The organism is Nocardioides sp. NPDC087217 (assembly GCF_044744805.1).
Lineage (GTDB): Bacteria > Actinomycetota > Actinomycetes > Propionibacteriales > Nocardioidaceae > Nocardioides.
The window spans coordinates 1240002-1351060 of record NZ_JBIUZB010000001.1 but is presented as its reverse complement, the minus strand read 5'-3'; the positions used below and the strand labels follow the sequence as shown (position 1 = coordinate 1351060).

Annotated in this window: 112 protein-coding genes, 3 tRNA genes and 1 pseudogene (2 of these 116 cut by a window edge); 49 read left to right on the top strand and 67 right to left on the bottom strand. The window is 68.0% G+C overall.

Annotated elements, in window-relative coordinates; translation table 11 throughout:
- The 5 genes from ettA to ACIO3S_RS06605 form a co-directional block, all read right to left on the bottom strand.
- Positions 1-1634, bottom strand: the 5' portion of a protein-coding gene (gene ettA / locus ACIO3S_RS06625; protein WP_378819475.1) for an energy-dependent translational throttle protein EttA. The gene continues 49 nt to the left of window position 1, outside the view; 1634 of the gene's 1683 nt are visible here — the first part of the coding sequence; the start codon lies at positions 1632-1634; its stop codon lies beyond the left edge, outside the window.
- Positions 1635-1715: 81 nt separating this feature from the next.
- Positions 1716-2243, bottom strand: coding sequence for a single-stranded DNA-binding protein (gene ssb, locus ACIO3S_RS06620; RefSeq protein WP_400460751.1), 528 nt, complete (start codon positions 2241-2243; stop codon positions 1716-1718).
- A 148-nt stretch (positions 2244-2391) separates the two neighbouring features.
- Positions 2392-4044, bottom strand: coding sequence for a GTP-binding protein (locus ACIO3S_RS06615; RefSeq protein ID WP_400460748.1), 1653 nt, complete (start codon positions 4042-4044; stop codon positions 2392-2394).
- A 42-nt stretch (positions 4045-4086) separates the two neighbouring features.
- A complete protein-coding gene (locus tag ACIO3S_RS06610) occupies positions 4087-5949 on the bottom strand; it encodes an ABC transporter (RefSeq protein ID WP_400460746.1) in 1863 nt (620 codons plus the stop codon).
- Positions 5946-7112: a PrsW family intramembrane metalloprotease gene (locus ACIO3S_RS06605; protein WP_400460744.1), complete on the bottom strand. Its 1167-nt coding sequence runs from the start codon at positions 7110-7112 to the stop codon at positions 5946-5948. Before ACIO3S_RS06605 ends, ACIO3S_RS06610 begins: the two co-directional genes overlap by 4 nt.
- Positions 7113-7236: 124 nt before the next feature.
- Between ACIO3S_RS06605 and ACIO3S_RS06600 the strand changes: the two genes are divergently transcribed.
- Both ACIO3S_RS06600 and ACIO3S_RS06595 read left to right on the top strand, forming a co-directional pair.
- Positions 7237-8661, top strand: a complete 1425-nt coding sequence (locus ACIO3S_RS06600) for an aminopeptidase P family protein (RefSeq protein ID WP_400460742.1) — start codon at positions 7237-7239, stop codon at positions 8659-8661.
- 205 nt (positions 8662-8866) lie between these two features.
- On the top strand, positions 8867-9550 hold the full coding sequence (locus ACIO3S_RS06595; protein WP_400460740.1) for an N-acetylmuramoyl-L-alanine amidase: 684 nt from the start codon (positions 8867-8869) through the stop codon (positions 9548-9550).
- Positions 9551-9552: 2 nt separating this feature from the next.
- Here the strand turns inward: ACIO3S_RS06595 and ACIO3S_RS06590 are convergent, their stop codons facing one another.
- Positions 9553-11334, bottom strand: coding sequence for a hypothetical protein (locus tag ACIO3S_RS06590; protein WP_400460738.1), 1782 nt, complete (start codon positions 11332-11334; stop codon positions 9553-9555).
- A gap of 468 nt (positions 11335-11802) precedes the next feature.
- On the opposite strand from ACIO3S_RS06590, the gene ACIO3S_RS06585 reads away from it, so the two are divergent.
- Positions 11803-11879 (top strand) — tRNA-Arg (locus ACIO3S_RS06585).
- Positions 11880-11901: 22 nt separating this feature from the next.
- Here ACIO3S_RS06585 and ACIO3S_RS06580 read toward each other — a convergent pair.
- Complete coding sequence (locus ACIO3S_RS06580; protein ID WP_400460736.1) at positions 11902-12525, bottom strand: YitT family protein; 624 nt, start codon at positions 12523-12525, stop codon at positions 11902-11904.
- A 78-nt stretch (positions 12526-12603) separates the two neighbouring features.
- On the opposite strand from ACIO3S_RS06580, the gene ACIO3S_RS06575 reads away from it, so the two are divergent.
- A complete protein-coding gene (locus ACIO3S_RS06575; protein WP_160025168.1) occupies positions 12604-14034 on the top strand; it encodes a PLP-dependent aminotransferase family protein in 1431 nt (476 codons plus the stop codon).
- A gap of 18 nt (positions 14035-14052) precedes the next feature.
- On the opposite strand, the gene ACIO3S_RS06570 is transcribed toward ACIO3S_RS06575, so the two are convergent.
- A complete protein-coding gene (locus ACIO3S_RS06570; RefSeq protein ID WP_400460733.1) occupies positions 14053-15120 on the bottom strand; it encodes a DUF1152 domain-containing protein in 1068 nt (355 codons plus the stop codon).
- A gap of 113 nt (positions 15121-15233) precedes the next feature.
- Here ACIO3S_RS06570 and ACIO3S_RS06565 point away from each other — a divergent pair, with 113 nt between their 5' ends.
- A complete protein-coding gene (locus tag ACIO3S_RS06565) occupies positions 15234-16859 on the top strand; it encodes a long-chain fatty acid--CoA ligase (RefSeq protein WP_400460731.1) in 1626 nt (541 codons plus the stop codon).
- Positions 16860-16868: 9 nt separating this feature from the next.
- Here ACIO3S_RS06565 and ACIO3S_RS06560 read toward each other — a convergent pair whose 3' ends face one another.
- The 4 genes from ACIO3S_RS06560 to ACIO3S_RS06545 all read right to left on the bottom strand — a co-directional run bounded on the left by ACIO3S_RS06560 (position 16869) and on the right by ACIO3S_RS06545 (position 21100).
- Positions 16869-19595, bottom strand: coding sequence for a BTAD domain-containing putative transcriptional regulator (locus ACIO3S_RS06560; RefSeq protein WP_400460729.1), 2727 nt, complete (start codon positions 19593-19595; stop codon positions 16869-16871).
- A 134-nt stretch (positions 19596-19729) separates the two neighbouring features.
- On the bottom strand, positions 19730-20305 hold the full coding sequence (locus tag ACIO3S_RS06555) for a hypothetical protein (protein WP_400460727.1): 576 nt from the start codon (positions 20303-20305) through the stop codon (positions 19730-19732).
- A gap of 138 nt (positions 20306-20443) precedes the next feature.
- Complete coding sequence (locus tag ACIO3S_RS06550) at positions 20444-20710, bottom strand: transcriptional regulator (RefSeq protein WP_400460725.1); 267 nt, start codon at positions 20708-20710, stop codon at positions 20444-20446.
- A gap of 9 nt (positions 20711-20719) precedes the next feature.
- Positions 20720-21100, bottom strand: a complete 381-nt coding sequence (locus ACIO3S_RS06545) for an MmcQ/YjbR family DNA-binding protein (protein ID WP_400460723.1) — start codon at positions 21098-21100, stop codon at positions 20720-20722.
- A 76-nt stretch (positions 21101-21176) separates the two neighbouring features.
- Here ACIO3S_RS06545 and ACIO3S_RS06540 point away from each other — a divergent pair, with 76 nt between their 5' ends.
- The 4 genes from ACIO3S_RS06540 to ACIO3S_RS06525 all read left to right on the top strand — a co-directional run bounded on the left by ACIO3S_RS06540 (position 21177) and on the right by ACIO3S_RS06525 (position 23804).
- Complete coding sequence (locus ACIO3S_RS06540) at positions 21177-21641, top strand: MarR family winged helix-turn-helix transcriptional regulator (protein ID WP_400460721.1); 465 nt, start codon at positions 21177-21179, stop codon at positions 21639-21641.
- Positions 21638-22060 (top strand): hypothetical protein, encoded by a 423-nt coding sequence (locus ACIO3S_RS06535; RefSeq protein WP_400460719.1) that lies wholly within the window; start codon positions 21638-21640, stop codon positions 22058-22060. Before ACIO3S_RS06540 ends, ACIO3S_RS06535 begins: the two co-directional genes overlap by 4 nt.
- 10 nt (positions 22061-22070) lie before the next feature.
- Positions 22071-23648, top strand: a complete 1578-nt coding sequence (locus tag ACIO3S_RS06530) for a phytoene desaturase family protein (protein WP_400460717.1) — start codon at positions 22071-22073, stop codon at positions 23646-23648.
- Positions 23649-23731: 83 nt separating this feature from the next.
- Positions 23732-23804 (top strand) — tRNA-Lys (locus tag ACIO3S_RS06525).
- 239 nt (positions 23805-24043) lie between these two features.
- On the opposite strand, the gene ACIO3S_RS06520 is transcribed toward ACIO3S_RS06525, so the two are convergent.
- Entirely contained in the window at positions 24044-24634 is a 591-nt protein-coding gene (locus ACIO3S_RS06520) for a hypothetical protein (protein WP_400460715.1), read from the bottom strand.
- Here ACIO3S_RS06520 and ACIO3S_RS06515 point away from each other — a divergent pair.
- The gene (locus tag ACIO3S_RS06515) at positions 24624-25007 is read left to right on the top strand and encodes a nucleotidyltransferase family protein (protein ID WP_400460713.1); all 384 of its coding nucleotides are present in this window, start codon (positions 24624-24626) and stop codon (positions 25005-25007) included. The genes ACIO3S_RS06520 and ACIO3S_RS06515 overlap by 11 nt on opposite strands.
- 122 nt (positions 25008-25129) lie before the next feature.
- Here the strand turns inward: ACIO3S_RS06515 and ACIO3S_RS06510 are convergent, their stop codons facing one another.
- From ACIO3S_RS06510 to ACIO3S_RS06445, 14 genes and pseudogenes are all read right to left on the bottom strand, one after another.
- On the bottom strand, positions 25130-25840 hold the full coding sequence (locus ACIO3S_RS06510) for a hypothetical protein (RefSeq protein WP_400460711.1): 711 nt from the start codon (positions 25838-25840) through the stop codon (positions 25130-25132).
- A 279-nt stretch (positions 25841-26119) separates the two neighbouring features.
- A complete protein-coding gene (xerC, locus tag ACIO3S_RS06505; protein ID WP_400460709.1) occupies positions 26120-27310 on the bottom strand; it encodes a tyrosine recombinase XerC in 1191 nt (396 codons plus the stop codon).
- Positions 27307-27516, bottom strand: coding sequence for a helix-turn-helix domain-containing protein (locus tag ACIO3S_RS06500; protein WP_357359439.1), 210 nt, complete (start codon positions 27514-27516; stop codon positions 27307-27309). Before ACIO3S_RS06500 ends, xerC begins: the two co-directional genes overlap by 4 nt.
- Before the next feature lie 282 nt (positions 27517-27798).
- Positions 27799-29568, bottom strand: a complete 1770-nt coding sequence (locus ACIO3S_RS06495; RefSeq protein ID WP_400460706.1) for a hypothetical protein — start codon at positions 29566-29568, stop codon at positions 27799-27801.
- A gap of 23 nt (positions 29569-29591) precedes the next feature.
- Positions 29592-31154 carry a DNA cytosine methyltransferase gene (locus tag ACIO3S_RS06490; RefSeq protein WP_400460704.1) on the bottom strand — a complete coding sequence of 521 codons (1563 nt, stop codon included), beginning with the start codon at positions 31152-31154 and terminating at the stop codon, positions 29592-29594.
- Positions 31154-32146, bottom strand: coding sequence for a bifunctional DNA primase/polymerase (locus tag ACIO3S_RS06485; protein WP_400460702.1), 993 nt, complete (start codon positions 32144-32146; stop codon positions 31154-31156). The genes ACIO3S_RS06490 and ACIO3S_RS06485 overlap by 1 nt, the downstream gene beginning before the upstream one ends.
- Positions 32147-32313: 167 nt before the next feature.
- A pseudogene (locus ACIO3S_RS06480) lies at positions 32314-32544 on the bottom strand (WhiB family transcriptional regulator); the annotation flags it as partial.
- Positions 32531-33577 (bottom strand): helix-turn-helix domain-containing protein, encoded by a 1047-nt coding sequence (locus ACIO3S_RS06475; protein WP_400460700.1) that lies wholly within the window; start codon positions 33575-33577, stop codon positions 32531-32533. The pseudogene ACIO3S_RS06480 and the gene ACIO3S_RS06475, both read right to left, overlap by 14 nt.
- Before the next feature lie 92 nt (positions 33578-33669).
- Positions 33670-33972, bottom strand: a complete 303-nt coding sequence (locus tag ACIO3S_RS06470; protein WP_400460698.1) for a hypothetical protein — start codon at positions 33970-33972, stop codon at positions 33670-33672.
- Between the two features lie 165 nt (positions 33973-34137).
- Positions 34138-36351, bottom strand: coding sequence for a hypothetical protein (locus ACIO3S_RS06465; RefSeq protein ID WP_400460696.1), 2214 nt, complete (start codon positions 36349-36351; stop codon positions 34138-34140).
- A 27-nt stretch (positions 36352-36378) separates the two neighbouring features.
- Positions 36379-36582: a hypothetical protein gene (locus ACIO3S_RS06460; RefSeq protein ID WP_400460694.1), complete on the bottom strand. Its 204-nt coding sequence runs from the start codon at positions 36580-36582 to the stop codon at positions 36379-36381.
- Between the two features lie 83 nt (positions 36583-36665).
- Entirely contained in the window at positions 36666-37028 is a 363-nt protein-coding gene (locus tag ACIO3S_RS06455; protein WP_400460692.1) for a hypothetical protein, read from the bottom strand.
- Complete coding sequence (locus ACIO3S_RS06450) at positions 37025-37237, bottom strand: hypothetical protein (RefSeq protein WP_355018061.1); 213 nt, start codon at positions 37235-37237, stop codon at positions 37025-37027. Before ACIO3S_RS06450 ends, ACIO3S_RS06455 begins: the two co-directional genes overlap by 4 nt.
- A gap of 20 nt (positions 37238-37257) precedes the next feature.
- Positions 37258-37542: a DUF6284 family protein gene (locus ACIO3S_RS06445; RefSeq protein WP_400460689.1), complete on the bottom strand. Its 285-nt coding sequence runs from the start codon at positions 37540-37542 to the stop codon at positions 37258-37260.
- Between the two features lie 96 nt (positions 37543-37638).
- Between ACIO3S_RS06445 and ACIO3S_RS06440 the strand changes: the two genes are divergently transcribed.
- From ACIO3S_RS06440 to ACIO3S_RS06430, 3 genes are all read left to right on the top strand, one after another.
- Positions 37639-38406, top strand: a complete 768-nt coding sequence (locus ACIO3S_RS06440; RefSeq protein ID WP_400460687.1) for a GntR family transcriptional regulator — start codon at positions 37639-37641, stop codon at positions 38404-38406.
- On the top strand, positions 38403-39230 hold the full coding sequence (locus ACIO3S_RS06435) for a protein phosphatase 2C domain-containing protein (protein WP_400460685.1): 828 nt from the start codon (positions 38403-38405) through the stop codon (positions 39228-39230). Before ACIO3S_RS06440 ends, ACIO3S_RS06435 begins: the two co-directional genes overlap by 4 nt.
- Before the next feature lie 204 nt (positions 39231-39434).
- Positions 39435-39635, top strand: a complete 201-nt coding sequence (locus tag ACIO3S_RS06430) for a hypothetical protein (RefSeq protein WP_400460683.1) — start codon at positions 39435-39437, stop codon at positions 39633-39635.
- Positions 39636-39642: 7 nt separating this feature from the next.
- Here the strand turns inward: ACIO3S_RS06430 and ACIO3S_RS06425 are convergent, their stop codons facing one another.
- On the bottom strand, positions 39643-40278 hold the full coding sequence (locus tag ACIO3S_RS06425; RefSeq protein ID WP_400460681.1) for a DUF6338 family protein: 636 nt from the start codon (positions 40276-40278) through the stop codon (positions 39643-39645).
- A gap of 6 nt (positions 40279-40284) precedes the next feature.
- Positions 40285-40473 (bottom strand): hypothetical protein, encoded by a 189-nt coding sequence (locus ACIO3S_RS06420; RefSeq protein WP_400460679.1) that lies wholly within the window; start codon positions 40471-40473, stop codon positions 40285-40287.
- A 131-nt stretch (positions 40474-40604) separates the two neighbouring features.
- Here ACIO3S_RS06420 and ACIO3S_RS06415 point away from each other — a divergent pair, with 131 nt between their 5' ends.
- From ACIO3S_RS06415 to ACIO3S_RS06370, 10 genes are all read left to right on the top strand, one after another.
- A complete protein-coding gene (locus tag ACIO3S_RS06415; RefSeq protein ID WP_400460677.1) occupies positions 40605-40874 on the top strand; it encodes a hypothetical protein in 270 nt (89 codons plus the stop codon).
- 17 nt (positions 40875-40891) lie between these two features.
- The gene (locus ACIO3S_RS06410) at positions 40892-41119 is read left to right on the top strand and encodes a hypothetical protein (RefSeq protein ID WP_400460675.1); all 228 of its coding nucleotides are present in this window, start codon (positions 40892-40894) and stop codon (positions 41117-41119) included.
- Positions 41120-41342: 223 nt separating this feature from the next.
- The gene (locus tag ACIO3S_RS06405; protein ID WP_400460673.1) at positions 41343-42767 is read left to right on the top strand and encodes a hypothetical protein; all 1425 of its coding nucleotides are present in this window, start codon (positions 41343-41345) and stop codon (positions 42765-42767) included.
- 222 nt (positions 42768-42989) lie between these two features.
- Positions 42990-43625, top strand: a complete 636-nt coding sequence (locus ACIO3S_RS06400) for a hypothetical protein (protein WP_400460671.1) — start codon at positions 42990-42992, stop codon at positions 43623-43625.
- The gene (locus tag ACIO3S_RS06395; protein WP_400460669.1) at positions 43618-43929 is read left to right on the top strand and encodes a hypothetical protein; all 312 of its coding nucleotides are present in this window, start codon (positions 43618-43620) and stop codon (positions 43927-43929) included. Before ACIO3S_RS06400 ends, ACIO3S_RS06395 begins: the two co-directional genes overlap by 8 nt.
- Before the next feature lie 248 nt (positions 43930-44177).
- Positions 44178-44714 (top strand): DUF6932 family protein, encoded by a 537-nt coding sequence (locus tag ACIO3S_RS06390; protein ID WP_400460667.1) that lies wholly within the window; start codon positions 44178-44180, stop codon positions 44712-44714.
- Positions 44701-45669 (top strand): hypothetical protein, encoded by a 969-nt coding sequence (locus tag ACIO3S_RS06385; RefSeq protein ID WP_400460665.1) that lies wholly within the window; start codon positions 44701-44703, stop codon positions 45667-45669. Before ACIO3S_RS06390 ends, ACIO3S_RS06385 begins: the two co-directional genes overlap by 14 nt.
- Positions 45662-46141, top strand: a complete 480-nt coding sequence (locus ACIO3S_RS06380) for a hypothetical protein (RefSeq protein WP_400460663.1) — start codon at positions 45662-45664, stop codon at positions 46139-46141. The genes ACIO3S_RS06385 and ACIO3S_RS06380 overlap by 8 nt, the downstream gene beginning before the upstream one ends.
- Positions 46142-46806: 665 nt before the next feature.
- Positions 46807-48576: an ABC transporter ATP-binding protein gene (locus ACIO3S_RS06375; RefSeq protein WP_400460661.1), complete on the top strand. Its 1770-nt coding sequence runs from the start codon at positions 46807-46809 to the stop codon at positions 48574-48576.
- On the top strand, positions 48573-50321 hold the full coding sequence (locus tag ACIO3S_RS06370; RefSeq protein WP_400460659.1) for an ABC transporter ATP-binding protein: 1749 nt from the start codon (positions 48573-48575) through the stop codon (positions 50319-50321). The genes ACIO3S_RS06375 and ACIO3S_RS06370 overlap by 4 nt, the downstream gene beginning before the upstream one ends.
- Before the next feature lies 1 nt (position 50322).
- On the opposite strand, the gene ACIO3S_RS06365 is transcribed toward ACIO3S_RS06370, so the two are convergent.
- Together ACIO3S_RS06365 and ACIO3S_RS06360 are read right to left on the bottom strand one after the other, a co-directional pair.
- Positions 50323-51717, bottom strand: coding sequence for an ATP-binding protein (locus ACIO3S_RS06365; protein WP_400460657.1), 1395 nt, complete (start codon positions 51715-51717; stop codon positions 50323-50325).
- Positions 51718-51835: 118 nt separating this feature from the next.
- Positions 51836-52588 (bottom strand): PaaX family transcriptional regulator C-terminal domain-containing protein, encoded by a 753-nt coding sequence (locus ACIO3S_RS06360; RefSeq protein WP_400460655.1) that lies wholly within the window; start codon positions 52586-52588, stop codon positions 51836-51838.
- Positions 52589-52679: 91 nt separating this feature from the next.
- Here ACIO3S_RS06360 and ACIO3S_RS06355 point away from each other — a divergent pair, with 91 nt between their 5' ends.
- Together ACIO3S_RS06355 and ACIO3S_RS06350 are read left to right on the top strand one after the other, a co-directional pair.
- Positions 52680-53501 (top strand): SDR family oxidoreductase, encoded by an 822-nt coding sequence (locus ACIO3S_RS06355; protein ID WP_400460653.1) that lies wholly within the window; start codon positions 52680-52682, stop codon positions 53499-53501.
- Positions 53498-54211, top strand: coding sequence for an enoyl-CoA hydratase/isomerase family protein (locus tag ACIO3S_RS06350; RefSeq protein ID WP_400460651.1), 714 nt, complete (start codon positions 53498-53500; stop codon positions 54209-54211). The genes ACIO3S_RS06355 and ACIO3S_RS06350 overlap by 4 nt, the downstream gene beginning before the upstream one ends.
- A gap of 21 nt (positions 54212-54232) precedes the next feature.
- Here ACIO3S_RS06350 and ACIO3S_RS06345 read toward each other — a convergent pair whose 3' ends face one another.
- Together ACIO3S_RS06345 and ACIO3S_RS06340 are read right to left on the bottom strand one after the other, a co-directional pair.
- Positions 54233-54796, bottom strand: coding sequence for a TetR/AcrR family transcriptional regulator (locus ACIO3S_RS06345; protein ID WP_400460649.1), 564 nt, complete (start codon positions 54794-54796; stop codon positions 54233-54235).
- A 16-nt stretch (positions 54797-54812) separates the two neighbouring features.
- A complete protein-coding gene (locus ACIO3S_RS06340; RefSeq protein WP_400460647.1) occupies positions 54813-55484 on the bottom strand; it encodes a heme oxygenase (biliverdin-producing) in 672 nt (223 codons plus the stop codon).
- Between the two features lie 450 nt (positions 55485-55934).
- Here ACIO3S_RS06340 and ACIO3S_RS06335 point away from each other — a divergent pair, with 450 nt between their 5' ends.
- The 4 genes from ACIO3S_RS06335 (at position 55935) to ACIO3S_RS06320 (ending at position 60245) form a co-directional block, all read left to right on the top strand.
- Positions 55935-57242, top strand: coding sequence for a hypothetical protein (locus ACIO3S_RS06335; protein ID WP_400460645.1), 1308 nt, complete (start codon positions 55935-55937; stop codon positions 57240-57242).
- 217 nt (positions 57243-57459) lie between these two features.
- Complete coding sequence (locus tag ACIO3S_RS06330) at positions 57460-58317, top strand: DUF1524 domain-containing protein (protein WP_400460643.1); 858 nt, start codon at positions 57460-57462, stop codon at positions 58315-58317.
- 103 nt (positions 58318-58420) lie between these two features.
- Positions 58421-59662 (top strand): hypothetical protein, encoded by a 1242-nt coding sequence (locus tag ACIO3S_RS06325; protein ID WP_400460641.1) that lies wholly within the window; start codon positions 58421-58423, stop codon positions 59660-59662.
- Entirely contained in the window at positions 59655-60245 is a 591-nt protein-coding gene (locus ACIO3S_RS06320; RefSeq protein WP_400460639.1) for a class F sortase, read from the top strand. The genes ACIO3S_RS06325 and ACIO3S_RS06320 overlap by 8 nt, the downstream gene beginning before the upstream one ends.
- A gap of 117 nt (positions 60246-60362) precedes the next feature.
- On the opposite strand, the gene ACIO3S_RS06315 is transcribed toward ACIO3S_RS06320, so the two are convergent.
- Both ACIO3S_RS06315 and ACIO3S_RS06310 read right to left on the bottom strand, forming a co-directional pair.
- Positions 60363-60665, bottom strand: coding sequence for a co-chaperone GroES (locus ACIO3S_RS06315; RefSeq protein WP_160029152.1), 303 nt, complete (start codon positions 60663-60665; stop codon positions 60363-60365).
- A gap of 53 nt (positions 60666-60718) precedes the next feature.
- Complete coding sequence (locus ACIO3S_RS06310; protein WP_160025189.1) at positions 60719-60976, bottom strand: DUF3618 domain-containing protein; 258 nt, start codon at positions 60974-60976, stop codon at positions 60719-60721.
- Between the two features lie 82 nt (positions 60977-61058).
- On the opposite strand from ACIO3S_RS06310, the gene bcp reads away from it, so the two are divergent.
- Complete coding sequence (bcp, locus tag ACIO3S_RS06305; protein WP_400460636.1) at positions 61059-61529, top strand: thioredoxin-dependent thiol peroxidase; 471 nt, start codon at positions 61059-61061, stop codon at positions 61527-61529.
- 2 nt (positions 61530-61531) lie between these two features.
- Here bcp and ACIO3S_RS06300 read toward each other — a convergent pair whose 3' ends face one another.
- The 3 genes from ACIO3S_RS06300 to ACIO3S_RS06290 form a co-directional block, all read right to left on the bottom strand.
- Positions 61532-61942, bottom strand: a complete 411-nt coding sequence (locus ACIO3S_RS06300; protein ID WP_160025191.1) for a hypothetical protein — start codon at positions 61940-61942, stop codon at positions 61532-61534.
- Positions 61943-62385: 443 nt separating this feature from the next.
- On the bottom strand, positions 62386-63069 hold the full coding sequence (locus ACIO3S_RS06295; protein ID WP_400460634.1) for a GntR family transcriptional regulator: 684 nt from the start codon (positions 63067-63069) through the stop codon (positions 62386-62388).
- A gap of 34 nt (positions 63070-63103) precedes the next feature.
- A complete protein-coding gene (locus ACIO3S_RS06290) occupies positions 63104-65857 on the bottom strand; it encodes an AAA family ATPase (RefSeq protein ID WP_400460632.1) in 2754 nt (917 codons plus the stop codon).
- Between the two features lie 147 nt (positions 65858-66004).
- Between ACIO3S_RS06290 and ACIO3S_RS06285 the strand changes: the two genes are divergently transcribed.
- Positions 66005-66964: an alpha/beta hydrolase gene (locus ACIO3S_RS06285; protein WP_400460630.1), complete on the top strand. Its 960-nt coding sequence runs from the start codon at positions 66005-66007 to the stop codon at positions 66962-66964.
- A 77-nt stretch (positions 66965-67041) separates the two neighbouring features.
- On the opposite strand, the gene ACIO3S_RS06280 is transcribed toward ACIO3S_RS06285, so the two are convergent.
- Positions 67042-67992, bottom strand: coding sequence for an SDR family NAD(P)-dependent oxidoreductase (locus tag ACIO3S_RS06280; protein ID WP_400460626.1), 951 nt, complete (start codon positions 67990-67992; stop codon positions 67042-67044).
- Positions 67985-68590: a type 1 glutamine amidotransferase domain-containing protein gene (locus ACIO3S_RS06275; RefSeq protein WP_400460624.1), complete on the bottom strand. Its 606-nt coding sequence runs from the start codon at positions 68588-68590 to the stop codon at positions 67985-67987. The genes ACIO3S_RS06280 and ACIO3S_RS06275 overlap by 8 nt, the downstream gene beginning before the upstream one ends.
- Positions 68591-68685: 95 nt before the next feature.
- On the opposite strand from ACIO3S_RS06275, the gene ACIO3S_RS06270 reads away from it, so the two are divergent.
- Positions 68686-69030 carry an ArsR/SmtB family transcription factor gene (locus ACIO3S_RS06270; RefSeq protein WP_400460622.1) on the top strand — a complete coding sequence of 115 codons (345 nt, stop codon included), beginning with the start codon at positions 68686-68688 and terminating at the stop codon, positions 69028-69030.
- A 173-nt stretch (positions 69031-69203) separates the two neighbouring features.
- Here the strand turns inward: ACIO3S_RS06270 and ACIO3S_RS06265 are convergent, their stop codons facing one another.
- A complete protein-coding gene (locus tag ACIO3S_RS06265) occupies positions 69204-69674 on the bottom strand; it encodes a nuclear transport factor 2 family protein (protein WP_400460620.1) in 471 nt (156 codons plus the stop codon).
- Positions 69675-69756: 82 nt separating this feature from the next.
- Positions 69757-70113 carry a nuclear transport factor 2 family protein gene (locus ACIO3S_RS06260; RefSeq protein ID WP_400460618.1) on the bottom strand — a complete coding sequence of 119 codons (357 nt, stop codon included), beginning with the start codon at positions 70111-70113 and terminating at the stop codon, positions 69757-69759.
- A gap of 875 nt (positions 70114-70988) precedes the next feature.
- On the opposite strand from ACIO3S_RS06260, the gene ACIO3S_RS06255 reads away from it, so the two are divergent.
- Positions 70989-72173 (top strand): ATP-binding protein, encoded by a 1185-nt coding sequence (locus ACIO3S_RS06255; protein WP_400460616.1) that lies wholly within the window; start codon positions 70989-70991, stop codon positions 72171-72173.
- 343 nt (positions 72174-72516) lie between these two features.
- On the opposite strand, the gene ACIO3S_RS06250 is transcribed toward ACIO3S_RS06255, so the two are convergent.
- The 3 genes from ACIO3S_RS06250 to ACIO3S_RS06240 are packed head-to-tail and all read right to left on the bottom strand — an operon-like array spanning position 72517 to position 75912.
- A complete protein-coding gene (locus ACIO3S_RS06250) occupies positions 72517-73353 on the bottom strand; it encodes an HpcH/HpaI aldolase/citrate lyase family protein (protein ID WP_400460613.1) in 837 nt (278 codons plus the stop codon).
- A gap of 12 nt (positions 73354-73365) precedes the next feature.
- Positions 73366-74679: an SLC13 family permease gene (locus ACIO3S_RS06245; RefSeq protein WP_400460609.1), complete on the bottom strand. Its 1314-nt coding sequence runs from the start codon at positions 74677-74679 to the stop codon at positions 73366-73368.
- Positions 74680-74691: 12 nt separating this feature from the next.
- Positions 74692-75912 (bottom strand): CaiB/BaiF CoA transferase family protein, encoded by a 1221-nt coding sequence (locus tag ACIO3S_RS06240; RefSeq protein WP_400461068.1) that lies wholly within the window; start codon positions 75910-75912, stop codon positions 74692-74694.
- A 108-nt stretch (positions 75913-76020) separates the two neighbouring features.
- On the opposite strand from ACIO3S_RS06240, the gene ACIO3S_RS06235 reads away from it, so the two are divergent.
- Together ACIO3S_RS06235 and ACIO3S_RS06230 are read left to right on the top strand one after the other, a co-directional pair.
- A complete protein-coding gene (locus ACIO3S_RS06235; RefSeq protein ID WP_400460605.1) occupies positions 76021-76914 on the top strand; it encodes a LysR family transcriptional regulator in 894 nt (297 codons plus the stop codon).
- 99 nt (positions 76915-77013) lie between these two features.
- Positions 77014-77856, top strand: a complete 843-nt coding sequence (locus ACIO3S_RS06230) for a hypothetical protein (protein ID WP_400460602.1) — start codon at positions 77014-77016, stop codon at positions 77854-77856.
- Between the two features lie 100 nt (positions 77857-77956).
- Here the strand turns inward: ACIO3S_RS06230 and ACIO3S_RS06225 are convergent, their stop codons facing one another.
- The 5 genes from ACIO3S_RS06225 to ACIO3S_RS06205 are packed head-to-tail and all read right to left on the bottom strand — an operon-like array spanning position 77957 to position 81557.
- Positions 77957-78565: a TetR/AcrR family transcriptional regulator gene (locus tag ACIO3S_RS06225; RefSeq protein WP_400460598.1), complete on the bottom strand. Its 609-nt coding sequence runs from the start codon at positions 78563-78565 to the stop codon at positions 77957-77959.
- Entirely contained in the window at positions 78562-78975 is a 414-nt protein-coding gene (locus ACIO3S_RS06220) for a VOC family protein (RefSeq protein WP_400460596.1), read from the bottom strand. The genes ACIO3S_RS06225 and ACIO3S_RS06220 overlap by 4 nt, the downstream gene beginning before the upstream one ends.
- Before the next feature lie 58 nt (positions 78976-79033).
- Positions 79034-80011: an ornithine cyclodeaminase family protein gene (locus ACIO3S_RS06215; RefSeq protein ID WP_400460594.1), complete on the bottom strand. Its 978-nt coding sequence runs from the start codon at positions 80009-80011 to the stop codon at positions 79034-79036.
- Positions 80008-80958, bottom strand: a complete 951-nt coding sequence (locus ACIO3S_RS06210) for a threonine/serine dehydratase (RefSeq protein ID WP_400460592.1) — start codon at positions 80956-80958, stop codon at positions 80008-80010. The genes ACIO3S_RS06215 and ACIO3S_RS06210 overlap by 4 nt, the downstream gene beginning before the upstream one ends.
- Positions 80955-81557, bottom strand: a complete 603-nt coding sequence (locus ACIO3S_RS06205) for a TetR/AcrR family transcriptional regulator (RefSeq protein ID WP_400460590.1) — start codon at positions 81555-81557, stop codon at positions 80955-80957. The genes ACIO3S_RS06210 and ACIO3S_RS06205 overlap by 4 nt, the downstream gene beginning before the upstream one ends.
- Positions 81558-81766: 209 nt before the next feature.
- Between ACIO3S_RS06205 and ACIO3S_RS06200 the strand changes: the two genes are divergently transcribed.
- Both ACIO3S_RS06200 and ACIO3S_RS06195 read left to right on the top strand, forming a co-directional pair.
- The gene (locus tag ACIO3S_RS06200) at positions 81767-82429 is read left to right on the top strand and encodes a cysteine hydrolase family protein (protein ID WP_400460588.1); all 663 of its coding nucleotides are present in this window, start codon (positions 81767-81769) and stop codon (positions 82427-82429) included.
- Complete coding sequence (locus ACIO3S_RS06195; RefSeq protein WP_400460586.1) at positions 82422-82772, top strand: EthD domain-containing protein; 351 nt, start codon at positions 82422-82424, stop codon at positions 82770-82772. Before ACIO3S_RS06200 ends, ACIO3S_RS06195 begins: the two co-directional genes overlap by 8 nt.
- 47 nt (positions 82773-82819) lie before the next feature.
- On the opposite strand, the gene ACIO3S_RS06190 is transcribed toward ACIO3S_RS06195, so the two are convergent.
- Positions 82820-83596 carry an SDR family NAD(P)-dependent oxidoreductase gene (locus ACIO3S_RS06190; RefSeq protein ID WP_400460583.1) on the bottom strand — a complete coding sequence of 259 codons (777 nt, stop codon included), beginning with the start codon at positions 83594-83596 and terminating at the stop codon, positions 82820-82822.
- Positions 83597-83682: 86 nt separating this feature from the next.
- Here ACIO3S_RS06190 and ACIO3S_RS06185 point away from each other — a divergent pair, with 86 nt between their 5' ends.
- The gene (locus ACIO3S_RS06185; RefSeq protein ID WP_400460581.1) at positions 83683-84264 is read left to right on the top strand and encodes a TetR/AcrR family transcriptional regulator; all 582 of its coding nucleotides are present in this window, start codon (positions 83683-83685) and stop codon (positions 84262-84264) included.
- A 75-nt stretch (positions 84265-84339) separates the two neighbouring features.
- Here ACIO3S_RS06185 and ACIO3S_RS06180 read toward each other — a convergent pair whose 3' ends face one another.
- Positions 84340-84828 carry a nuclear transport factor 2 family protein gene (locus tag ACIO3S_RS06180; RefSeq protein WP_400460579.1) on the bottom strand — a complete coding sequence of 163 codons (489 nt, stop codon included), beginning with the start codon at positions 84826-84828 and terminating at the stop codon, positions 84340-84342.
- 29 nt (positions 84829-84857) lie between these two features.
- Between ACIO3S_RS06180 and ACIO3S_RS06175 the strand changes: the two genes are divergently transcribed.
- Positions 84858-85220: a winged helix-turn-helix transcriptional regulator gene (locus ACIO3S_RS06175; protein ID WP_400460577.1), complete on the top strand. Its 363-nt coding sequence runs from the start codon at positions 84858-84860 to the stop codon at positions 85218-85220.
- 26 nt (positions 85221-85246) lie between these two features.
- On the opposite strand, the gene ACIO3S_RS06170 is transcribed toward ACIO3S_RS06175, so the two are convergent.
- A complete protein-coding gene (locus ACIO3S_RS06170; RefSeq protein ID WP_400460575.1) occupies positions 85247-86503 on the bottom strand; it encodes an MFS transporter in 1257 nt (418 codons plus the stop codon).
- A gap of 102 nt (positions 86504-86605) precedes the next feature.
- Here ACIO3S_RS06170 and ACIO3S_RS06165 point away from each other — a divergent pair, with 102 nt between their 5' ends.
- Positions 86606-87451: a helix-turn-helix transcriptional regulator gene (locus tag ACIO3S_RS06165; RefSeq protein WP_400460573.1), complete on the top strand. Its 846-nt coding sequence runs from the start codon at positions 86606-86608 to the stop codon at positions 87449-87451.
- 36 nt (positions 87452-87487) lie between these two features.
- Here the strand turns inward: ACIO3S_RS06165 and ACIO3S_RS06160 are convergent, their stop codons facing one another.
- Positions 87488-87844, bottom strand: coding sequence for a VOC family protein (locus tag ACIO3S_RS06160; protein WP_400460571.1), 357 nt, complete (start codon positions 87842-87844; stop codon positions 87488-87490).
- Positions 87845-87999: 155 nt separating this feature from the next.
- Between ACIO3S_RS06160 and ACIO3S_RS06155 the strand changes: the two genes are divergently transcribed.
- Positions 88000-88863: an SDR family NAD(P)-dependent oxidoreductase gene (locus ACIO3S_RS06155; RefSeq protein WP_400460569.1), complete on the top strand. Its 864-nt coding sequence runs from the start codon at positions 88000-88002 to the stop codon at positions 88861-88863.
- 411 nt (positions 88864-89274) lie between these two features.
- Here ACIO3S_RS06155 and ACIO3S_RS06150 read toward each other — a convergent pair whose 3' ends face one another.
- From ACIO3S_RS06150 to ACIO3S_RS06140, 3 genes are all read right to left on the bottom strand, one after another.
- Complete coding sequence (locus ACIO3S_RS06150; RefSeq protein WP_400460567.1) at positions 89275-89409, bottom strand: hypothetical protein; 135 nt, start codon at positions 89407-89409, stop codon at positions 89275-89277.
- A 387-nt stretch (positions 89410-89796) separates the two neighbouring features.
- A tRNA-Leu gene (locus ACIO3S_RS06145) sits at positions 89797-89881 on the bottom strand.
- A 50-nt stretch (positions 89882-89931) separates the two neighbouring features.
- The gene (locus ACIO3S_RS06140) at positions 89932-90312 is read right to left on the bottom strand and encodes a DUF805 domain-containing protein (RefSeq protein WP_400460565.1); all 381 of its coding nucleotides are present in this window, start codon (positions 90310-90312) and stop codon (positions 89932-89934) included.
- Positions 90313-90455: 143 nt separating this feature from the next.
- On the opposite strand from ACIO3S_RS06140, the gene ACIO3S_RS06135 reads away from it, so the two are divergent.
- Positions 90456-91055 carry a Maf family protein gene (locus tag ACIO3S_RS06135; RefSeq protein ID WP_400460563.1) on the top strand — a complete coding sequence of 200 codons (600 nt, stop codon included), beginning with the start codon at positions 90456-90458 and terminating at the stop codon, positions 91053-91055.
- Here the strand turns inward: ACIO3S_RS06135 and ACIO3S_RS06130 are convergent.
- From ACIO3S_RS06130 to ACIO3S_RS06105, 6 genes are all read right to left on the bottom strand, one after another.
- Positions 91012-91617 carry a GtrA family protein gene (locus tag ACIO3S_RS06130; RefSeq protein WP_400460561.1) on the bottom strand — a complete coding sequence of 202 codons (606 nt, stop codon included), beginning with the start codon at positions 91615-91617 and terminating at the stop codon, positions 91012-91014. The two genes, ACIO3S_RS06135 and ACIO3S_RS06130, sit on opposite strands and share 44 nt — an antisense overlap.
- An 80-nt stretch (positions 91618-91697) precedes the next feature.
- Positions 91698-92876, bottom strand: a complete 1179-nt coding sequence (locus tag ACIO3S_RS06125; RefSeq protein ID WP_400460559.1) for an acyl-CoA dehydrogenase family protein — start codon at positions 92874-92876, stop codon at positions 91698-91700.
- Between the two features lie 66 nt (positions 92877-92942).
- On the bottom strand, positions 92943-93830 hold the full coding sequence (locus ACIO3S_RS06120) for a carbohydrate ABC transporter permease (RefSeq protein WP_160025195.1): 888 nt from the start codon (positions 93828-93830) through the stop codon (positions 92943-92945).
- On the bottom strand, positions 93827-94852 hold the full coding sequence (locus ACIO3S_RS06115; RefSeq protein WP_160025196.1) for a carbohydrate ABC transporter permease: 1026 nt from the start codon (positions 94850-94852) through the stop codon (positions 93827-93829). Before ACIO3S_RS06115 ends, ACIO3S_RS06120 begins: the two co-directional genes overlap by 4 nt.
- Positions 94853-94856: 4 nt before the next feature.
- Positions 94857-96266, bottom strand: a complete 1410-nt coding sequence (ngcE, locus tag ACIO3S_RS06110) for an N-acetylglucosamine/diacetylchitobiose ABC transporter substrate-binding protein (protein ID WP_160025197.1) — start codon at positions 96264-96266, stop codon at positions 94857-94859.
- A 51-nt stretch (positions 96267-96317) separates the two neighbouring features.
- Positions 96318-97079, bottom strand: a complete 762-nt coding sequence (locus ACIO3S_RS06105; RefSeq protein ID WP_350844873.1) for an SIS domain-containing protein — start codon at positions 97077-97079, stop codon at positions 96318-96320.
- A 112-nt stretch (positions 97080-97191) separates the two neighbouring features.
- Between ACIO3S_RS06105 and ACIO3S_RS06100 the strand changes: the two genes are divergently transcribed.
- Both ACIO3S_RS06100 and ACIO3S_RS06095 read left to right on the top strand, forming a co-directional pair.
- Positions 97192-98154, top strand: coding sequence for an N-acetylglucosamine kinase (locus ACIO3S_RS06100; RefSeq protein ID WP_400460555.1), 963 nt, complete (start codon positions 97192-97194; stop codon positions 98152-98154).
- Between the two features lie 58 nt (positions 98155-98212).
- The gene (locus ACIO3S_RS06095) at positions 98213-99964 is read left to right on the top strand and encodes an acetyl/propionyl/methylcrotonyl-CoA carboxylase subunit alpha (protein ID WP_400461066.1); all 1752 of its coding nucleotides are present in this window, start codon (positions 98213-98215) and stop codon (positions 99962-99964) included.
- Between the two features lie 168 nt (positions 99965-100132).
- Here the strand turns inward: ACIO3S_RS06095 and ACIO3S_RS06090 are convergent, their stop codons facing one another.
- Positions 100133-100828 (bottom strand): TetR/AcrR family transcriptional regulator, encoded by a 696-nt coding sequence (locus ACIO3S_RS06090; RefSeq protein ID WP_400460553.1) that lies wholly within the window; start codon positions 100826-100828, stop codon positions 100133-100135.
- Between the two features lie 150 nt (positions 100829-100978).
- Here ACIO3S_RS06090 and ACIO3S_RS06085 point away from each other — a divergent pair, with 150 nt between their 5' ends.
- Positions 100979-101908 carry an NAD-dependent epimerase/dehydratase family protein gene (locus ACIO3S_RS06085; protein ID WP_400460551.1) on the top strand — a complete coding sequence of 310 codons (930 nt, stop codon included), beginning with the start codon at positions 100979-100981 and terminating at the stop codon, positions 101906-101908.
- Positions 101909-101919: 11 nt separating this feature from the next.
- Here ACIO3S_RS06085 and ACIO3S_RS06080 read toward each other — a convergent pair whose 3' ends face one another.
- Both ACIO3S_RS06080 and ACIO3S_RS06075 read right to left on the bottom strand, forming a co-directional pair.
- Positions 101920-102708: a 3-hydroxybutyrate dehydrogenase gene (locus tag ACIO3S_RS06080; RefSeq protein WP_400460549.1), complete on the bottom strand. Its 789-nt coding sequence runs from the start codon at positions 102706-102708 to the stop codon at positions 101920-101922.
- Positions 102705-104087, bottom strand: a complete 1383-nt coding sequence (locus tag ACIO3S_RS06075) for an MFS transporter (RefSeq protein ID WP_400460547.1) — start codon at positions 104085-104087, stop codon at positions 102705-102707. Before ACIO3S_RS06075 ends, ACIO3S_RS06080 begins: the two co-directional genes overlap by 4 nt.
- A 93-nt stretch (positions 104088-104180) precedes the next feature.
- Here ACIO3S_RS06075 and ACIO3S_RS06070 point away from each other — a divergent pair, with 93 nt between their 5' ends.
- The 3 genes from ACIO3S_RS06070 (at position 104181) to ACIO3S_RS06060 (ending at position 107033) form a co-directional block, all read left to right on the top strand.
- Positions 104181-105089: a LysR family transcriptional regulator gene (locus ACIO3S_RS06070; RefSeq protein WP_400460545.1), complete on the top strand. Its 909-nt coding sequence runs from the start codon at positions 104181-104183 to the stop codon at positions 105087-105089.
- Positions 105090-105183: 94 nt separating this feature from the next.
- Positions 105184-106350, top strand: a complete 1167-nt coding sequence (locus tag ACIO3S_RS06065) for a hypothetical protein (RefSeq protein WP_400460543.1) — start codon at positions 105184-105186, stop codon at positions 106348-106350.
- Positions 106350-107033 (top strand): hypothetical protein, encoded by a 684-nt coding sequence (locus ACIO3S_RS06060; protein WP_400460541.1) that lies wholly within the window; start codon positions 106350-106352, stop codon positions 107031-107033. The genes ACIO3S_RS06065 and ACIO3S_RS06060 overlap by 1 nt, the downstream gene beginning before the upstream one ends.
- Here the strand turns inward: ACIO3S_RS06060 and ACIO3S_RS06055 are convergent.
- A complete protein-coding gene (locus tag ACIO3S_RS06055) occupies positions 107023-107943 on the bottom strand; it encodes a hypothetical protein (RefSeq protein ID WP_400460539.1) in 921 nt (306 codons plus the stop codon). The two genes, ACIO3S_RS06060 and ACIO3S_RS06055, sit on opposite strands and share 11 nt — an antisense overlap.
- A 139-nt stretch (positions 107944-108082) precedes the next feature.
- Between ACIO3S_RS06055 and ACIO3S_RS06050 the strand changes: the two genes are divergently transcribed.
- A protein-coding gene (locus tag ACIO3S_RS06050) for a pyruvate carboxylase (RefSeq protein ID WP_400460537.1) crosses the window boundary here: on the top strand, positions 108083-111059 show its 5' portion. 401 nt of this gene lie beyond the right edge of the window; 2977 of the gene's 3378 nt are visible here — the first part of the coding sequence; it begins with the start codon at positions 108083-108085; the stop codon falls past the right edge of the window.

Here is a 111059-nt window from a genome sequence, read left to right as displayed (position 1 = left end):
TCCTGGCCGAGGCGCTCGATCTTGTTGGCCTCGTAGGACTCGAAGTTGCCCTCGAACCAGAACCACTCGCCCTCCTTCTCCTCGGTGCCCTCCCAGGCGAGGATGTGGGTGGCGATGCGGTCGAGGAACCACCGGTCGTGGGAGGTGACCACGGCGCAGCCGGGGAAGTCGAGCAGCGCGTCCTCGAGCGAGGAGAGTGTCTCGACGTCCAGGTCGTTGGTGGGCTCGTCGAGCAGCAGCATGTTGCCGCCCTGCTTCAGGGTGAGCGCGAGGTTGAGGCGGTTGCGCTCACCACCGGAGAGCACGCCGGCCTTCTTCTGCTGGTCGGGACCCTTGAAGCCGAAGGAGGCGACGTAGGCCCGCGAGTTCATCTCGAAGTTGGCGACCTTGATGAAGTCCAGGCCGTCGGAGACGACCTCCCAGACGTTCTTGTTGGGGTCGATGCCGCCGCGGCTCTGGTCGACGTAGGAGATCTTCACCGTCTGGCCGACGTTGAGCTCACCCGCGTCGGGCTTCTCAGAGCCGGTGATCATCCGGAACAGCGTGGTCTTGCCGACACCGTTGGGGCCGACGATGCCGACGATGCCCGCACGCGGGAGCGAGAACGAGATGTCGTCCCACAGCGTGCGGCCCTCGAAGCCCTTGACCAGGCCCTTGGCCTCCATCACCACGTCGCCCAGGCGCGGGCCCGGCGGGATGTTGATGTCGGCGGTGTCGATCTTGCGGGCCTTGTCGGCCTCGGCGGCGAGCTCCTCGTAGCGGGCCAGACGCGACTTCGACTTGGTCTGGCGTGCCTTGGCGTTGGAGCGGACCCACTCCAGCTCCTTCTCGAGCATCCGGGCGCGCTTGGCGTCCTTGAGGCCCTCGACCTTGAGACGGTCCTTCTTGGTCTCCAGGTAGGTGGAGTAGTTGCCCTCGTAGCCGTGGATCGAGCCGCGGTCGACCTCGGCGATCCACTCGGCGACGTTGTCGAGGAAGTAACGGTCGTGGGTGACCGCCAGGACGGCGCCCTTGTAGCTCTTCAGGTGACCTTCCAGCCACTGCACCGACTCGGCGTCGAGGTGGTTGGTGGGCTCGTCGAGGAGCAGCAGGTCGGGCTCCTGCAGGAGCAGCTTGCACAGCGCGACACGGCGGCGCTCACCACCGGAGAGGTTGTCGACGAGCGCGTCGCCCGGAGGGCAGCGCAGCGCGTCCATCGCCTGCTCCAGCTTGGAGTCGATGTCCCAGGCGTTGATGTTGTCCAGGAAGGTCTGGAGCTCACCGGTCTCGGCCATCAGAGCGTCCTGGTCGGCGTCGGGGTCACCCATCTCCATGTAGGCGTCCTCGAGGCGCTTCATCTTCGTCTTGATCTCGCCGACCGCCTCCTCGACGTTCTCGAGGACGGTCTTGCCCTCGGTCAGCGGCGGCTCCTGCTGGAGCATCCCGACGGTCGCGTCCTGGTCGCGGACGATGTCGCCGTTGTTCGGATGGTCCAGGCCCGCCATCAGCTTGAGCAGCGAGGACTTACCCATGCCGTTCGGGCCGACGACGCCGATCTTGGCACCGTGCAGGAACGAGAGGGTGACGTTGTCGAGGACGACCTTGTCGCCGTGGGCCTTGCGCACATTGCGCAGGGAGAGGATGTAGTCGGCCATGGTGCCCACCCTAATGAGGGAGAGGCACGCCGGTACAACCGGCGCACCTTGCCACAGGGCCGTGCGACCGCCCGGCTCACCTCAGGCTGCCACAGACGCCTCCGTCTCATCAGTCGCCTCGCCATCGTCCGCCGGCGCCGGCTGCTGGTCCCACGGGTCCGCACCCGGCGCCCGCCAGTCGGAGAGCGGGTCGCGCTCGGGGTCGTCGTCGCGGGGTCCGGGGGCCGGAGCGGCGACCGCGGCCAGTGAGCGCGGATTGCGCGAGATGCTGGACATGCCACGGTTGAGGTCGTGGCCGACGACGGTCGCCTCGACCTCGAAGGTGTTGACCTCGAGCCCGTCCTTGTTGACGTAGCTGCGGGCGGACAGCCGTCCCTGGACGACCACGGGGTCGCCCTTGCGCAGCGAGCGCCCGACGTTCTCCCCCAGCTGACGCCAGGCACTCACCGAGAACCATTGCGTCACGCCGTCGCTCCACTCTCCGGTGGACCGGTTGAGCTTCCTCGGCGTGCACGCCATCCGGAAGTTCGCGACCGAGACCTCACCGACGTTCCGCACGACGGGGTCGGCACCGACGTTGCCGCGCAGGGTGATGATCGAGTCGTTCATCGTTGTCTCCTCGTGTTCGCGCCCGCCTGATGCGGGCCTCGGAGACAACCCTGCGCTCGACCACCGACAGTTCCGGGCGGCGTACGTCCGCCTGTGGACAACCCCGGATCGAACCGTGCCTGTGGACAGTGATCGGCCCGCCGACCGGTCAGCGCAGCGCCTTGGCCACCCCGTGCCGAAGGGCGGTGTAAGCCGCCAGCTCGGTCTCGATCGGGTCGACGACGAGCTCACGGGACACGTCCGCGACCGCCGTACGCAGCCGCGCATCGGCCGCCCGCGCCCGACGTCGAGCGGTGCTGATCACCAGCACATGGCACACGGCCCACAGCACCAGCCCGAGCCCGACACCCCCGATGACGAGGACGTACGGCAGCTCGACCCCGGCGACAGAGGGCGTCACGTCGCCGATCTGAGCGGCTCCGGAGAGAAGCAGCGCCACCGACCACACCAGCCCGACGGTCGCGAGGATGATGAGGAGCCACTGGAGCGCCTTGACCAGCCCGGTCCACAGCGGCAGCCGCTCGGCGTTCAGGTCGACTCCGCCGACCGAGGCGTCGAGCCTGTCGGCGAGGTCGTCCATCCGCGAGACCGATGCCCGCCGGATCGCGTCGCGCCACGGCGAGGCGAGCCCGGCGCCGGCCTCGTCGGCCAGCTGACGCACCTCGGTGTCGACCCGCGCGCGCTCGACGGCGGTGGTCTGCGGCAGCGAGGTCCGGGCGCGCCCGGCCAGCTGGGTCGCCTCCTCCCCCAGCGCCAGGTGAAGCCGCTTCAACGGGTCCGGCTTCAGCCGGGAGACCCAGGAGACCAGCGGCCAGCCCGTGGCCGCACTGGCCCGGGTGCGTACGGATCGCTCGACCGCGTCCACCACGGTCGGCACCCCGGCGGCCTCGGAGATGGCGTCCTCGAGGGCCTCCACCCGGGGCTTGGCCAGGGAACGCGGCTTGGCGTCACCGGACGCCTTGGCGAGCTTCACGGCGGCGGTCTTGATGTCGGCCGAGAGCCGGGACTTGTTGGCCCGCTTCGCCGCGGCCCGCTGGGCGATCTCGGTCTTGAGCTGCGGGATCCCCCAGCCGAGCTTGGCCGAGACCGGGATCACCGGCACGTTGCGCAGCCCGTCCTGGTCGAGCAGGCGGCGTACGTCACCCAGCATCGCCTCACGACGGTCCTCGGGGACGCGGTCGATGTGGTTGAGCACCACGACCATGATCTCGGAGTGGGTCCGGAGCGGCTGCAGATAGCGGTCGTGGATGGCCGCGTCGGCGTACTTCTGCGGGTCCAGCACCCACACCAGCATGTCGGCGAGCTCGACCAGCCGGTCGACCTCGAGATGGTGCGAGACCTCGGTGGAGTCGTGGTCGGGCAGGTCGAGGAGCACCACGCCGTCGAGCTCGTGCCCCTCACGGCGGGTGTCGAGCATCGAGTCGCGGGTAGTCTGGTGACGCTCGGGGATGCCCAGCCACTCGAGGAGCTCCTGAGCGCCCTCCGAACCCCACACGCAGGCGGTGGCCCACGAGGTGGTCGGCCGCCGGACACCGACGGCGGAGAGCTCGAGCCCGGTCAGGGCGTTGAACGTGGACGACTTGCCCGACCCGGTCGCCCCCGCGACCCCGACGACCGTGTGGTCGGCGGAGAGCTTGAGGCGTCCCTGAGCCTTGTTGACCACGGCGCGCGCGTCCTCGACGAGTCCGTCGTCGAGGCGCCCCGTCGCCGCCACAGTCGCAGCCGTCAGTCCGTCCAGCCGATCACCGAGGTCTCCGCCTCGGCTGACCAGGTTCTTTGCACCTTCGAGCAGACCGCTCAAGGATCCCCCTTCCCTTCCTGAAAAAGCTCAGTCTGACAAGTCTCAGTCATCGCCGCGCTGGCTGGCGAAACGGGCGTCGCCGACCTTCCGCGCAGCGTGCCTCAGTCGCTCCGGTGCACCATGGTCGATCTGCAGCGCGTCGACCTGACCCGTGTAGCGCGCACGCTCCTCGTCGACGAGTCCCACGATGCGTACCTCCAGCGCCTTGCGCGCCCGGGACGCGAGCCCGCGCACGGCCTGGTCGCCGAAGACCGCCTCCAGGAGCTTCTGGCCGAGCAGGAGGGTGCCGCCGGCGATGCCCACCTCGGCACCGACGAGCGCCCCGCCGGTGGAGGCGAAGACGACCACCATCAGCGCGACTCCGAGGCCGTTGACCCCGTAGGAGAGGAACTTCGCAGTCGTACGTTTGTCCTGACCCTCGCTGCGCACCATGTCGAGCACGTCCTGCTGCCAGTCGCGCACCGCGCGCTCGGCCTTGGGCCGCAGCGCACGGGAGGCTCTGCCGAGGTCGGCGGGGCCGGTGGCGAGCAGCCCGCGGCCCGCGGGACTCATCTGCCAGGCCGCCTCGGCCCTCTCGGCAGCCGCCTCGCACTGCTCCAGGATCAGCATCTCCAGGCCGCCCTGTACGGCAGCGGTCACCCGTTCGGCCTGCTGCGGCTTGCCCTTGATCGAGCCGAGGATCTTGTCGCGAAGCATCCCCACCTTCGTCTCGAGCGCCTTGAGGATCTCGCCGCTGCCGACGAACTCCTGCCAGCGCGCGAGCACCTCGCCACGCAGCAGCGTCCCGTCGGCGGTCGCCGCCATGATGGACCTGAGCGCCTCGTCGTAGGCCATGTCCGCATCGGTACGCAGCCGCTGCGCGGCCTCTCCCTGACCGTCCGCGGTGTCGGCGATCGGGTGGACCTCCAGGGTCAGTGCCCGCACCGCACCGTCGAGGGTCTGGGTGACGACCTGATGTCGCGCGGTGGCGTCGTCGGCGAGCATGTCGAGCCAGGCGCGTACCTCGGCGACGTGTTCGGCGGGCAGCAGCCCCTGCTCGGAGACCTCGCCCTCGTGGACGATGAAGAGCGGTGAGTCCTTGAGCCCGCGCGAGGCGAGCATCCGCGCCAGGTGGCCGGCGACGGTCTGGACGGCCTCGGTCGGAGTGCGGTCGAGCACCACGGCCACCGCGGTGGAGCGGTTGGCGGCGAGCTGGAGGAACTCCCAGGGCACCTGGTCGGCGTAGCGTGCGGCCGAGGTGACGAAGATCCACAGGTCGGCCGCGGCGAGCAGCTCGGCCGCGAGCACCCGGTTGGCCTCCTCCACCGAGTCGACGTCGGGCGCGTCCAGGATCGCCAGCCCGGGGTGCAGCCGGTCGCTGGCGACCAGCTGCAGCGCACCGGGGTCGTTGGTCGGGTGGTTGACCCGCTCCAGCTCGGGAAGCAGGCGGTCCTGGCCTAACCAGCGGCCGTCCTCGGGGTGGTGCACCAGCACCGGCGAGCGGGTCGTCGGCCGCAGCAGCCCCGGCGTGGTCACCTTGGTGCCGACCAGCGAGTTCACCAGCGTCGACTTGCCGGCGCCCGTGGAGCCGCCGACGACCGCGAGGAGCGGCGCGTCGATGGTCATCATCCGCGGGATGACGTAGTCCTCGAGCTGCTCGACCATGTTCTGCCTGGCAGCCCGCTGCTCGTCGGCGCCGGGCAGGTCCAGCGGCAGGGTCACCTCGGTCAGCGCGCGGTGGAGCTGGATGAGCGAGGTCACCATCCGGTTGCCCTCGCCGCCGGACGCCTCGATCTCGGCCCGGGCGGCCTCGAACTCGGTGGTCGGCTTCTCCGCGAGCATCCCCGCGGTCAGCGCCTCGTAGGCAGCAGGCCGGGTCTCCGGAGCCGTCTCCGGAGCGTCGTCGTCTCTGTGTTCTTCGTTCATCCGGTCATCACCTGCCCGCTCGGGAACGCGATGTGTGGACGTACCTCACTGATGCGGTCAACGTATGCCCTCCCCCGGGCGGCGAAGTCTGGCGGCGGGTTGCCGCGCAGGAATCGCCAGTGCAAGTATCCGAGCTCGATGGCAGCCTGCTGGTATTCACGCATGGCCGCAACCCCCTGAGCCCCTCCATGGGTCGACGCGAACCTCCGCGCCTGCTCCCGGCGCCGCAGATCGACCACCCAGCCGATGTCGGTGTAGGGAATCAGCCCCCGTTGGGCGGCGTCGGTCAGCGACCGGGTCAGCACGATGCGCTCGGACTTTCGCCGCCAGACCGCGAAGACCACCATCGAGACGAACGCGGGCACCATCACCACGACGTACGCCAGCAGGAACCCGGCCCCGTCATAGAGCAGCGTCGAGCCGTTCCAGGTGCCGTGGGTGAGCACCGCGATGGCGTAGCCCAGCAACGGCGCCACGACCTTCAGCCAGCGCTTGCGCGTCACCACCGCGATGCCGATACCGATGCCGGTGAAGGCGGTGAAGAGCGGGTGCGCGAAGGGGCTGAACAGGCAGCGCATCACGAAGACGGCGGTGAACTCACCGATGTGTCCCGTGGAGCTGTCGCCCATGCCGGGCGTGCCGTTGTAGGTGCCGCCCAGGTAGAGGATGTTCTCGGTGAAGGCGAAGCCGATGCCGACCATGCCGGCGTAGACGATCCCGTCGAGCACCCCGTCGAGGAGGTGGCGACGCCAGACCAGCAGCACGAAGAGGAACAACCCCTTGGCCGCCTCCTCGGTGACCGGAGCCACGATCGCGAGCTGGGTCGGCTCGCTCCACCCGGCGAGCAGCGCCCCGACGCTCTGCACGATCAGCGCGGCGGCGACCGCGACGAAGGCGCCCCACCCCAGGCCGAGCGCGAGCAGCGACTTCGGCTCGGGTTCGTAGCGGTCCAGCCACAGGAAGGCATAGACCAGCGGCACCACCGGGATGGCCGCGAAGAGCACTCCCAGGATCGCGCCGGTCGGGGCAAGATGGTCGTTGACGACGCTGGTGCTGAGCAGAACGATGCCGAGAACCGGCAAAGAGGTCAGCACGACAAGCACGCCCACCACGATGGTGAACGTGCGGTTGCTTCTCGTCGGATCCTTCGGGATCGCCCCCATGCGCGCCAGACTATCGGGCGTCCGGACCGCACGTGCGACCAGACACCGATCGAGACGTCCTCGCCACCCGTGTGGCCTGGGAACTCACGAGCGTTGTCGATCCGGCGCGGCGTACGATTCCGGTATGACGGACAAAGGCGCCCCCACTCCTGCAGACGACCACACCGAGAGCCACGACCAGACGGTTCCGGAGGCGTGGTCCAAGTTCATGAGGGAGGGCTGGGACGACCGTGAGGTCGAGGTTCCCGAGCATCCGATCACGCCGTGGGCGGCCGCCCGCCGGGAGCGCCTCTCGGGCATCTTCCCGGGTGAGCGACTGGTGGTCCCGGCCGGCACCTACAAGGTCCGCGCCAACGACACCGACTACCGCTTCCGCGCCGACACCGCCCACGTGCACCTGACCGGCAACCAGACCTCCGACGCCGTCGCCGTGATCGAGCCCGACGGCACCTCGGTCCTGTACGCCCGCCCGCGCAGCGGCCGCGACACCGACGAGTTCTTCCGTGACCGTCAGTACGGTGCGCTCTGGGCCGGTGCGCGTCCCTCGGCCCGTGAGCTCTCCGACTCGCTGGGCATCGAGGTCCGCCACGTCGACCAGCTCGAGGCCGACCTCTCCGGCAACACCCCGACCCGCGTCCTTCGCGGCGTCTCGGCCGACGTCGACAAGCTGGTCGCCCCGGCCGAGGCCGCCCGCGACGAGGAGTTCGCCAAGGCGCTCTCCGAGCTGCGCCTGATCAAGGACGAGTGGGAGCTCGGCGAGCTCAAGGAGGCCTGCGACATCACCGTGCGGGGCTTCACCGACGCGGTGCGCGAGTGGGACCAGGTCCTGAAGCACGGCGAGCGCTGGATCGAGGGCACCTTCTTCCGCCGCGCCCGCGCGGAGGGCAACGACCTCGGCTACGACTCGATCGTCGGCGGCGGGTCCCACGCCACCACGCTGCACTGGATCGACAACGACGGGCCGATCGTCCCCGGTGAGCTGGTGCTGCTCGACATGGGCGTGGAGGGCCACAACCTCTACACCGCCGACATCACCCGCACCCTTCCCATCTCCGGGACCTTCACGCCGCTGCAGCGCAACCTCTACGAGCTCGTCTACAAGGCCCAGCAGGCCGGCATCGAGGCGATCCGCCCGGGCGTGACCTTCCGGGCCGGCCACTTCGCCGCCATGGAGATCCTCGCGCATGGGCTGGACGACCTGGGGTTGCTCCCCGTGTCCGTCGACGAGGCGCTCTCCGAGGACAACAAGACCTACTCCCGCTGGACCCTCCACGGCGTCTCCCACATGCTCGGCCTCGACGTCCACGACTGCGCCTCCGCGTCGAAGGAGGCCTACATCGAGGGACCGCTGCAGGAGGGCATGGTCCTCACCGTCGAGCCGGGCCTCTACTTCCAGAAGGAGGACAAGCTCGTCCCCGAGGAGCTGCGCGGCATCGGCATCCGCATCGAGGACGACATCGTCGTCACCAAGGACGGCTCCGTGAACCTCTCCGCCGGCCTGCCGCGTACGGCCGACGACGTCGAGGCGTGGATGGGTCAGTATCTGTGAGGTGAGTGCTGACCGAGGTAACTCAGTCGAGTCGCGCTTCCCTCGTGGAGTTCCACGAGGGAAGCGGCTGCTCACCGAGTTACCTCGGTCAGCGATCGCCGTGGCCGGCTGCCTCGCCCTGGCCTCGGCCCTGATGGCCTGCAGCCCGGGAAGTACGCCGCGGCAGCAGCCCGCCGCTTCGCCATCAGCGACGGCATCCCCGTCCGTGCCCTCCTCGAGTAGCTCTGACGACGTCTTCGCGGGAGCCGTGGTCGGGATCGACCCGGGCCACAACGGCGGCAACGCGGGCGCGCCCGAGGTGATCAACGAGCTGGTGTGGAACGGGCGCTCGCAGAGCCCGTGCAACACGACGGGCACCGCGACCGACGACGGCTACCCGGAGACCGACTTCACCTGGGCCGTGGCCACGAAGCTCGCGGCCGATCTGCGCGAGTCCGGCGCGAAGGTGGTCATGACCCGCGACAGCAACGACGGGGTCGGGCCGTGCATCGACGAGCGCGCGAAGATCATCAACGACGCGAAGGCCGACGTCGCGATCGACATCCACGCCGACGGCGCGGCCGCCTCCGAGCGGGGCTACTCGCTGCTGATCCCGGTGCCGTCGGGCACCAACGACGAGGTCGTCGAGCCCTCGCGACGCTACGCGCAGCTGCTCCGCACCGAGATGCGGAAGACCGGGATGCCGCTGGCCTCCTACCTCGGTGAGGGCGGGTTCGTGGAGCGCGACGACCTGGCCGGCCTCAACCTCACCACGGTGCCGCAGGTGCTCCTCGAGACCGGCAACATGCGCAACGCCGAGGACGCGCGCCTGCTGAAGTCGGACCGGTTTCAGGCGCGGACGGCCGCCGCCATCAAACGGGCGATGGCGGCGTACCTCCGCTCACGCTGAGCTCAGAGCTTCGTCCACTCGACGGGCTCGAGGCCGTACTCCTCAGCGATCGGCCCCCACGCCTTGGCGGCCGCCTTCTTGGGGTCGTGGCTGGCCAGGCTGAGCGTGGTCGCCTTCTCCAGCTTGCCCTTGCCACCCACGCACTCGCCATCGGCGTTGACCCTGCGCTTCTCGCCCCAGGCGGCGAAGGCCAGGTCGGCGTTCTGCGAGGTCATCCACGCGGACTCGAGGTTCTTGACGAGCTTCCGCGACCCCGGGAGGACGGCGGTGTCGATCTTGGCGACATCCGCAGCCAGCTTCTCACGGGAGGCCGCGGCGTCCTGGAAGGTCTGGATCGCCTCGTCGATGTTCTCGCAGGCCTTGAGGTCGGCCTGAGCTGCACCGATGGCCGCCTTGTCCTTGGCCGAGGTCTTGATGAGGTCGTCGATCTTCTTCGCCTCGGCCGCGGCGCCGCCCTCGGTCGTGGTGGCATCCGTGGTGGAGCCGGTCTTCGCGTTGGCGTCATCGTTCCTGGTCAGACCGATGACGAAGGCGATGATCGCAACCACGACGGCCAGCGCGAGGACGATCAGGCCCCAGCGCTTCAGGTCGAGACCACCAGGGCCCTTGCCCTGACCGCCCTGACCGCGCTGCGGCTCGTAGCGGGCGTCGTAGCCGTTCCCGTACGGGTCGTAGCCCTGCGGCGCCATCGGCGGCGGCGCCGGGGTGTTGGGCCCGCCGCCGACCGGCGGCTGCCCGACGAGGGTGGCATCGGTGTAGGGGTTCTGGCCGTAGGGGTCGCCGTACGGCTGGCCGAAGTCGTCCTGGGACCGGTCCTGCGGCTGGCCGTAGGACTGCTCGTACGCCTGGTCGAAGCCCTGGTCGGCGCCCTGTCCGTACGGCTGTCCGTAGGGCTGGTCGTAGCCAGGCGACCACTGGCTCTGGTCGGGCTCCAGCTGCGGTGCGAGCGGGGCGTAGGCAGGGTCACCGTACGTCGGGGCCTGCTGTCCCTGGTCGGGCTGGCCGTCGTCATAGCGCGACTCCGGTGCCGGAGCGTCGAACTGCGGCTGCGGCGGCGCGAACTGCTCGAACTCGTCGCGCGGACGGGTGCCTCCGGAGGCCTCCTCGTCGACGGCGTCGAACCGGGGGCTCATCGCGACCTGGGCGTTGTCCTGAGCCTGTCGAAGGGTCTCGTCCGGATGGACCGGCTCGGGCTGGCGTCGCTCGACCGGCGGCATCGCCTCGTGGGTCGCCTCGTAGGCCGACTCGGGGGCCTGGCCACCGAACTGCGGCGTGGGCTCGACGAAGGTCGGGTGCTCCGCGCTCTGGTACGCAGCAGCCGGACGCTCCGGCAGCGGAGGCGCGGCCATGGGCTCCGGGGTCTGCGGCACCTGCGGTTCCGGCATCTGCGGCTCGGGCGCAGGGGCGGGGGCGGGCGCAGGCGCGAGCGGCTCGGCCGCGCGGTCCTGTGCTGCCGGCCGCGTCGGGAGATCCGGCAGCGGCGCCGGCGCGGCGACCGGTGCCTCGGGCTCAGGATCCGGCTCCGGGACCGGCTCCGGGGCCGGCTCGGGCTCTTCCGCGACGCGCTTGCGCTTGGGCAGGAAGAGCGACTGCGACTGGGAGGCGAGCTCCGGCTCGAACTTCGGCGTACGCGCCGCCAGCCCGAACAGGCCACCACCGTCCGAACCCGCCGGCGGCGGGGCCATGCCACCACCGAAGGCCGGCTGCTCACCGCTGGGCGCGGTCATGCTCAGCTGGGGCGCCATCGAGGCCCCCGGCGTACGCCTGACCTGCTCGAGCGGCAACGGGGCCGGCTCCGTGTCGGCCTCGGGCGCGGGCGCAGCAGCTCCCTGCCCACGCCTCGGCAACGACAGACCACCCTGCTCAGGATCGGCACCCCGCTGCGGCAGTCGCGGCGGTGCGACCGGCTCCGGTGCACCCTGCGACGGCGGCTGATGAGCGCTTCTGACGGGGGTCCCACAACCTGTGCAGAAGCGCATACCGGTGACGGCTGCACCGCACGAGGTGCACATGGACTCCATAGTCATGTCCGGGGACCTTACCGATGATCGGGCCCAGTCTCGAACCCTCGTGGTCCGCCAATCGGACACTCACGTCGACAGTGTGGGGACAGTGCACCCAAATACCCCCCACACCTTGGTAACACTCCGGCCAGCGTTTCGGATTCCGATGCACACAGGGGATACGGGCACCGGTAAGATCGTGCGCGGCCTGCGCAAACCCCCTTCCGGCGGGGTGCTCACACAGGCCACGCCTCCGTAGCTCAGCTGGATAGAGCATCGGCCTTCTAATCCGACGGTCACAGGTTCGAATCCTGTCGGGGGCGCCACAGGAAATTCGTGTGGGTTAAATCATGCACTCGCGCGTGTTTCGGCGCTGAGCGCCGCAGCGGCCGCCCGCCCGGCGTACAGGGTCCGGAAGAACGGCAGGGTTCGGTGCACCATCGGACCGATGAGCAGCGCCTCGGCGACGGTGCCGATGCCGACCAGTCCGCCGAGCAGCCAGCCGATCGCCAGGACGGTGATCTCGACGCCCGCACGGCAGAGCCAGACCGGGGCACCGGTGCGCTCGTGCAGGCCGGTCATCAGGCCGTCGCGCGGGCCCGGACCGAGGCCGGGCGCGATGTAGATCCCGGTCGCCGCGGCCAGCAGGAGCAGGCCACCGGTGAAGAGCGCGACCTGAGCGACCAGGCCGGACGGCTGCGGAATCAGCCAGAGGCCGATCTCCGCCGAGGTGCCGACGAGCAGGACGTTCATCACGGTGCCGACGCCGGGCCGCTGTCGCAGCGGGATCCAGAGGAGCAGCACGGCGAGCCCGATCAGGTTGGTCATCATCCCGAAGGAGATTCCGGTGATCTCGACGAGTCCGGTGGCCAGCGTGTTCCAGGGCGCCAGGCCCAGCGCACCCTGCACGAGCATGGCGAGTGCAATGCCGTAGAGGAAGAGTCCAGTTATCAACCAGGAGAGCGACTTCACAGAGAGATCCTTCACGATTGCAAAGCCAATCACGGGTCCAATCGAAGGTAAAGAAGCCAATCGCGGTAAGGTGGCCTCATGCCTCGCGGAAGAATCGGTGCCACTGCGCTCGCTGGCCTGCTCGGTCAGTGGCAAGGAGAGGGCCCGGCGTACGAGAACCTCGCCGAACGGATCCAGCTGCTGCTGATCGACGGACGGCTCTCCGCCGACGTACGTCTCCCCTCCGAGCGCGAGCTCTCCGAGCGGCTGATGCTGAGCCGGACCACGATCACGGCCGCCTACCGGCGCCTGCGTGAGCACGGGTACGCACTCAGCGTCCAGGGGTCGGGTACGACGACGAAGCTCCCACCCACCGCGCCCGACTCGTTCACCGAGGGCGGCGAGATCGACCTGGTCAGGGCCACTCTGCCCGCCACCCGGCGGCTCCCGGAGGCCGCGGTCGAGGCGACCCGGCGGCTGGCCGACCACATGACCGGCCCCGGCTACACGCTGTGGGGCATCGAGGAGCTTCGCGCGGAGATCGCGGCGCGCTACACCGATCGCGGCCTGCCGACCGACCCCGACCAGATCATGGTGACCACCGGCGGCCAGAGCGCCATCGCCCTGCTCGCCCGCACCGTGATCCACCGCGGCGACCGGGCCTACGCCGAGAGCCCGTCCTACCCCAACGCGTACGACGCCCTGAGCCTCGCCGGAGCCCGGATCATCACGAGTCCGGTGACCACCGACGCCGGCTGGGACATGCCCGCGATGGAGGCGGCCATCGCCCGGACCACCCCCGTGATGGCGTACGTCATGCCCGACTTCCACAACCCGACGTCTCGCTCGATGTCGACCGAGGACCGGCTCCGGCTGCTGCACGCCGCTGCGAAGGTCGACACGCTCCTCGTCGCGGACGACACCACCGCCGAGCTGAACATCGACCGCCCGCACACGTTCCCGCCACTGGCCGCGATGGCCGGCGAGCACCAGGCCCGCGTCGTCCACATCGGCTCGGCGAGCAAGATGCTGTGGGGCGGGCTGCGGGTCGGCTGGATCCGCGCTGACCCGGTGCTGCTGACCCAGATCGCCAGCGGACGCTCGGCCACCGACCTCGGCACCCCGATCTGGGAGCAGCTCGTCACCACGATCCTGTTCCGGCATCTGCCCGAGATCCTCGAGGAGCGCGCCGCGCAGCTCGCAGCCGGCCGCGCCGCGCTCTACCACGCGATGCGCGAGCACCTTCCCGACTGGGAGCTGCCGCCGCGTATCGACGGCGGCCTCTCCGCCTGGGTCGGTCTGCCCGCGCCGGTCAGCTCCCAGCTCACCCTCGCCGCCAGACCCCACGGACTGCTCGTCACCGCAGGGCCGCGGTTCGGGGTCGACGGCGCCTACGAGCGCCATCTGCGGCTGGCGATCACGCCCCGCCCCGAGCTCGTCCGGCGCGGGGTCGAGATCCTCGCCGAGGTCTGGCCCCGCGCCGCCTCCACCCCGGCTCTGGCCCTCACCACCTCCGAGGCCGTCGTCTGACCGAGCTCGACCTCGGACTCAACCCCGGGCGAGAGCCTCCAGGGCCCACAGCCCGAGCCCGTCGAAGCGTGCCGACTCGTAGCTCGGTACGTCCCCGCTCGTCGCCTCCAGAAGGCGGCGGGTGGTGATGTGCGAGGCGCCTCGAGCGAGGCTCGCGTGAGCGATGTCGGCGGCAGTCACGGTTCGCGACGGGATCTCGCGGCGCTCCCGGGCCCGTCGCCGCTCGTAGTCGAGCTCGTCGACGGTGGTGATGCCGCGGATGATCGTCTCGGCGCTCCCCAGCGAGCGGGTGTTGATCAGCGCCTCGGCGAGCGGGAAGTCGTACGTCACGACGGCATCGAGGCGCCACACGGTCGCACTCGCCTCGCTCACCGGGACGGGGGTCTGCCCTCGTCTCATCTCCACGGCGCCCCGAAGGCCCCGCGCGGCTGCCGCGGCCAGCGTCGTCGCCTCGGTGGGATGCCAGCCGAGCGAGTCGCCGACCCGGTCCACATCCGCCGTCCCCAGCGTTCCCGCATGGATCCCACCGAGCCCACCGAGGATGGCGATCACCTGCTCCGCCGGGAGCTCCCCGTCCACACCGGGGCCGACGACGGCGAGCCGCACCGGCAGGCCCGTCCGCAACGCCGCGGCCAGCGTGAGCGAGTCGGCCAACGGGCTCAACAGGCCGGGCTCGTCTCCCCGGGCGACCATATCGCCACCGACGTCGACGACCGTGAGCGAGTCGGCGCCGAGGGCCCGGGCGAGATGCTGGAGCTGCTCGGCGAGTCCGACCGCACCATCCGCGAGGTCGTGCAGGAAGAGGCGCGCGTCGACGTCGCCGGCAAGCCGCGGCAGCACGGACCGGCCCGGAGGAAGGGTGTCCGTCGTGGTCGATATCTCCGCCCGGACGCCATCGACCAGGCGGAGCCCGATGAAGTCGCCGCGCGAGCGTGGGCCGGGCACCGGGTCGATGCGGAGCCGTTCCCAGGCGCAGGTCGACACGAGCACGTCGCCGTCGTCCATCTCGGGCTCGAGTACCCGACGCGCCAGGAGCACGCCGAGCGCATCACCCCCACCACCGGCCGCGACGAAGAGAGTGCTCACGCAGACGATTCTGACCGCTGGGGATCCCGCGCGCCACAGGTCGGCCGCATCGCCCGGCAAGAAGTTCGCGGAACACGTTGTGACGCGCGCCACGTTGGGTCACGATGTGCAGCATGCAAGGACTGATCCAGGACGCACCGCTGACCATCGACACGATCATCCGGCGCGCCGAGCGCGTCTTCCCGACGCGGGAGATCGTCACCAAGACCGCCACAGGTCTGGAGCGCAACACGTTCAAGGACCTGGCCGTGGAGGTACGCAAGCAGGCCACCGTCCTCGACCGGCTCGGCATCTCCGAGGACGGCCGGGTCGCGAGCTTCGCGTGGAACACCCTGCGCCACCTCGCGCTCTACTACTCCGTCCCCTGTACCGGCCGGGTGCTGCACACCGGCAACATCCGCTACTTCCCGGAACAGCTCGTCTACACCTTCAACCACGCCGAGGACGAGGCCGTCTTCGTCGACCGGTCGCTGCTCGGTCTGCTGGCTCCGCTTCTTCCCCAGCTGACCACGCTCAAGCACGTCGTGGTGATGGATGACGGGGCGCCGACCCCGCTCCCCGACGACCCGCGGGTCGTCTCCTACGAGGAGCTGATGGCCGACGCCGAAGAGGCGGCGATCGAGGGCCGGGTCACCGACGAGCGCACCGCTGCCGGGATCTGCTACACCTCCGGCACCACCGGCAACCCGAAGGGCGTCGTCTACACCCATCGCTCGCAGTATCTGCACGCGCTGGCCTCCCTCGCCGGCACCCTCTTCGGCACCAACGACCGCGACCGCGTGCTTCCGGTGGTGCCCTTCTTCCACGCCAACGGCTGGGGCTTCGCCCACTCCTCCCTCCTGGCCGGCGCCAACCTGATCCTGCCCGGCCCCGACCTCTCTCCCCCCGGCATCATCAAGCTCCTCGAGGCCGAGAAGGTGACGATCGCGGCCGGCGTACCGACGATCTGGATGGGCATGGTCCCGCTGCTGAAGGACGCCGACCTCTCCTCGCTGCGGGTGGTCATCTGCGGTGGGTCCGCGGTGCCGAAGTCGCTCTCGGAGGCCTGGCGCGAGGCGATCGGCCTGCCGATCACCCAGGCCTGGGGCATGACCGAGATGTCGCCGCTCGGCAGTGTGTTCAACGAGCGCGCCGAGATCACGGACCTCTCCGAGGAGGAGAAGGCCGACTACCGTACGTCCCCTGGCATCCCGGCCGTCGGCGTCGAGCTCCGCATCGTGGAGCCCGGGACGACCGACGAGCTTCCGTGGGACGGCGAGACGACCGGCGAGCTCGAGTGCCGCGGCCCGTGGATCGCGTCGGGCTACTACAAGGTCGACGCGCCGACCTCGTTCTCCCCCGACGGCTGGCTGCGCACCGGTGACATCGCTGCGATCGACCCGCTGGGCTACCTACGCATCGTCGACCGCACCAAGGACCTGGTGAAGTCGGGTGGCGAGTGGATCTCGACCGTCGCGATCGAGAACCTCATCATGGGCCACCCGAGCATCGCCGAGGCGGCCGTCGTGGCGGTGCCGCACCCGAAGTGGGGTGAGCGGCCGCTGGCCTTCGCGGTGGTCAAGGACGGCGAGTCGGTGACCAAGGAGGAGCTGCTCGGCTACCTGGCAGAGAACCTGGGCAAGTGGCAGGTGCCCGACGACGTGGTCTTCATCGACGAGGTGCCCAAGACCTCGGTCGGGAAGTTCTCCAAGAAGACTCTGCGCGAGGAGTACGCCGACTACAAGCTGCCCACGGCGTAACCGGCGCGGTCAGCCCAGCTGCGCGAGGATCGAGGCGGACTCGACCCTCGCGCAGCGGGCGTCCTCGTCCTTGCCGAGGGCGGCGCGGGCGTCGGCCAGGTGGCCGAGCGCGTCGGCCAGGCCAGGCAGATCACCGGCGGCACGGAGCTTGGTCACGGCCTCCTCGAAGTGGCCGGCCGCCTCGTCGACGGAGCCGAGCTGCTGGTGGATCCAGCCGATGGTGGCGATCACGTTGCCCTCGCTGCGGTAGCCGGGTGCCACCCGGCGCAGCTCCTCGAGCGCCGCCTCGCAGTGACGGAGCCCGGACTCGTACGCACCGTCGAGGGCCTCGTAGAGACCCAGCCGCCCGGTCGTCCAGGCCGCCCGGATCGGGTCGCCGGCGCGAGCGAAGACCTCCGCCGCCCGAGCCGCGTACGCAGCAGCCCCGGCATGATCGCCGGAGGCCGTGGCCACGGTGGCCAGCCGGTGCAGGGTCTTTCCCTCGCCCACCAGGTCGGCGGACTCCATCGCCAGATCGAGGGCCCGGCCGAGGTGGTCGAGGGCATCCCCGACGCGCCCCAGGCGCCCGCAGGCCGCCCCGGCGGCGCGGTGCATGACGCCGAGCCCGGCGGGGTCGCCGCCCTGCGAGACGCTGCGGCGCACTCCCGGGAGCGCGGCCTCGGCCAGCGCGGCCAGCTCGATCCAGCGTCCCTGGAGGTCGAGCAGACGCTCGAGGGCACCGACGAGCAGCACGATCCGGTCGGGTGCGAGTCCCCGGGCGACGGCGACGTCGATCACCCGGGAGATCACCGGCAGCTGGGTGCCGATCCAGGCCAGCGCCTCGACGCTGTCGCCGACGACCTCGGGGGTGACCCCGTCGCGCATCGGTTCCTGCGCATCGAGGTGGCGCTGGTGCGGGTCGTAGGCGCTGTGCACCGCCCGAGCGCTGAAGACGTAGTGGTCGATCATCCGCAGCTCGGCCGCCTCGCGGACCTCCGCGGGCTCGCCGTTGGCGAGGTCGGCGGCGTACTCCCGGAGCAGGTCGTGCAGCACGAACCGTCCGGGCGCGACCTCGGTCAGCAGGTTGGCTTCGGTGAGCTCGTCGAGCAGACGGCGGGCCCGCACGCGGGAGATCCCGGCCACGCTGGCCGCAGCCACGCAGGTGAGCGTCGGCCCGGGATGCAGGCCGATCAGCCGGAACAGCCGGGCCGCGGCGTCGGACAGGTGCCGGACCGACCACGAGAAGGTCGCCCGGAGGTCACCGCGCCCGCCGCCGAACCCGTCCAGGCGGGACTCGCCGAGCTCCTCGGCCAGGTCGGCGAGGGAGTAGGCCGGCCGGATCGCCGCCCGGGCGGCAACGACCGAGAGCGTCAGCGGCAACGAGGCGCACAGCTCGATGATCCGCTCCACGGCCTCGGGCTCGGCCAGGAGACGGTCCTCGCCGAGCCGCCCGACCAGCAGCTCATAGGCCTCGGCGTCATTGAGCAGGCCCAGCTCCATCGGACTCGCACCGGCCTCCGCGACGAGGCCGGAGAGCCTGTTTCGGCTGGTCACCAGGGTCACACAGCCCGGACTGCCGGGGATCAGGCTGCGTACCTGCTCGCTGTCGCGAGCGTTGTCGAGCACGAGCAGCACCCGCTTGCCGGCGAGCTTGCTGCGCAGCAGCCCTGCCCGGCCGTCGATGTCCTGGGGCTGGCGGGACCGCTCCACCCCGAACGCCTCGAGCAACACCCCGAGCGCGTCCAACGGGTCGAGCGCGTCGCACGGGTCGAAGCCGCGCAGGTTCACGAACACCTGGCCGTCCGGGAAGTGGGGAGCGGTCCGGTGCGCCCAGTAGAGCGCCAGCGTCGTCTTGCCGATCCCGGCGGTGCCCGCGATCGCCGAGATCACGACGGCCCCGCCGTCCTCCTTCGCCACCAGCTCGTCGAGCGTCGTCAGGTGGTCCTCGCGGCCCGCGAAGGCGGCAACGACCGGCGGCAGCTGGCGCGGCACGATCTCCTCGTACGTCCGTGCCTGCACCGGCTCGGGATCGTCCCCCTCGATGATCCGCAGCTGCAGGTCGCGAACGTCCTTGGACGGCTCGACCCCGAGCTCGTCGCGGAGGACACGGAAGAGACGCTGGTAGGCGTCCAGGGCCTCCGCCGTGCGGCCGGAATGCCACAGCGCCGTCATCAGCAGCAGCCACAGGCCCTCCCGGAGCGGGTTGGCCCGGACGATCGGTCCCAGGTCGGCCACGACCGCGGCCTGCCGGCCGAGCGCCAGGTCAGCGGCCGCCCGGGACTCGACGGCGACGAGCCGCAGCTCCTCGAGCCGAGCGGCCTCGGTCGCGATCATCGGCGACTCACCGACCGAGCCGTACGCGCCTCCGGTCCACAGTCCCAGGGCAGCGTCGAAGAGCATGCTGGCCCGCTCGTGGTCTCCGGCCTCGGCCGAAGCGCGGCCCTGCTCGACCAGCTCCTCGAAGCGGGCCTGGTCGATGTCCGCGCCGACCAGCGCGTAGCCGTTCGCCCGGCTCTGCAGACGGCGGCGATCCTCGCCGAGCGCCCGGCGCAGGTCACGGACGCGCTGGTGAAGCAGGTTCACCCCCGTTGCCGGGGGTGAACCTCTCCACAGCTCGTCGACCAGGAGGTCCGAGGAGACCGGCGCTCCGCGCGCGGCCGCCAGCAGGGCAAGCAGAGTCCGCCGCGTGCGCGACAGCTTCTGCACCGTGCCGTCGTCACACACCAGCTCGACGGCACCTAGGACCCGGACCCGCACCACACCTCCTGTTTGACCACGCAGCATTACGTCCGAGAAGACTCATCGTCTCATCACCACAGAGATGGTGACGCGTAATGCCGCCAGAAGGTTGCCTGGAGGCTGATGCTGGATCCAGATTTAGGGGTTCTGGCTTACGGAACCCGCCACAGGCCGCTCTCGCCGCCCTTGTCGATCTGGAACCCGACCTGCTTGATGTTCACCCCGACCGGAACGACGAACGGCACCAGGGCCGTCCGCTGGTCACGCGGCTGCAGACCGAACGGGTTCGGGAACACGTCGCCGCCGTCGACCGTCACCGTGCTGGGCAGGCTCTCGTACTTCTTGCCCGAGGCATCGATGACCGTCGTGCCGGTGGCCGGGGTGTCGTTGAAGACCCTCGACCCGGCGTTGACGACCTGGATCTCGACGGCCATCACGCGCGACCCCGGCGGGGTCTCGGTGCCGTCCGTGAAGGACGTCTCGAAGACGTCCTGCACGATCACCCTCAACAGGATTCCGGGTGCTTCGCCCTTGATGGTTCCCTCAGCCGTCAACCCGAGCTGCTGGTTCTGCTCGATCCTCTCGGTGCTGTCGACGGTGATCACCTTCTTCTCCATCGCGGGGTTCTCGCCGTGGTTGTTGCTGTAGAACCCGTAGTCGATGGAACTGTCCGAACCGCAGCCAACCCCGGCCGCCGCAACGGCTCCCCCGAGGATCAGCATGGCCATGCGACGCACACGCACTCCTTATGAAATTTGTTGCCATGGAAGGGAAACTGTTCCCTTGGATTTGCCAAGGTAACATGCCGGAGTCTGGCCGGTCGGCCTAGGGTCTAAAGTCCCAATCCGGGCTGCAACTCTTCGCAGTCATCTCCACAGCACGAGGTAGTAGACGAGCACCGGAATCACGGGTGCCACAAGAAACCAGGGCGTGACCAGCGAAAGCTTGTTGATCAGGCGTACGCCGCCCACGGCCACCGCGCCGAGCAGCACCGAGATCACGAAAAGACCCTCGCGCGCTCCACCTTTGTCGGCGCCGGTCGCGCCCAAGGCGGCCATCGCCAGGGAGTGCAGCATCACAACGGAGCAGAGCAGGGATGAGGCGACGTACTTCTTGACCTGCTCGACATGCACGAGCGGACCTTACTCCGTTGTCACCGACGGACGCTCGACGAGACCGGCCAGCTTGGCCGGCGCCTGGATGCAGTAGGAGTCTGTCAGGAGCTCGGCGACCTCGTCCCAGTCGGTGTCGTCGTCGAGGATCATCCCGACCACGTTGCCACCCCAGCCGGCCTTGAAGTAGGGGTGGCCGAGGTGCTCGAAGGCCACCACCTCGTCGGGCTCACCCCGGAAGACGATCCGGAAGAGCTGGTCCTCGCCGCCGAAGACGTGCGCGACCGTCTCTTGGCCGACCCGCCAGCGAACCCCCACCCAGGCGTCGTCCTCGAGGCACTTCGGGAAGGCGGTGAGGATCTCCCTCAGCCGCGCCACCATCGCCTCGGGGACCTCAGGACGCTCAGCCATGGTTCCGATCCTGCCAGGCACCACGGACATTCTTAATTGCTATACATGTTTATTATCACCATGTACGGTTTCTTCCATGAAGAAGCAGACGATCGGATACGTCGTGTGGCGCCTGGCCATGCGTCTGCGGGTGTCGATGGACAGAGCGCTCGCGCCCTTGGGGCTGACCCATGCGCAGTACTCGCTCATCGCCTCCCTCCATGGCCTCAGCGCCTCGGAGGCCCCGACCCAGAAGCAGCTGGCCGACCTCACCGGACTCGAGCCGATGTACGTCTCCAAGCTCGCCCGCCAGCTCGAGACGAGGGGCTGGATCGAGCGCGTCCGCGACGCCAGGGACACCCGAGCCGTACGCCTCGTCATCACCCCCGAGGGCACCGAGGTGACCCGCGAGGCGATCGCGGTGACCGGCCGGCTGCTCGACCAGCTCACCGCACCGCTCGGCGGCCGCAACAGCCGTCGTGCCGCCGAGGCGCAAGCAGCGCTCGAGGCGATGCTCGCCGCACCCATCGACACCGACCCCACCCCTGGAGACCGATCATGACCGTTGCCACTCCCCCTCTCACCGGCGCCAACCTCGGCGTCGCCTACTTCGCCCTGCGCAAGAACCTCCTCAGCGTGCTCGACGACCACGACCTGACCTTCGAGCAGTCGCTCCTGCTCAACTACCTGCGCCAGGGCGACGCCTCGCGCGCCGATCTGGTCGCAGCGACGGCCGACAACATCAAGATCTCCGCTGCCGAGGTCGAGTCGCATCTCGACGCCGCGATCGCGCGCGGCCTGATCGCCGACGGTCTCACCCTGACCGAGGAGGGTGACCGTCTCCAGCAGCAGATCACCGAGCGTGTCCAGCCGCTGACCAGGTCGTTCTTCGCCGACATCCCGGCCGAGGACCTGGTCGTGACCGCGCGCGTCCTGGCCACCCTCACCGAACGGGCCAACGCGGCACTGGCCACCTCCTAGTATCGGGGCCATGGCACAGGAGAAGTACGACGTAGTGGTAGCCGGCGGCGGTCACAACGGCCTCACCGCCGCGGCCTATCTGAGCAGGGCGGGCCTCTCGGTCCTGGTGCTCGAGCGGCTCGACCACGTCGGGGGTGCCGCGATCTCGGCGCAGGCGTTCGAGGGCTTCCCGACCCGGCTCTCGCGTTACTCCTACCTGGTCTCACTGCTCCCCGAGCAGATCCGAACTGACCTCGGGCTCGACATCGAGCTCGCGTCACGGCAGACCGCGTCGTACTCCCCCTACCTCGACGGCTCGCGGGCCACCGGCCTCCTCGTGGAGACGCCCGAGGGCGAGGCCACCGCGGCGAGCTTCCGCGCGGTGACGGGTTCGAACGAGGAGTACGCCGCGTGGCAGTCGTTCTACGACGAGGTCTCCGACCTCGCCCGGGCCGTCGCCCCCACTCTCACCTCCCCGCTTCCCACGGGTGCCGCGATCCGCTCGGAGGTGGGCGCGCCGATCTGGCGTGACATCGTCGAGCGGCCGCTCGGGGAGGCGATCGAGCGCCGCTTCGCCAACGATCTGGTCCGCGGCGTGGTCGCCACCGACGCCCTGATCGGCACCTTCGCCGGCCTCGGCGAGAAGAGCCTGATCCAGAACCGCTGCTTCCTCTACCACCTGATCGGCAACGGGACCGGCGAGTGGCGGGTCCCGATCGGCGGCATGGGCGCGGTCACCGGAGCGATCGCCAAGGCGGCGTACGCAGGTGGCGCGCAGGTCCTCACCGGCGCGACCGTCACCTCGATCCGCGGCGGTGCCGTCGGCGAGGGCGCCGAGGTCACCTGGACCGACGCCTCCGGCTCCCACACCGTGGCCGCCGACTACGTGCTCTCCGGCCTGGCTCCGTACGTCCTCGACGGCCTCCTCGGCCGCATCCCTTCCGCCTCCGACAAGCCGGTGGGTGCCCAGCTCAAGATCAACATGCTCCTCGAACGCCTTCCCCGGCTGCGCTCCGGCGAGGACCCGAAGGTCGCCTTCGCCGGCACCCTCCACCTCGGCGAGTCCTACTCGGAGCTCGAGAAGGCGTACGCCGAGGCAGCCGCCGGCTCGGTACCGACCGATATGCCGGGCGAGGTCTACTGCCACTCGCTGACCGACCCCTCCATCCTCGGCGACGTACCGCCCGGCACCCAGACCCTCACCTACTTCGGCCTGCACGCTCCCGCGACCCTCTTCGAGGACCCGGCCACGCGCTCGGAGCGCAAGGAGCAGGCCGTCGAGCGCGCCATCGCCTCCCTCGACCGCCACCTGCTCGACCCGATCTCCTCCGTCGTCGCGCGGACCGCGGATGGCGAGCCGTGCATCGAGGCCAAGATCCCCCAGGAGATCGAGGCAGACCTGGCCATGCCCGGCGGCCACATCTTCCACGGCGACCTCGCCTGGCCCTGGGCCCCCGACGACGCCGACCTGACCACCCCCGCAGCCCGCTGGGGCGTCGCCACCCACATCGGCAGCATCCTGCTCTGCGGCTCCGGCGCCCGCCGCGGCGGCGCCGTCTCCGGCCTCGGCGGCCACAACGCCGCCCAAGCCGTCCTGGAGCTCCGCTGACGACGTCCTCGATTTGGGGCGCATCCGAGCCCGCTGCTAGTGTTCTTCTCGTCGCCGAGCGCGCCTGACGGGCTCCAAGACATGCGCCATTAGCTCAATTGGTAGAGCAGCTGACTCTTAATCAGCGGGTTGTAGGTTCAAGTCCTACATGGCGTACATCGAAACCGGCCCTCACCTGCACTTTCAGGTGAGGGCCGGTTCTTTGCTACCTAACCCGGGCACACAATTCGGCACACAAAGCCCCCGGTTACCACGGTTGCCGTCAGTGCTTGAACGTGGTTCAACCAACCCGCCGCCTCACCGGGCGACCGCTATGCGAGAGCGCCCGTTGTGGGTGCTGTGGCTTCGTGAACGCGAGCCTCGGCGAGTTCGGCAGGTTCTGCCAGTGCAGTTCCCTAGGCGTGGGGTCTCAAGGAACGCAGGTAGGTAGCCAGATGGCTTCTGAAGGCCTCTGGCCGCAAAAACCCCAGTCCGGGCTTCACCGCGGCACCTGTCACCACCCTCTTGTCCTGTTCCAGGCTGATGCTTGGTGTGTTCGCGAACGTGTAGCTCACGTAAAAGTCCGGTCCACTCAGGTTCGCCGAGGAGAACACCGCCAGAGTACCGTCGACCAGCAGCACGATGTCCGACGACGCGTACGTCAGGTATCTGAGCTCTAGGTCGTACAGCGTTCCATAGTCCGTGATGGCGCTGCCTGGGGGCAGCAGTTCCCACCCTTCGTACTGCTTGACGGCGTGCGGCTCGTGGCTAACACGACGCTCCCACTTGGCGGGCCGTAGCAGGCCCGCCTTTCGCACTGGAACTTTCCTGGTGACGACCTGCACTTCCATCACCGGGAGAGTGCGCGTCCCCGGGTCACCTGCAACCCGCAATGCCGACCGGAACTCGGCGATTGTTGCCAGGTTCTCAGTGACGTTCGCGTCAAATCTGGCTTGACGCCGCCGATGCTCGTCATCTTGACGAGAGACTTCATCCATGAAGGTCACCTGGGCCACGCTACCGACGACCCGAACCGTTCTCATGAGGATTGTGCTGCTCATTCATCGACAACGGGTACTGGACACGTTGACCGAGCAAGGACTGAGAGACCCAATCCTCTTTGGTTCGGTGGCGCGAGGTGACGCCCGGCTCGGCAGTGACTTTGACCTAGCCGTCACGGGGATGTCGCCGGCCGCGTTCGCGACCCTTTCCCACACACGCGACCTTCTTTCCACGATTCTCGGCGCTGAGGTGTCTCTGTCGCAGGTGGAAGCGCTGCGCGCGCAGGTTGCATCGGAGGTCGCCCGCGACGGTGTGCGCTTGCAAAGCATGCGATGGCGCGACCTGCTGAACCAGTCGCACCACGTTCGAGGGGCCTGAACCGCGGGCCGCCAACCCTTGGCCAGCAAACGAACGATCTAGTGTCGCTTTCCCGACTGCTCTTGGTGCTTCTCGTGGGCCAGTGGTGTGGCCCGCTCTGGCATCGTGGTGGCCTTCCTGGCTTAGAACGCCAAGGTCGGTTCGACGATATCCTCACCGGCGATCCGGAAGGGCGCGCCATCGTCATCGATGCGGCGTTTCCGGTCCTTGCCTTCGTGGCGGTAGGTGACGCTCAGACTGTAGGAGCAGATGGCAGTGGGAGGAGCGGCGACAATCGCACGAAACTTCTCGATCTCGGCCCGCGAAATGTCCCGTGAGAACTTCCAGTCACTCTCAGGTTCGTCCACGTTGGATATCGGGATGCCTGGCGCCTCGTCGGCGCCGGCCTTGAGTTGGATCTGAAGGAACAACTCGGGCAGGTAGCCGCCGACGTCTTGTGTTGCTCCTACCCATCGGCCATCGGCCTCTTCGCATTCGACGTCAACGGCGTCGATTGCTTTGATAACGACCGGCGTGTCTGCCTCGCCGAAGAGGTAGAAGACGATCTGTGTTTCTACGTCGATAGCTCCGAGAGTAAGCGCGGCGCGCCGGTATTCATCCCCGTAAATCTCTGGTGACAAGTTCGCGACCCCTTTCTCTGGGATAACGAGGGTCGTCGCCCCGCTGTATTCGACGTCAACTCCGAGCGGACCAGTGTCGGTGATCGCCTGTACTCCGCGGTCAGCCAACCTCCCAACACCCCAGGCGCCCAAGGCGCCTGAGATGAACACGACGAGCGCGGTAATGATAACGGCGGTCCTGCTGAGTTCAACACGGTGACGGGGATCAGGCATGGCGCATTGCCTATCTGGATGTGAGCGCTACGGGTCTGCCCAGGGCGATGAAGATCCCCAATTTCGCTGACTCCGACGGCATCGTTGCGGGAGAGCCGATGTCTCGCGTCAGGCACCTTCCTGCCGACGTGCGCCACTTCGGGAGCAATTAGAACTCGGGTAGGCGGGGAGGGAAGCGCCCGAATTTCGAAATGGCAAGAGCCTCCAATCTTGGCATCTACCTAATCAGAGACTCTTGCCATAGTTCCCCGAGCGGGACCCGAACTATCAATTCTCCGATTAGCTCGCTTTCCGGTCGGGTTTGCCGTCATCGTCCCCCGAGTTTTTTCTCATTGGAATCATCCTGTCGAGGTGGTCAACAGCGGCGTTTGTGACCTTGCGCCCCATGTAGACGTCCTGGGTCATCGAGGGTCGCGCGTGGCCGAGCTGGTCGGCGATCTGCCGTGCGGTCATGCCGCGCTCATCTAGCACAGTCGCCACCGTCTTACGGGCGGTGTGAGAGGTGAGCCAGCTGAACACCTTTCCACGCACCTTCCGGATGTCGCGACCAACGTTGCTCCGGTCACGCCAGGTGCCAACGGCGTTCGGAAAGACGGGTGCGGAGAGGTCTTGCCCGACGTACCGTTCGGCCAGCATCACCCGACACCACTCGGGCACTTGGAGGATTCGATCGGACGTCACCGACTTGGTTGTCTTGCGGACCAGGCCGACGCCCTTCACGTAGACGATCGTCCCGTCGAAGACGATCACGCCGGTCGCAAGGTTGACGTCACACCAGCGGAGCGCGAGCGCCTCACCGATTCGGACACCGGTCGCGAACAGCAGGCGCAGCAGGTCGGGCAGATCCTTCCGATTGGCGTACTCGCTCTCATTGAGCATGTCCAGGAAGGTGTGTACCTCCTCCTCACTCAAAGCGCGGGCGGCCTTCTTGCGGCCCTGCTCGATGCGGCCGACGTCGCGGACGGGGTTCACCCGCAGGACGTCGCGGCGCATCAGCAGCCCGCATGTGCCTGACAGCACCGTCCGGCAGGTCTTCGCCGTTGAGTAGCCCTTGGTCCGGTGAGTCTTGGTCAGGAATGCGTCGAGCCGTCCTGTCGTCAGCTCCGAGAGGCGCAGATCGCCGATGGCAGGAATGACGTGCTTCTCCGCGTGGGTTACATAGGCGTCGTACGTCGTCGGCGACCGCGAACCACGCTCGACCAGGTCCTTGACCTCTTCAAGGTAGTCGCTCACCGCGACCTCGAAGCGAGTACTCGGCTTGTACACCCCACCACCGACCGCGAGGGCCTTATCGACATTGGCCCGCGCGGCCTTCTTCGCGGCCGTCTCCGTCTTGCGGGTCGCCTTTCCTCGCCTGGGAGCGCCCGAGTGATCCCGGTAGTACTGGATAGCCAGCCAGCGCCCGTCTTCCTGCTGGGTGGCCGAGACCTCGGCGCGCTCCCCCGGCTCAAGTCGTTCGTATCTACTCAAGACGCAACTCCGATCGGCAGGGCCTCCACCCACGCCCGGACCTCGTCCGGCACATAGCGCACGTACTTTCCGACTCGGCGGCTTGCCGGGCCCCGGCCAGCCGATCGCCAGGCGTAGAGCGTGGCGACGGGCACGCCGAGGTACTCACTCACGTCGCTGATCGTCCAGAGCCTTTCAAGCTTCTCGACAGCCTTCTTGCCACTCATCGGTTCGAGCCCCTTCCGGTGGGTCGAGCGAGTTTGGAGGTTGGAGCCGGACTCAACGTCTTTCGCGTTCCGAGACATCGGGATCTGTTCTCCTAGCGGTGGATGGTTGGTGTGGTGCTGAGTGAGTTGCTGGACCAATGGGGTGAGAAGTGATGCCGCAAACCCCGCAAACTCCGCAAATGGGGTCTGACCTGGTGAAACAGTTGCGGTATTTGGAATCGGCGGTTGGTTCTAAACCCCGCAAACACCGCAGATTTGCGGGGTATGCGGTATTTGCGGGTTCTAGCCCGGTTCTAAATGCCGCATGTTGTTTTCCCTGGTCAGATGGGGGTTCTGCGGTGTTTGCGGTATTTGCGGGTTTGATTCGGGGCTCGGGAACAGACCAGCGTTGGCTGGTGCCGTTTCCCCCTCTGGTCCAGCCGGTTTTGAGGTGGCCGGCTGGGTCTTCTCGGGGCGGCGTTCGACGTAGTAGGCGCGGGCCTTGGTGTGGCTGTCGGTCTCGGTGCGCAGCACGACGGTGCCGCGCCAGCGACCGATCTGGCCGGTGAGGATGCGGCCGAGGCTCTTGGGCGAGAGCAGGCGGCCGGCGGTGGTGGTCGGGAAGGTTCCTTCCCAGCGGTCGGGCAAGCCACCCATGTCGGGTTCGGCGCTGGCGCGCAGCTCGGCGGCGGTGAGGCGTCGATCGCCGGTGAGGTGGTGCCAGCGCAGCAGAAAAGCGCGCCATTCGGCGTAGTCGTCGTCCAGGTCACGGGACTCGGCGTGGTTGGCCAGGAACGCGGGCACCTGGTGGTGTTCGAGGAGCCCGCCGAGGTAACGCGCCCAGCGGGAGAACTGGCGCATCTGCGGCACGCTCTTCGACACCGGTGCGCCGGCGCGGGTCCAGTCGAGGATGAGCACCAGCAGGTGCCGTAGCACGATGGCTTGGTTGGCCGGATCGAGGATCCAGGTGTCGAGGTTCGGGATGGAGAACCCGGTGCGTTCCTCCGGGTGGGGGCAGTCGGGGTCGAGGCGGACCCACACGGCGCGGGAGGCCATGTCGCCACCGGTGCGCAGGTTGTTGCCGGTGGCCAGCCAGAGCCGGTCGTTGGCGAAGGAGGAGGCGGCGTTGGTGCCGAGGCGACGGTCGGTCCAGACCCGTTCGGTGACCAAGCGGGCCAGGACGGCCGAGTCGATGACGCAGCCTTCGATGAGGTTGTCGAAGACGATCACGCCGACCTGGTCGGCGAGCACGGTCGTGATCGACTTACGCAGCTCTTCCTCGGAGTCGGTCCAGGTCAGCACCCGCTGCCCCACCAGCAGCCCGACACAGGAGGTGAGGATGGTCTTGCCGGAGCCGGGCATGGTGGCGTCCACGACCCCGAACGGGTTCATTGCCCGGGTGAAGGGGTGCAGGATCGGCGTGGCCAGCAGCGCGAGGTAGTTGGCCTTATCAGCGGGCGTACGCCACGGGAAGTCCCGCAGGAACGTGCCGAGCAGGAAGTCCCGCGCCTCGGCGACCTGGGCCGGTGTCGGGTCCTCGGGGATGGGGTCGGCGGTGATCCGTCCGGCGAGGTAGTAGCCGGTGGCCTCGTCGTAGCCCGGGGTCTGGAGCAGGGTGCCATCCGGGCGCAGGACCGGAGTGGTGATGACCTTGTGAAGGACCGGCAGGCCGGGCCAACTCGACCGGGACAGTACGGACTCGAGGACGTGGCGGGGCGGGGTGATCTCCTCGTCGTAGGTCGCTCCCCCGTTGGCGCGCTGGCGGCTGCGGTAGACCTCGGCCTGCTCAGCCAGCAGCCGAGCCAGCAGCGCCGGCCGCAGCTCGGTAGAACGCAGCGGCGCCGGCGCGTCCTCGTCACCGGCGACCACCTCGGCCGCGCCGGAGACCTCCTCCAGCACGACGGGGGCACCGTCACGGACGTAGGTGTCAGACAGCAGCCGCTGGTCCAACGCCTCGGACAGGGCCTTGATCGAGGCCGGGTCTGAGCCGACCTTGACGCGAGGGCGGCCGTCCTCGGACAGCGACCGCAGGGCGGGCCGGTTAGCGCGGTGCTCGGTGGTGTTCTCAGTCATCTGGTGACCTCCCGTGGTCGTGTTCAGGCGGCGTTCTGGTGGGTACGGCGGGTGGAGCCCCATCCGAGGGCGTCACCGGCCCGGCGGCCGAGCCAGGCGGCGACGTTGACGGCGACGGCGTTGCCGGCCTGCATCTGCTGTTCGCCCTGGTTGCCGGTGATCACGTAGGTGCGAGCGAACCGCTGGGCCCAGGCAGCCTCGTGGGGCTTGAGCATCCGGAAGTAGCAGTCCTCGACCTCGATCGCGGCCTGGAGCAGCGCGTGCTGTTCACGGGTGGCCAGCGTCGAGAGCGCATCCGCGGCGGCCGGGTACGGTTTGGCTCCCTTCCGATAGGGGATGACCAGGGACTTGTTGAGCTGGGCGGTCTGGGTGCGCAACGGCTCGGTGACGGGCTTGTTCATCGAGGGGTCGGCGGTGGCGTAGCCGCCGTGGTGCGCGGAGATGAACGCGCCCGGCGGGATGGTCAGGCCATGGTGGCGTCCACCGGCGGCCAACGTCGGGATAGGACCGCGGGTGACGGGGTGGTTGCGGCCGTGCTTGCGGCTCATCGTGACGAACGGCTCGCTCATCGCAATGCCGTTCTGGATCGCGGTGACCTGCGCCGGTGTCGGGGACTCCAGCAGCGGCCAGGCACGCAGGTAGGAGTTCTTCGCCCCGGAGGCGGCGTCCCAGGTGTTGCCGCCGGCACCGATCAGGACCGGGTCGGCAATCGTGGTGAGGCCGAGCTTGATGCGGGCCATTGTCTTGGGGCCGAGGTCGCGCAGCCCGCGGGCGGAGCGGTCGCCGATGCGGACGCCGAGGTCGCTCCAGTCGATCACCGAGGCCGCCGGGGCGACGTAGGGCTCGACTTGGCCGTGGTCGCCTTCGGGGCACACGTAGAGGTACTGCGGCCCGTACTTGCCCACCGGCATCCCGTTGATCCGCTTCGTCTTCGGCTTCCACCACTGCCGGGCCTCGACGTCGTGGCCGCACTTCTCACACCACGCCACCGGCCGGGGCTCCAGGTCGAGCAGGGGCACGTCCTTGCGGGTGATCCCGAAGTAGATCCGGTCACGCCACTGCGCAGCCGGGTCGTTGTCCTCCCCGCCCACGTGGGCAGCGGAGACGCACACGAGCTGGGCGTCGTAGCCGAGGCTGGTCCAGCCGTGTAGCCAGGTGGTGATCAGGTGCCAGTCGGCGGCCTCGACCACGTTCTCGACCAGGACGACGGCGGGGTTGTGGACCTCGGCGTAGCGCAGCACCTCCCAGAACGTCACCCGGGTGCGTTCGAACGCCTCGGCCGGGACGTGGCCGTGTTCCTCCCACAGGCCGGGCTGGTCGTGGTCGCGGGGCTTCTTGCGGCCGCCGGCCTGGGACAGCTCGGTGCAGATCGGGCTGGCCCACAGCAGGTCGGCCTTGGGCAGGTAGCGGACGTCGACCTGTTGGATGTCGGCGCACAGGTGCTCGGTGTCGGGATGGTTGGCGGAGTGGGTCTCGATCGCCTGGGACCAGTGGTTGGCGGCGACCTTGATCTCGAACCCTGCCTCGACGAGCCCCGAGGAGGAGCCGCCCATGCCGCAGAAGTAGTCAACAGCGCTCAGGGTCATCAGGCGGCCTTCCTCGAGTTGGTGTTGGGGGTGCGGGGGTTGGCGGCTCCGGCGTGGAATCCGGAGCGGATCGTGTTGTCGATCTCGCGGGGGTGGCAATCGCAGCCGGGGCCGATGAGGGAGTGCGCGGCGGTGGTGAGGGCGTCGTAGGCGGTGTGCTCGTCGAGCACGCCCCCGGCGATGAGCTGACCGAGCGACTTGGCGGAGACGAACAGGCGCGCGTTGTGCTGCTTGGCCGGGGCGCTGGCGACGTTGGCGGCCTCCTGGGTGACCGCGCTCTTGACGTAGGCGGGCAGCCGGTCGGTCGAGGCCGGGATCCGCGTCGGCCCCGATGGGGTGGGCCGGTGTCGGCGTTCGACGAGGTCGAGCAGGAACATCGGCAGCGGGGCCGGAGGCCGGTCCTCGACGACCGCGTAGCAGCTCGCGCCGGTGCTGGTCGCGATGATCGTCGGCGGGGCGACGACGTAACCACCCTGGGCGCGGGTGTCGACCAGCCAACCGATCGTCCCGGCGGTGTTCCCGAACCGGACACCCTCGGGCACGGTGTAGTAGAGATGGGTGCCGCCCGAGGGCGTCCGCACCGTGAAGGTCGGTGTGATGGTGCCGCCGCGGGCTCCGGCGATGTGGTCGAGGACCTCGACCCCGGTGGTGATCCCGAACCGGTTCCACGGCTCCGGGATCTCTGTGTCCGGTTTGGCGGTGTCCAAGTCGACCACGACCAGGCCGGAGGGACCAGTGGCGATCCCGAGACCGTAGGTCGGCGCGTCGTCGGCCCAGGCGCGCCGGATCCGGGTCTCGTCGGTGGTCGCGCGGGCGTCCCAGCCAGTGTGGCCGCCTCGGCAACGTGGGTCGGTGCCGGTGCAGTCAGCGGCCCGGTGGTCGGGACGTGCGGGGCGCTTGGTGTTCGGCAGGAGCGGGAACACGTGCCAGCCACGGGCAGCGGCGGCCAAGGCGCCGGCGAGCATTGGGCGGGTCTGGGGCGCGGCGTACATCAGGCGGCCTTCCTCTCGTGGCGGGTGCGACGGGCCGCGGAGGCGGCCTTGGTGGCGCGGCGGGCCTTCTGTCGGCACAGGTCGCCGCAGTAGATGGCGTGCGGTGTCGCCCGCGTGAACTCCTTGTCGCACCCCGGGCAGATGCGGCGGGCCGGCGCCGGGGTACGGGCGGCGCGCTTGAGGTTGGTGCGTTCGCGCTCGGTCAGGCCGCCCCACACCCCCATGACGGTGCCGAGGGAGAGCGCCAGTGCGAGGCAGTCGGGCCGGACCTCGCAGGCGGCGCAGACCTTCTTGGCGGCCTTGGGGCTGCCGCCGGCTTCGGGGAAGAAGATTTCGGGGTCGGTCTGCGGGCACAGTGCGCCGGGCAGTTCGCCGGGGGTGGTGTCAGGCGACGTCATCGCGATTCGCCTCCTTGGTCCAGCGGTAGACGGTCCGCTCGGTGACCCCGAGCAGCACGGCGACCTCGGGCACGCTCATGACGCGGCGCAGCTCGACGGCGGCACAGGAGGGGTGCACGTGGTTGCCGTCGTCTTCGCCCAGGTCGGTGACGCAGATGGCGCACAGCCCGGTGTCGGCGTCGTCCTCTGCGGACTCGAGGGTGTCGATGCTGTGGGTGTCAGGGATGACGGTCAGGGCCGGTGCGGTATTGACATCGGGGGTGACATCCGGGGTGGCGGCGAGGTCCTGGGCGGTGATCGCGTGGGGCTGGTTGTCAGGGCCGGTGTCACCCCCGATGTCAGGCTGGTTGTCAGGGTCGCTGGCGCACTGGCGACCGAGCAGCTCGCGGTAGGCGACCGCGCCGGCGGCGTGCTTCTCGGCGGAGGTGGTGAGGCGTTTGGCGGCCTTGTTCTCGGCGCGCTCGACGGTGACCTTGATCTCGGCCAGGGCGTGTGTGCGGGCGGCGAGGCGGGCGGACTCGCGGTAGCCGGTGATGGTCTCCATGTGGGCCGCGTGGCGGGCCTCGATGACGGCCAGGGCGCGCTGGTCGCGGATCTCGGCGGTACGTTCCCGGATGACCGCGGCCGTCTCGGGAGAGACGGTCACCTGGTCACGGATCCCGTCGGCGACCAGCAGCAGCGCGGCCAGGGCGGGGATCGCCGACCAGGGGCCCATGTGCCCGACCGCGGCCAGCAGGATCGTGGAGACGGCCACGGCGACCGCGGTGGCGGCTCCGAAGCCGTAGGCGGCGGTCCGCTGGCCGGTTTTGTAGGCCTGGATCGTGGTGTGGCCCAGTGCGGCCCACACGACATCGGCGGCCAAGGCGACGGCCACGCCGATGGCAGGCGCGGCGCTCCCGGCTGCGGGGATCAGCGCGGAGACCTGGGGAGCGATCGTCGCGGCGACCTGGACGAACCCGACGGCGGTCATGCCATAGCCGACGACAGCAAGGCCGGAGGGACGGTCAGAGCGGGGTTTGGTGGCGGTGCTCATGGTGGTGTTTCTCCTGTTCAAAGGCTGTTTTTGGCATGGGGAGGGTAGGGACCGGGCCCTGCAGCGGCCCGAGGGGCGAGATCGGGCGAGGGTTACCAGCCGGGCTTGTTGGGCTTGGTGTTTCGACTCGGAAGGACGGTGGTGGTGGCCTCGGCGTGGACGCGGCGGGCGAAGTGGTAGATCACGCGTCCGGTGCGGAGGTGGGATCCGACGCCCTTGCAGCGGCGGCAGGGCCGGAGCTTGGTGCGTCCCAACGTGCTGGGCTTGGTGCGGTGGCCGGTGCCCTCGCAGCGGCGGCAGCGGGTGAACGGGTTCGTGGAGTAGATCGCGGCGTAGATCCCGGTGCCGGCCAGGGCGAGCAGGACGGCGGCGGTAGCGAGCGTGAGCGGTGTCATCGGTTCTGTCTCCTGGAGGGTCTCGCGCGGGTGCGGCTCGTGGTCGCTACTCGCTACTTTCGAACATGTGTGCTGGTCAGGGCGGGGTTTGGTGGTAGCGGGGTGGGTAGCGGGGCCGCTACCCGTAGCGGGGGCGTTACCTCCCGCGCTACCTCGGCTCGAGGCCTAGTTCTCACCTCCGTCAGTGCCGTGAGCGGGGTCGGTCTCGGCTTGGTCGGTCTGGGTGGCCTCGTCGCGGGTGGTGCGGAGCTGGACCAGGTCGGTGCGGCGGTAGCCGCGGCGGACCTCGCCGGTGATCTTGACGTTGACCGAGGCGAGTCCGGCGGTGCGTGCCATGTCCGAGAGCGCCGCCGCGGTGAGGTGCGGGTAGGCCTCGGGCCAGGTGTCAGCCAGTGCCTCGGCGGCGGTGTCCCAGTGCTGGCCGTTGGAGGCAGCGACCTCGGTGAGGTCGGCGAGCAGATCACGGGCCGGTGCGGTCTCGATCGGAGCACCCACGACCTTCCCGCCACGTAGCGAGGCAGAGCGGGCGACCATCCCGGCCCAGGTCTCCTCGTCAGGGAACTGCGAGCGAACCGCCACGGGTGCGGCGCCGCCGGTCATGCAGCCCCAGCCGGCGTCGAACACGGGCCGGTAGACGGTGCCAGTCAGGCCACGCTTGTAGGCGCCGGTGCCGAGGATCATGTCGTTCTCGACCTGACCCGCCACGCTGAGGCACCAGCGGTTGGTGACACAGCGGGTGATGCCCGGGGGCAGGCTGGACTTGTCCGGGATCTGGGTCGCCAGGATCACCGAGACACCCAGGGCACGCAGGCGTTTGATGGCGCGCTCGATGTTCCCGGCCGCATCGGCGGAGTAGAGGAACAGCTCGTGGGCCTCGTCGATCAGGACGCAGACCGGGTGGAGTCCGGAGCCGGGCTTGGCGGCGAGCTCGGGGGTGACCTTGCCCTGCGGGGCCTCGCCGCGCTTACGGGCGGCCAGGATCCGGCGGCCGCGCTTCTCGGCCTCCTCGACCAGCCAACGACCCAGCGCGACACCTTGGTCGAGGGCTTCGTCGTCGACGCCGCACACGTAGGTGGAGCAGAGGTCTTCGAGGTCGAGGAAGTCGCCGGTGCCCTTGAACTCGCAGATCTTCAGCTCGCAGGTCGGGTCGAGCATCGCGATCCCGACCAGCGCACGCGCGGCATAGGACTTACCCGAACCGGGCTGGCCACCGAGCAGGTAGGAGCGCTGGAACATGGTCGTCTCGACCGGGCGTCCGCGCTCGTCGGTGCCGAACTCGGCAGACTCGAAGAACGAGGTCGACACGGCATCGCCAGCCAGGGACCACAGCGGCTGCCCGGTCTTCGACGCCGGGTGGTAGCCGACCCACAGGTCGAGCTGGCCGGGGTGGTCGGGACCGGCGGCGGGCCAGACCTGGTCGACGGGGAGCCGCAACGCAGCCGCGAGCGCGTCACGCTTCTCGAGGACCTTCACAGCGGTGACACCCTCTGGAAGGTTCACGCGGGCCAACCAGCCGGGGCCGTCGCGGTGGATGCCGGGGTGACAGAACTCGACCTGCTCCGGGGCAGTGATGCCGCGTACGGCGAGGGCGACCAGGGCGTTGCGGACCAGGTCGCCGGTCAGCTTGGTGAACTTCCGCCCAGAGGCGACACGGCCCAGGATCGGCTTGTCGGCCGGGCGACCCAGGCGGGCGAACAGCAGCATCAGGCCGACCAGGACTCCAGCGAGGACGGGACCGGCCAGCAGACCGGTGGTGAGCAGGATCGTGACCAGGATCAGCAGCGCCCCAGTGGCGATGCTGAGTGCCCACATCCGGCCACGTGCCTCCCGGGCACGGACCTTGTTGAGGGCCTGCCAGGTGTAGGCATCGTTCGAGGCCGCAGCCTGCTGCCGCAGCTCGTAGTTGCCCTCCTCGGCACGCACCCACCGGGTGACCTTGCCGGTCACCCGACCCACGCCGACCAGCGAGTAGCCGAGCGTCTTGGTCGCGTACAGCGGGGTGCGTACGGCGTGGAAGGCGGTGTAGTAGCGGGCGGTCGAGACGGCCTGAACTGCGGCAGCCTTGCGGGCCTCGGCAGAGCGCAGCCACGGCGGAATCACCGGGGCACGATCACCTGTCGCCCGGTCGGGGGCGGCCCAGGTCAGCGACGACGGCAGGTCGTCAGGTTCGCCGGACTCGCTGGTTTCGTCCTCGTCGGCCGCGTGGGTGCGGTCGAGGTGGTCGACCACGGCGACGACGGTCCCGTCGACCACGTCGACACGCTCGGCGTCGGTGCCCCGGTCGAACGGGATCACCTCACCGAACTCGCCGGTGCCATCGGCACGGTCGGCCAGGTCAGCGGCGTCGAGGCCGATCGTGTTGCTCTGGTACTCAGTCACTTGCTCGGTTCCTTCCTAGGTCCCGTGTCATCTGGTCTGGTTCAGCAGGTGGGTCGCCCGGTGGTGGACGACCGCGAGGAGCCGGTGTTTCGGCATCGACGGCTCGATCTGCTCGGCATCCAGCAGCGCCACCACCGCCGCCAGCCCTTGAGTCATCTGTCCCAGTCGGTCGTGCAGCAGGTAGAGCTCGCGGCGGTATTGCTCGCACGCCTGGCACCGGTCATCACTCACTCATCGGCCCCCACCTCCGACGTTCTTCGAAACGACGTCGGAGAGCAGCCAGACGATGATCAGGACCGCGATTGCCGTACCCATCAGGCCACCGCCTCGGACCAGACCCGCTGGGTCGTAGTGATCTCGACCCACACATCGACCTCGGAGGAGGCGGCGACCTCCCAGCCAGCCCAGGTGTGGCGGACCAGCAGCCCGAGGCCGTCCTCGGTGTCGGCGGTCATGTGCTCCGACAGGTGCAGGAACTCAGCGAGCTTGGCCGCGGCCTCGTAGCCGGCTGGGCGGATCGACAGCCGCACCATCGGCCGCCGACCAGCGTTACCGATCGTCTTGGCGGCCGCCAGGCGCGGTTCGGCGTCGACCGAGAACCCGTGCATTTCGACGTTCGGGAGCCCTTCGAGGAGGGTGGCGACCCAGGTCAGATCCCAGGACTTGGCGGCGCTCATCGCGCACCGCCAACAGCGCCGGTGATCGTCTGAATCGCAGAGGCCGACGCGGTCTCCAAACCAGACAGGATCGGGCCACCGATCGACGTCGAGGCCAGCGATAGGCCCAGCAGCATGCCCAGGAGGACAACGCCCGGGGTTGCCGGTCCCCACTTGACCGCGACGAACGCCACGATCGCGAAGATGATGAACAAAGGTGCGGTAACCATTGACTGGTTCCTTCCGAGAATCAGGCAGCCTCGGCCGTAGCGGCCGGGCCCAGGTTGGTGATCATGTAGACGGGCGCGGGCTTGATCGCCGCGTCGTGGTTGGCCTGCTGAACCAGCAGGAGCAGGAGCGAGCTCACGGCCCGGCGGTGGGCCCGCTTGGCGAGCGCGTCGGCCGGGTCAGCAAGAAGGCGGCACTCGGCATCGACCAGGTCGACCTCAGCGGCGATCTGCGGCCATTCGGCTTCGATCGCGGCAAGGTCGCCTCGGGTTGGCCCCTCGGCAACAGGTCCGTTCAAACGGTTCACGTGTCCTCCTCGTTGGCACCTATCTAGTTAGGTGGATAGGTGGACCGTAGCACGGTCGTTGCCCACCTGACTAGATATGTGTGAGAAAGTTTCGGAGTGGCCATTGATCAGTCAGACCCGAAGTCACCCGCGCAGCAGATCGCGGACCAGCTGCGCGCGGTGATCCGTTCCGGCGACCTCGCTCCCGGCGACCGTGTGCCGTCGACGTCGCAGCTCATGGAGACGTACGGCGTCGCGTACCAGACCGCGAGGAACGCGATCGACGCCCTGAAAGGAGAGGGGCTCGTGGAAACCCGCAAGGGTGCTGGCGCGTTCGTGCGGCGGCTTCCGCCGATGATCCGTCTCGGGTCAGATCGCTACTCCCGCGCGGTCCGTGACGGCGGCAAGGCTCCCTTCCAAGCTGAGGCGGAAACCGCTGGCCTCACCTGGAGTCAGGAGATCCTCGCGCTCGAAACCGTGCCCGCGCCCGCCTGGGTTGCCGAGTGGTTCGACATCCCCGCCGGCACCGAAGTCTTCGCACGGCGGCGTCGGACGTTGCTGGAGGGGGTACCCACCCAACTCGGGGACAGTTACTACCGCCTGGAGGTGGTCGAGGGCACCGCAATCATGCAGGAAGACACCGGCCCGGGAGGGGGATACGCGCGCCTAGAGGAGGTCGGCCACAAGTTGACGAAGTTCCGTGAGGAACTCGCCTCGCGGCAGCCGACGCCGGAGGAGGTAAGTGCGCTCCGCCTGTCGAGGGGCACAACAGTCGTGGAACTACACCGCATCGCCTTCACCGAGGCCGGACCTGTCGAGGTCTTCCGGTCCGTCCTGGCGGGAGACCGCCACACCTTCGCTTACGAATTCGAGGCACCAGCGTGACCAACACCAACACGAGTCCAGATGCATTCGGTCTAGACGCGCGGTCTTACTCAGAGGCGTCGCCTGACCACGCGATCAACGAAGACTTTGTCCTCGTCGGTCAGAACTTCGCAGTGGTCCTCGATGGCGCGTCACCTGTGAAGGGCCTCGACACCGGATGCATCCACGATGTGCCGTGGCTGGTCCGCACTCTCGCCGGGCAACTGCTCGCGCGGCTGACGACGTCCGCCGATCCCCTCGCCGACATCCTCGCTGACGCAATCGGCGGCGTGAACGCCACCCACGAGGGCACGTGCGACCTGTCCAACCCGAACAGCCCATCAAGCACCGTCGCGATACTTCGAAGGCGTCGACAGGAGATCGACTACCTCGTCCTGGCGGACTCTCCCATCGTGGTCCAGCGAAACGACGGCACGATCACCGCGATCACCGACGACAGGATTGACCACCTCCCCGACTACTCAGTCGCGGGAGTCAGCAAGCTGAGGAACTCCCCTGACGGATTCTGGGTTGCCAGCACGCGGCCGGAGGCTGGAGGCATGGCCGTCACGGGCACGCTCAGCCTGAACGGCGACGGCCCGGCTGAGGAGATCCGCGCCGCAGCTCTCCTCAGCGACGGGGCAGCCACCCTCGTAGAGCGCCACGCCGGCGAATGGGCCGAGACGATGCGCCTCCTCGAGCAAGGACCTCGGGTCCTGATCGGGCACGTTCGGTCCGCCGACGAGACGAGCACCGGGCAGTTTCGCGGAAAGCGCCACGATGACGCGACAGCCGTTCTGTGTACGTTCCCGACCAGCGCTAACCGCGCCGCCGAGGCCGTCTAAGCACCTGGCGACCGGCGGACCGCGGGTCGTACACTGGGGCACCTAAGGGGTCGATCCACCAGCTTGGAGGCGACCCCTTTGCCATACCCGCAGCAGCCGCCCCGCCGAGAGCGCGAGTACCCGCCGACGCCTTACGCCCCGCGCTCGGAAGCGACTCGGGCTTACCGCAAATCCTACGATCTCGGCGTACGGCACTTCGGCACGATGAGCTGGGACATCGTCTCCCGCTACGAGGCTGGCCTACGTCCCGGTTCGCCGGACCAGCGGGGCTACCGCGACGGGGTAATTGCGGCTTGGCGACGCCTGCAGAAGCTAGAGGCCTTCGGCCGAGAGGTGGCCCGCCGCGACTACGCAGAGAGCCGCGAGCAACTTCGCAAGGAGGCACAGCACGACCGACCGTACTGACCGCACCTCATTGGGGTTTCTTGGTAGTCGGTGCAGTCGGTGCAGTCGAGACGTCGTGAACGGCAACGGAGTGGATCTGCGTCTCGGAAATCACAAGCCGAGCACATGGCACTTCCGCGGGGTCCTCACCGTGTCGCACGAGATGGATGGGTTCCTTGAGGACGATGTCTCGGCCTGCGCCGTGGCTCTTGCCGTCGTAGGAGAAAAGGAGGCCTCGGACCGTCGTGCCGTCCGTGAGTCCGACGTCGAGGTGGATCGACTTGCTGACCGTGAACGCATCGTGCCACCCGGATTCTCCTGAGCGGACCGGATGAAGTTTGCGGTACCCCCATGCTCCGAGTAAGGCCACCGCGATGGAAACGGCGAGCGCGTCGAGTCCGAGCCAAATGCTTCGGCGCAGAAGTTCCGAATCGACCTTGTCGGCCGGCGTGCTGAGAAGGGCTACGACTGTCTTGTCCGCGATCAGAGCCGTGATTGCCAGGATAGGCCCGGAAATGAGCAGCCCAACCCCGACGAGAGTCAGGATCTCCTCGACTTGTGTCGGGCTGTGATTCGCTCGCCGGTGTCTGACGGTCAGGCTGAGCCATACATATCCGGGCACCAGCACGATCAGGACGAACAGCGCCGCCGACGACGCAGGCACGACCGCTTAGTCCTGAGACTCGGCCGAGCCCTCCACAGCAGCTGGGGCCTGCTCCGGCGGTCGTGTGACGAGTGACGCAACCGGGGGCGGCTGGAAGCCCTGAGGCTCCTTCGAGTCGACGATGTTCGAGCCCTTGGAGAACGTCTCGCGGTTCTCGGAGTCGTCGGTGAAGTGGACCATCTTGTCTTCAGTCATGTACCGATTCTGCCGCGAACATGTGTACGAACGCGCTAGCCACGCGGTCAACTGGACCGCCTCCCCGAACTTCGGTATCTGATCTGGCCTTCCAGCGGCTACAGCAGTCTTGGACACGCCACCCTGCAGACATGAGCGACGAGACCCCCACCGGAAACGACCCAGGCAAAGACCGGGAGAAGGTCTTGTCCAGCCTGCCCGACAAGTACCACGGCTCACCATGGGGGATGGTGGCTCTCGGACTGGTCTTGAGCGTGGTCGGAGGGTTCCTGATGATCGAGAGCCAGGGCGTGGGGTTCGTCTTCCTCATCCCCGGTGGAGTGCTGGTCCAGTTCGGGGTCATCGCGGCCGGTGTCGAGTACGGGCTGCGCCGCGTCGACCAGGAGCGCTTCTTCCAGTAAGGACCAGGGTCCGCACCATGCAAGGAACGATGTTTGAAGTCGGTGAGTTGGGGTATGAGGAAGGTATGAGACAGCCCAAGGTCGAGTACCCGATCGAGCTCCTTGATGATCCGAGCCTGCCCTTGCCCGAGCGGGTCGAGCGGATGATGGCTCGCGATGACTTGGACTGGGAGGCGCGGCAGGAGGCGTACGGGAACGTGGTGATTGCGCAGTTCGGGCACGCCGATGATGCCGACCCAAGGTAGGGCGGCATGGGTGGCTACAGCCAGCGTTGCTGTCGTTGAGGTCCTGGGGCGGTGCGTCTACGCAACGACCTACCCAACAGGCAACGCCTTGCGTCGTACGTGACCCAGTCAGAGGCAAAGGCGGCGCACATCCGCAAGGCGGACGCTGTGCCACCAACCAAGCGGCGGCGCGGGATTCCTCGTACTCACGCACCATCCCCTTCCCGTGAAGGACAATAGGGCGGTGAGGACACTCTTGCTTGACTGCCCCTTCGACCTGCCAGGGGCAGACGCGTTCACCTTCATGTCATATGTCTCGGTCTTCGACTATGACCTGGTGATGTGGGACCCAGGCGGGACTGCGAGAAAACTCGCGAGCAAGCCCTACCAGGCCCAGCATCGAGGAGGGCCCCAGCTGGACGCGGCGGATTCTGTTGCATTCATGGAAGCACTCGTACGGCGCCAGACCGAGTTTGGGGAGTTACTTGCCCTGGGCAAGACCCTGATCGTCTTCGCCACCCCTCCGAAGGTCTTTTGGGTCGAAACGGGAAAACGCGAGACGTCGGGCACGGGGCGAAACCAGAAGGTAACTAACTTTGTTGAAGACGTAGACCTGTTGATGGCCCTACCTGTGCCGTACAAAGCCATGGCGGGCACCGGTATCGAACTCGAGCTTGCAGCCGACGTCGCTGGCGGGTTGTGGCGTGCGACCAAGGGAGAATGGGTCTATCGGTGCACTCTCGAGACCTTTCCGGGCAAGGCGATCCTTCGCGTGGCCAACGTGGACAAGGTCGTGGGCAGCGTCGAGATCCGAGAGAACGGCGGTGTCTTCGCCCTCCTTCCCGAGCCATGGATCGAACCCGAGGTCGAGGACGAGGACGACACAAACGACGAAGATGACGAAGACGAGACGACTCAAGAGAACAGAGACGCGGCGGCCGAGACCGAGGATCCGCTCTTGGTTCCGAAAGCGATCTACGCATGGGCCGTCGGACTAAGCGTTGGTGAGGATGAACCATTCCCAGAATGGTGCATGAATCTCCTGCTCCATTCCGAAGCCGAACGACAGAACGAGCTCGTCCAGGTCGAGACCTCGATGGCAGAACTCGCCACAAAGCTAGAGGAGCTAAAGGCTGCCCAAGCAGGGGATGCTCAGTGGAAGCGTTTGATCGTCAGTCAGGGCGAGGCGCTCGAGAGACAGGTGCAGGCAGCGTTTGAATTGCTTGGCTTCGAGGTCTTGGACACCCAGCGCGGGAGAAGTGACCTGCGCCTGAACTATAACGGAAAGCGGGTGGTGGTTGAGGTCAAGGGACTTGGCAAGAGCGCCGGCGAGAAGCACGCCGCCCAACTCGAGAAGTGGGTCGCCGAAGAGCTTGCCGGTGACGTCGAGGCGAAGGGCATCCTCGTGGTGAACGCGTGGAAGGACATTCCTCTGAAGGACCGCAGCGCAGCCTTTCCTGACCAGATGCTCGAGTACGCCAAAGCTCGGGGGCATTGCCTACTCACCGGCCTTCAACTCCTCAACATGTGCGTCACGGTGCGCAACTCACCAGCTCAGGCTCAATCCATGGCGGACCAACTTCTCAGCACTGTCGGCCCAGTCGCTGAGCATGAGGATCCCTCGAAGATATTTGCTACGCCTGCCAGCATCCAGCCACTTGCCGACTAGTAGCACTCGGAGCCCATTGCCAACTAGGGCCACAGGACGAGCCACGCAGCCCCGGGGGGCTGCGGGAACACAAGCGACCACAAGAACCGATAGCCACCAAGGGACGTCCACGGCAACGCAGACGGGTCGACGAGAGAGCTCCGCGAGACGGTTTGCGCTCCCCAATTCAGAGGACGGCGAGCAAGCACCGCCACTTCAGTAGGCCCGTGTCAGATACGTTCCATGATCGTGGCCGAGCCCATTCGTTCAATCAACAAAGTTGCCGATGAGCCCATCTTTCTCGGGTGGCTCGGAACCTTTGTCTTCGGTGCGTACGTCCTCTTCAACTCCTACGTTCTTGAGAACCCAGGGCCCGAGGGCACACCGGGGTACACGATCGCACTCGTCGCAGTAATCATCCAGGGCCTTGGAGTCGCGCTCGTTACTGTGGGAATCGCTCTGTACGTAACCCACAAGCGCAAGGTGCAGCGCGTGGAATCCGAGCTGCTGGCGCATCTGCGCTTGACCCAGCGCGAGATTGACTTCATCTCGATCCCCGCCAGTGCGGTCGGCCCCCTCTTGGAATCGTCTTGGGCCCCGTTGATAAGTATTCAAGTTCTCGACGACGAGGACCCGGAACCACCCCGAGATTATCCGCGCGAAGGACACCTAATCGAGCGGAAGGTTCAGCAGCGGATTCGCTGGTGGGTCGCTGATATTCCCACGGAAGTCCTAACCGAGGTTGCATCTTGGCTACGCGACCAGGGCGAACTCCTTGCTAGCGCCCTCGTCTCCGCAGCGATCGCCGACCGAGAGCAACTAACAGTTCTCGAAAGACGTTTACGCGCCGTTCTGGGCAGGACGCCCCAGAATGTCTGAGCGCAAGAAAATCGCTCAACTTGAGGCGAAAGTCGCAGACCTGGAGAGGAATTCCGGCCGTAGATCCTGGATGACACCGATTCTTTCTGGAATCGGGGTGATCATGACCGGCGTAATTCTCAATGCGACCTCACCGGTCGTCGAGGATGCTGTAACCGACAAACCGAACCCCTGCCTAGTGCAGTACGAATCCGTTGCCAAGGCCATTCAGAACGGCGTCACGGACGCATCGAACCTGGACGCCCTTGCCGAACCGGGATGCTCGGTCGAACCACAAGATGTCGCGCGGGATATCCAGGAATAGAGTCGATCCTCCGACCCGAACTCATGCCACCAGACGCGGTGCCGGGACCATCAAGCCGCCACGAACTGCCCCGAAGCCAGGGGCGACTGGCGTGACAACTTTCTCTACTGACTCACGGCGCGCTCCGTGCGCTGGCGCATACCACATCTGAGGTACGTCGGGCACCGCCCTCACCAGATCGGCCGCAGCGCCCATTCGACACCGCTAGCGTCCGTCAGATCGATGCCTGACGAAAGGGACACCGCGAGATGGCAGCCCCCGCGCTGATCGACGGACACCTGCCGATGGGTCGCCACGTGTGCACTCTCGCAGAGGTGGAGCGAGCGTACGTCCCAGATGCTCCGACTGACCGACGCCGAGAGATCTGGACACAGTGGGTCGGGTTGACCGGGGCATTGCAGTCCGCCCTTGGAGAGGTGGCCGCCTGTTGGCTGTCCGGCAGCTTCTTCTCGAGCAAGCCTGTACCGGGCGACATCGACTGCCTCTATGTGGTCGACATCGCGCGCCTCGAAAAGTTGTCGGCCACGGAGGATCCTGCGGCCGCCGGCCTCGTCTACGATGCGGCAACCGGAGGCATCAAGAGAACTGGAGCGATGATCGACTCATACGTTCTGACATGGGTGCCGACGCCAGGGGTCGAGAGAGACAATCCGATTCAGGATCAGTACCACCGCAACCGTGGATACTGGGATGACCTGTGGTCCCGCGTACGAGACGTCGACCAACGCCTTGGGGCAATACCAAGGCGCGGCTACCTGGAGGTGCTCATCGATGGCTACCGATGAACGTTTCTCGGCCGCCTGGTTCTTGGGGCAATACACACAAATTGAGCGCCCCATACCGGGTCCCGGCGACTGGGGACGGCTGAGTCTTGACGCGTTCGTGGCAAACAGGATGCCCAGCGCTCGATCGTCGGTCTCTGAAGGCACCATCCGGATGTCAGGTCCTGAGGTGCTCGAAAACGCAGCCGATCTAGGTGCAGTGGGAGCAATCGCCAGTGCATGGCAGCGTGTTGTATCCGCTGCCGGGGCGGGGTTGGAGCGGATCAAGACAACGCGCGGAAACCTGCCTACTCACATCCTCCAACGGACCGCGCTGGCGTTGAACGCCTCGCCCCAACCTGGGTCGGTGGTCTTCAACATCATTCCTAAGACCTCCCCACTTCCGGAGGTCGAGCCCGACGGCAACACCCCGATGGTCAACGCCGAGCGCCCGCTCGCAGACCGCGCCTCGGAGCAGGTCATACGGCTACTTGGGCTCGCCGAGGTCGAGGATGTGGTTTTTCAGGATGAGCTCTCAGCTCAACTGCAGCAGTTGGGGCCACGCGTCGGAGGAGCCCTCAAGGGCCTGGCGCAGACACTCGATCGAACCAACATCACACTGGACGCGACTTGGGCCGAACCCATGATTCCTAGTCTGCGCGCCACGGTGAATCCGTCAACTGCGCGATGGCTGGCTCAGTTCGTTGACGGCCGAGGCCTCAACTCAGAAGCGGTGGAGATGACGGGTGTCCTCCGGACGATCAGCGATCGTGAGCGGTGGCTCGTTGAGGTCGGCGACGAGGACCTGCGCATGAACGCGAGCGAGTTGGATCCATCCGTCGCGTCAACCTGGAACGTCAAGGATGAAGTTCGGCTGACCGTTCGCGTGGCGGTAACGGAGCGACCCGATGGCCTTACCAAGCGGACGATGACGATCCTGCACGTCGCACCAGCAAGCGAGTCCGAACCAGATGCCTGAGGCCATCTGGGCGTTGCTTGGTGTAGGCGTGGGCGCGGTGATTCCCGCGCTCACGACGCTGTACCAGGCTAGGAAGACCGCCGAACAGGCGGAGCAAGACAGGAACTCCGCCTCCCTTCACGCCGCACACGATCGGCAGGACGCTCGTGACAGCCGCCTGTTCGACCTTCGACGGGAGTCCTACGTGGAATTTCAGAGCGAGGTACGCCGCATGCTCGACTGGTTTTGGGCAGTCGAGAACATCCTCGGCGGATCCCCCGAACCGCGGATGGACGATATGGATCGGCTCATCGCGGCCGAAGCAAAGGTTCAACTCTTCGGAACTGAGGCGGCATCGACTGCGGCGCGGAAATCGATCGTTGCAATCAACACCTACGCCGCTAGGACCACCCACGAGGCGTTCGTGGCGGCCGAGGATGCAATTCGTACCTTCGGCCGTGCTGGACGTACGGACCTCGGGGCGCGGGATTGAGCCAGCATTCGGACAGAATCCGCCAGCAGACTGGCTCGGGCGGGCACACAAACGGGCACACAAACAACCACAAAGATCGATGTACATTCCCAAGCCTTCACGCATACCTGGGCCGCGCAATCCACATCCCCCGCACACCGGTTTTCTCTCAGCGGGTTGTAGGTTCAAGTCCTACATGGCGTACCAAACAAGGCTCCTGACCAGCGGTTTCGGTCGGGAGTTTCTTGCATTTCAGGCTCTCGACGCCCGACGCGTACGGAATGCGGTTCAGGATCATTCGCCTCGAAATTCGACCGCGACCCCGGAGCAGTCCGAGGCCACGGCACCGGCGGCACGCATCGTGGTGTCACTGCCTGCGACCGGCCCTGAACCTCACAGCCCTGAGAAAGCCACGGACGAAGTCACCCAGACGGCTCCGTCGGCACCTAGCACGGTAACCATCTGCAGGCCCACCAATGCGTCCGACCGGAAGAGCGCCCTGGGCCGGATCTCGACCCCTCCGGATCCTGGGCGTGGCGACTTCCTCCCGACGACCCGTCATGTCAAAATGAGAATGATTCCTGATTCTAGGCGCGGATGAGTTCGTGGAGCGCCGAGGTGGCCGTCGGCCAGCCTGATCAGGCTTCTCGGACCTCGACCTTTCCACTGGACAAGGACATGCCTTGATGGCCTCGCCACTGAGCGACATCCTCCGGCCCGTACGCGGCCGCCTTCTCGCCTGTATTGCTCTGACCGTGGTCTCCACGGTCGCCGGGCTGGTGCCGATGATCGGCATCGTCGAGCTGGCCCGGATCCTCTTACCGGCCACCGGCGGCGGCAGCGTCGACGCCGACCGCGCCTGGCTGGTCGTTCAGGTGAGCCTGGGCGCGCTCGGCGTACGGCTGGCGACGATCCTGACCGCCTCCTGGCTCTCCCACGCCGCGGACCTGGACCTCTCGGTGCTGCTGCGGCGGAGCCTGGTCGCCCGCCTCGGGAGGGTGCCGTTGGCCTGGTTCACCGAGCGCTCCTCGGGGCAGGTGAAGAAGGCGGTCCAGGACGACGTGGCCGCGCTGCACCACCTGGTCGCGCACTCGGCGATGGAGCTGACCGCCGCCATCACGCTCCCGCTCACCGTGGCGGCGTACCTGCTCTCGGTCGACGTCACGATGGCGCTGGTCACCTGCGTCCCGCTCGCCGCCGGCATCATCGGCCTGCGGATCTCGATGCGCGGCGCGGCCGAGCTCTACCAGACGTACGACCGCGGGCTGGCCGAGCTCGGCTCGGCGGCCGTGGAGCTGGTCAACGGGATCACGGTGGTCAAGACCTTCGGCCGGGAGGGCCGTACGCACCGCCGGTTCACCGAGGTCGCGGGCCGCTTCGGCGGGTTCAACCGCGACTGGATGCGGCACTCCGCGCTCGGGATGCTGGTGATGGAGCTCGCCCTGACCCCGGTGCTCGCCCTCGCGCTCGTCGCGGTCGTCGGCTCGCTGCTGGTGCGCGGCGGCGACCTCGCCGCGATCGACCTGGTCCCGTTCCTGGTGCTGGGACTGACGATGACGGCACCGGTGACCGTGGCCGGGTACGCCGGTCGCGAGCTGCGCGAGGCGACCGGTGCCGCGCGGCGGATCCAGGAGCTGTTGGACACCCCGGAGCTCCCGGCCCCGACGACCGTCGCGAGCCCGGAGGGCGGCCGCGTCGAACTGCGTGGGGTCGGCTTCGCCTACACGCCGGGCGGCAGGCTCGTGCTCGACGGGATCTCGCTCACCCTCGAACCCGGCACGGTGACCGCACTCGTCGGCCCGTCGGGGTCGGGCAAGTCGACCCTGGCGAGGCTCCTCCCCCGCTTCGCGGACCCCACTCTCGGGTCGATCACCCTCGGCGGCTGCGACCTGCGCAGCCTGACCAGCGAGCAGCTCTACGAACGGGTCTCGTTCGTCTTCCAGGAGACCTCCCTGCTGCGCACCAGCGTCCGCGACAACATCCGGCTGGCCCGCCCCGACGCCTCCGACCAGGACGTACGTCACGCCGCGGCCGCCGCGCAGATCCTGGACCGTCTCGACGCCCTGCCGCGCGGACTGGACTCGGTCGTCGGCGAGGACGCATTGCTCTCCGGAGGCGAGCGGCAGCGGGTCGCGATCGCCCGGGCGATCCTGGCCGACACCCCGGTCCTGGTCCTCGACGAGGCCACCGCGGCGGCCGACCCGGAGTCGGAGGCTCAGGTGCAGCAGGCGCTCTCCAGGCTGGTCGCCGGACGCACCCTGCTCGTCATCGCGCACCGGCTCTCCACGATCACCGGCGCCGACCGGATCGTCGTCCTCGACTCCGGCCTGGTCGCCGAGTCCGGCACCCATGCCGAGCTGCTCGCCGCCGACGGCCTCTACGCGCGCCTGTGGCAGGCCGACCAGCGTGCCCACCTGGAACCCGTCCACACCCAGACCGCCGAGGTGGCCCGATGATCTCCGTCGTACGCATGCTCAGCACCCTCCTCGACCACGACGGCCGTCGCCGGCTGCTGCGAGTGGTCGCCACCTTCGTCGCCACCGGGATCCTCCAGGGGCTCGCCTTCGCCGCGCTGGTGCCGCTGCTGGTCGCGCTCTTCGCTCAGGACTGGAACGGGGTGACCGTGTGGGCGGCCGTGCTCCTGGGGCTGCTGGTCGCCCACCACGTCCTGCTCGCCCTCGCCGACCTGGCCGGCTACGACCTGGCCTGCGACCTCCTCGACCGCACCCTGGCCCAGCTCGGAGAGCACGTCGCCCGGCTGCCGCTGGGGTGGTACGACGCTGACCGCACCGGGATGGTCGGCCGGATGGCGTCCAAGGGCGCGGCCGACATCTCCTCGATCCCCGGCCACCTGCTCCGGCCGATGACCTCGGCCGTGATCAGTCCGGTCACCGTGGTCGCCGCACTGCTGGTCATGGAGTGGCGGCTCGGGGTGGCGCTGCTGGCCGGCGTGGTCCTGGTCTTCGCCGCGACCCGCCTGCTGAGCGTGATCATCGGGCGTTCCGAGGCCGGCTACGACGCCGCGATGGCCAACGGCTCGGCGCGCGTGGTGGAGTTCGCGCTCAACCAGCAGGCCCTGCGGGTCTTCGGACGCACCGTCCATGGCAACGAGCTGGTCGAGGACGCCTTCGCCGCCCAGCGGGCGGCCAGCCGGCGGATGCTGGTGACCGGCTTCGGTGGTCGCGGGCTCCAGCTGCTCGCCGTCCAGGCGCTGCTCACCGTGGTGGTCGCCCTCTCGGTCCAGCTCGTCCTCGGCGGCACCCTCGCCGCCGCGACCGCGATCGGTCTGCTGGTGCTCAGCGTGCGGTTCGTGGAGTCGATGGTCGACCTCGGCGAGCTCTCCAGCGCCCTGCGGATCGCCCAGGGGTCGCTGCGCCGGGTCCTGGACCTGCTCGAGACCGCCCCGCTCCCCGAGCCCTCCGTCCCCGGCACCCCGCGTGACGGCGCGGTGGAGATGAACGACGTCTCCTTCTCCTACGACGGCTCCACCCCGGTGCTGGACGGGGTGTCCTTCACCGCTCCGGCCCGCTCACTCACCGCGATCGTCGGGCCCTCCGGATCCGGGAAGTCGACCCTGCTCCGGCTGGCCGCCCGGTTCCACGACGTCACCTCCGGGTCGGTGCGGGTCGGTGGTGTCGACGTACGCGATCTGGGGACCCAGGCGCTGATGGCCGAGGTGTCCATCGTCTTCCAGGACGTCTACCTCTTCGAGGGCACCCTGCGGGACAACGTCCTGCTCGCCGCTCCCGACGCCGACCCGGCCAGACTGGACGAGGCCGCGCGACTGGCCCGCGTCGACGACATCGTCGCCCGCCTTCCGCACGGCTGGGACACCCGCGTCGGCGAGGCCGGCTCCACGCTGTCCGGCGGCGAGCGCCAGCGGGTCGCGATCTGCCGTGCGCTCCTCAAGGACGCCTCCGTGGTCCTCCTCGACGAGGCCACCGCGGCTCTCGACGCCGAGAACGAGGCGGCGGTGCAGGAGGCGCTGACCGCCCTGGCCGCCGACCGCACCGTCATCGTCATCGCCCACCGGCTCCAGACCGTGACGGCCGCCGACCAGATCCTCGTCCTCGACGGCGGCCGGATCGCCGAGCGCGGCAGCCATGCCGACCTGCTCGCGGCCGGAGGTCGCTACCGGGACTTCTGGCAGCAGCGTACGTCTGCGGCGGGCTGGCAGCTGGTCGGCGAACCGATCAGGTGAGTCACGGAGCGGCGACGGGAACCGCCACGTCCGTGCCTCCCTCCTTCGTGAAGCGCGCACCCATCCGGAAGAACGACGGCGTTGCCACGAAGCGTCCGGCGAAGAGCGCCTCGCCCTGCTGGAAGAAGGGCGCGGTACGCAGCATCGCCGAGGGCGCGAAGCCGAACAGGTGAGCAACGGCGGCAACGTCGCCGGGCGAGTTCATCCGCATGAGCACGAGGTTGTCGCACTGCGATACGACCTGCTGATGAATCTTGTCGGGTCGCTGGGTCGAGAGCACCAGCCACAGCCCGTATTTTCGACCCTCGGCCGCGATCTGCACGATGCGGTCCACCAGTGCCTGCTGCAACGCACCTGAAGCGTCCGCCGGACACAGGTTGTGGGCCTCGTCGATCACGATCAAGGTGGGAACCCGGCCGGTGCGTTCCGCCCACAAGCGCTCGACGAGGTCGAGGCTGATCGCCATCGGCTCGTGCGGATCCTCGAAACCACTCAGGTCGAGCACCGTCGCTCGGGTCCCCGAGGACACGATCTCGGCGGCGGACAGCAGCTCGCCGGCCCAGACCTCCCAGCGGTCGAGGCCCAGGTTCTCGATCCGCTGACCCAGCGCGCGCTCGTCCGGGGCACCCACCAAGAGCTTGCGGATCACCTGCTGCAAGTCGGACGAGGCCATCTCGTCCATGCGGTGGATCAAGAGGTTGTACTCCTCGCGATCGCGCATCGGATCGAGCTCGAGCAACGCCGCCTGGGCTCGGCGCGACATCGTGGAGAAGCGCAGCCTGAGCGGCTCGTAGTCGGTCGTGTCTGCGCCCAGAACCCGTACCGCCGTCGCGGACAGACGATCGGCAACTGCCGCCGGTGCGTCGGCACGCGGTTCGCCGAGGCTGACGAAGTCGGCGTTGGGGTCGAGCACGACGACCCGGAGCTCGGTGTTCAAGATCAACCGCTCCAGCATCGCCCCGAGCGCATAGGTCTTGCCGGAGCCGCTCTGGCCGCACAGGAAGGTGTGCCGGTTGAAGGCCCCAGGTCTCAGCAGGGCGGGGACCTCGTGTCCGGCGGACCGCCACGTGCCGACCTCCAGCGTGGCCCCGGAGACCTGCTGCAGTCGCTCGAGGTGCCGTGTGCTGGGCTCGGAGAGCCGGGCGTTGCGAAACGGCTGACGGCGCTCCGGCCGCGGTACGCCGGTCTCGTCGAGCGGACCGAGCAGGATGCCGGACCCACCGTCATCCAGCACGGCCGGGTCGTTGCAGTCCAGAACCTGACCAAGCACCATGCCGCTGTCCTCGGTGGTCAGAACCACGATGTCGCCCGGAACGACGGCAAAGGTCTCCTGCCCGACGTACACGAAGGTGCGGCCGTCTGATGAATGAGCGAGCAAGGCCTCAGAAGTGTTCACGTCTCCCCCGCAATCCCTGACGTTTCGCCGGCGGACGACCATCCGTGGCGTACTTCAACCTGTGGATCGTATCCCGCTGGCTACCACGCCACCGCGACATCCGATCACGCTCGTACGCTCAGGAGATGCGCTCGGTGAGCGCCCGGCGAGTGTCGATCAGCCAGTCCTTGTAGTCGAGGTGCGCCTTGCGCAGCGCGGCACCTGGCCAGTCTGCGGGAAGCAGCTCGTCGGGCAGGACGGGATCCGCGAGCAGGTGACGTACGGAGGTGGCGCAGGCGGTGAACCGCAGCACGGGGTCATCGGTGTCGGTGGCCGCCAGCAGCTCGCGCGCCCGGGCGGCCCAGCCGACCAGGTCCCACAGCCGGCCGGCAAGCTCCGCGGGGTCGGTCGTGGGCCGCATCGTCAGCCGCTCGCACAGACCGGCGAGCTCATCGGACCACTCGAGGTCGAGGTTCGCCGGGCGTACCCACACGCCCTCACGCAGCTCGGCCAGACGGAGCTCGGTGAGCGTCGCCCGGAGGCTCGCCCTGTCGGCAGCGGAGCGGCCGGTAGCGGTCACCACGACCATGTCCCAGTCACCGTCCCAGGCACCGGTCTGCACGTGGATCGCCGCCTCCTGCCGGCGCTGGCGGTGGCTCAACCTCTCGGAGAGCCGGTATCGCCCCTCCGCAGTTCGGACCAGGTCGTCGGCGGCGACCATGCGGGAGAGCGCGACCCGGACCGTCGTCTCCGAGAAGCCGACCAGACGGCCTCCCGCGACGAGCTCGCGGGCGGACAACGTCGGCACCTCGGCGCTCATGAGCAGGCCCAGGAGCGCCGATCGGGCGGACACAGGGCGAAGGGCGCTCGCATCGGCATGAGTCGGTGACATCGCTCCGGATCTTACATGAATCCCGCATCCGCAGATGATGTGTTATTTACATCATTGCCACAGCCGCAGAGGATCTGTAACGTCCCTGGGCATGAGCCTTACTGGACGCACCATCATCATGTCGGGCGGCAGCCGCGGCATCGGCCTGGCCGTGGGCATCGCCGCGGCCAGGCTGGGAGCCAACGTCACGCTGCTGGCGAAGACGGACACACCCGACCCACGCCTCCCCGGCACCGTTCACACTGCCGCCGCGGAGATCGAGGAAGCGGGCGGGCAGGCACTGGCAGTGGTCGGCGACGTCCGCGACGAGGCCTCGGTGGAGAACGCCGTCGCACAGACCGTCGAGCGGTTCGGCGGCATCGACATCGTGCTCAACAACGCCTCCGCGATCGCGCTCGACGGCACCGAAGACCTGCCGATGAAGCGCTTCGACCTGATGACGCAGATCCAGCTGCGCGGGACCTACCTGCTCACCAGCAAGTCGCTTCCCCACCTGCGCGCATCGGCCAACCCGCACATCCTGTCGCTGTCGCCGCCGATCAACCTCGCCCCGCAGTGGCTCGGCGCACACCCGGCGTACACCCTGGCGAAGTACGGAATGAGTCTGCTGACGCTCAGCTGGGCAGCGGAGTACGCCGAGCACGGCATCGCCGCCAACTGCCTGTGGCCGGAGACCCTCATCGCCACGGCCGCGGTCCAGAACCTCCTCGGCGGAGACGCAGCGGTGGAGAGGTCGCGTACGCCCGAGATCGTCGCCGACGCCGCGGTGGAGATCCTGGGCCGCCCCTCGCGCGAGTGCACCGGCAACTCGTTCCTCGATGTCGACGTGCTGCGAGACGCTGGAGTCACGGACTTCTCCAAGTACGGCGGGACCGGCGACCTGGAGTACGACATCTTCGTGGACCGGCCATGACCAGCCTCGTGCGGGAGCGGCGCGGAGACGTCGAGATCCTCCGGCTCAACCGTCCCGAGAAGCGAAACGCCCTCGACACCCCGACGCTCCGCCTGTTCAACGACGCATTGAGAGAACTGTCCGATGACGGCGAGGTTCGCGCGGTGGTGCTCTCGACGACATCTCCCGACGCCTTCTGCGCGGGCGCGGACGTCACCGAACCGCTGGACGCGGCAGGCGGAGTCGCCCGGATGGAGGCGTTCGCCGAGCTCTACCGGCTCGTCGAGCAGGTGCCCGTGCCGACGATCGCTGTCTGCGTCGGCAACTGCGTGGGCGCCGGCGCCGAGATCATCGCCGGCTGCGACCTGCGCGTGGCCGGGGACAACCTGAAGCTCGCCTGGGCCGGCGCCCGGCTGGGCGTTCCAGTCGGCCCGGCCCGACTGACCCAGCTCGTCGGCCTCTCCTGCGCCAAGGAGCTGATCTACACCGGGCGCCCGGTCGGGGCGGACGAGGCCGTCGCGACAGGCCTGGCCCAGCGTACGGCTCGCGCCGACGAAGCCGAGGCGGTCGCTCTCGAGCTGGCAGAGCTCATCACGCGCCAGTCGCCCGACGGGATCCGCACCCTGAAGGAGATGTTCCGCGAGCTCGAGGGCACTGAGGACCGCATCACCTACGAGAACGAACGGCTGATCGACTTCCAGAGGAACAGCGTCGGCCTGCCGCAGGGCTAGCTGACCTACTCGCCGTGCGACTCACCGGGCGCCGACGGCGCGGAGGACGAACTCCTCGATCCGCTCAGCCGGAAGGTTGCGGGTGCCCAGGACGGCATGGACGAGGGCGAGGGTGGCGTCGACGTCGGTGACGGCGAAGATGCCCTGCTCGGCGCCCTGCTCGAGGATCTCGGCGAGGACCCGCTCGACGGCGACGACGTGCTCGCGGATCTCCTGGCGAGCCTCCTCGGGGAGCCCGCCGTAGACCTGGGGGCCGAAGCCCATGTGGAACTTCTCGCCGAGGGTGAGGTGGTTGCGTACGTAGATCCGCAGCCGTTCGGCAGGCTGATCGCTCGCGGCGAGCTGAGCCTGGAGGGACGCGACGTATTCCGAGGTCTCGTGGGTAGCGAATGCGACCATCACCGCGTCGCGGTCCTTGAAGTGGTGGTAGATCGCGGTGCGTCCGATCTCCGCGCGCTGCGCCAGCTTGGACATGCTGATGGCGTCGTAGCTGCCCTCGGCCATCAGCTCCGCGAACGCCGCGAAGATCCGTTCGCGCACCAGCCTGCGGTGTTCGGGGACGTTCTCGGCGGCGATACGGGGCACGAGAGCGAACCCTAGTTCACCTGCGATAGAGGTCGAGGCGAGCGCCGAGCTCCTCGAAGAGGGCCTGGTTGAGACCGAAGGCGACCTGGACCTCCTCGACGATGCGGATCTTCTCCGCGGGGCCGAGGGGCAGCGCGTCGAGGCGGGCGCGGTAGCCGTCCTTGTAGGGCTTCGGCTTGGGGATCTCGGTGAACTCGTAGAACGCCACTCCCTCGCCGTCGAGCTCGAAGAACCGATCGAGCAGCCGGCCGATCGCCTGGCCACCGGAGAGATCACCGAGGTAGCGCGTGTAGTGGTGGGCGGCGTAGAGACCGCCCCAGGCGCGGGTGGCCTCGATCCGAGCGACGTACGCGTCGACGGCCGCCGACTCCACGGCATCACCGTCGACACCGGGCGCCCACACGGCCAGGTCGGCATCGATCGAGGCCAGGCGCTCCAGGGCGACGTCATGGACGGCTTCGGCGACGGCGTCCGTGGCGGCCAGGTCGCGGCCGACCGTCTCGAGCGCGACGTAGACCTTGCGCAGGCGCAGCAGATAGTCGGCGTACCCCTGCTCGTTGAGCCGGCCGGCCAGCAGCTCCTCCATGAAGGAGGAGCTCTCGGCGGCCGTGTGCTGGATCCGGGAGCCCTCGCGCATCAGCGCGGAGAGTGGAGCGTCGTGCATCTCGTCGGCGAGGAGGGCGGACATGTGTGCTCCAGTCAGGGTCGGGCGGCAGCGATCGGCGGTCCGGCAAAGATCCTGACACACTGTCAGAAAGTCGGCAAGGTTTTGGTTAGGTAACCCTAACAAACTCGCCTCAGATCGGGTTGTGGAGATGCCTACAGTGCATTGTTCCCGAACCGGAGAGCACAACGTGACGACCACAACTTGCCCAGGCGTCTCAGACGTTCGGGTAGCGATCATGAGGAAGATCAACAAGGGGTCCGACCAGATGCTCGAAGACGACGTGTTGCCGGGGAAGTTACGGCCGATTTCACGGCCATCCGGGTCGTCTCGTACGCCTATGCACCCGCGATCCGACGTGGCTAAACTCCCCGCTTCGTCACGGCGAGTCACAGCAACCGGGGGGCTGCAGAGGCTGACTTCTACTCGTCGTGCCCTGTCATCGACAGTTATCAACACCATTGGAGAAGTCACTTGCGCTCCCCACTCTCGGTCCGCGGAGCCGCCCTTGCTGCGGCGACCGCGATGATCGGTCTTTCCGTGACCGCGGCCCCGGCGACTGCGGCGGAGAAGCCCCAGGCCAAGGCCTCGTCGGTCGCTCTGACCGTCAACGTGTCTGACAAGGTCAAGGTCGACACCGGTCGCTACACCGCCACCTACAACGGCAAGAAGACCGTCAACTCGGGCACCAACAAGCCCGCTCTTCCGCTCCTCGCGGGCGAGCAGCAGCTGCTCTCGGTCGGCGTCTTCGCCCAGGACGCGGCAGCCGCCCTCCAGAACGGCACCGTCTACTCCGGCGCCTGCTCGGCCCTGGCCGGCAAGGGCGCGACCCTCGTCGCCATCGGCGACGGCTCCAGCTGCGTGAAGCCGGGCGAGGCCGTCACGGTGAACCTCGCCGAGCTCGACCTCCAGAAGCTGGGCGCCACCACCGACTACCTGCTCAACGACGAGAGCAAGGACGTCCACGTCAAGCTCGGCCCGGTCAACGACCTGGTCCAGACCGTCGTCTCCGGCGTGCTCGCCAAGGTCGGCGGCCTCTCGGTCGGTGTCGACCTCGACGCCGCGGAGAGCACCTGCATGGCGCAGGGCACCAAGTTCAAGGGCAAGACCCAGCTCAAGAACGCCGCCGTCACCGTCAACGTCCCCGGCAAGGGCGACATCAAGGTCGCCGACCTTCCGGCGAACCCGAAGAAGAACACGACGGTCGTTCCCGACCTCTCCCCGGTGACCGACGCTGTCCTCGGCCGCGTCGACACGCTGCTTCAGTCGGGCCTGAAGACCAGGGACGGGCTCGCCGGCCTGGACGTCTCGATCCGCATCGACCTGATCGAGCACATCAAGGAGCAGCTCGCCGTGCTGCTCAAGGGCCTCGAGACCGACCTGGTCAAGCTCACCCTGAACAAGCAGGACAAGACCGCCAAGTCGCTCGAGGTGTCCGCTCTGGACATCAACGTCCTCGACACCGTGAAGAAGGTCGGCGCCCCGACGGCCGCCAAGGTCGCCATCGGCACCAGCACGTGCGGCACCAACGGCCTCACCGCCTCCGAGGAGAAGGCTGCGGCCAGCGGTGACAAGAAGAACGTCGACGTCGTCGTCTCCGGCGACAAGTCCGACCCGGACACGAGCGTCCAGGCCAAGCCCGACAACGCCCCGGCCAACGCCGAGCTCAACCTGCTCTCGTCCCCGGCCGCCAAGGGCGGGTTCGCCGCAGGCGCGCTCGTGCTGCTCGTCGCCGCTGCTGCCGCCACCCGGTGGTTCCTGCTGCGCCGGTCGCACGCCTGATCCGCTGATCAGGACTCCCCGGTAGGACCGTCGTAGAACCTGCGACACCCGCGTCCCGGGCCAAGGCTCCAGCCTCGGCCCGGGACGCGCTCGTTTTGTCGGAAAGGGTGCAGGTTCTGGGCGGCGCGCCTGCGTGCCGCCCGCCGTGGGATCCGACAGGGTTGGGCCGCCCCCGATGCTCCCCAGAGCTCTTCCCCCATCTCTCTGGAGTCACCCCATGCTGCGCCCGCTGGCGACCCTGCTCGCCGTCGTACTCCTCTGCTCCGGCTGCGCCGAGGTCTCCCAGCCAGACACCGCCGTCCAAGCCGGATACGGCGCCGACAGCGGCGAGGAGGTCAGCCTTCCGCTGACCGAGGCCATCGCGAAGCTCCCCGTCGCCAAGGAGGTCACGTCCGGCTACGAGCGGGAGAAGTTCAACCACTGGGTCGATGCCGACGGCGACTGTCAGGACGCCCGCACCGAGGTGCTCCTCGAGGAGTCGAGGAAGAAGGCGCGCGGCAAGTGCGATGTCACCAGGGGCGTATGGCTCTCCACGTACGACGGGGTCACCGTCAAGCGCCCCGGCGGCCTCGACATCGACCACATGGTCGCCCTCAAGGAGGGCTGGGAGTCCGGCGCCAACGCATGGACGGACGAGCAGCGGGAGGCGTACGCGAACGACCTCGGTGACCCGCGCGCCCTCATCGCCGTCACCGCCGCGACCAACCGCAGCAAGGGCGACCAGGACCCGGCCGACTGGATGCCCGACGCCACGAGCTACCACTGCACGTACGTCGCCGACTGGGTCGCCGTGAAGATCCGCTGGAGCCTCTTCGTCGACCGTGCGGAGAAGGCTGCGATCGAGGACATCGCCGCCGGCTGCGACAACCCCGAGATCACCGTGCGCCTGGCCGGGCCGGCCCCGAGCGACCCGGCCCCGAGCGACCCGGACGCCCCGGACTCGGGTGAGGATCCCCGCTTCGACACCTGCGCCAAGGCGACCGCGAAGGGCTACGGGCCCTACCGGAAGGGCCGCGACGCCGAGTACGCCTGGTACCGCGACGGCGACAAGGACGGCACGGTCTGCGACAGCTGACGCGACACCCGGATTCCGCAGGTCAGAAGCGATACCCCAGCCCGTAACGTACGAGGCTCTTCCTCCGTTGAGTGTGACGAACGTCAAAGGGAGGGATATTCACGTGCGCACAACACTCATCGCGCGGGGGGCCGCGGTGGCGGCTGCAGCCGCCATGGTTGCCTTGTCAGCAGCACCTGCGAGCGCCGCCACGGTGTCGCAGGCGTCCGCAACCGCGCTGAGCCTCGAGCTGGCCGGCACCGGAGCGACCGACTCAGGCACCTATGCCGTCACCAACGACGGCTCCACCGAGTCGGCCAAGGGCACCAACGAGCCGATCGTCACGGCGCTCGGTGGCCAGGACGCCATCCACATCGGCACGCTGGCCCAGGACGCGGTCGCCAAGCGCAACGCCACCTCGGCCGCCTGCGCCGGCATCGCCGGCGACGGCGCGACCCTGGTCGCGGCCGGGTCCGGTGACTGCCTCAGCGGCGGCGACAACGTCTCGCTCGATGCTGCCAGCCTCGACTTCAGCAACCTGAAGGTGATCCAGTCCGACCTCTTCCAGGGAGCCGACAGCCAGCTCCAGGAGCTCGGCAAGCCCGTCCAGGACCAGATCACCAGCGCGCTCGCGCAGCTCCTTGCCCCACTGGTCGGCGGATTGGACGGCGCCGGCCTCTACGTCGACCTCGGCGCCGTGCAGAGCAGCTGCACCGCCGACGACGACACCGCCTCGGGCGACAGCACCATCGCCGACTCCTCGGCCTACGTGGTCATGCCCGGCGGTGACCGGGTCACCCTCGTCGACCTGCCGGTCGAGCCCGCCGTGAACCAGAAGGTCGTCACCGACCTGTCCGGCGTGGTCGACGCGATCATGGCCGGTCTCCGCACCCAGCTCACCCAGGGCCTCGACGGGGCGCTCAGCGACCTCACCCAGGTCACCGACGCGATCCAGAAGCAGGTGCTCGCCACGCTCCTGACCTCGCTCGAGGAGCAGCTCGCGCCGCTGGAGGACAACGTCCTCGACATCACCCTCAACGCCCAGGACAAGTCCCCCGGCGCGATCACGGTGACCGCGCTCGACGCCAAGATCCTCCCGGCCGCCGAGGCCTTCGTCGGCAGCAGCCTGGCGCACCTGACCATCGGCACCAGCCACTGTGGTCCGAACAGCCCGGTCACGAAGACGGTCGTCAACAACCCGCCGAAGGCAGCCAACCCGCCGGCTTCGGTCCCGACCGTCGTGACCGCCGGTGTGGAGAGCTACGACGACGGCAGCGCCGGACGCATCGCTCTGGTCACCCTGCTGCTCCTCGCGGCCGCGGGCGCCGGTGTGGCGACGTACGTCCGCATGTTGCGGCGTGGCTGACACCTCTGCTGACTCGCCGCCGCGGCTCGCCGCGGCGGCGGGTGGCCTCTGGACCGCGCTGGTCGTGCTCGCTGTCGCGATGGTGCTGGCCGGGCTCTTGTGGCCCAGCGGCAGCGCCGCGGTGGAGGTGCCGCCCGGCGCCCCGCAGCGCCTCGAGCTGCCTGGGCTGAACACGAAGGCGAGGGTCGTCCCGATCCGCCTCAAGGGCGAGGTGCTCGACCCGCCGCGCAACCCGCGCGAGATCGGCTGGTGGGTCGGCAGCGCCAAGCCAGGCTCAGCGCAGGGTCAGACGGTCGTCACCGGCCACACCGTGCACACCGGTGGCGGCAGCCTCAACAAGCTCGACCACATCGAGGAGGGGCAGGAGGTCGACATCGTCACCAAGGACGGGACCTTCCAGCACCAGGTCGACTCCGTCGAGGTGCTCAGCCGCAAGGAGCTGGCCGAGCAGGCCCAGCGCCTCTTCGGGCAGGACCACGGCGACGGCCGCCTGGTGATCATCACCTGCACCGACTGGAACGGCTCGAGCTACGACAGCAACATCGTCGTGATGGCGCATCGGTTTAACGCACTACCTTCGTGACGCCGAGTCGGCGCATCTGACCCCGTGCTTCTCGTGGTGCCGAGTCGGCGCATCTGACCCCGTGTCTCGCGAAGCGAAGCGAGCGGGAGGGGTCGGATGCGCCGACTCGGCAGTAAATCAGAGGTACAAGCCGGTGGACTCGTCCGCGATCCGCTCCGCAGCAACAGCGTGCACGTCGCGCTCGCGCATCAGGACGTACACCTCTCCGGCGACCTCGACCTCCGGCTTGTCATCGGCGTCGAAGAGCACCCGGTCACCGATCTCGACAGCCCGCGCGTGCGGACCGACCGCGACCACCCGTGACCAGGTGAGCCGCCGGGCCGCGCCCATGGCGGCCGTCGCCGGGATGACGATGCCGCCCGAGGAGCGACGCTCACCGGCGTCGGACGCGACCTCGACCAGCACCCGGTCGTGGAGCATCTTGATGGGGGTCTTGTCGGTCACGTCCGTGTTGCCTTGCCGGTGGGGAGTGGTCAGTTGGCCTTGGTGATCTTACGCAGCGTGGCCATGAGCACGACGGTGCCCACCACCCCGCCGACGGTCTTCGCGATGTTGCCCATCTTCGGCTCGCCGGAGACCGGGTCGACGTAGACCGCCTTGATAGCCGCCACCTGGCGCTGAACGATCGTCTTCGGGCTGCCCCGGTAGATCAGCTCGTCGATGGTGCCTGCGAGCCGCTCGCGGATCTCTTCGATCTCGGACTCGAGCGAGGAAGTCTGGTCCTTGGACATGCGCAGACCTTAGCAACCGGCGTACGTCCACTGCGTGCTCCACCGCTGCGGTTCGCCTGGGAATGTTCGCTAGGTTGGCTCCATGACGCGTCTCGAGCCGGGCGATGTGGCCCCCGACTTCACTCTTCCCGACGACACCGGCGCGGAGGTCTCGCTCAGCAGCCTCCGCGGCCGCAAGGTGATCGTCTACTTCTACCCCGCCGCGATGACCCCCGGCTGCACCAAGCAGGCCTGCGATTTCACCGACTCGATCGACTCGCTGAAGGCCGCCGGCTACGAGGTCGTCGGCGTATCCAAGGACAAGCCCGCCAAGCTCGCCAAGTTCCGCGAGCGTGACGGGCTCACCATCGCCCTGGCCTCCGACGAGGACCTCTCGGTCCACAAGGCGTACGACGCCTACGGCGAGAAGAAGCTCTACGGCAAGGTCGTCGAGGGCGTGATCCGCTCGACGTTCGTGGTCGACGAGGAGGGCAAGATCGAGGTCGCGCAGTACAACGTCAAGGCGACCGGTCACGTCGCCAAGCTCCGCCGCGACCTCGGCCTCGCCTCGTAGCTCTACTGCTGGTCGTCGGGCTTCTTGAAGTCAGGCGGAGGAGGTACGTCCTCCCCCGGGATCTCCTTGGGCGGCTCGACGACCACGGGGCCGGCGCCGGCACTCCACTTGGCACCGGTCTCCATCAGCCACTCGCCCGCCTGGGCGGCGACGTCGGTGGCGGCCGCGCCGACCTGGAGCAGACCCGACAGGGCCTGGTTACGCGGCGTGTCCGCGTCGGGTGCGGACGCCATCGCAGCCCTCTTGGCCTCGATCTGAGCCTTGAACTCGCCGGCCTTCTCGACGGTCTTCTCGCCGCCGGTGACAAGGTGAGGTGCTGACTTCACCTTGGCGTCCGCAACAGCGGGCTTGGCGCCTTCGACGCCCTTCTGGACGCCATCGCGCCAGTTGGACGCGTTGTCCTTGAACGACATGACTTCATCCCTCTCCTGGATGGGGTGGTGTTCTTCCATCCTTGAGGGTCCGGTGACCAATGTCCATGGGGATCGACCCTGGGACGCCCCGGGTCGGACCCGGAATCTGTGTGCAGGCCACGACACGTTATTCCAGAGCTGTCAACAAAATGTCCTTGCTAGACCGCTGCCTGGCAATCACATCGCAGCCTCCTCGAGAGGCTGAGACGCGGCCAGTGGCTCGTCTACTCCGAGGTCGCCTCACTGACGAAGATCGAGCCGTGATCGTCAAGGCCTACCTAGGGGGCAGCGCCGCAACCTGTGTCCTCGCGGCGCACCACGGCGTCAGCGACTACTCGATCTGCAAGGTCCTCCGTCACGCGGGCATCGCCGGAGTTGGCCGCAGCGTCTCACCGGACGTTCGATGGTAGCCCTTGCCCAGGGGTCTTCATCGAGCACGGCAGTCACGTCGTGGTTGCTCGAAGGCTGGCAAGCTGTTCGCGGCGGTCGCCGAGGATATGTGCTTCCCAGGCAATGATCGCAGGCCGGCCGTCGTGAGTGCGTTGGGCTTCGAGAAGGAGCTCGGTGAGCTCGATGTGTCGTTGCAACTGGGTGGAGACGACGAGCTCAGGAGGGTCGGCGTGGGTGAGCCACGTGTGCACCTGGTCGAGGATGTCATCGAAGCGGGCGATGAGGCGTGGAAGCCCAGTGAGCGCAACCACCTCCCGGTGGAACGCCAGGTCGGCCTGGGCGATCTGGGACCAGCGACCGGACTCCGCCGCACGCTCGATCGCCTTCAGCCTGTCCCGCAGCGGAGAGAGATCGCTCTGGTTCGCCACGAGAAAGTGGATGGCCGCGGACTCGTCGGCGAACCGGAGGAGCTGCAGCTCGGACAACGACTCACGATCGATGCTCACGACTCGACAGGGCTTGTTCGGCAGCTTGATGACCAGTCCGCTCAGCGCAAGTCGGTCGAGGGCCTGGCGTACCGGCGCACGGCTCACACCGAGCTCCGTGGCAAGAACTGAGTCCTTCACAGGCGCCCCTCCCGCCAGCTGTCCGGAGAGGATTCGCTTGCGGATGATCGCGTGCACCCTATCGGCGATCGGTCGGCTGTCGATGACAGCATCGTTGGCGCTGCCCGTCATGACCTGGGCTTCTCCTGTTCTGGTGGGCGACGTCCTAGATCGTATGGCCGGCGTCGGTCAATGTGTCGCGGAGCTGCGCGCGGCTGGCGACCCCGAGCTTGGGAAAGGCCTTGTAGAGGTGGGTGCTGACCGTGCGGTGCGAGAGGTAGATGCGGTCGGCGATCTCCTTGTTGGTCATCCCGCGCGCTGCCAACAGTGCGACCTGTAGTTCTTGCGGTGTCAGGACGGTGGCCGCCGGCCACGAACTCTGGTCGGGTCGGGCGAGGACTTCGCCCGCGGCCCGCGCCTCGGATGCTGCGCGGCCGGCGAGCATCTTGGCCCCTACCGCGTCGAACACGGCGAGTGCGCTCTTCAGATGGGGTCGCGCGTCGACCGGACGGCGTTCGCGCCGGAGCCATTCCCCGAACAACAGGTGGGTACGCGCCAGTTCGAACGGCGACTCACTGAGCTCTCCGGCGCGGACTGCACTGCGAAAGTGGTCCTCGACGGCCACGGCCTCGCCGTCAACCTCGGCGATCAGCGCTTTGCTCCGCCCTACGAGCGAGGTGAGGAACGCGGAGCGGTAGGCGCGGGAGGCTTTGTCGGCTGCGGTCACGTTCTCCCGGATGGTGTCGACGCGGTCCGCGCGGACAGCTGCCTCTGTGCGATCGGCGATAGCCCACAGGGCTCGGGTGGGGTGCACGCTCATGTGGGTGAACTCGATGAGCGCGTCGCGGTAGTGGTTGTGGGCGAGTGCGACGATCCCGGTCGCCCACCTTGACTCCGCGCTCGCCATGGCGAGTGGGTTGGTGGTCGCGATCTCGCTCAGTCGTGCCAGGGCGTCGTTCATGGCTTCAGGCTCGCCCAACATGGCGTAGGCACGCGCGACGGTTGCGACGCACATGGTCTCGATGAGCGGCTGGGCCGTGTCGCGCGCCATGCGGCCCGCGAACTCCGCGTCGGCCAGCCCCTCGCGGATCCGGCCGCGGAGCAGCAGGAGCGCCGCCCGGCCGCGCAGGGCCTGCGCTTCGTCTGCCGGAGCCCCTCGTTCGTGGAACAGCTCACGGCTCAGGCCCCAACAGGTCAGGGCGGTCTCCAGGTCCTGCAGGGACTCGGCGGCGATCGCGAGCGAGACCATCCCGAGCGGGAAATGCCGCAGTTCGGAGACCAGCCGGGGCAGCTGGGCCCGGATGTCCTCCTCGACATGGCCGAGGGGAGCCAGGAGCGCCAGCGCGACTGGCTTGAGCGGACTGTCGGTCTCGACGGCTCGGATCTGGGTCTCCAGCCGGCGCCAGTCGTCTGGGGGGAGGTTGCGCCCTCGGGCGTTCAGTGCTGCGCCCCACAGGATCTGGACTTGTCGGGCAGCGTTCTCCGCGCCTGGCAGCCGAGACGTGACCGCCGTCCAGTCGGCGCGGGGGTGACCACCCAGGCCCGTGGTCAGGCTGAGCGCTATGCGTGTGGTGGCGAGCTCGGCCAGGGTCTGCGGCTCCGTGGCGACCTGGTCGGCCTCGTTCAGGATCTCCAGCGCTTCCTCACCCATGCCCGCCGCGCGGGCAGCGTCAGCGGCGTGAGACAAACGTCTTGCACGATCTGTCACCTGCCCCGAGAGAGCGGCGGCCCGCTGGTAACCGGCAGCGGACTCGCTCAATGCGCCCTTGGAGCGAGCACGACGAGCGGCGTCCTCCATGGCCTCGGCCACGGCGTCGTCTCGTTCGAAGGTGGCGGCCGCCTGGTGCCAGACCGCCCGGTCCGGGTCGCGGATCGAGCCGGCGAGTGCGCCGTGCGTCTCCTGCAGGCTCGCTGTCGACGCAGACCCCAGGACGGCGGCCCGCAGCAGTGGATGGCGGAATTGAGGCCTGCCGTCGACGACGCGGAGCAGCCCACGGTCTTCCAGCGGTGCGAGGTCGCCGAGCCCGAGGCCGACGGACTTTGCGGCCTCGAGGATGTCCACCATCGGTGCGTCGTCTGCTGCCGCTGCCAGCAGCAGCAGGCGGCGGCTGGCCGGGCCGAGCCCGATGGCCTGTGCAAGGAACGCGCGCTCCAGCGCACTGGTGGTCGGGAGGGCCGATCCCAGCTCGGCCTGGTTGCTGCGCGTGAGCAGAGCGGTGGACAGCTCGCACAGCGCAAGGGGGTTGCCGGCTGACTCTCGCAGGACGCGTCTGCGCGCAGCGGCTGGGAGTCCGGATGCCCTCCGAGCCGTGAGCTCTGCCGCTGCATCTTCATCTAGTGGGGGCACCCACATGGTCTCGACCGGCATCACGAGCTCGGCCGCGGGCCGCCACGACGGGCGGCTGGTTGCGACCATCAACACCGGGGCTCCCTCCAGCCGCAGGCTGACGAACGCGAGGGTGTGCGCGGTGGCGTGATCGATCCAGTGCAGGTCCTCCACGGCGAGGAACAGGGGTTGCTTCTCGGCGGCCTCCTCGAGCAGCCCGAGCGCGGCGATCCCCACGAGGAGTCGATCCGGAGCCGGGCCATCGGCGAGGGAGAAGACGGTCGCGATCGCCTCCCGCTGGCGGGACGGCAGGGCGGGCAGATGATCGGCGAGCAGCGGGCGTAGCAGCTCGTGGAGCGCGCTGAAGCCGACCGGGGACGAGCCCTGCAGCCCCGTGCAACGCAGCACCCGGTAACCGGAGTGCACCGCTTCGGCGACCGCGGCCCGTAGCAATGTGGACTTGCCGATCCCGGCGTCCCCCTCGATGAGCAGGGATGTCCCGGCTTGGCCCGAGGCATCGACCAAGCTGCTCAGCCGACTCAGTTCGTTCGTCCGCCCGACCAGGTCGTAGGCGAGTGTTGGCCGTTCTGACACGCCGCCAGAGTATGCGCCTCGCGGACAAAGTGTCGACACTTCATCCGCAGATCTACGTCATGCCACGGATGCCCGGCGCTGAGCGCCTCGACCACAGTTGACGGACTGGCAAGTCGCCAGGGAAGTCAACGAGTCTGGAGACGGAATATGCCTGGAAACCCGAAGAACGTCGCGCTCGAGCCGGCTGCTCAGGCGTTCGTCGACGCCACGTCGACTCCGCCGTTCCTGTACGAGCTCCCGCCGGAGGAGGGCCGGAAGGTCGTCGACTCGGTGCAGGACACGCCGATCGAGAAGCCGGACATCGACGAGGAGTGGGTCGAGATCACTGGCGGGCCGACCGGCAGCGTACGACTTCGCATCCTCAAGCCCCTCGGCGTCGACGGCGACCTTCCGGTGATCCTCTACGTACACGGCGCTGGATGGGTGTTCGGTAACGCTCACACGCACGACCGCCTCGTTCGTGATCTCGCGATCGGGTCGAACGCCGCTGTGGTGTTCCCGGAGTACGACCGGTCGCCGGAGGTCGGGTACCCGGTCGCGATCGAGCAGTCGTACGCGGCTGCCCAGTGGGTCACGACCGAAGGCGGCGACAAGGGCCTGGACACCACGAGGATCGCGGTGTCTGGTGACTCGGTCGGTGGCAACATGGCGATCGCGCTGGGCCTGCTCGCGAAGTCGCGCGGCGACGTCCAGTTCCTCAAGCAGGTGCTGTTCTACCCGGTGACGAACGCGGCGTTCGACACGGAGTCCTACGAGGAGTTCGAGGTCGGCTACTTCCTCAGCCGCGAGGGCATGAAGTGGTTCTGGGACCAGTACACGACCGACGAGGCGCAGCGGGCCGAGAGCACCGCCTCTCCGCTCCGGGCGAGCCTTGAGGAGCTGGCCGGCCTTCCCGACACACTGATCATCACCGCGGGCGCAGACGTCTTGCGCGACGAGGGCGAGGCGTTCGCGGCACGACTGCGCGAGGCCGGCGTCAAGGCTGCCAACGCGCGCTTCGGCGGGATCGTGCACGACTTCGCGATGGTGAACTCGCTGCACGACACCGAGTCGGCCAAGCACGCCGTCTGGCTGGCGACCGCGTCGCTGCGCGACGCCTTCCAGTAGTCGCCGGTGCCGGTCGGCGGACGGTGTGAGGACTGAACGGCGTGGTGCGCCAGAGGCACACCACGCCGTTCCGCCGGTCATCGCCCGAGCGCGCTGGTGCCGAGCTCCCAGAGTCGGTCAGCATTGCCCGGGTCGACCGCATGGCGAGCGACACCCGTCGCGTGTCCCTCACCCGTCTCGACGACGGGCGCCTCCTGGTTGTCCTCGAAGTACGTGCCGGTGACGTGGGCCGTGAGCGGCGACGCGGCCAGGAGCACCGAGGTGGCGGCACCCTGGGCCGTGGACTTGAAGTAGGGCTGGTCGATGCGGTTGCCCTCCTCGTCCATCGCGCCCATCGCACGCAGTGTCTCGTCGTCAAGGTGTCGCTGCAGCCGGGTGGTGATCCAGCCCGGCATCAGCGCGTTGGCGGTGATGCCGTCGGCGTTCCAGCGGCGTGCCAGGCCGACCGCCAGGAGCACGTCCGCGGTCTTGGACTGCGAGTAGGCGTTCCATCGGTCATAGCCACGCCGCTCGTACTGGGGGTCGGTGAAGTCGACGCCTGCTCGCAGGTGTGCGGCGGAGCTCACCAGCACGATGCGGCCGCCGGCCCGTGCCAACGGGCCGAATAGGCCCTGAGCGGCTTTGAAGTGACCGAGATAGTTCGTGGCCAGTTGCAGCTCCCACCCTGCGGCGCTGAGCTGTCGCCGCGGAAGTGCCATGATCCCGGCGTTGCCGATCAACCCGTCGAGAGCGCCGCTCCACCCGGAAGTGAAGCGCTCGACACTGTTCAGGTCCGCGAGGTCCAGGTGAGCGACGTCGATCCGACCGGCCACGGCTCCCACCGAGGCCAGCCACGTACGTGCCGCCCCGGGATCGCGGACGCCGATCGTCACCTCCGCGCCCTTGCGTGCCAGGGCGAGCGTGGTCTGCGCGCCGATACCCGACGCGCCACCTGTGATCGCGTAGCGCTTGCCAGTCAGGTCGACGTCGGTGAGTATTTCATCTGCGGTGGCATCGGCACCGAACGGGGTCTGGAGCAGTTCACTCATGGTGTTCGCCCTTCGTGTCCTTGGCGTCCGCGAGGCGCTCCAAGAAGCGGGCCAGCTCGCGGGGCATGTCGCCTGGCTTGCGCGAGGTGATGTACTGCCCGTCCTCGACCACGGGCTCGTCGACGTACTCCGCACCCGCCTCGCGAACTTCAGGGGCGACGTCACGCCACGATGTCATGCGGCGACCGGTTGCTAGGCCTGCCGAGATCAGGATCTGCGGGCCGTGGCAGACGGCTCCGATCAGACGGCCGGTGTCGGCGAAGTCTTTGACGAACCTCAGAGCCTCCGGGATCTCTCGCACCTCGGACGGAGCGAGGCCACCCGGGATGAACAGTGCGTCGTAGTCGGAGGCAGTGGCATCGTCGATCCGCGTAACGCCGGTCTTGAGGGCCAGGCCCTTGTACCCGTTCACCTCTTCGCCGGCGGGCGTGAGCACGTCGACGTCGTACCCCTCCTCGGTGAAGCGGTAGTACGGGTAGAAGAACTCGATGTCCTCGACCCGGTCCGCGGTCAGAATCGCGATGCGCCCCTTGGGCTCGAGATCCTCTCGAATCGCCGCCCGGTTGTCCGGTACATGAATGTTCGTTGTGGTGGCCATCTCTTTCTTGCTCCTTCTGAGGGCTCATTTCCTCATACCGCCGTGAACGTTTGATGTTGATCAAACATTCCGCAGCGTGCGGTATCGTTTGACATATGTCAAACGACGGCGAGAGGTCGACCCAGTTTCCTGTGCCGGACCCCAGCGAGATCGAGCTCGTGCCGGTCCTCAAGGCGTTGGCCGACCCGGTGCGGTTGCGCATCGTTGCGCGCCTTGCTGACGGCAACTACCACCCATGCACCGTTGACGAGTACGGGATCGCGATCCACAAGTCCACGCTGTCCCACCACTTCAAGACACTGCGCGAGGCGGGTCTGACCAGTACTCGTGTGCGTGGGCGGGACTACGCGGTGCGATTGCGCGGCGGTGACCTCGAGGAACGCTTCCCCGGCCTGATCGCGTCCGTGGTCGGCGTCGCGACGCAGCGGGAGACTCGATAGCTCACGATGGGCTTGTGGAGATTCGGGCCGACGCTACAGTCCAGTAGTTGACGCGCAATGCCCTGTGGTGGCTGAGTGGTTCGTTCCGTGCTGCGAGGCCGGGCGACCGCAGTATGAATTGTTGCCACGGTTGAGCACCCGCGACGTGTGCTTCACGATGTCAGCTGCTTTCTTCAACTGATCGAGGGCTCCGAAGGTCTCCTGTCGGTCCAATCGAAGACGATCCGCCGTGTCGCGATTCGCCACCCGCCGGACGTCCGTACGAAGCGGTCAAGGTAGCGGATCGACATGGTCACCAGGGAGGTTTCGCCCTGGTTGCTGAGGAGGTGGAACGCGATGCAGTACGTCTCGCCGTCAGCTTCGTCGTCACCGACGAAGCTGACGGTCGACTGACCGTTGAGGTATGTCGTCGCGTCGTACTGCATGATGAGGCTGGCGAACGTCTCCGCAAGACGGTCGCGCCCTTGAATCTCGTCTAGCGGTTCGGTGTGGGCTGGGTCGCCGTTGAAGAGGATGACGCGCCCGTCGTCGGCGAAGACTGATGCTTCCAAGCGGGCATCACGGCGGTCGGCGCCCCGAGCGTACGTATCCACGAGCTCGCGGATCGCGATGCGGTCCTGAAGGCGCTGTACGGTGTCGCTCACAAACTTCCCTCCTCGTGGGGCAAGCCGCACAGGGCGTGGCCCGTTTGCCGGGTCGTCGCTGCTGTCCTGGGCCGGAGTGCCGTTACGGCTGCTCGCCCTCGCCGAAAAATGTCGCAACGGCCTGGATGAGGCCATCTTGCACCGTGATCACGTCGACGCCGTGCAGGATCGGGGCACCTTCTGGGCCGAACGCCCATGGCATCGCCCCGATAGCGTCGCCTACATACTTGCGGCCGTCGGCTGCGAAGACGAACGTTTCCGGAGCCTGCTGCAGGATTTCTGCCGCCTTGGCCTCCAGCGCATCCCAGCCGTGGACGACTTCTTCTGGGTCAGTGAAGCTGACGTCCGCGGCGTAGGTGCGCTCGATGGCAACTCGCCGGCTGCCCGCATCGCGGTTGCCGAACACCTGGAAGAGATTCGCCTCGAGTAGTTCAGACACAGTTGCCATGGTGGTGACCTGCTTTCGACTGGAACGGATTCACGGGAAGGGTTGCACCCGCGGCGCACTGAGGCAATGCAGCGGATGGAAGATCAGTCAGCTGACGTATGGTCCACAGTTCTGTGCAAGTACGGCCCGTGACGCGTTGAACCCGATCTGTCTCTTATCCGTGTGGCTGGTGGATGGCGCTGGCTCAGCCGTGGATGCGGAACTATTGACGAAGGCCCAGAGGGCCGCGCTACGCAACGCCTCGAAGACTGCCGAGACCCCGAAGCAAACGAAACTCCCCAGCGATGGCGCCGGGGAGTTCGACTCAACTGAAACACTCCTACACCGTCACCTTCTGCGTGAAGGTTGGAATAGAGGTGATCTGGTGCATGTCTTGGGACGGTACTCGAATAGCAGAGGTGACGGCCCTGGCCTCCTAGACCGTTGTCTCGCCGTCACATCGCAACCACCGCGAGAGGCTGAGGTGCGGCCAGCACCTCGTCGCATCCGCGATCGTCTCGCTGACGCCGACCGCGCCGCGATCGTCGCCGGTTACGTCACAGGCACGGCGATGATTGCTCTCGCACGCCAATATGGCATCAGCGACTACGCCGTACGTGTCATCCTGCGCCAGGCGGGAGTCGGGCTCACCAACTCGGGACTCTCGGTTGAGACCGTCTCCCGCGTTAGGAGCCTTAACTCGACAGAAACTTCCGTCGCCGAGATCGCTCGGCGGGCTGGCGTCGGAGAGAGCACCGTGCGTCTAATCCTGGCCAAAGATCGGAGCAGCTAGGCCGATTCCACGCTCTGCTGCCGTTTGTACCAGTCGCACTGCCACAACGTCATTCGACGGCGGAGGCGTCGGTGGTCACTGCTAGAACAGTTCCATGACCAAGGATCCCCAGCCATCGCGGTTCAAGAAGGTGAGCCCCGCCGCGAAGCGGATCCTCGCTCTCGGAGAATCAGACCGCTACGAGTTCAAGCGCGACATCGACGCCGTCACGCCGAAACTGCTCGCTGGTCTTGCGAACTGGGTATCGCTCGATCCGGATCGGGATGCCGCTCACCTGCTAGTGGGCGTCGACGAAGCCGAAGACACGGACACCGGTCTCGTCTATGGCGTGCCGTGCGGACTCGCGAAGGGACTCGACAAATCCGTCGCGCGTATCCAGGACATGGCGAGCAAAGTCCGACCCATCCCAGTAGACGTCCGCATCATCGAGGAAGTCGTCGAAGAACCCACCCCGTTCATTCGTATCGAGATCCGTCCGACGATGGCCCCGCACTTCGACGACGAAGGGCGTCGCCAGACCAGGCAGGGCCGATCCACTCGGGCACTCACTGACGACGAACTACTGGGCATCTACCTTGATCGGGAAGCTGGGAGTTTCGCGACACGTTTCCGACAGACAACGACGGAGTTGCAGTCAGCGGTCGGTGCGGTCGGTGGTCAGGTCGACCAGATCGCCGACGCCATCGAGACGAACATTGCCGAACCTATCGCGCGAATGACTGCTACCGCAGCCGATGCCGCCGATGCCCCTCACTCCGCAGCCTCGTCCGCCGACTCAGCCGCAGCCGCCGCCGACTCGGCATCGTACGAGCTCGAGGATGTCCAGCGGTTGGTCAAAGACCTCCACGAGGTGGTCGAGCAGATCCAAGAAGAGGAACCACAGAGCCTCGCCTCCCGAGTTATCGGGACCCGCCGGAAGATCTGGTGGGAGTTCACCGTGGATACCTTCGAGCACACCTCCGTACGTGCGACCCGCCTCGCGGAGCAGTTACGCGACCTGCTTCAGGGCGAAGTTGCCATCGACGCCGCCCACAACACCTGGGAGCTTGGCCTCTGGGAGGAACTCCTCAATGAGCGGAAGAACCAGAACCGGGGGCGCGGAACGCAGGCGTGGTGGAGCGGCGTGGTGAAGGAAGTCCCCAAGCTTATGGAGAGGCCACAGTACGGGCCACCAAACTTGCCCGATCTCCGCGCAGCGATCAAGGCCGACATCGATCACGAGGTGGACGATCCTGGGAGCGTGACGAACCAGTTCCGTGCTCTCATCGACAATGAATGATCCCTCACGCCGAACGGAACTGTCGGACGCTCTGATGGGCGACTCCGTACAGGCTGGGGAGGCTGATCTCCGAGCAGGGTCTGCACGTCGTTGACGCCGTCGCGGTTGGCCTCGGCGGACCGGGGGCCTCGCCTCGCTGTGGTTCTCGCATTGCTTGCGGATCCCGAGCTCGGGCGCAGATGACGTCGACGGCGGCGACGCCCGGCGTGGACCAGTAACCTGTTGTAGGCGCCAGTGACGTCTTCAGTGACGCGGACGGTCCCGGGCCGAGTAGAGGTGCGCCGCGAGGTTTCAGGCGCTGACATCAACTGCCCGAAGTAGGTCACTGCGAGCAGTTTCGTACTCAGCTCTTTCGGCAGGACGACACGCTCGAGTCTGCGTCGGTGGCATAGAGCCGAGCCAACTCGATCACCGGGCGGTCGACCATCCGGCCTTCGAACCGGAATGCGCCTCCCTCGTGGTGTCGCGCCGCGGCCAGCACCCGCTTCGCCCACTCGATCTCGTTGTCGGTGGGTCCATAGGCGGCGTTGACTGCATCAACCTGGTCGGGATGAACGCACAGACGCCCCCCGAATCCGCGGTCCCAAGATCGTCTCGAGTTGCGGGTGAGCGGGTACGAGCCTCGTAGGTCAGCATGCACTCCGTCCAGCGGGCTAGGGAGTCCGGCTGCGCGTGATGCCAGGACGATCGTCGACCTTGCCAACTCCAGTTCAGGCTCGTCGGGAGTCGGTCGGATGCGGGCGTCGAGGGCGAAGTCGATGCTTCCAAACGCAAGGCGGTCGACGCCAGGGGACCGCGCGATGGCGGGTGCCTGTAGGACTCCGACAGCAGACTCGACGAGCGCGATGATGCTGGCCTGAGGGAGCTTGGTGCGAACACGTTCAACGTCGGTGGTGGACTCGCATTTGGCGATGATGACCCCGGTCAGCTCGTGGGCCGCCGCCAGGGACTCGAGGTCGTCCTCGTGCCACCCCGAGTCGTGGGCGTTGATACGCACGAAGCCAGGTCGAGCAGCGAGCCACTCCACGGCAGAGGATCGCGCGATGGCCTTACGGTCTGGGGCGACAGCATCCTCGAGGTCGAGAACGATGCCGTCGGCACCTGAGCGCTCCGCCTTGGCGAAGCGGTCGGGCCTGTCACCGGGTACGAAGAGGAGCGATCGGGCAGCGATCTGTGACATGTCGGGTCCCTTTCAGACGACGACGAACGCGAGCCAGGCCAGCAGCGGTGCCGCCAGGGTCATGCCAACACCCCACAGGAGCAGGGAGCGATAGATCTTTGCCTGTACAACTGCGGGTGAGTTGGCGACGACAAGGGCACCGTTGGTTGAGAACGGGCTGGCGTCCACGACGGTTGCCGAAACGGTCAGCGCGATGACGAAACTGGTCGCGGCGAGATTGCCGGACTCGAGAAGCGGCACGGCGAGCGGCGCCAGCACCGCTAAGATCCCGGTGGTTGACGCAAATGCGGATACGACGCCGCCCATGTAGAGGATCAGCAGCGCGGCGACGAGTGGAACGCCCACGGCGGCCACGTTTTCGCCGAGCCAGTCGACCACGCCGACCGCGTCGAGCATCGTCACATAGGTGACGATTCCGCAAACCAGCAGGATGACTGGCCACGCGATCTCCTTGGCCCCAGCAGCACCTGACTCGGGGCGGATCACGGCCAGCACGGCCGCGACCGTGAGAGCCAGGAACCCTGTGTCCAGAGCGAATACCGTGGAGCCGATCACCAGCGTCGCTATCCCCGCCAGCGTCATGGCCTGCTCCGGCTGAAGCCGGTGCTGCACATGCGGCTCGGCATGTACGGCGGTGGCGCTGATGCTGCCACCCGCTGAGATGCCCGGGGACGTGGTCGTGACAGCGTGCGGGCCGGCACCGCGTTGGGTCCCCGGGATCTCGGTGGGCTCGAACGGTCGCCGCCCGAACACCAGCCAGGTCACCACGCACACGAGCAGGCCGAACGCGAGGTTGCCGATGAAAAGGGCCCCCGTGTCGATATCGATGCCGGCGGCGTCCATGGTCCCGTTGACAATGCCGCCGAGGATTCCGGTCGGTGCGTAGCTCCCTGCCGCCGCGCCGTTCACCACCATCAACCCCAGGTAGAGCGGCGAGAGTACGTACCTCATGCCGAACGCGATGCCGATGGGCGCGACGATCGCGACGGCTGCTGGGGATGCGGCGCCTGCTGCGGTGAGCCCCACCGCTACGGCGAAGAGCACCCACGGGATGAGGGCAACCCGGTTGCCGACCAGGTGCAGTGCCGCCGCGACGATCCAGTCGATCGTGCCGTTGACCCGGGCGATCCCGAAGAGGAAGGTGACTCCGACCAGAACGACGAGAAGACTGGCGGGGAACCCGGCCAGGATGTCCTCAGGTGCTCGGTCATAGACGATTGCGCCGGTGGCGAAGGCAGCTGCAAGGGCGAGGGTTCCCATGTTGACGCCGCGGACAGTGCCAAGAAGGAAGACCGCCGCGAGAACGAGGATTCCGATGAGTTCCATGACTGTGCCTCCTCAGCCTTCGGTGCCTGCGGGAGGGGTGGACGCATCGATGTCCAACCACTCGAGTACTGACTGCGTGTGCTGGCCGAGGGCTGGCACGCCGCGCATCGTGGGCTGGCGCCCGAGCACCGTGACGGGAGGGATGAGTCCCTCTACGGGGCCGGCCTCGGTGTCGAAGGTCTGCCAACGGTCGCGGGCGCGCAGTTGAGGATGGTCGGCGAACTCCGCCATGGTCCGTTGCTGGCCGTATGCAATAGAGGCTCGGTCGAGTCGTTCGATGATCTCGGTCGTCGGCAGGTCGCCGAGGACGGAGCAGACGATGCCGTCGAGCTCTTCGCGGTGGGCGACCCGCTGGGCGTTTCCGGTGAATCGGGTGTCCTCGAGAAGATCGGGGCGATGAAGGACGACTGTGCAGAAGGAGGCCCACTCCCGCTCGTTCTGGAGGCCGAGAGTCACCGTTTCGCCGTTCTTGGAGGGGAACGGTCCGTAAGGAGCGATGGTTGCGTGACTGGCACCAGTGCGAGCCGGCGATGTCCCGCCGTATCGCTGGTAGTAGTCGGCGTACCCCATCCACTCGCCCAAGGCCTCCAGCATCGAGACTTCGAGGTTGGCCCCGCGACCTGTCTCGGAGCGTTCGAACAGCGCGGTCAGAATGCCGGAGTATGCGTACATTCCGGCGCAGATATCGGCGATTGAGATGCCTACCTTCGAGGGTGTCTCGGGCGTTCCGGTGATGGACACCAGACCCGCCTCGCACTGCACCAGGAGGTCGTATGCCTTCTTGTCGCGGTAGGGGCCGCTGTTGCCGTAGCCGGAGATGTCGCAGGTGATGAGTTCCGGATGGGTCTTCGCCAGTGTCGCGGATCCGACGCCCAGCCGGTCTGCGGCCCCGGGAGCGAGATTCTGGACGAGGACGTCGGCACGGTCGACGAGCCGATGAAGAACCTCATTGCCCTTAGGAGACCGCACGTCCAAGACGATGGATTCCTTTCCACGGTTGAGCCACACGAAGTGGGACGCGACACCCTTGACGGTGCGGTCGTAGCCACGCGCCAGGTCGCCGGTGTCGCGCTCGATCTTGATGACACGGGCCCCGAGGTCGGCGAGTTGTCGGGTCGCGAACGGCGCGGCGACCGCTTGCTCCAGGGCCACCACCGTGACCCCGGCAAGGGGTCCATTTGAGGGCGAGGGGCGCAGAGTCGGATGCGAATCTGAGTTTGATCGAGGTGTCACGTGGATCTCCATTGTCTGGACAGGTTCAGACGATTGTGACGCCGGCCACATGCCCGTGTGAAACAACCAATCTTCAGTCATTCCATGCATCAGATGCATAATGTGGGGATGGAGATCCGGGAGCTGGTGTGGTTCACGACCCTTGCCGAGACCCAGCATGTGACGCTGGCGTCCGAGCGGCTCAACGTTTCGCAGCCCACGCTCTCTCGGGCACTCGCTCGTCTGGAGCGCAGACTCGGCGTGCGCCTGTTCGACCGACGGCAGAACCGGCTTCACCTCAACAAATACGGCGAGATCTTCCGCGCCCATGCACTTCGGGCGGCCAACGACATGAGTCTTGCCGAGGACCGGATCCGGTCGCTGGTAGATCCGGAGTCGGGGCTCATCTCACTCGGATTCCTGCACTCGTTTGGCGGCTGGCTTGTTCCGGGGTTGATGAGTGGCTACCTAGCGGAAGTTCCCCGAGCGCGGTTCGACCTGCGGGGCGCCGCGGCCGACACGGTCGTGGACGACGTGCGCCATGGCCGCGCCGATGTAGGTCTGGTTGGGCCGCAGCCGGTGGCGGATGACGTGGCGTGGTTCGCTCTCGGGCGCGAGGATCTCTGCCTCAGCGTGCCGCGGAATCACCAGCTTGCCCGACGCAAGTCGGTGAGAATCGAGGAACTGGCGGCGGAGCCGTTCGTGGTGCTCCAGCCGAGCTACGGCCTTCGTCAGGTTGGCGACCGCCTGTGTCACCGTGCCGGGTTTCAGCCGAACATCGTGTGCGAGACCACCGAACTCACTACCGTCATTGCACTCATAGCGGCGGGCATCGGCATCGCGCTCACGACGACCAACCAGACCCATACCTCCGGCCAGGACGCAGTCGCTGAGGTCCCGATCGAGGACGTTGACGCGTTCCGCGAGTACGGGCTGGTGAGTCGGCCAGGGGGTCCCACCGGTCAAGCCGCCCAACGGTTCCTGGAGTTCGCCAAGAGCTCCCGCTATGCGTCTGACGCATGAAGTAATCGCACTTCCTGACGGTGTACGTCGCCGTAGGCAGCGGTTCATCATGGTGGCGGGAAGCTCGGCGACCGCCGAGTCTCCCGCCATAACGCCGTCGTGGAACAGGGAGTAGAAGTGTCGGATGTAATCGAGCGAAAGGAGCGGATCCAGCCGGAACCCGCCGAAGCTCTGGGAGCTTTGCTGAACGTGCCGGTTCCCGACTTCGAGGCAGGAGAAGGCCTGCCGTTCACCTGGCACTGGCTGTACCTGCTTGATCGACCTCGCACCGAAGACCTCGGCCAAGATGGTCACCCTGCTCGGGGAACCATCCCTGCGCCTCCGGGACCTGGGCGCCGACGGATGTGGGCAGGAGGCGCGATCCAATCCCTGGGTGCCCTCGTCTGTAACGAGTATGCGACCCGGCGCACCCGAGTGGCGCAGTCCGTCGACAAACAGGGACGGACCGGTCGCCTCACCATCGTGAGCGTTGAGCACGAGATCAGCCAGCGCGACGAGGTGAAGGTGCGCGAACGCCAAGACCTCGTCTATCGCGAAGCAGTCGACCTGCCGGGACCCCCCGATTCGGCTGCAGCGACGCCGGTGCCGGCCACAGATGACGAGCGGGAGATTGAGGTGACACCACCGCTGCTGTTCCGCTTCTCCGCGCTCACCTACAACGGTCACCGGATCCACTACGACCGTGACTACGCTCGAGATGTTGAGGGGTACCCCGGTCTACTCACCCACGGTCCTCTTCAGGCTCTCGCGATGGCCGAGGCCGCTCGATCGGCCGGCCTCGAGGCAGTCCCCGGCGCTGTCTTCGAGTACCGGCTGGTCTCTCCCCTGTTCGACTTCCAGGGTCTGATCACTCGCGCGGACCGCGAGGGAGACCGAGCCGATACATCGGTCCGTGATCTGTGGGGCCGCCAAACCGCCTGCGGCAGCGTGACGCTTCGATAGCCCAGGTCCGGAGCGCGGCGCCGCCGACGAGACCGCGCGTGCCTGCGGTGGCTGAGGAACTGCACTTCGTGCCCTTCGCGCAAAGGTTGCCGGCACGCCCTCATTGGGCCGTGAGCCGACGGGCGCAGTCCTCGGCTTGCTCGACAGCAGCGTCCAGTTGGGCGATGACGCCTTGAAGATGAAAGACCGCGAAGCCGTGGGCGTTGGCAGCGATCGCAAGCGCTAGCCGCTGCGCGCCGCCGGAGTCCCGGGCCAGGTCCTGGGCCGGAGCGGTGATGACGTCCAGCACCCGTTTGCCCGCTTCCTCGAGGTGGGGGTGAGCGGTCTTGTCCAGCGTCCCACCGAAAGTGAGGGTGAACAGCGCGGGTTCTTCCGCGGCGAACCGTACGTAGGCAGCACCAAACGCCACCAGGGCGTCTACCGGCGTAGCCGCTGCCATGACTGCGGTACTGAACACTGAGTGCTGGCGTTCGTAGCACCGTTGGACGAGCGAGGCGAGGAGGTCCTCCTTGTCGGTGAAGTGCTTATACGGGGCAGCTTTGCTGACTCCTGCGCGGCGGCTGACCTCGTTGAGGGTGAAGCCGCCCGGCCCCCTCTCGACGAGGAGGTCGAGCGCAGCCGTCTCCAGCGCGTTGCGCAGGTCGCCATGATGGTGTCCGACAGGTCGCGTGGCGGCCGGGGGTGTCGGGCCACCGCCTTTCGGACTCACTGCGCGGCCGGCTGGATGAGCTCCAGCAGGTTTCCCTCGGGGTCGTGGACGTAGGCGAAGCGTGCGCCAGGCTGGACCGCGCCAGCCGGCGGGGAGACGACGGTTGCCCCGGCTCCGAGGACGTGGTCGAAGACGGTGGTGAGGTCGTCGACCTGCACGGCCCAGTGGAAGTACCCCTGTGTGCCGGCGCCCTCGTAGGGGTCGGCGAAGCTCTGGGCAGCCGATCCGGTGCGCTCGACGAGCTCCAGCTTCATGCCGTCTGCCGAGCGCAGGATCGTGGACCGGACGCCGGCCTCGGGCATGGCGAACTCCTCCTCCACCTGGTTCAGGCCGAGTGCATGGGCATAGAAGGCACGTTGCTTGTCGAGGTCGGCGACAGAGAGACTGGTGTGGTCGTGGGCGATGCGCATGATGACTCCTGGTGGACGGCGTTTACCTGGTGAACGTCGTTCATCTTACATCGCTCTCTCAGGTGAGCAAGAGCCCCGCCGCGATCTCCGCGATAGCGGCATCCTGAGCGCCTGTTCCCGACAGGTCCGCGACGGACGTGCGGGCGGCGGTCCACGGAGGGGCCCCGTCATGAAGCAGTACGCCGAGCGTGGTGAGCGACCCATTCCCGGTCGCGGCAGTGAGGTCGTCTTCGGGGATGTCCTGCAGTTCGCCGATCCGCGTTGACTGTTGTGGGTCGTCAACGGCGATGAAGTCGGCGTCCAGGAGGATCTCGGGGGCGAGTTCGCGTTTGCCGGGACTGTCGGCGCCTACGGCCGTGACGTGCACACCGGGTCGGAGCTGTGCGCGGGTCAGGATCGGGCTGGTCGAGGCCGTCGCGGTGACGATCGCGTCGGCGTCGATCGGTGACTCGTCGAGCTGCCGGGTGCGGACTTCGACGTCGTAGTGGCGACGCGTCCAGTCGGCGAGTTCGGTCGTGCGGGGTTGGCTGCGCCCGATCAGGATGAGGGTTGAGGGTTCGCGCACGTGCATGGCGCCGTCGATCTGATGGCGGACCTGACCGCCCGTACCGATGAACGCGATGGTGTCGGTTCGCGGTGGGGCAAGCAGATCGAGGGCGATGGCGCCGGCCGCGCCGGTCCGCAGTTCGGTCAGGTAACCGCCGTCGAGGAGTAGAGCACGGATGCGCCCCGTCTCGGTGTCGAGGATCGCGGTGAAACCGTCGGAGGTCGGCAGGCGGCGGTCAGCGTTGCCGGGGAACCCGCTGGACAGTTTCGTTGCGAAGGTCTCGGCCCCGTCGAGGGCGCCGCCCTTGACGTGGACAGAGCCGTTCGGGATGTCCAGGTGCCATGGTTCGGGTGAGTGCACCTGTCCCTGGGCCAGGGCGAGAAAGGCCCGCCGGGCCGAGGCGATCGCGTCGGGCATATCCACGGCTGCGCGGACGTCGTTCTCGGTGAAGACCGCCGGGGCCGGTTCTCTGTTGGATGTGGTGCTCATGGGGCCAGCAGCGCGGCGAGTCGGAGACGAGAGATGTTGCGCCCGGTGATGACGAAGACGGTGGGCAGGTCTGTCGGGATATGGGCGTCCATGGCGGCGGCGATGCCGACCGCACCTGATCCCTCGCAGACGATTCCGTGTACGAGGGCGAGATCTGTGACAGCTCGTTCGATCGTGGGTTCGTCGGCCGCGATGACATCGACGCCCGCGGCCGTGAGGATCGACGGGGCGAGCGTATCCGGGGCGATGTTTCCGGCGAGTCCGTCGGCAATGGTCTCCGTGACGGGGACTTGGACGATGCGTCCAGCCGCCATCGAGGCGGAGACAGCACGGGAGGCAGCCGTCTCGACACCCAGGACCCGGTAGCGGGCGGGTGCACCGAGCACCGTTCCGGAGACCAGTCCGCCGCCACCGATCGGCACCACGATCCTGGCGGCGCCGGGTAGCGCGTCGGCGATTTCACGAACGACCGTGGCCTGCCCGGCGATCACGTCCGGGTCTGTGTAGGCGGAGACGTACCGTGCATCGTCCTCCCTCGCGATCTTCTGCGCGGCGCTCTCGGCCGCGTCGTATCCGTCGCCGATGAGCCGTAAGTCGATGTCGAAGCGGCGCAGGGCTTCGATCTTCGCCGGTGACGCGGTCTGCGGGACGACGACAGTTGCGCGAACTCCCATCCGCGTCGCGGCATAGGCGATACCGAGGCCATGGTTGCCCGCGGAGGCCGTGACGACGCGGCGGCCGTCGACGGCCGAGGCTGCGACCGCCGCCAGCGCGCCGCGGACCTTGAACGAGCCGGTCGGCTGAAGCGTCTCGAGCTTGAGGTAGGCCGGTGCCGTGAAGCCGTCCAGCGTGATCGGAACGAGCGGCGTCGGCACCAGGTGGTCGCCCACCACGCTGGCGGCGTCTGCGAGCCTGCGGTCCCATTCGGTGATGTCTGGCGTGGTCATCGGCTCTCCTTGAGGTCGCGGACGACACTGTCGATCGCGTCGCGCAGCGCCGCGTTCTGCATGTCCTTGTCGTAGGTCTGCGGGTCGAGGATCGAGAGCGTCGGCAGGCCGTCGGTCAGCGCGACCAGGCGTATCGCCCCGACCCTCAGACGGTGCTCGTCGTCGATGTCCGGTACGCACGCCGCGAGGAGCCGAGCAATCCGCCCGACCCAGTCACGGTTGCCGGCCACGTGGACCGCCGCGAGCTCCGGGTCCGCGACAGCGGCGGCAGCGAACCCCAGCCAGACGCGGATCTCTGCGGCCCGCTCCTCATCGAGCGGTAGCGCTCCTTCGAGCACAGCAGTCAAACGAGCGACCGGGTCGGTCCCGGCATCCTCGGCTGCATTGGCTCGCTCGGTCGTCCTGCCGAACAGCAGTTGGCGGGCGTGGACGAGCATCGCCGCCCGCGAGCCGAAGTGATGCATGATCAGCCCAGTCGTGCACCCCGCCGCCTCCGCGACGGCGCGGACCGAGGCCCCTTCGATCCCCCGCTGCGCCATCACCTCCCACACCGCGACCGACAGGCGTCCGGCCGCCTGGGCATCTGGTTCTGTCCGCATCCCACTCCTTACCTCGATCCCTCGTAACGATCGTTACGTAACGAACGTTACGACTCCCTCAGGAGTGAGGCAAGGAATCGTGTGACCTCGGCGAGATGCGCCAGATCCAGCACGTCAACAGCGGCGCCATCCGAGCTGCCGTCGCCCGACTAGCCTGGTACAAACAGCACCAGGCACGGCACGCCAGTCGGCGCCCTGGGGGTGCGAGCATGAGGCAGGTGAATACCTCTGCTCCCCTGAACGTGCATCGGGCGGCGCTGATCACGGTCGACGTGCAGCGCGACACCCTTGACGGAGCACCGCTGGAGATCCCCGGCACGAGTGCTGCTGTTCCCGCGATCGGTGCCCTCGCAGCCGCGTTCCGTACGGCTGGTAGGCCGATCGTCCATGTCGTGCGGCTCTACCGGGCGGACGGGACCAACGCCGAGCCGGTGCGCCGCGCCCTGGTCTCGGGGCGGACGCCGTTGCTGCGGCCCGGGACGCCGGGGAGGCTTCTGGCTCCGGGGATCGTCCCGCACGATCCCGACTTCGACGACGACGCACTGTTGGCTGGTCGAGCTCAGCAGGTCGGAGACCGGGAGATCATCTTGTACAAGCCGCGGTGGGGTGCATTCTTCGCCACCGACCTCGATCAGCGACTGCGCGAAATCGACGTCGAGACCATCGTGTTCGCCGGCGCGAACTTCCCCAACTGTCCGCGCACCTCGATCTATGAGGCCAGCGAACGCGACTACCAGATCATGGTGGCCGACGACGCGGTGTCCGGCTTGGACGAGCAAGGACGCGCCCAGCTGACCGGCATCGGCGTCGGGCTTGCCGCCACTGATCAGATCGTCGACTGGATCCACCAGAAAGCAGGAGCAGATGCCTAATACCCAGCCAGAATTGTCGCTCATCACCGTGATCCGCAAGCATGCGGACGTCTCCACCACCGACTTCCGCCACTTCATGGAGCACGAGTACGGACCCACGTATACCCGGATGCCGCAGGTCGTCTCCTACACCCAGCACTACGTCGCCGATGTGGTCAATGACGGCAGCGAGGACCCGATCGACGCCGTCGTGCAGATCACGTTCATCTCCGAGGCCGGCATGCGCGCGGCGCTGGACACCGATGCATACCGAGCCGCCCACGCGGCACGCGAGCGGTACATGCGCCCCACCACGGCGGGCATCCACAGCGTGAGGGTCGAACGCTCGGTCACGCCAGCCTGAAGAGCCCTGCTGCCCGCCGGTCGCCTGAGCGGCGGGCAGCAGCAGGCTCAGGCGGCTGGGCGTGGGCCACGAACCGCGACGCCGGAGCGTCCGCCGTCGATGTCGAACACTGACCCGTGCACGAAGCGTGCCTCGTCACTGGCGAGATAGACCGCAGCAGCTGCGATTGCAGCGGGCCGCCCGCTCGTCCCGGCGGGTGTTCCCCACATCAGTGTTTCGCCGCGCTCATCGGGGTCCGGCTGCGTCTCTCGAATGACACCAGGCGAGATTGCGTTGACGGTTACGCCGGAGGGGCCGAACTCGGCCGCCCACGCGCGGGTCAGGGTCTCGATCGCGCCTTTGGAGGACGTGTACAGCGCCGAGCCCGGGATGCCCAACCTTGCACCCCAGGAGCCCATGTTGATGATCACTCCTTCGCCACGCTCGGCCATGGCTGGCGCCAGCGCGGCGACAAGGAAGAACGGCGCCTTCACGTTCACCGCGTACACCAGGTCGACGGTCTCCTCGGTGATCGTCGCCGTCGGTCCCCCTGGAAAGAGCCCAGCGTTGTTGACCAGGACGTCGATGCGCCCGCCGAGCGCGGTCACCGCTTCGTGCGCCAGAGCCTCCGACGCCGCCTTGCTGCCGTCGAGGTCCGCGCCGACGAAGACGGCTTCGCCCCCGGCGCGCAGTATCCGGTCCACGACCGCGGCGCCTCGGTCCTTGGACCTGCCCGAGACGACGACGCGCGCTCCTTCGGCCGCGAACCGTTCGGCGATGGCCGCCCCGATGTTGCTCGTCGAGCCGGTGACCAGAGCCGTCTTGCCCTGCAATCGCTTCGACATGATCCCTCCATCCTCTAAACGGACGCTGCGTCCGCATACGATGGGATACGATACGGACGGACCGTCCGAATATCAAGGGAGGCATCGTGCCGACAGCGGAGAAGCGCCCTCGCGCGGACGCGGTGCGGAACTTCGAGCGGCTGCTGGAGACCGCGCGGGAGCAGTTCGAGACTCGGGGCGCCGAGATGGCGTTCGAGGACGTCGCGCGGGTCGCGGGGCTGGGCAAGGGGACGCTGTACCGTCATTTCCCCACTCGAGATCATCTGCTCGCGGCCCTGCTGGCCTCGACGTTCGAAGATCTGGCAGTCGAGGCAGACCGGCTGCTCGCGACTCGTGCACCGCTCGAGGCGTACGTGGAATGGCTCGGCGCGTTCGATCGGATGCCCGCGCCGTACCGCGGGCTGCGCGCCGTGCTCATGGAGTCGCTCGGTGATGACGCCTCCGCCATCGCTATCGCCTGCGAGCCGCTGAAACGCTCGTTCGCTGCAATCGTCGCGGGCGCGCAACGCGACGGCCTGGTTCATGTGCACATCGATTCAGACGAGCTCATGACAGTCGTGGCCGCGCTACCCGACCATCTGCGTGGCACGGAGCCGCAACACCCATGGCTGGACGTCGTCATCGACGGCTCGCTCACGGACGCGGGGCGTCAGGCGCGCCGCACGTGACGCCGGCGGGGACCCGGGTCATCGTCCCGAGTCCGCCGCAGGTGAAGCCACTGCCCGATGTCTCCCATGGAGAGGTCAGAGGGTCGGGAAGGTCTGCATCCAGAGGATCTCGAGCGTGCGGTGCGTGATCCGCCACCCTTCCGAGCGGCGTTCGAGTCGGTCCATGAAGAACCCGGTCTGGATGAGGTTCCAGTCCTTCCCGTCAGTAGTGCCGGTGTGGGTGTGCAGGTGCTGGGTTCGCGCGGTGGCGGTGTCGCCGTCGATGTCGACGGCGGCGAATCCCTGGAGGTGCTGCCAGCTGCCCAGGCCCGACATGGTCCCGCCGGGGCCGCGCATGGTGTGTATGAGGGTCTGGTAGTCGAGGTCCGGCGCTGCTCCGCCCGCGCGGTAATCGAGGCGGGCGTCGGGAGCGAAGACGACGTCCCACTGCTCGTGAACCTGGTCGTCGCCGTTCTCGTGCAGATCCTGCCCGAGGGCGTACTGGACGATCAGGTCCTGAATCGCGAGCCGGTCGAGGACGTACTGGAGCGCGGCCGGATCGGCCGCGTCGGTGATGGTTGCCATGCGTTCGACGCTAGATCTATGCTCCCAAGATGACCAGTACCCACAAAAAAGTAAGTGTTCCGCCCTGCACGATCGACCAGGTCGAACGAGCACTGCGGATCATCGAGGGACGGTGGAAGCTACTGATCATTCACCATCTGCTGATCGAGGAGCCGCGGCGCTTCTCCGATCTGGAGCGTGCGATCCCGGCCGTGACGCAGAAGATGCTCATCCAGCAACTGCGGGCGCTCGAGGCCGACGGCGTTGTTCACCGTGAGGCCCAGCCGGTTGTACCGCCGCACGTCGAGTACTCGCTGACACCGTTCGGCCGCGCGCTGGAACCGGCATTGAACGCCTTGCACGACTGGGCCCGGGACGGCGACGGCCGCCCGGGCCCACCCATGACCAACTGACGGCAGCGCGCAGGCATCGGGCATGGTCAGGCCGGCTGGCGTGTCACCCGCCGCGCGAGCAGGGCGAGGATCACCGCGACGCCGAGCCCGGCGACAGAGATCAGCACCGTCGTACTGGCACCGAGTCCGGCGGTAAGCAGGATGCCCCCGGCGGCCGCGCCGACTGCCTGACCGATGTAGGTGCCGGTCGAATTGAAGGAGATCACCACGCTCGCCATCTGGGGGTGGAGACCGGTGAGCATGTGGTTGTCGGGAGCGACGAACGCCCAGCTGCCGATCCCGCCGAAGAACATGGCGATCATGACTAGGGCTGGGGACCCGGCGAACGCGATGATCGTCAGTGCGACCGCGAGCAGGGTGATGGCGAGGGCCGATGTCAGTCCCGCACCGATGCGGTCGATGAACCAGCCGCACCCGAACGCCCCGATCGCGCCACCGATTCCCCAGATGAGCAGGCCGGTGGCGAGAGCCGTACCGGAGATGCCGGCGATGGCGTGCGTAATGGGAGCGATGTAGGTGTAGACGAGGATGCCGGACCCGGTCGCCACCGCCGTGACCAGGACGACCAGGATCACACGCGGATCGCCCATCACGGCGAAGCGGTGGCGCATCGGCACACTCGCCTCGCCCTCCAGGCGCGGCAGAACCGCCAGGAGCGCCACCAGGGCGACCAACCCGACGGCGGCGACGAAGAGCAGGCTCGCCTGCCATCCGAAACGCTGGCCGATCGTGGTGCCCACAGGGACGCCGAAGACCGTACCGAGCGCGATCCCGCCTAGCGTGATGGACAGGGCCTTGCCGCGCGCGGCAGGCCCGGCCAGGACCGTTGAAACGGCGTTCGCGGTCGGCGTGAAGCTCGCAGCACCCAGTGCGCACAGCACACGCGTGAGGATCAGGACGGCGAAATTCGGAGCGAGTGCACCGGCCGCGTTCATCAGGACGAACACGGTCAGGCCGACCGCGATCAGGGTCTTGCGCGGCACCCTGTGCGTCAGGGCCGAGAGGAACGGGGCGGCGATCGCGTAGGTGATCGCGAATGCGGTGACGACCTGCCCGGCACCTCCTTCGGAGATCTGCAGGCCGGCGGCGAGGTTGGGCAAGATGCCGGCAAGGACGAACGAGTCGGTGCCGATGGCGAAGGTGCCGAGCGCTAGTAGGGCGACCGGGATGATCCAGTGATCGGACTGCTGGGATGGTGTCGCGGGGTCATCGTTCGGAGATGTTGTGAACGTCGGCGCGGATGTTGTCGGGGCTGAGGTTGGGTTATGCGTTCTGGTGGCCATGACAGCATGGTGTTCCTGATGCTCAGCCTGGTACAGACAGCAATTATGCTGGTATGACGAGCACCTGGTTCTGGTGTGCGAGGAGTGGTGAGATTGCCCGATGTGATTCAGAGACGAGAGCTCGCGACCTTCCTGAGGTCTCACCGCGAGGCCACCGACCCAGCGACGGTCGGGCTGCCCCGTGGACCGCGTCGCCGCACGCCGGGCCTGCGTCGCGAGGAGCTGGCCCAGCTATCCGGGGTGAGCGTGACCTGGTACACGTGGCTCGAGCAGGCACGGGACATCGGCGTCAGTCGGCAGGTCGTCGAAGCGATCGCCCGGGCTCTGCGCCTGGGGAAAGACGACCGGGAGGTACTGTTCGCGCTCGCCGGGCTCGCGCTGCCCCCGGCCGTGCCTGAACCCGTGCAAGTCAGCGACACGTTGCGGCGTCTGGTGGAGACCATGCAGCCGAATCCGGCGTACGTGACCAACCCCTGGTGGGACGTCTTGGCCTGTAACGAGATGTACGCCGAGCTGCTGGGCGGATACGACCAGCGCCCGGTGGCGGAACGGAACGTCCTATGGCTCACGTTCACGCAGAACCGGTCGCGGAACCTGTTCGTCGACTGGGACGCGGAGGCGCGTCAGCTGGTCGGACAGCTGCGGGTGAACCTCGCTCAGCACCCCAAGGATCCCCGGGGTGCTGAGCTGCGCGACGCTCTCCTGCAGGAGAGCCCTCGGTTTGCGGAGCTCTGGCAGGAGCAACACGCGCGCCGGTTCTCGCCGGCACGCAAGCAGCTGCGGCACGACAGGCTCGGGGTCCTCCAGCTCGACTACGTCAAGTTCGACGTCGCCGAGCAGAGCCACCTGATGATGCTGGCGTTCCTGCCCGCAGACCAGGAGACCGCGGACAAGCTCGGTAGCCCGTTTGTCCCCTACGGCACGGCCCACGAGCTGATGCCCGCTTAACCGTCGAACTTTGACCGTCGAGGTCGGGCCGGGCGCTCACCCAGCCTGCGGCGTGTAGACCTCGAACGGGTTCCCGTCGCGGTCCGCCACGATGGTGCGGGTCCCGCCCGCGGAGGCCGTCGCGCCCTCCAGTACCTGCCCGCCCGCGGTGGTGAATGCGGCCACTGCGGCGTCGTGGTCGGACGCCATGAGGGTGGCGGCCCGACGGAACGGTGCCAGCTGCTCGGGTGTGCCCTCGATCAGCATGAACGTTCCGACGATCGCCATGCGGAACTGCGGGAACTCCAGCCGGCGCACCTCATCGGTGCCGGCAAGCATGCGGTAGGTGGACAGTGCGGCGTCGAGGTCAGTGACCTCGACGCGCGACATCACGGTGTCGATGATCTTCGTCATGCACTTGACCGTAGAAAGCCGCCTGTGTCGATGGAACCCCTCAAACAGGTGGCGGCTATACCAGTTTAAGCGCAACTACCACCAGGTATAGGCGCCGTACACGGATCGCTGCAGAGTGGAAATGCACCTTGAACCAACCAATCAGGAGAGACTGCATGACCACCACGCCACGTGTCGCACTTGTCACTGGAGCAACGCAGGGCCTCGGCCTCGCACTCGTCGGAGAACTGGCCCGCCGCCTGGAGCCACAAGACGTCGTCTACCTCACCGGCAGGAACGACGCCAAGACCAAGGAACTGGCAGCTGCCTTCTCGGGAATGCCCGGTGCAACCGTAGTGCCGGAGCGTTTCGACGTGGCCGATGCAGACAGCGCCGCCCGCGTCGCAGCGCTGCTTCAGGACCGCCACGGCGGCGTCGACATCGCCTTCAACAACGCCGTCATGCGCGTTCAGCCGAACGACGAAGCCACCGCAGTCGTCGGCGAGTACGTCGAAGTCAACAACCTCGCAACCACCCGTGTTCTGCGGGCATTCGGCCCGATCATTCGCGACGGCGGACGGTTGATCGTGGTGGCGAGTTCCCTGGGAACGCTCGGCTACCTCGCCCCGGTCCTGCACCCCGTCTTCCGCAACCTGCACACCCTCGACGAGGTCGACCACGCCATCAAGACCTGGCGGGACCAGGTGGCCAGCGGTGAAGTCCTAGGCAGCCCCTGGCCCGGCTTCATCAACATCCCGTCCAAGATCGGGCAGGTCGCCGCAATCCGCACGCTGGCCGAGTGTCGACGCAGCGATGACCTCGCCCGCGGCATCCTGCTCGCGGCCGTGTGCCCTGGCATGATGAACACCCCGACTTCGGAAGCGTTCTGGGACGTGACTGACGCCCCCAGCCCGGAAAACGCGGCCGTGCCCCTAGTGAGCCTGGCGCTACAACCCCTCGACCCTGACCTGTATGGCGAACTCTCCCGAGACGGGAAGGTGCTCACTTTCGACCCCTATCGGGTGCCGACCGCGGAGTGAGGAGCGGCTAGCGCCGATGCTCGCTAAGAGGTGTCCAGCCCGGGATCCTACGCGCCCAGGCTTTGACACAGAACGCGTCATTGCTGCCGGCGGGCATCTGCTAGCCAACTATCCACCTGCTTGGCTGACAGAGGAACGCGGTCGTTGCTCAGGTCTTCCGCCCAGAGACTCGGAAGTTCTACCGGCAAGTCCTCGGGGCCGCGGCGAATGACGACTCACGCAGACGTCCTCCACCCCTCCTGCGATCCCCCGAGATCCGAGGGTAGAGCGCAGCACCGACAGTTCGCGGACCTCGAACTGGCCAGCAGGCCACGGTGGGCGGCAGCCGCGGGGCACGTCGTCAGCACCGCTCTCGTGGCCTTCTGATTGCTTGCCGAGTAGTTGCACAAGCCTTGCAGAGCTGACCTCGGATCAGCCGATCTCCGCCAGCCGCAGGTACGGCCCGCCCCAGACGTGGGCGGCCTGTACTTTGGCCTTCAGCGCGTCAGTCAGGTCAATGCGATCCTCGAGAATCCGAGTCAGGCGTGGCCGTTCGATGGGGATCAAGCGGTTGTCCTGGGCTAGCCGGTACAGTTTCACGGCCTCGCCGCGAACCCCGCCATGGAGATGAACATGCCACGTGTTGCGTCAAGGCGACGCGACACCTTGCCAGAAAATGCCTCCTGATCGCTTGGCTGCAGCGAAGCTCTGCCGCCACCGTGCTTCAACTAGATAGGAAAAGCCTCGACGGTCCACCGAGCCGTCGATCTGGTCGACAGGGGTCTTGCACGAACAGCGGTGTTCGAGTTCGGCCAGGTCGAATAGGTCGTTCAAGAGCCGCTTGAGCCCGTATCCGCGGCTCTGTCGGTCGGTTTCGGTGCGCCAGTAGACGAAGGTCCGAAGGTAAGCTGTCCTCACGGATGTCTTCCGTTGGATGTTCGACTAAGAGTCATATGGTGCCGAAGGCGGGACTTGAACCCGCACGTCCTAAGACACAGGAACCTAAATCCTGCGCGTCTGCCTATTCCGCCACTTCGGCCGAGCGACGATCAGTCTAGGGACTGATCGTCGCTCGTGGTTAGCCGCCGGTCAGGCGACGTTGTACTTGTCGCCCTCGGCCTTCTCGGGCAGTGCCCAGAAGACGATCAGCACGATGATGCCGACGCAGGTCAGGTAGAGCAGCTGCCACCAGCCGGAGCGGCCGGTGTCGTGCAGACGGCGGGCGCCGACAGCGAGGGACGGGACCAGGATCGCGAGGGCGAAGATGCCACCGACGATGTTGCCCAGCGCAGAGTCGTTCCCGAGGATCAGGGTGATCGCGGTGTTGACGACCCAGGCGAAGAGCCAGGGCCACCAGAACTCGGACCGGCTGGCGCGGCCCTCGAAGGTGGCGTACTTCTTGAAGAAGCGCACGATGGCGTCGCGGGGCGACGCGCCGCGGAGCGGCTGGCTCAGGGTAACTTCGCCCACGGGGCCAGCACCGTACGGCTGCTGGGGCGGGGGCGGCGGGTAATCCGTCACTTCGGATTTCTCCTCATTGAGATGGGTTGGATGTGCGAAACCTAGTCGGGACGGACTCCGGGGTAAAGGACCACTACCCCTAGGGTTGAGCCATGACCACGCTGGTCCTTGCTTCCAAGTCCCCCGCCCGGCTGCAGACGCTGCGCAGCGCAGGTGTCGAACCTGTGGTGATCGTCTCCGGGGTCGACGAGAGCAAGCTCGATGGACTGCCGCCGACGGAGCTGGCGCTCGGGCTCGCCGAGCTCAAGCGGGACGCGGTCGCCGGCCGTCCCGAGGTGCCCGAAGGGGCGCTCGTGCTGGGGTGCGACAGCGTCCTCGAGCTGGACGGGAAACCCCTGGGGAAGCCGCACGACCCCGAGGAGGCGACCCAGCGCTGGCGGGAGATGCGGGGGCGCAGCGGCGTACTCGTCTCCGGGCACGCCCTGGTCGACACCGCGACCGGTCAGCAGGTGTCGCAGACAGCTGCCACGACGGTGCATTTCGCCGACGTGAGCGACGAGGAGATCGCTGCGTACGTCGCGACCGGCGAGCCGCTGCACGTCGCCGGGGCATTCACGATCGACGGGCTCGGCGGGGCCTTCATCACCGGGATCGAGGGCGACCACCACAATGTGGTCGGGCTGAGCCTGCCGCTGCTACGCGACCTGCTCAGCCGGCTCGGTCATGCGTGGCCTGCTCTGTGGAACCGCTGACCGGCTCTCGGCGTTCCGGAGCCATCAGCACCGTCCCGCCTGCCGCGGCCTTGAGCGCCGCGGCCTCCTCCTCCACGCTGCCGTAGACCTGCGTGTAGCGGATCGGGCGGCCGAAGACGAACTTCCGGAAGAGGAAGAACCGGGCGATCTGGCCCAGCAGCACGCCGACCACGTTGGCCGAGAGGTTGTCGGCGATCGCGCTGTCCCAACCGATCACGCTACGGGTGACGTAGAGGCACCCGACCGGCAGCAGCATCGTGACCGCGTTGATCACGACATAGGCCGTGAACCCGCCATCGGGATGGTCGGAGACGCGGTGACGGAACGTCCAACGGCGGCTCAGGTCGTAGCTGATCAGCATGCCGACCGTGTTGGCGACGATGTAGGCCGGGATCGGCTGACCGTTCATCGGCCCCGACCCCATGAAGAAGCCGTGTACCAGTCCGTTGAACAGCACGAAAGCGACTGCTGTCGCGATTCCGCCGACCATCATGAAGCGGACCACCTCCCCGAGGAGGCGGGTGCGACGCAGCCCTCCCAGCAGCTGTCCCCCGAACACCATGTGGCCACAGTAAACGGTCAATGGTGAGATGGCTCTTGATTACTTCGCGGGTTTCGTTCAGCGTGCCGTAGGATTCGCGCCTACTCGACAGGGAGGCCGAGACCTCTGGCGAGCAGCATGCGCTGCACCTCGGAGGTGCCCTCGCCGATCTCCAGGATCTTCGCGTCGCGGTAGAAGCGGGCCACCGGGTACTCCTCCATGAACCCGTAGCCGCCGAAGACCTGGGTGGCGATGCGGGTCGCGGTGACGGCCGACTCGGTCGCGTACAGCTTGGCGGCGGCAGCCGCCTGCTTGAACTCCTTCATCGTCACGGCGCCCGAATCCAGCCCGGATTTCATGGCGGCTGCCTCGTACGTCAGCAGCCGCGAGGCCCGCAGCATGACCTCGAGGTCGGCGATCTGGAAGGCGACGCCCTGCTTGCGGCCGATCGGGCCGCCGAAGGTCTGCCGCTCCCCCGCGTACTCGAGCGCCATGTCGAGGCACGCCTGGATGCAGCCGACGGCGAGCGCGGCGATCGCGACGCGGCCGTCGTCGAGGGTGGCGAGGAACTGGGCGTAGCCGCGCCCGCGCTCACCGAGGAGGTGGTCGGCCGGCACCCGGGCGCCGTCGAAGGAGAGCGGGTGGGTGTCGGAGGCGTGCCAGCCGAGCTTGTCGTACGCCTTCTCGGCGGTGAACCCGGGCGTGCCCGAGGGGATCATGATGGTGCTGATCTCGGGCTTGCCGTTGTCGCGGGTCCCGGTGCGCGCGGTGACGGTGACGACCGAGGTGATCGAGGAGCCGGAATTGGTGATGAACTGCTTGGCGCCGTCGACGACCCACTCCTCGCCGTCGAGGACGGCCTTCGTGGCGGTCGCGCCGGCGTCGGACCCGGCACCCGGCTCGGTCAGCCCGAACCCGGCCAGCTTCCTGCCCGCGACGAGGTCGGGGAGCCAGCGCTCCTTCTGCTCGTCGGTGCCGTAGGTGAGGATCGGGTTGATGCCCAGACCGACGGCGGCCTCGAGCGTGATCCCGATCGACTGGTCGACGCGGCCGAGCTCCTCGATCGCGACGCAGAGCGCGACGAGGTCACCCTCGCCTCCGCCGTACGCCTCGGGGGCGGTCAGGCCGAACAGGCCCAGCTCACCCATCTTGTGGACCACGTCGACGGGGAAGTGATGGTCGCGGTCCCACTGCGAGGCATGGGGCGCGATCTCCTTCTGGGCGAAGTCACGGACGACAGCACGCAACTCTTCGTGCTCGGGCTGGAGAAAGGCGGTCACGCGCCCCAGGTTAGCGCTTATTAACCTGGGGCGCGAGATCCGCGTCACATCTGGGTCAGATCCGGGTCAGCGGAACGTGCCCGTCGAGACCGTCCCAGCGATTCTCCGCTGGAAGATCAGGTAGACGACCAGCACCGGAAGCACGGTCAGCACCACCCCGGCGAAGAGCGCGCCGAAGTCGACGTTGTAACCCGCCTGGGAGGAGAACGACGCCATGCCCTGGGTGAGCACGTAGTTGTTCCGGTCGGTGTTGAGCGCCACCGGCAGCAGGAACTGGTTCCACAGTCCGAGGAAGTTGAAGATCGCCACGCCGGCCATCCCGGGTGCGGCCATCGGCAGCATGATCTGGAAGAACGTGCGCCACTCGCCCGCACCGTCCATCATCGCGGCCTCGTAGACGTCGTCGGGCAGCGTCTTGAAGAAGGCGTAGAGGAAGAAGACGGTGAACGGCAGCGCGTAGGCGACGTACGTCAGGATCAACCCGGGCAGCGTGTTGAGCAGCCCGAAACCCTGGAGCACGAAGAACAGCGGCACGATGACCAGGAAGACCGGGAAGGTCAGCCCAGCCAGCATCGTGTAGTAGATGACCCGGCGGCCGAAGAACTCGAACCGCGCCAGCACGTAGGCGCACATCGCCCCCAGCAGCATCACCAGCACCAAGGCGGTGCCGACGACGATGACGGTGTTGAAGAAGTACGTCCCGATGCCGGCCTTGGTCCAGGCGCTGACGTAGTTGTCGAAGTTCCACTCCGCGGGCAGGGAGAACGGCGAGGAGAGGATCTCCTTCGACGTCTTGAACGAGGAGAGCACCACCCAGCAGAAGGGCACGATGACGATGACCGACCAGATGATCAGCATCGTGTGCGAGGTGCCGGCGACCAGTGCGTCGCCGGGCGTACGTCGCCCGCCTTCGGAGCGGGTGGCGACTGGCTTGTCCAGAGTGACGGCACTCATCGTCGAACCTCGGCTTTCTTGTCCCGGCCGCCGGCGAAGTGGAAGACGACGAAGACCAGGGCGGCGAAGAGCAGCGTGACCAGGGCGAGCACCACGCCCATCGAGGTGGCGTAGCCGAACTGGCTCTTCTTGAAGGCGGTGTTCATCAGGTGCTGGCTCATCGTGAGCGTGCTGTTGGCAGGGCCGCCGCCAGGGGCGAGCGCCGCCATGAAGACGTACGCATCGAGGGTGAGGATCCCCAGATAGATGTAGGCCGTCTGCACGTTGTCACGGATCGAGGGCAGCGTGATCGAGATGGCGGTGCGGAAGCGACCGGCACCGTCGATGCGCGCAGCCTCGTAGATCTCCGCGGGTACGCCCTTGATGGCGGCCACGAAGAGCACGGTGTAGAAGCCGATGCTCGCCCAGATGATCACGAACATGGAGGCCGGCATCGCCGCACGCACCTCACCGAGCCAGGCGTAGTCCTTGAACCCGTCGAGTCCGACGCCGGTGAGCATGCCGTTGAGCAGGCCGGCGGCGGGGTCGTAGACCTGAGCCCAGAGGAGACCGATGACGACGGCCGGGACGGCGTAGGGGAAGAACGAGACGACCCGGTAGAAGCCGGACCCGTTCAGACCTCGGACCTGACCGGTGCTGGGACCCGCGGTGGTCACGACCACCGCGATCGCCAGCGCCGCGACCAGAGTCACGAACGGCACCACGATCGTGAGCAGTACGTTGTTGCGCAGCGCCTTGAGGAAGGTGTCGTCGTCGAGCAGCTTGGCGTAGTTGTCCAGGCCGACGAAGTTCATGACCGGAGAGAAACCGGTCCAGTCGGTGAGCGAGTAGAAGAGGGCCTGCCCGATCGGGACCACGACGAAGATGACGAAGACCGCGACCGGAAGGCCGAGGAAGACCGTCATGAACAGTGCCCGGTCGAGGGTGAGCTTGCGGCGGCGCCGGCCGGGGGCGGCCCCCCAAGGATTCTCCTCGGAGGGGCCGCCGGCCGTCTGGGCCATCGTGGTTGATGGGTCCGGCATGGTGTCAGGAAACCTTGAGCTTCTCGATCGATGAGTCGTCGGCGACCTTGTCGAAGATGCCCTGGACTGCCTTGGTCAGGCCCTTGACGTCGAGGTCGCCGGAGAGGAACGAGTTCCACACGACGAGCTCGTCGGCGTTGGTGCCGTAGTAGTCGTAGAACTGGAAGTTGAAGGTGTTCTCACCAGCGGCGTCGAGCATCGCGCTCTGCGACTTCAGCGCCGCGGAGCCGAACCCGTCGGCAGGGATGGTGTCCTTGACGATGGTCGGCGCGAGCTTCGTCTTGGCGAAGTTGGTCGCGGCCTCCTTCGACAGCATGGCGCGGAGGATCTCCTTGCCACCGGCCGGGTTCTTCGCCTTGCTCGGGACGATGAACGCCTCGCCGGCCGCGGCACGGACGGCCTCGTACGGCAGCGCGGGGCTGTCGCTGAGGACGAACTCCGGGATGCCGGTCATCTCGAAGCCTTCCTTGGTGGCGTCCTTCATCTCGTTCTCGATCCAGCCGCCGCTCGGGTAGAGGAGCGCCTGCTGGTCGTTGGACCACTTGGCCTGCGCGGCGGTGAACTGGGTGCCGGCGCCGCCCGGGATGAACATGTCCTGGCTGACCATCTCGCCGAGCTTGCCCAGGATGTCCTGGATGACCTGGTGGGACCAGATGCCCTTCTCGAGGTTCTCGAGGCCGAGGCGCACCTCGTCGCCGCCCTCCTTGGCCGCCGAGTCGATCACCAGGGTGCGGTAGTAGGTCGCCGCCTCCTTGCCCCAGGTCCAGAGGTACTTCTTCTTGGCCTTGGCCTTGGCACCCAGGTCGAGCGCCTCGTCCCAGGTCTTCGGCGCGGTCCAGCCGTTCTCCTCGAAGAGCGAGGCGGAGTACCACACGCCGTAGAGGGTCATGACGTAGTTGATCGCCACGAACCGGTCGCTGTAGGTGCCGGGGACCTTGACGTTCGGGTAGAGGGTGTCCTCGATCTTGACGCCCTCGTAGCTGTCGGCCTCGAAGACGTCGTCGAGCTCCTCGAGCTGGGCGGCGATCGAGCTGAAGCCGATCAGGTCCGCACCCGAGTTGTCGATCAGGTCCGGGGGCGTACCGCCGACGAAGCGCGGCTGCAGCTCCGTGGCGATCTTGGTGGTGGCGCTGACCTTGAGGTCGGCGTCAGCGAACTCCTTGCCGACGATGCCGGCAGCGAACTCGACGTAGTCGTAGCCGTAGCCACCGTCGAAGATCACTGCGTCGACGGTGCCGTCCTTGGGCATGCCGAACGGGTTCGACGCGGACTTGGTGCCACCGCCGGAGTTGTCGGTGTCGCTACCGGGCGCGCCACACGCGGCGAGCGCTCCAGAGAACGACACGAGCGCCGCGCCGGCGAGGGTGCCGCGCAGAAGGGTCCGGCGGTCGAGCCGGTGAAGCTGCTGGGACATCGTGCTGCCTTCTTTCGGGTGGTTTCCTCGTTACTTCTTCATTACGGGTGTTCAGGCCATGCTTCCGATGCGTTCGCCGTAGCGAGCCTTCAACGCATCGTTGTGCTCATCGCCACCCGGGATATTGGCGGAGAGGTAGAGGGGCGGGGTCTCGCCTGTCTCCTCGATCCTCGCGGCGGTGGCGAGGGTCAGGAGCTGGGCGATGTAGGCCGCCGTGATGGAGGAGACGGCACCGGCGAGCACGCCGCCGTCGCCGACCGGGACGGTGGCATCGCCGAACGGAGCCAGGTTGTCGATCACCACGTCGGCGATCTCGGCCAGGCGCTTGCCGCTGGGGTGCTTGGGGGTGACCGCGTTGGTGTGCTCGAGGCTGGTCACAGCGATCACCGTGTGGCCCTCCTCCTTCGCCCGCAGCGCGATGCCGACGATCGAGCCGTTGACACCGGAGTTGGACGCGATCAGGAAGACGTCCTCCGGGTGGAACTCGTGGAGCTCCCAGAGCTCGTTGGCGATGTTGGTGTCACGCTCGAGGAGGCCGCCCTTGAGATCGCTCGCCGGCCGGTCGCCCTTGAGGACCGTGTCACGCAGAGCGATGGCGTGGGTGGGGATCAGACCACCGGCCCGTCCGGCGATCTCCATCGCGAACGCCTGCGAGTGGCCGGTGCCGAACGCCTGCAGCACACCGCCGTTCCGGATGCTGCCGACCATCGCCTCGACCGCCTTGTCGAGGCCACCGGATTGCGCCATCGACTGCAGCTCGGACAGGCGTGTGCGAACCTGCTCATCGAAGGCTCCGAACACGTCTCTGGTCAATTAGTCCACCCACCTAGCAAACTCCGGCCGCGACCGTATGTCGAGGCCTGCGCTCGAAAACTATTTGGAGAGAGTACGCCTGGCAATGGTTTTCTGTTACGAAACGGTGTCAATGAATGACAACTACTTGGGACTCGACGCGGGAGGCACCAGCACTCGCGCCGTCGTGGTCACCTCAGACGGCCGATGCACAGGCATCGGCAAGGCCGGCAGCGGCAACCCGACCTCGGCCGGTGTCGACGCTGCCACGACGGCGATCCGGGCGGCGGTGACACAGGCTGTGACCTCCGCAAATGCCGGTCAGCTCGCCGGCGCGGCCTTGGCGGTGGCGGGGGCGGGCGACGCCGGCCACCGGGCCGCGATCGTGGCCGCTCTCTCCGACCTGGTCGCGGTGGAGCCGGTCTTCGACTTCGATGTGCTGGCCGCGTACTTCTCGGGGACGGCGGCGTCGGACGGCTATGTGCTGCTCTCTGGCACGGGGGCGTCGGCGGTGCGGGTCGAGGACGGCCGGCTCGCGGGGATCTCGGACGGACTGGGCTGGCTGCTCGGGGACGTCGGGTCGGGCTTCTGGCTGGGCCGAGAGGTCGTACGTGCCGGGTTGGCGCCGCTCGACGGGCGCGGCGCCACGACGGTGCTGACCGGCCTGCTGCTCGACCGGCTCGGCACCGTCCGGGACGAACGGCCACAAGGCGGACGGACCGGGACCCTCGTCGCGGCGACGGCGGCGCTCTACGCGATGCCGCCGCTGCGGCTGGCCGACTTCGCCTCGCTCGTCTTCACCGCGGCGGATGCCGGTGACGAGGTTGCCGCGGGCATCCTCGACCGGGCGGCCGCGGGGCTGGCGGAGACGCTGGCGGCGGTGCGTACGCCTGATGTCGAGGGACCGTTGGTCGCGGCTGGGAGCGTCCTGGCCCGGCAGCCCGACTTCGCCGCGCGGGTCGCTCCCGGGGCGGTCGTGGCGACCGACGGCCTGGCCGGGGCGGCCGTGCTGTCCCTGCGGCATGCGGGCGTGCTCGTCGACGACGCCGTGTACCGTCGAGTAACCTCCTCGCTTGCTCAGCTCAGCGAGGTGTGACAATCGTTACGACGGAATCCAAGCAGTCACGATCGAGGAGTTCTCGTTGAGCAAGCCATTGACCAAGGTGCTGATCGCCAACCGCGGTGAGATCGCGGTTCGAGTGATCCGTGCATGCAAGGACGCCGGGATCGGGTCGGTCGCGATCTATGCCGAGCCCGACCGTGACGCGCTGTTCGTGCGGCTGGCCGATGAGTCCTACGCCCTCGGTGGCGCGACCCCGGCGGAGTCGTATCTCTCGATCGAGAAGATCCTCGACGTCGCGGCCCGTTCGGGTGCGGACTCGGTCCACCCCGGCTACGGGTTCTTGGCCGAGAACGCCGACTTCGCGCAGGCGGTGATCGAGGCCGGGTTGACCTGGATCGGTCCCTCGCCGGAGGCCATCGATGCGCTGGGTGACAAGGCCAAGGCCAAGCAGATCGCTTTGAAGGCAGGGGCGCCGTTGGCGCCGGGGCTCAAGGACCCGGTCAAGGACGCGACCGAGATCGTCGACTTCGCCCAGGAGCACGGCCTGCCGGTCGCGATCAAGGCCGTCTTCGGGGGCGGTGGCCGCGGCCTCAAGGTCGCCCGGACCCTGGAGGAGATCCCCGACCTGTACGAGTCCGCGGTCCGCGAGGCCGTGGGTGCGTTCGGGCGGGGTGAGTGTCTGGTGGAGAAGTTTCTCGACAAGCCGCGTCACGTCGAGACCCAGTGCCTGGCCGATACCCACGGCAACGTGGTGGTGGTCTCCACCCGGGACTGCTCGCTGCAGCGGCGCCACCAGAAGCTGGTCGAGGAAGCCCCCGCCCCGTTCCTGACCGAGGAACAGAACAAACGCCTCTATGAGTCCTCCAAGGCCATCTTGCGCGAAGCCGGCTACGTCGGCGCCGGAACCTGTGAGTTCCTCGTCGCCGCCGACGGCACCATCTCCTTCCTCGAGGTCAACACCCGCCTCCAGGTCGAACACTGCGTCTCCGAGGAAGTCACCGGCCTCGACCTGGTCCGAGAGATGTTCCGCATCGCCGCCGGCGAAGAACTCGGCTACGACGACCCCGAGGTCCGCGGCCACTCCATCGAATACCGCATCAACGCCGAAGACGGCGGCAACAACTTCATGCCCGCCCCCGGCACCCTCACCGAATGGGCACCCCCGGCCGGACCCGGCGTCCGCCTCGACGGCGGCTACGAGAAGGGCGAGACCATCCCGGGCGCCTTCGACTCCCTCATCGCCAAACTCATCATCACCGGCACCACCCGCGAACAAGCCCTCGAGCGTTCACGTCGCGCCCTGGCCGAGTTCAAGGTCGACGGCATGCCCACCGTCATCCCCTTCCACCAGGCCGTCGTGAACGACCCCGCCTACACCGCCGCCAATGGGTCCTTCGACGTCTACACCACCTGGATCGAGACCGACTTCGACAACCAGATCACCCCCTATGCCGGTGCTATCGGCGAGGCCGAGGAGACCGGCGAACGCCAGACCGTCGTGGTCGAGGTCGGCGGCAAACGCCTCAACGTCTCCCTGCCCGCCGGCCTCGGCGGCCTCACCACCGGCGCCGGTGCCGGTGCGGCGAAGAAGCCCAAACGGTCGGCCAAGAAGACCGGAGCAGCCGCCTCCGGCGACTCGGTCACCTCCCCCATGCAGGGCACCATCGTCAAGATCGCCGTCGACGAAGGCCAAGAGGTCGCCGAAGGCGACGTCGTCGTGGTCATCGAAGCCATGAAGATGGAACAACCCCTCAAAGCCCACAAGGCCGGCACCATCACCGGCCTGAACGCCACCGTGGGCGAGACCGTCACCAACGGCGCCGTCATCGCCGAGATCAAGTAGCTCGTCCGGGCTGTTCCTTCGTCAAGGTATGCAGCAGAAGGGTCACCGCCCGAGCGAGCTTGGGCGGCGGCCGTTCACCGAGGTACCTCGGTCAGCGGCCGCTTCCCGCGCGGAACTCCACGAAGTCAGTGCACGCTCACCGAGTTACCTCGGTGAGCATCCCGCGCGTCACAACCCGAGCTCGTCGGCCAGCGTTGCCAGATGGAGCTCGAAGAGCGCGGCGGGGTCGCCGAAGCTGTCGGGGCCGAACTGGCCGAAAACCTCGAAGCTGACGCGGCCGAAGAGGCTCGTCCAGACGAGTACGCCGCGGGTGAGGCAAGCGTCGGGCAGGTCGAGGCCGAGCTGGTCACGGATGCCCTGGAGTCCCGTGGCGAGAGCGGGTGAGATCTCCCCCGGCTCCTCGGGCACGCTCAGTCGACCGGCCGCCATGGCGCCGGCGGCCAGGCGCAGCATCGCGGTCGGGACGCGGGTGCCGGGCACGCTGGTGCGCTCGTCCGGCGCGGCGTAACCGGGGACGGGGGACCCGAAGAGCAGGGCGTACGTCGCCGGCTCGGCGAGCGCCCAGGTCCTGACCGCTCGGCCGAGCGCCACGAACTGGGCGCGATAGTCGTCCCCAGGGGCCGAGGCGACGGCGGCGTCGGCAGCGTCGCCCAGCTCGTCGTACCCGGAGACGAGGAGGAGGGTCAGCAGCTCGTCGCGGTTCTTCACGTAGCGGTAGACCGCCGAGGAGACCACTCCGAGATCGCGGGCGACCGCGCGCAGCGAGAGCGCGGCTGCACCGTGGATCGCCAGGTGCTCGCGGCCGATCCGGACGATCTCGTCCATGGTCTGCGCCCGCGCCCGTTCGCGTGGAGTGCCTGTCATGGCGTCATCGTGCCCTCCTTTCGAGAGCGATGTCAACAAAAGTGAGCACTGCTCTTGCTTTCTGAGCAGCAGCGCGCCACACTCATTCCGAGAGCAGTGCTCTCCTTTCCGAGTCAACCGGCTCGACCAACCGAATCAACGGAGACAGTCATGAACAGCACCTACCTCGTCATCGGCGCCGGCCCCGTCGGCGCGACCATCGCCCAGCAGCTCGCCGCCCGCGGGGATCGCGTACGCCTCCTCACCCGCTCCGGCAGCGGCCCGGTGCACGCGAGCATCGAGCGGCTCCGCGGCGATGCCACGGATCTCGACACCGTCACCCAGGCGGCCGCGGGCGTGAGCGCCGTCTTCCACTGCATGCACGGCAGCGCGTACGCCGCCGACACCTGGCGCACCGAGCTCCCGCGGGCCGAGAAGGTCGTGCTCGAGGCCGCCGGACGAGCCGGTGCCGTGGTCGTCTTCCCGGAGAGCCTCTACGCCTACGGCCACGTCACCGGGCCGATGACCGAGCAGACGCCGCGCAACGCCGACTTCGGCAAGCCCGCAGTGCGGGTCGAGCTGCTCCGCTCCCGCGACGCCTCACCGACCCCGACCGTCAGCGTCGCGGCCTCGGACTTCTACGGTCCGCTGGTGCGTACCGCCCACGCCGGCGAGCGGATGGTGCCGACGGTCCTCGCCGGCCGCACCATGCGCGTCCTCGGCGACCCGGACGCGCCCCACTCCTGGACGTACGTTCCCGACCTGGGCGCCGCGATGATCCGGGCGGCCGACGAGGAGGGCCTGTGGAACTCCTTCCTGCACGCGCCCACCGCACCCGCCATCTCCCAGCGTGCGCTCGTCCAGCTCTATGCCGACGTGGCCGGGGTCGCCGCGCCCCGGGTCGGCCGCATCCCCACCTGGACGATGAAGGCGATCGGCACCGTGCACTCCGGCACCCGGGAGCTGGCCGAGATGGTCTACCAGTTCGACAAGCCGTTCGTGCTGGACTCCTCGGCCAGCGAGTCCCTGCTCGGCCTGGCCCCCACCCCGCTCGAGACCGGGGCCAAGGCGACGGTGGACTGGTGGCGTACGCAGGCCTGAGCGAGGTGGGGCTACCGGGCGCTCCAGCCGCCGTCGATGGCCCACGAGGCGCCGGAGACCATCGAGGCGTCCGGTCCGGTGAGCCAGCCGACCAGGGAGCCGACCTCCTCCGGCTCGACCAGCCGCTTCACCGCAACGTCCTGCAGGAGCACCTGCTCGACCACCTCGGAGGCCGGGACGCCGTGCACCTCGGCCTGGTCGGCGATCTGCTTCTCCACCAGCGGCGTACGCACGTAGCCCGGGTTGATGCAGACGCTGGTCACCCCGTGCGGGCCGCCCTCGAGGGCGGTCACCTTCGAGAGTCCCTCCAGGCCGTGCTTGGCCGAGACGTAGGCGCTCTTGAACGGGGAGGCGACCAGGCCGTGCACGGAGGAGATGTTGACGATGCGACCCCAGCCGTTGGCGTACATGTGCGGCAAAGCGGCCCTGACCAGCAGGAACGGAGCGACGAGCATGATCGAGTGGATCCTGCGGAAGTCGTCGGGGTCGAACTTCTCGATCGGGCTGACCCGCTGGATGCCGGCGTTGTTGACCAGGATGTCGACCTCCAGGGTGAGGTCGTCAAGCTCCTCGGTCGCGGTCAGGTCCACCACCCACGCCTCGCCGCCGATCTCCTCGGCAAGGGCATGGGCGGCGTCGCCGGCCACGTCGGCGACGACGACCCGCGCGCCCCGGGCGGCGAGCTCGCGGACCACCGCCGCGCCGATCCCCGAGGCACCGCCGGTGACAAGGGCGCGGCGGCCCCGCAGCGTACGTCCGGAATCGACTGACGCAGACGGGGCCGTCGTCGCTGAGCTCACGCCGGGCTCACCTCGCGCTCAGCACGCTCGGCGTCGGCACGGTCCAGGGCCCGCAGCGAGGTGCCCTTGGTCTCCTTGAGGGTGAGCACGACCAGGCCGGTGATGATGCCGGCCACGGCGAGGTAGATCGCGGTGTTGGTCCAGGTGCCGGTGTCCTTGAGCCAGGCGATGGCCAGCAGCGGCGCGAGCGAGCCGGCGAAGATCGAGGTCACCTGGTAGGAGATCGAGATGCCGGAGTAGCGCATCCGGGTCGGGAACATCTCGGCCATGATCGCGGGCTGCGTGGAGTACATCAGCGCGTGGATGGCAAGGCCGGCGATCAGCGCCGCCACGATGGCGAGGTTGTTCTTGGTGTCGAGCATCGGGAACGCCCAGAAGCCCCAGGTCGCGCCGAGCACAGCACCCACCAGGTAGACCGGCTTGCGGCCCACGCCATCGGCGATCCGGCCGACGGCGAGGATGAAGAAGAAGTGGCAGGCGTGCGCGACCGCGATCAGGCCGAGCAGCGCGCCCTGGTCCATCTTCTGGTCCTCGACCAGGTAGACGATCGAGAAGGACACCACCAGGTAGTACATGATGTTCTCCGCGAATCGCAGGCCCATGCCCTTGAGCACGCCCAGCGGGTAGCGACGGAGCACCTCGAAGACGCCGTAACCGGTCGAGGCGGACTCGGTCTGCTCCGCCTTCGCCTCCTCGAAGATCGGCGAGTCGGTCACCGAGCGGCGGATGAAGTAGCCGACGACGACCACCACTGCCGAGAGCCAGAACGCGACCCGCCAGCCCCACGCCAGGAAGGCGGCGTCGGAGAGCGCGAGGGTCATCACGGTGAGCACCAGCGTGGCGAGCAGGTTGCCCACCGGCACCGCGGCCTGCGGCCAGGCGGCCCAGGTCGCGCGCCTGTCGTCGGGGGCGTGCTCGGCGACCAGCAGGACGGCACCGCCCCACTCACCGCCCAGGGCGAGGCCCTGCACGAACCGCAGAACCACCAGCGCGATCGGCGCGGCGAGGCCGATCTGGTTGTACGTCGGCAGGCAGCCCATCAGCACGGTGGCGACACCGATCAGCATGATGGTCAGCTGCAGCGTGTACTTGCGGCCGAGGCGGTCGCCGATGTGGCCGAAGACGACGCCGCCCAGGGGGCGGGCGACGAACCCGATGGCGTACGTCACGAAGGCGGCGATGATCGCGTCGTAGGCGTTGCCGGTGGCCGGCATGATCACCTTGGCGAAGACCAGCGCCGAGGCGGTGGCGTAGAGGAAGAAGTCGTACCACTCCACGACGGTGCCGGCCATGGAGGCCGCCACGGTCCTGCGGAGCAGGCTCTGCTCGTCGACTGGGTCGTTGGGGGCGGCGGTGGCGCCCGGCTGTGTCGAGGTCATGGTTGGGAGTGTGACAGCGGTCATAATGTGCTTGCAACGCGCATGTTGGCACACGGTGTGAACGAAAATGCACATCATCGGTACTCTGGCCCGATGGCCACCTCCCCATCGACACCACCCTCCGCCGACCAGCTGCTGGTGCTGCTGGAGGTGGCGCGCAGCGGCCGTTTCACCACCGCCGCCCGCTCGCTGGGCCTGACCCACACGACGGTCAGCCGCAACATCTCCGCCCTCGAGCGTGCCCTCGGCGGCCGGGTCCTGGTGCGCGGCTCCGACGGCTGGGCGCTGACCGCTCTCGGTGAGCGCGCGGCGCGTGCCGCCGAGGGAGTCGCCGAGTCGCTGGCCAGGCTGGCGGCCGACGAGCCGGCCGACCCGGTGGCCGGCGTGGTGCGGATGTCGACGACCGACGGTTTCGCTGCATACATCGCCTCGCCGGCGGTGGCCGCACTGCGGCAGGACCATCCCGAGCTCTCGGTCGAGATCGTCACCGTGACCCGGCAGGCGGCGCAGCACCGCTCCGGTGTCGACATCGAGGTGGTCGTCGGCGAGCCGGCGGTGAACCGCGGCCGGGCGATGCACCTGGGTGAGTACGAGCTCGGCCTCTACGCCTCACCCGGCTATCTCGAGCGTCACGGTGCTCCCGCCACGATCGAGGAGGCCGTACGCCACCGCCTGGTCTACTTCGTCGACTCGATGCTCCAGGTCGACGACCTCGACCTCCCCCGGCGCCTGCTGCCCGGCATCCGCGACGCGGTCACCTCGACGAACGTCTTCGTCCACGTCGAGGCGACCAGGGCCGGCGCCGGTCTGGGCCTGCTGCCCTGCTTCATGGCCGACCGGCACCCCGACCTCGTCCGGATGCTGCACGAGGACATCCACCAGCGGCTGCCCTACTGGGCGGTCGTGCATCCCGAGTCCTGGCGGCGGCCCGCCGTGGCCGCCGTCGTGGGCGGTCTGCGGGAGCAGATGGCGGAACAGCGAGACGCACTGATCGGCCGGTGACGCCCCGCGGATTCGTTGGTACCGGCCCGGCGCCGGATGCCTGATCCTGGCCCCATGCTCCGCCGTTCCGCCGACCATCAGCGACAATTCACGGGTGCCACACTCGACTCGGGCAGCCGCCGTGCGTCTGGTGGCATTCTTCGTGGCCGGGATGCGGCTGGCGACCCTCGCGCAGATGGCGCCGTCGCTGCTCGCGGCGATGCCCGCGCTGTCCCGTGCCGACCACCCCTGGCTGACCGGGGCCAGCTGGATCCTCGCGGCCGTCATGCTCGTCGGCATCGCGGCGATCACCCTGGTCACCCGGCGTCCGCCGGGAGTGCCGTACGCCGTGATCGACGTCGCCGTCGCCGTGGCGCTGCTGATCGTGGGCCTGTGGACGGTCCCCGTGGAGCTGCGTACGGGCACCTGGGTGGGGTTCCAGCTGGGCTATGCGCTGTGCGTGTCCTGCGGGCTCTCGGCCGTACGCTCGCGGTGGCTGTGGATGTTCCTGCTCGCCTCGTTGGCGGTGGCCGAGGTGGTCTACATCGCGCCGACCGTGAACGGGCCGGCCGATCTCACCCTCGCAGTGAGCACCTGCCTGACGCTCTTGGTGCTCGGGCCGCTGGCCTGGTTCGGCTGTCAGACGATCGTGCGGATCGGGACGGAGGCCGATGAGGCGCGGCGCTATGCCGCCGAAGCGGCCAAAGCCGAGGAGGAGCGTCGTGCCCGGCTCGCCATCCACAACGGCACCGCGATGATGCGGCTGCTCGTGGAGACCGACACCGCCGACGGCAACGGCGCGCTGCGGTCGCAGGCCGAGGTCGAGCTCAACCGGATGCGCGCCTATCTGAGCGGTCAGACCCCGCCGCCGGTGAGCGAGGCGACCAACCTGGCGGCGGTGGCCACCGCCGTCGGCGCGGAGTTCGACGACCTCCCGATCACGGTGGTCGCCGACCTCGCCCAGGACATCGCGCTCCCGCGGGGTCTCGCCGACGACCTGGCCGCGGCGCTGCGCAGCCTGCTCCTCAACGTACGCCAGCACGCGCGGGCGGGCCGGGTCGTCCTGCACGCCGCCGAGGACGAGGACGGCACCGGCTGGGAGGTCACGCTGCACGACGACGGCATCGGCTTCGACACCTCCGCGACCGACTACGGAGTCGGGCTGCGCGAGGTGGTCGTCGAGCAGCTCGCGCGCTCGGGCGTCGACGTCCAGATCAACAGCATCCGCGACCTCGGTACCACGGTCACGCTGGCGCAGACGACCGCAGCGGAGGTGCCGTGATGTCTGCCGTGACCTCCGGGCCGCGCTTCAGCCACGTGGACGACGCGACGGCGATGCGCGCCTCGCTGAGCCTGCTCCTGCCGGATCTCACCTTCGTGTCCAGTCATGGATCCGTCGAGGATCTGCTGACGGCGATGCCGGAGGCCGACGTGGTGATCCTCGACCTCCACCTCGCCAACACCGGCCAGCCCGACGCCTCGCAGGGCACCACCGCCATCCGGCGCATCGTCGAGGCCGGCTACCGGGTCTGCGTCTACTCCCAGGAGGAGCGCCGGTTCGTGCTCGCTGCCTGCCTCGCCGCCGGGGCGACCGGCGTGGTCTCGAAGGCGGCCTCGCTGGCCGAGGCAGAGGCGGCGTTCCGCGCGGTCGCCGCCGATGAGCCGGTGATCCCCCCGGATATCACCGGCCTCATCGAGGTCCTCGTACGCCGCCGCAGCATCACCGTCCTCACGCCGAGGCAACGCGAGGTCCTCGCCCACCGCGCCCGCGGACTGACGTACGCCGAGATGAGCCGGTCGATGTACCTGTCCGAGTCGACCTTGCGCGGCTACTGGATGGAGCTGGCCCAGCTGGTCTCGCAGTATCTGCGTGAGACCTCGCCCGGCGACATCGAGCACGCCCTCGGGCTGCGCCCGGGGGACCTGCTCGACCTCTGGCCGGGACGAGGGTCCACTAGCTGCTGATCCCGCTCCACTTCCACGAACCGTCGGTGCCGACCCGGGTCGAGGCCGAGAAGGTCGTGCTGTGCCCGATCCCGCTGCTCTGACGGATGCGCACCGCGTTGCCGGTCGTCGGGTTGATCAGGACGATGTCCTTGGCCGCGACCGCGCCGTCGGCGTCGTAGCAGTTGTGCACCGACATGTAGCGCCAGCCGGTGCCGAGGCTGCGGACGACGTACTTCTTCGCCTCCGCCGGACGGTCGGGACGTACGACGATCTGCTCGAGCTTGTTGGTGCTCGGGTTGATCGAGTAGAGGAGGTTGTACATCACCCCGTTGTGGCTCGTCCACACGCCTGCGACGGTCGTCGTGCTCGGCAGGGTGACCGGCAGGTTCGTGACCGTGCCGAGGCGGGTGCCCGCACTGGAGTACGAGAGCGCGGTCTGCTGCACGACGCCGGAGGTGGTGACGCTGTAGACCGCGGTCGTCGGGCCGTTCACGACCTTCTTGGGGCTCCAGCCGGTCACCGCGGAGCCGTTGGTGCGGTAGAGCTGCGCGGACTTCGTCTCGGTCAGCACGGACTGACCGATGGTCCCACCGATCGTCACCGTCCGGCCGGTGCCGTCGGTGCCGGGCACGATGTAGCTGGTCTTCCAGGTGGTCTCGTCACCGGCGCCGCCGATCTCGATCCACGCCCGCGGCGACCAGCTGACCGTGCCGGCGCTGCGATAGTTGCCGGTCACCGTGCTGTTCTTGATGGAGCGCTTGCGGATGTAGCCGCCCGCCTTGCCGTTGATCGAGCCGGAGCAGTTCACGGTGCCGGCCGCGGCGGCCGGCGAACTCGCCGCTCCGAGCGCGGTGAGCGATCCGGCCAGCAGGGCTGAGCCCGCGAGGGCGACGAGAGCTGAGCGACGCCGACGAATCATGGTTTTCATTCCGCCGACGGTATCGACGCGAGCCGTCGCGCGGTCCCAACGAATCCGCACACTTCGCGCAGGCCCCCGCTGTCCACCAACTGAAAGGAAACGTCCCATAACCTGGGACGACCCGCTTCGGATGGGTAGCGTGACCGCCATGTTCAAGAAGGTGTTGGTTGCCAACCGCGGCGAGATCGCGATCCGAGCTTTCCGTGCGGGCTTCGAGCTCGGGGCGAAAACAGTCGCCGTATTTCCCTACGAGGACCGGGGCTCAGAGCACCGGCTGAAGGCCGACGAGGCCTACCAGATCGGAGAGCTCGGTCACCCGATCCGGGCCTATCTCGATCCAGACGCGATCGTCGAGGTCGCCAAGCAGAGCGGCGCGGACGCGATCTACCCCGGCTACGGGTTCCTCTCCGAGAACCCGGCGCTGGCCGAGGCCTGCGCCCAGGCGGGGATCACGTTCATCGGGCCCTCGGCGGAGGTCCTCACGCTCACCGGCAACAAGGCCACCGCCATCGCGGCGGCCAAGGCTGCCGGCGTACCGACTCTGCAGTCGGTCGAGCCGTCCACCGATGTCGACGCGCTCGTCTCCGCCGCCTCCGTCCTGCCCTACCCGCTGTTCGTGAAGGCGGTCGCGGGTGGCGGTGGTCGCGGGATGCGACGGGTCGATGACCCCGACAAGCTGCGCGAGGCGGTCGAGACCTGCATGCGCGAGGGCGAGGCGGCCTTCGGCGACCCGACCGTCTTCATCGAGCAGGCCGTGGTCGAGCCGCGTCACATCGAGGTGCAGATCCTCGCCGACGGCGAGGGCAACGTCATCCACCTCTTCGAGCGGGACTGCTCGGTACAGCGCCGCCACCAGAAGGTCGTGGAGATCGCTCCCGCGCCCAATCTCGACCCTGAGCTGCGCGAACGCATCTGCGCGGACGCGGTGCGGTTCGCCAAGGAGATCGGCTACTCCTGTGCCGGCACCGTCGAGTTCCTGCTCGACCCCGCGGGCAACTACGTCTTCATCGAGATGAACCCGCGCATCCAGGTCGAGCACACCGTGACCGAGGAGGTCACCGACGTCGACCTGGTCCGCTCGCAGATGCGGATCGCTTCCGGCGAGACGCTGGCCGACCTGGGGCTGACCCAGGACTCCGTGCAGTTGCGCGGCGCGGCGATGCAGTGCCGTATCACCACCGAGGACCCCGCCAACAACTTCCGCCCCGACACGGGCATGATCACCACCTACCGCTCCCCCGGCGGTGCCGGGATCCGGGTCGACGGCGGCACGACGTACGCCGGGGCCGAGGTCTCGCCCCACTTCGACTCGATGCTCGCCAAGCTCACCTGTCGCGGGCGCACCTTCGAGGACGCCGTCACCCGGGCCCGGCGGGCCGTGGCGGAGTTCCGCATCCGCGGGGTCGCGACGAACATCCCGTTCCTGCAGGCGCTGCTCGACGACCCCGACTTCATCTCGGGCTCGATCACGACCTCGTTCATCGAGACCCACCCGCAGCTGCTGACCGCGCGGGCATCCGGTGACCGCGGCACCAAGCTGCTCACCTACCTCGCCGACGTGACCGTCAACCAGCCGCACGGCGCCGCGCCGGTCTCGCTCCACCCGGTCGAGAAGCTGCCGAAGCTCGACCTGTCGGTGGCTCCGCCGGCGGGCTCTCGCGACCTGCTTCGCGAGCTCGGGCCGGAGGGCTTCGCTGCCGCGCTGCGCTCCCAGGAGCCGGTCGCGGTCACCGACACCACTTTCCGCGACGCCCACCAGTCGCTGCTGGCGACCCGGGTCCGCACCACCGACCTGCTCGGTGTCGCCGGCCATGTCGCCCGGCTGACGCCGCAGCTGTGGTCGATGGAGGCCTGGGGCGGGGCGACGTACGACGTGGCTCTCCGCTTCCTCTCCGAGGACCCGTGGGAGCGGCTGGCGCACCTGCGTGAGGCGATCCCGAACATCAACCTGCAGATGCTGCTGCGCGGTCGCAACACGGTGGGCTACACGCCCTACCCGACCGAGGTCACCGATGCGTTCGTCTCGGAGGCTGCCGAGACCGGGATCGACGTGTTCCGGATCTTCGACGCGCTCAACGACGTGTCCCAGATGCGGCCGGCGATCGACGCGGTGCGGGCGACCGGGACCTCCGTCGCCGAGGTGGCGCTCTGCTACACCGGCGACCTCTCCTCCCCCGACGAGAAGCTCTACACGCTCGACTACTACCTGCGGCTGGCCGAGGAGATCGTCTCGGCCGGGGCGCACGTGCTGGCGATCAAGGACATGGCCGGACTGCTGCGGGCGCCTGCCGCGCGCACCCTGGTCACCGCGCTCCGGGAGCGGTTCGACCTGCCGGTGCACCTGCACACCCACGACACCGCGGGTGGCCAGCTGGCAACGCTGACCGCCGCGATCGAGGCCGGGGTCGACGCCGTCGACGCTGCGACCGCGTCGATGGCCGGCACCACCTCCCAGCCGCCGCTCTCCTCGCTGGTGGCGGCAACCGACCACACCCCGCGTGCCACCGGCCTGTCGTTGGCGGCGGTCAACTCGCTCGAGCCCTACTGGGAGGCCGTACGCCGCGTCTACGCGCCGTTCGAGTCCGGGCTGCCCGCGCCGACCGGCCGGGTCTACCGTCACGAGATCCCGGGCGGCCAGCTCTCCAACCTGCGCCAGCAGGCGATCGCGCTCGGGCTGGGCGAGAAGTTCGAGCAGATCGAGGACATGTACGCCGCGGCCAACCAGATCCTCGGCCGCGTCCCCAAGGTCACGCCTTCGTCCAAGGTCATCGGCGACCTGGCGCTGTCGCTGGTCGCCGCTGGTGCCGACCCGGCTGCGTTCGAGGCCGACCCGGCCGCGTACGACATCCCGGCCTCGGTCATCGGGTTCCTCAACGGAGAGCTCGGTGACCCGCCGGGCGGCTGGCCCGAGCCGTTCCGCAGCAAGGCGACCGCGGGACGCACCTGGAAGGCGCCGTCGCCGACGCTGTCTGCCGAGGACGCCGCCGGGCTCGCCTCCGACCGTCGTGGGACGCTCAACCGGCTGCTCTTCCCCGGACCGACGAAGGACTTCACCGAGGCCCGCTCGAAGTGGGGCGACGTGTCGGTGATCTCGACGCTCGACTACCTCTATGGCCTGCGCGAGG

Coding starts and splice junctions, on each gene's coding strand:
- ACIO3S_RS06470 (WP_400460698.1), bottom strand. CDS start 33,972: ATGACACCGCTCACGCTCGCTACCGCCGCCGTCCTGCTCGCCCTGGCC.
- ACIO3S_RS06295 (WP_400460634.1), bottom strand. CDS start 63,069: ATGACGGGCAGCGCCAACGATGCTGTCATCGACAGCCGACCGATCGCC.
- ACIO3S_RS06285 (WP_400460630.1), top strand. CDS start 66,005: ATGCCTGGAAACCCGAAGAACGTCGCGCTCGAGCCGGCTGCTCAGGCG.
- ACIO3S_RS06275 (WP_400460624.1), bottom strand. CDS start 68,590: ATGGCCACCACAACGAACATTCATGTACCGGACAACCGGGCGGCGATT.
- ACIO3S_RS06610 (WP_400460746.1), bottom strand. CDS start 5,949: ATGAACGAAGAACACAGAGACGACGACGCTCCGGAGACGGCTCCGGAG.
- ACIO3S_RS06565 (WP_400460731.1), top strand. CDS start 15,234: ATGCAAGGACTGATCCAGGACGCACCGCTGACCATCGACACGATCATC.
- ACIO3S_RS06270 (WP_400460622.1), top strand. CDS start 68,686: ATGTCAAACGACGGCGAGAGGTCGACCCAGTTTCCTGTGCCGGACCCC.
- ACIO3S_RS06535 (WP_400460719.1), top strand. CDS start 21,638: ATGACCGTTGCCACTCCCCCTCTCACCGGCGCCAACCTCGGCGTCGCC.
- ACIO3S_RS06250 (WP_400460613.1), bottom strand. CDS start 73,353: ATGTCACAGATCGCTGCCCGATCGCTCCTCTTCGTACCCGGTGACAGG.
- ACIO3S_RS06375 (WP_400460661.1), top strand. CDS start 46,807: ATGGCCTCGCCACTGAGCGACATCCTCCGGCCCGTACGCGGCCGCCTT.
- ACIO3S_RS06235 (WP_400460605.1), top strand. CDS start 76,021: ATGGAGATCCGGGAGCTGGTGTGGTTCACGACCCTTGCCGAGACCCAG.
- ACIO3S_RS06485 (WP_400460702.1), bottom strand. CDS start 32,146: ATGTACGCCGCGCCCCAGACCCGCCCAATGCTCGCCGGCGCCTTGGCC.
- ACIO3S_RS06060 (WP_400460541.1), top strand. CDS start 106,350: ATGTCTGCCGTGACCTCCGGGCCGCGCTTCAGCCACGTGGACGACGCG.
- ssb (WP_400460751.1), bottom strand. CDS start 2,243: ATGAACGACTCGATCATCACCCTGCGCGGCAACGTCGGTGCCGACCCC.
- ACIO3S_RS06415 (WP_400460677.1), top strand. CDS start 40,605: ATGAGCGACGAGACCCCCACCGGAAACGACCCAGGCAAAGACCGGGAG.
- ACIO3S_RS06205 (WP_400460590.1), bottom strand. CDS start 81,557: ATGCGGACAGAACCAGATGCCCAGGCGGCCGGACGCCTGTCGGTCGCG.
- ACIO3S_RS06330 (WP_400460643.1), top strand. CDS start 57,460: ATGCTGCGCCCGCTGGCGACCCTGCTCGCCGTCGTACTCCTCTGCTCC.
- ACIO3S_RS06085 (WP_400460551.1), top strand. CDS start 100,979: ATGAACAGCACCTACCTCGTCATCGGCGCCGGCCCCGTCGGCGCGACC.
- ACIO3S_RS06340 (WP_400460647.1), bottom strand. CDS start 55,484: ATGTCCGCCCTCCTCGCCGACGAGATGCACGACGCTCCACTCTCCGCG.
- ACIO3S_RS06450 (WP_355018061.1), bottom strand. CDS start 37,237: ATGGTTACCGCACCTTTGTTCATCATCTTCGCGATCGTGGCGTTCGTC.
- ACIO3S_RS06210 (WP_400460592.1), bottom strand. CDS start 80,958: ATGACCACGCCAGACATCACCGAATGGGACCGCAGGCTCGCAGACGCC.
- ACIO3S_RS06180 (WP_400460579.1), bottom strand. CDS start 84,828: ATGGCAACCATCACCGACGCGGCCGATCCGGCCGCGCTCCAGTACGTC.
- ACIO3S_RS06490 (WP_400460704.1), bottom strand. CDS start 31,154: ATGACCCTGAGCGCTGTTGACTACTTCTGCGGCATGGGCGGCTCCTCC.
- ACIO3S_RS06135 (WP_400460563.1), top strand. CDS start 90,456: ATGACCACGCTGGTCCTTGCTTCCAAGTCCCCCGCCCGGCTGCAGACG.
- ACIO3S_RS06400 (WP_400460671.1), top strand. CDS start 42,990: ATGATCGTGGCCGAGCCCATTCGTTCAATCAACAAAGTTGCCGATGAG.
- ACIO3S_RS06500 (WP_357359439.1), bottom strand. CDS start 27,516: ATGAGTGGCAAGAAGGCTGTCGAGAAGCTTGAAAGGCTCTGGACGATC.
- ACIO3S_RS06360 (WP_400460655.1), bottom strand. CDS start 52,588: ATGTCACCGACTCATGCCGATGCGAGCGCCCTTCGCCCTGTGTCCGCC.
- ACIO3S_RS06495 (WP_400460706.1), bottom strand. CDS start 29,568: ATGACTGAGAACACCACCGAGCACCGCGCTAACCGGCCCGCCCTGCGG.
- ACIO3S_RS06385 (WP_400460665.1), top strand. CDS start 44,701: ATGGCTACCGATGAACGTTTCTCGGCCGCCTGGTTCTTGGGGCAATAC.
- ACIO3S_RS06355 (WP_400460653.1), top strand. CDS start 52,680: ATGAGCCTTACTGGACGCACCATCATCATGTCGGGCGGCAGCCGCGGC.
- ACIO3S_RS06605 (WP_400460744.1), bottom strand. CDS start 7,112: ATGGGGGCGATCCCGAAGGATCCGACGAGAAGCAACCGCACGTTCACC.
- ACIO3S_RS06155 (WP_400460569.1), top strand. CDS start 88,000: ATGACCACCACGCCACGTGTCGCACTTGTCACTGGAGCAACGCAGGGC.
- ACIO3S_RS06350 (WP_400460651.1), top strand. CDS start 53,498: ATGACCAGCCTCGTGCGGGAGCGGCGCGGAGACGTCGAGATCCTCCGG.
- ACIO3S_RS06545 (WP_400460723.1), bottom strand. CDS start 21,100: ATGGCTGAGCGTCCTGAGGTCCCCGAGGCGATGGTGGCGCGGCTGAGG.
- ACIO3S_RS06510 (WP_400460711.1), bottom strand. CDS start 25,840: ATGCCTGATCCCCGTCACCGTGTTGAACTCAGCAGGACCGCCGTTATC.
- ACIO3S_RS06555 (WP_400460727.1), bottom strand. CDS start 20,305: ATGGCCATGCTGATCCTCGGGGGAGCCGTTGCGGCGGCCGGGGTTGGC.
- ACIO3S_RS06280 (WP_400460626.1), bottom strand. CDS start 67,992: ATGAGTGAACTGCTCCAGACCCCGTTCGGTGCCGATGCCACCGCAGAT.
- bcp (WP_400460636.1), top strand. CDS start 61,059: ATGACGCGTCTCGAGCCGGGCGATGTGGCCCCCGACTTCACTCTTCCC.
- ACIO3S_RS06575 (WP_160025168.1), top strand. CDS start 12,604: ATGCCTCGCGGAAGAATCGGTGCCACTGCGCTCGCTGGCCTGCTCGGT.
- ACIO3S_RS06115 (WP_160025196.1), bottom strand. CDS start 94,852: ATGCCGGACCCATCAACCACGATGGCCCAGACGGCCGGCGGCCCCTCC.
- ACIO3S_RS06170 (WP_400460575.1), bottom strand. CDS start 86,503: ATGGCCACCAGAACGCATAACCCAACCTCAGCCCCGACAACATCCGCG.
- ACIO3S_RS06515 (WP_400460713.1), top strand. CDS start 24,624: ATGAAGGTCACCTGGGCCACGCTACCGACGACCCGAACCGTTCTCATG.
- ACIO3S_RS06175 (WP_400460577.1), top strand. CDS start 84,858: ATGACCAGTACCCACAAAAAAGTAAGTGTTCCGCCCTGCACGATCGAC.
- ACIO3S_RS06600 (WP_400460742.1), top strand. CDS start 7,237: ATGACGGACAAAGGCGCCCCCACTCCTGCAGACGACCACACCGAGAGC.
- ACIO3S_RS06410 (WP_400460675.1), top strand. CDS start 40,892: ATGCAAGGAACGATGTTTGAAGTCGGTGAGTTGGGGTATGAGGAAGGT.
- ACIO3S_RS06475 (WP_400460700.1), bottom strand. CDS start 33,577: ATGAGCACCGCCACCAAACCCCGCTCTGACCGTCCCTCCGGCCTTGCT.
- ngcE (WP_160025197.1), bottom strand. CDS start 96,266: ATGTCCCAGCAGCTTCACCGGCTCGACCGCCGGACCCTTCTGCGCGGC.
- ACIO3S_RS06075 (WP_400460547.1), bottom strand. CDS start 104,087: ATGACCTCGACACAGCCGGGCGCCACCGCCGCCCCCAACGACCCAGTC.
- ACIO3S_RS06120 (WP_160025195.1), bottom strand. CDS start 93,830: ATGAGTGCCGTCACTCTGGACAAGCCAGTCGCCACCCGCTCCGAAGGC.
- ACIO3S_RS06315 (WP_160029152.1), bottom strand. CDS start 60,665: ATGCTCCACGACCGGGTGCTGGTCGAGGTCGCGTCCGACGCCGGTGAG.
- ACIO3S_RS06370 (WP_400460659.1), top strand. CDS start 48,573: ATGATCTCCGTCGTACGCATGCTCAGCACCCTCCTCGACCACGACGGC.
- ACIO3S_RS06190 (WP_400460583.1), bottom strand. CDS start 83,596: ATGTCGAAGCGATTGCAGGGCAAGACGGCTCTGGTCACCGGCTCGACG.
- ACIO3S_RS06390 (WP_400460667.1), top strand. CDS start 44,178: ATGGCAGCCCCCGCGCTGATCGACGGACACCTGCCGATGGGTCGCCAC.
- ACIO3S_RS06245 (WP_400460609.1), bottom strand. CDS start 74,679: ATGGAACTCATCGGAATCCTCGTTCTCGCGGCGGTCTTCCTTCTTGGC.
- ACIO3S_RS06070 (WP_400460545.1), top strand. CDS start 104,181: ATGGCCACCTCCCCATCGACACCACCCTCCGCCGACCAGCTGCTGGTG.
- ACIO3S_RS06215 (WP_400460594.1), bottom strand. CDS start 80,011: ATGAGCACCACATCCAACAGAGAACCGGCCCCGGCGGTCTTCACCGAG.
- ACIO3S_RS06160 (WP_400460571.1), bottom strand. CDS start 87,844: ATGACGAAGATCATCGACACCGTGATGTCGCGCGTCGAGGTCACTGAC.
- ACIO3S_RS06540 (WP_400460721.1), top strand. CDS start 21,177: ATGAAGAAGCAGACGATCGGATACGTCGTGTGGCGCCTGGCCATGCGT.
- ACIO3S_RS06455 (WP_400460692.1), bottom strand. CDS start 37,028: ATGAGCGCCGCCAAGTCCTGGGATCTGACCTGGGTCGCCACCCTCCTC.
- ACIO3S_RS06220 (WP_400460596.1), bottom strand. CDS start 78,975: ATGCGCATCGCCCACGACCACACCAGTCTCTCTGTCGCCGACCTCGAC.
- ACIO3S_RS06195 (WP_400460586.1), top strand. CDS start 82,422: ATGCCTAATACCCAGCCAGAATTGTCGCTCATCACCGTGATCCGCAAG.
- ACIO3S_RS06300 (WP_160025191.1), bottom strand. CDS start 61,942: ATGTCGTTCAAGGACAACGCGTCCAACTGGCGCGATGGCGTCCAGAAG.
- ACIO3S_RS06420 (WP_400460679.1), bottom strand. CDS start 40,473: ATGACTGAAGACAAGATGGTCCACTTCACCGACGACTCCGAGAACCGC.
- ACIO3S_RS06100 (WP_400460555.1), top strand. CDS start 97,192: ATGAATGACAACTACTTGGGACTCGACGCGGGAGGCACCAGCACTCGC.
- ACIO3S_RS06530 (WP_400460717.1), top strand. CDS start 22,071: ATGGCACAGGAGAAGTACGACGTAGTGGTAGCCGGCGGCGGTCACAAC.
- ACIO3S_RS06395 (WP_400460669.1), top strand. CDS start 43,618: ATGTCTGAGCGCAAGAAAATCGCTCAACTTGAGGCGAAAGTCGCAGAC.
- ACIO3S_RS06090 (WP_400460553.1), bottom strand. CDS start 100,828: ATGACAGGCACTCCACGCGAACGGGCGCGGGCGCAGACCATGGACGAG.
- ACIO3S_RS06130 (WP_400460561.1), bottom strand. CDS start 91,617: ATGGTGTTCGGGGGACAGCTGCTGGGAGGGCTGCGTCGCACCCGCCTC.
- ACIO3S_RS06255 (WP_400460616.1), top strand. CDS start 70,989: ATGACCAAGGATCCCCAGCCATCGCGGTTCAAGAAGGTGAGCCCCGCC.
- ACIO3S_RS06430 (WP_400460683.1), top strand. CDS start 39,435: ATGAGCTGGGACATCGTCTCCCGCTACGAGGCTGGCCTACGTCCCGGT.
- ACIO3S_RS06055 (WP_400460539.1), bottom strand. CDS start 107,943: ATGAAAACCATGATTCGTCGGCGTCGCTCAGCTCTCGTCGCCCTCGCG.
- ACIO3S_RS06310 (WP_160025189.1), bottom strand. CDS start 60,976: ATGTCCAAGGACCAGACTTCCTCGCTCGAGTCCGAGATCGAAGAGATC.
- ACIO3S_RS06200 (WP_400460588.1), top strand. CDS start 81,767: ATGAGGCAGGTGAATACCTCTGCTCCCCTGAACGTGCATCGGGCGGCG.
- ACIO3S_RS06380 (WP_400460663.1), top strand. CDS start 45,662: ATGCCTGAGGCCATCTGGGCGTTGCTTGGTGTAGGCGTGGGCGCGGTG.